At 65.1% G+C, this 115,343-nt stretch carries 98 protein-coding genes (2 of these 98 cut by a window edge); 54 read left to right on the top strand and 44 right to left on the bottom strand.

Annotation, left to right across the window (positions count from 1 at the left end):
• On the bottom strand, positions 1-65 hold the beginning of the coding sequence (gene ettA / locus P6U31_RS09610; protein ID WP_407187954.1) for an energy-dependent translational throttle protein EttA. 1,585 nt of this gene lie to the left of the window's left edge; the window shows 65 of its 1,650 coding nt (coding positions 1-65); the start codon lies at positions 63-65; its stop codon lies off the left edge, out of view.
• Between the two features lie 234 nt (positions 66-299).
• Here ettA and P6U31_RS09605 point away from each other — a divergent pair, with 234 nt between their 5' ends.
• Both P6U31_RS09605 and P6U31_RS09600 read left to right on the top strand, forming a co-directional pair.
• Positions 300-515, top strand: a complete 216-nt coding sequence (locus P6U31_RS09605; RefSeq protein WP_100235454.1) for a hypothetical protein — start codon at positions 300-302, stop codon at positions 513-515.
• A 130-nt stretch (positions 516-645) separates the two neighbouring features.
• Positions 646-1,608 carry a D-2-hydroxyacid dehydrogenase family protein gene (locus tag P6U31_RS09600; RefSeq protein ID WP_407187953.1) on the top strand — a complete coding sequence of 321 codons (963 nt, stop codon included), beginning with the start codon at positions 646-648 and terminating at the stop codon, positions 1,606-1,608.
• Positions 1,609-1,667: 59 nt separating this feature from the next.
• Here the strand turns inward: P6U31_RS09600 and P6U31_RS09595 are convergent, their stop codons facing one another.
• A complete protein-coding gene (locus tag P6U31_RS09595; RefSeq protein WP_407187952.1) occupies positions 1,668-2,864 on the bottom strand; it encodes a L,D-transpeptidase family protein in 1,197 nt (398 codons plus the stop codon).
• A 319-nt stretch (positions 2,865-3,183) separates the two neighbouring features.
• Here P6U31_RS09595 and P6U31_RS09590 point away from each other — a divergent pair, with 319 nt between their 5' ends.
• A complete protein-coding gene (locus P6U31_RS09590; protein WP_407187951.1) occupies positions 3,184-4,017 on the top strand; it encodes a hypothetical protein in 834 nt (277 codons plus the stop codon).
• 61 nt (positions 4,018-4,078) lie between these two features.
• Here P6U31_RS09590 and sseA read toward each other — a convergent pair whose 3' ends face one another.
• The 3 genes from sseA to P6U31_RS09575 all read right to left on the bottom strand — a co-directional run bounded on the left by sseA (position 4,079) and on the right by P6U31_RS09575 (position 6,764).
• On the bottom strand, positions 4,079-4,930 hold the full coding sequence (gene sseA, locus P6U31_RS09585) for a 3-mercaptopyruvate sulfurtransferase (RefSeq protein WP_407187950.1): 852 nt from the start codon (positions 4,928-4,930) through the stop codon (positions 4,079-4,081).
• A gap of 136 nt (positions 4,931-5,066) precedes the next feature.
• Complete coding sequence (locus P6U31_RS09580; RefSeq protein ID WP_028179894.1) at positions 5,067-5,480, bottom strand: rhodanese-like domain-containing protein; 414 nt, start codon at positions 5,478-5,480, stop codon at positions 5,067-5,069.
• 108 nt (positions 5,481-5,588) lie between these two features.
• Positions 5,589-6,764, bottom strand: a complete 1,176-nt coding sequence (locus P6U31_RS09575; protein WP_080134207.1) for a VWA domain-containing protein — start codon at positions 6,762-6,764, stop codon at positions 5,589-5,591.
• A gap of 252 nt (positions 6,765-7,016) precedes the next feature.
• On the opposite strand from P6U31_RS09575, the gene P6U31_RS09570 reads away from it, so the two are divergent.
• The gene (locus P6U31_RS09570) at positions 7,017-7,262 is read left to right on the top strand and encodes a GlsB/YeaQ/YmgE family stress response membrane protein (RefSeq protein ID WP_407187949.1); all 246 of its coding nucleotides are present in this window, start codon (positions 7,017-7,019) and stop codon (positions 7,260-7,262) included.
• A 93-nt stretch (positions 7,263-7,355) separates the two neighbouring features.
• Positions 7,356-8,198: an AAA family ATPase gene (locus tag P6U31_RS09565; RefSeq protein WP_407187948.1), complete on the top strand. Its 843-nt coding sequence runs from the start codon at positions 7,356-7,358 to the stop codon at positions 8,196-8,198.
• A gap of 878 nt (positions 8,199-9,076) precedes the next feature.
• Here the strand turns inward: P6U31_RS09565 and P6U31_RS09560 are convergent.
• The 3 genes from P6U31_RS09560 to P6U31_RS09550 all read right to left on the bottom strand — a co-directional run bounded on the left by P6U31_RS09560 (position 9,077) and on the right by P6U31_RS09550 (position 12,567).
• Positions 9,077-10,723, bottom strand: coding sequence for a GMC family oxidoreductase (locus P6U31_RS09560; protein ID WP_407187947.1), 1,647 nt, complete (start codon positions 10,721-10,723; stop codon positions 9,077-9,079).
• 122 nt (positions 10,724-10,845) lie between these two features.
• Positions 10,846-11,439 carry a GNAT family N-acetyltransferase gene (locus P6U31_RS09555; protein ID WP_407187946.1) on the bottom strand — a complete coding sequence of 198 codons (594 nt, stop codon included), beginning with the start codon at positions 11,437-11,439 and terminating at the stop codon, positions 10,846-10,848.
• A 201-nt stretch (positions 11,440-11,640) separates the two neighbouring features.
• Positions 11,641-12,567 carry an SMP-30/gluconolactonase/LRE family protein gene (locus P6U31_RS09550; protein ID WP_407187945.1) on the bottom strand — a complete coding sequence of 309 codons (927 nt, stop codon included), beginning with the start codon at positions 12,565-12,567 and terminating at the stop codon, positions 11,641-11,643.
• 250 nt (positions 12,568-12,817) lie between these two features.
• Here P6U31_RS09550 and P6U31_RS09545 point away from each other — a divergent pair, with 250 nt between their 5' ends.
• A complete protein-coding gene (locus P6U31_RS09545; protein ID WP_407187944.1) occupies positions 12,818-13,921 on the top strand; it encodes a mandelate racemase/muconate lactonizing enzyme family protein in 1,104 nt (367 codons plus the stop codon).
• Positions 13,922-13,930: 9 nt separating this feature from the next.
• Here P6U31_RS09545 and P6U31_RS09540 read toward each other — a convergent pair whose 3' ends face one another.
• Positions 13,931-14,287: a hypothetical protein gene (locus P6U31_RS09540; protein WP_407187943.1), complete on the bottom strand. Its 357-nt coding sequence runs from the start codon at positions 14,285-14,287 to the stop codon at positions 13,931-13,933.
• A gap of 185 nt (positions 14,288-14,472) precedes the next feature.
• On the opposite strand from P6U31_RS09540, the gene P6U31_RS09535 reads away from it, so the two are divergent.
• A complete protein-coding gene (locus P6U31_RS09535; protein WP_128927397.1) occupies positions 14,473-14,697 on the top strand; it encodes a hypothetical protein in 225 nt (74 codons plus the stop codon).
• 281 nt (positions 14,698-14,978) lie between these two features.
• Here the strand turns inward: P6U31_RS09535 and P6U31_RS09530 are convergent, their stop codons facing one another.
• Positions 14,979-15,635: a glutathione S-transferase family protein gene (locus P6U31_RS09530; protein ID WP_407187942.1), complete on the bottom strand. Its 657-nt coding sequence runs from the start codon at positions 15,633-15,635 to the stop codon at positions 14,979-14,981.
• A 163-nt stretch (positions 15,636-15,798) separates the two neighbouring features.
• Between P6U31_RS09530 and P6U31_RS09525 the strand changes: the two genes are divergently transcribed.
• Positions 15,799-17,022: a polyhydroxyalkanoate depolymerase gene (locus P6U31_RS09525; RefSeq protein ID WP_407187941.1), complete on the top strand. Its 1,224-nt coding sequence runs from the start codon at positions 15,799-15,801 to the stop codon at positions 17,020-17,022.
• A gap of 13 nt (positions 17,023-17,035) precedes the next feature.
• On the opposite strand, the gene P6U31_RS09520 is transcribed toward P6U31_RS09525, so the two are convergent.
• The 6 genes from P6U31_RS09520 to P6U31_RS09495 form a co-directional block, all read right to left on the bottom strand.
• The gene (locus P6U31_RS09520) at positions 17,036-18,904 is read right to left on the bottom strand and encodes an ABC transporter ATP-binding protein (RefSeq protein ID WP_407187940.1); all 1,869 of its coding nucleotides are present in this window, start codon (positions 18,902-18,904) and stop codon (positions 17,036-17,038) included.
• Positions 18,905-19,105: 201 nt separating this feature from the next.
• Positions 19,106-20,032, bottom strand: coding sequence for a 2-hydroxyacid dehydrogenase (locus tag P6U31_RS09515; protein WP_407187939.1), 927 nt, complete (start codon positions 20,030-20,032; stop codon positions 19,106-19,108).
• A gap of 7 nt (positions 20,033-20,039) precedes the next feature.
• On the bottom strand, positions 20,040-21,368 hold the full coding sequence (locus P6U31_RS09510) for an NAD(P)/FAD-dependent oxidoreductase (RefSeq protein ID WP_407187938.1): 1,329 nt from the start codon (positions 21,366-21,368) through the stop codon (positions 20,040-20,042).
• A gap of 40 nt (positions 21,369-21,408) precedes the next feature.
• Complete coding sequence (locus P6U31_RS09505) at positions 21,409-22,287, bottom strand: ABC transporter permease (RefSeq protein ID WP_407187937.1); 879 nt, start codon at positions 22,285-22,287, stop codon at positions 21,409-21,411.
• 3 nt (positions 22,288-22,290) lie between these two features.
• Entirely contained in the window at positions 22,291-23,241 is a 951-nt protein-coding gene (locus tag P6U31_RS09500; RefSeq protein WP_407187936.1) for an ABC transporter permease, read from the bottom strand.
• A gap of 27 nt (positions 23,242-23,268) precedes the next feature.
• Positions 23,269-24,960, bottom strand: a complete 1,692-nt coding sequence (locus P6U31_RS09495; RefSeq protein ID WP_407187935.1) for a peptide ABC transporter substrate-binding protein — start codon at positions 24,958-24,960, stop codon at positions 23,269-23,271.
• Between the two features lie 219 nt (positions 24,961-25,179).
• On the opposite strand from P6U31_RS09495, the gene P6U31_RS09490 reads away from it, so the two are divergent.
• Entirely contained in the window at positions 25,180-25,812 is a 633-nt protein-coding gene (locus tag P6U31_RS09490; protein ID WP_407187934.1) for a cupin domain-containing protein, read from the top strand.
• A 128-nt stretch (positions 25,813-25,940) separates the two neighbouring features.
• Positions 25,941-27,818 (top strand): ATP-binding protein, encoded by a 1,878-nt coding sequence (locus P6U31_RS09485; RefSeq protein ID WP_407187933.1) that lies wholly within the window; start codon positions 25,941-25,943, stop codon positions 27,816-27,818.
• A 203-nt stretch (positions 27,819-28,021) separates the two neighbouring features.
• On the opposite strand, the gene P6U31_RS09480 is transcribed toward P6U31_RS09485, so the two are convergent.
• Positions 28,022-29,047, bottom strand: a complete 1,026-nt coding sequence (locus P6U31_RS09480) for an AraC family transcriptional regulator (RefSeq protein ID WP_407187932.1) — start codon at positions 29,045-29,047, stop codon at positions 28,022-28,024.
• A gap of 187 nt (positions 29,048-29,234) precedes the next feature.
• Between P6U31_RS09480 and P6U31_RS09475 the strand changes: the two genes are divergently transcribed.
• The 5 genes from P6U31_RS09475 (at position 29,235) to P6U31_RS09455 (ending at position 34,793) form a co-directional block, all read left to right on the top strand.
• On the top strand, positions 29,235-29,684 hold the full coding sequence (locus P6U31_RS09475) for a cupin domain-containing protein (RefSeq protein WP_024339447.1): 450 nt from the start codon (positions 29,235-29,237) through the stop codon (positions 29,682-29,684).
• 99 nt (positions 29,685-29,783) lie between these two features.
• Positions 29,784-31,274, top strand: a complete 1,491-nt coding sequence (locus P6U31_RS09470; protein ID WP_407187931.1) for a flavin-containing monooxygenase — start codon at positions 29,784-29,786, stop codon at positions 31,272-31,274.
• A gap of 94 nt (positions 31,275-31,368) precedes the next feature.
• Positions 31,369-32,436, top strand: a complete 1,068-nt coding sequence (locus P6U31_RS09465) for a hypothetical protein (RefSeq protein ID WP_407187930.1) — start codon at positions 31,369-31,371, stop codon at positions 32,434-32,436.
• 65 nt (positions 32,437-32,501) lie between these two features.
• Complete coding sequence (locus tag P6U31_RS09460; protein WP_407187929.1) at positions 32,502-33,485, top strand: NAD-dependent epimerase/dehydratase family protein; 984 nt, start codon at positions 32,502-32,504, stop codon at positions 33,483-33,485.
• A gap of 132 nt (positions 33,486-33,617) precedes the next feature.
• Complete coding sequence (locus P6U31_RS09455; protein ID WP_407187928.1) at positions 33,618-34,793, top strand: YncE family protein; 1,176 nt, start codon at positions 33,618-33,620, stop codon at positions 34,791-34,793.
• A gap of 35 nt (positions 34,794-34,828) precedes the next feature.
• Here P6U31_RS09455 and P6U31_RS09450 read toward each other — a convergent pair whose 3' ends face one another.
• Positions 34,829-35,620 carry a transporter substrate-binding domain-containing protein gene (locus P6U31_RS09450; protein ID WP_407187927.1) on the bottom strand — a complete coding sequence of 264 codons (792 nt, stop codon included), beginning with the start codon at positions 35,618-35,620 and terminating at the stop codon, positions 34,829-34,831.
• A gap of 235 nt (positions 35,621-35,855) precedes the next feature.
• On the opposite strand from P6U31_RS09450, the gene P6U31_RS09445 reads away from it, so the two are divergent.
• Together P6U31_RS09445 and P6U31_RS09440 are read left to right on the top strand one after the other, a co-directional pair.
• A complete protein-coding gene (locus P6U31_RS09445; RefSeq protein WP_407187926.1) occupies positions 35,856-37,049 on the top strand; it encodes an efflux RND transporter periplasmic adaptor subunit in 1,194 nt (397 codons plus the stop codon).
• A 12-nt stretch (positions 37,050-37,061) separates the two neighbouring features.
• Positions 37,062-40,214, top strand: a complete 3,153-nt coding sequence (locus P6U31_RS09440) for an efflux RND transporter permease subunit (RefSeq protein ID WP_407187925.1) — start codon at positions 37,062-37,064, stop codon at positions 40,212-40,214.
• Between the two features lie 124 nt (positions 40,215-40,338).
• On the opposite strand, the gene P6U31_RS09435 is transcribed toward P6U31_RS09440, so the two are convergent.
• Together P6U31_RS09435 and P6U31_RS09430 are read right to left on the bottom strand one after the other, a co-directional pair.
• Complete coding sequence (locus tag P6U31_RS09435; protein WP_407187924.1) at positions 40,339-42,600, bottom strand: cation:proton antiporter; 2,262 nt, start codon at positions 42,598-42,600, stop codon at positions 40,339-40,341.
• 392 nt (positions 42,601-42,992) lie between these two features.
• Positions 42,993-44,165 carry an MFS transporter gene (locus P6U31_RS09430; RefSeq protein WP_407187923.1) on the bottom strand — a complete coding sequence of 391 codons (1,173 nt, stop codon included), beginning with the start codon at positions 44,163-44,165 and terminating at the stop codon, positions 42,993-42,995.
• Positions 44,166-44,226: 61 nt separating this feature from the next.
• Between P6U31_RS09430 and P6U31_RS09425 the strand changes: the two genes are divergently transcribed.
• Together P6U31_RS09425 and P6U31_RS09420 are read left to right on the top strand one after the other, a co-directional pair.
• Entirely contained in the window at positions 44,227-45,057 is an 831-nt protein-coding gene (locus P6U31_RS09425; RefSeq protein ID WP_407187922.1) for an AraC family transcriptional regulator, read from the top strand.
• Between the two features lie 297 nt (positions 45,058-45,354).
• Positions 45,355-46,707 carry a malonyl-CoA decarboxylase gene (locus tag P6U31_RS09420; protein WP_407187921.1) on the top strand — a complete coding sequence of 451 codons (1,353 nt, stop codon included), beginning with the start codon at positions 45,355-45,357 and terminating at the stop codon, positions 46,705-46,707.
• On the opposite strand, the gene P6U31_RS09415 is transcribed toward P6U31_RS09420, so the two are convergent.
• The 6 genes from P6U31_RS09415 to P6U31_RS09390 all read right to left on the bottom strand — a co-directional run bounded on the left by P6U31_RS09415 (position 46,614) and on the right by P6U31_RS09390 (position 51,138).
• Complete coding sequence (locus P6U31_RS09415) at positions 46,614-47,186, bottom strand: hypothetical protein (RefSeq protein ID WP_407187920.1); 573 nt, start codon at positions 47,184-47,186, stop codon at positions 46,614-46,616. The genes P6U31_RS09420 and P6U31_RS09415 overlap by 94 nt on opposite strands.
• 42 nt (positions 47,187-47,228) lie before the next feature.
• The gene (gene tarD, locus P6U31_RS09410) at positions 47,229-48,398 is read right to left on the bottom strand and encodes a D(-)-tartrate dehydratase (RefSeq protein WP_407187919.1); all 1,170 of its coding nucleotides are present in this window, start codon (positions 48,396-48,398) and stop codon (positions 47,229-47,231) included.
• 103 nt (positions 48,399-48,501) lie between these two features.
• On the bottom strand, positions 48,502-48,744 hold the full coding sequence (locus P6U31_RS09405) for a DUF3297 family protein (protein WP_164937929.1): 243 nt from the start codon (positions 48,742-48,744) through the stop codon (positions 48,502-48,504).
• Positions 48,745-48,755: 11 nt separating this feature from the next.
• On the bottom strand, positions 48,756-49,232 hold the full coding sequence (locus P6U31_RS09400) for a glutathione peroxidase (protein ID WP_407187918.1): 477 nt from the start codon (positions 49,230-49,232) through the stop codon (positions 48,756-48,758).
• Between the two features lie 2 nt (positions 49,233-49,234).
• Positions 49,235-50,635: an amidase family protein gene (locus P6U31_RS09395; protein WP_407187917.1), complete on the bottom strand. Its 1,401-nt coding sequence runs from the start codon at positions 50,633-50,635 to the stop codon at positions 49,235-49,237.
• Positions 50,636-50,880: 245 nt separating this feature from the next.
• A complete protein-coding gene (locus P6U31_RS09390; protein WP_128927426.1) occupies positions 50,881-51,138 on the bottom strand; it encodes a DUF6894 family protein in 258 nt (85 codons plus the stop codon).
• Between the two features lie 264 nt (positions 51,139-51,402).
• On the opposite strand from P6U31_RS09390, the gene pqqA reads away from it, so the two are divergent.
• The 10 genes from pqqA to P6U31_RS09340 all read left to right on the top strand — a co-directional run bounded on the left by pqqA (position 51,403) and on the right by P6U31_RS09340 (position 61,722).
• On the top strand, positions 51,403-51,483 hold the full coding sequence (gene pqqA, locus P6U31_RS09385; protein ID WP_407189805.1) for a pyrroloquinoline quinone precursor peptide PqqA: 81 nt from the start codon (positions 51,403-51,405) through the stop codon (positions 51,481-51,483).
• Positions 51,484-51,614: 131 nt separating this feature from the next.
• On the top strand, positions 51,615-52,544 hold the full coding sequence (gene pqqB / locus P6U31_RS09380) for a pyrroloquinoline quinone biosynthesis protein PqqB (protein ID WP_407187916.1): 930 nt from the start codon (positions 51,615-51,617) through the stop codon (positions 52,542-52,544).
• 20 nt (positions 52,545-52,564) lie between these two features.
• The gene (gene pqqC / locus P6U31_RS09375; RefSeq protein ID WP_407189804.1) at positions 52,565-53,320 is read left to right on the top strand and encodes a pyrroloquinoline-quinone synthase PqqC; all 756 of its coding nucleotides are present in this window, start codon (positions 52,565-52,567) and stop codon (positions 53,318-53,320) included.
• Positions 53,321-53,332: 12 nt separating this feature from the next.
• Entirely contained in the window at positions 53,333-53,644 is a 312-nt protein-coding gene (gene pqqD / locus P6U31_RS09370) for a pyrroloquinoline quinone biosynthesis peptide chaperone PqqD (RefSeq protein ID WP_407187915.1), read from the top strand.
• A complete protein-coding gene (gene pqqE / locus P6U31_RS09365) occupies positions 53,641-54,822 on the top strand; it encodes a pyrroloquinoline quinone biosynthesis protein PqqE (protein WP_407187914.1) in 1,182 nt (393 codons plus the stop codon). Before pqqD ends, pqqE begins: the two co-directional genes overlap by 4 nt.
• A complete protein-coding gene (pip, locus tag P6U31_RS09360) occupies positions 54,812-55,807 on the top strand; it encodes a prolyl aminopeptidase (RefSeq protein WP_407187913.1) in 996 nt (331 codons plus the stop codon). The genes pqqE and pip overlap by 11 nt, the downstream gene beginning before the upstream one ends.
• A gap of 13 nt (positions 55,808-55,820) precedes the next feature.
• On the top strand, positions 55,821-56,498 hold the full coding sequence (locus P6U31_RS09355; RefSeq protein ID WP_407187912.1) for a hypothetical protein: 678 nt from the start codon (positions 55,821-55,823) through the stop codon (positions 56,496-56,498).
• A gap of 385 nt (positions 56,499-56,883) precedes the next feature.
• Complete coding sequence (locus P6U31_RS09350; protein WP_407187911.1) at positions 56,884-58,683, top strand: FAD-dependent oxidoreductase; 1,800 nt, start codon at positions 56,884-56,886, stop codon at positions 58,681-58,683.
• Positions 58,653-60,500: a 2-oxoacid:acceptor oxidoreductase subunit alpha gene (locus P6U31_RS09345; protein WP_407187910.1), complete on the top strand. Its 1,848-nt coding sequence runs from the start codon at positions 58,653-58,655 to the stop codon at positions 60,498-60,500. The genes P6U31_RS09350 and P6U31_RS09345 overlap by 31 nt, the downstream gene beginning before the upstream one ends.
• A gap of 166 nt (positions 60,501-60,666) precedes the next feature.
• The gene (locus P6U31_RS09340; RefSeq protein ID WP_407187909.1) at positions 60,667-61,722 is read left to right on the top strand and encodes a 2-oxoacid:ferredoxin oxidoreductase subunit beta; all 1,056 of its coding nucleotides are present in this window, start codon (positions 60,667-60,669) and stop codon (positions 61,720-61,722) included.
• A 48-nt stretch (positions 61,723-61,770) separates the two neighbouring features.
• Here the strand turns inward: P6U31_RS09340 and P6U31_RS09335 are convergent, their stop codons facing one another.
• Positions 61,771-62,343, bottom strand: coding sequence for an STM3941 family protein (locus P6U31_RS09335; protein ID WP_407187908.1), 573 nt, complete (start codon positions 62,341-62,343; stop codon positions 61,771-61,773).
• A gap of 201 nt (positions 62,344-62,544) precedes the next feature.
• Between P6U31_RS09335 and P6U31_RS09330 the strand changes: the two genes are divergently transcribed.
• From P6U31_RS09330 to P6U31_RS09305, 6 genes are all read left to right on the top strand, one after another.
• Positions 62,545-63,168: a hypothetical protein gene (locus tag P6U31_RS09330; RefSeq protein ID WP_407187907.1), complete on the top strand. Its 624-nt coding sequence runs from the start codon at positions 62,545-62,547 to the stop codon at positions 63,166-63,168.
• 39 nt (positions 63,169-63,207) lie between these two features.
• Positions 63,208-63,657 carry a DsrE family protein gene (locus P6U31_RS09325; RefSeq protein ID WP_407187906.1) on the top strand — a complete coding sequence of 150 codons (450 nt, stop codon included), beginning with the start codon at positions 63,208-63,210 and terminating at the stop codon, positions 63,655-63,657.
• 252 nt (positions 63,658-63,909) lie between these two features.
• The gene (locus P6U31_RS09320) at positions 63,910-64,233 is read left to right on the top strand and encodes an ArsR/SmtB family transcription factor (protein WP_407187905.1); all 324 of its coding nucleotides are present in this window, start codon (positions 63,910-63,912) and stop codon (positions 64,231-64,233) included.
• Positions 64,230-64,649 (top strand): SRPBCC domain-containing protein, encoded by a 420-nt coding sequence (locus tag P6U31_RS09315; RefSeq protein WP_407187904.1) that lies wholly within the window; start codon positions 64,230-64,232, stop codon positions 64,647-64,649. Before P6U31_RS09320 ends, P6U31_RS09315 begins: the two co-directional genes overlap by 4 nt.
• Before the next feature lie 40 nt (positions 64,650-64,689).
• Positions 64,690-64,893 (top strand): hypothetical protein, encoded by a 204-nt coding sequence (locus P6U31_RS09310; protein ID WP_407187903.1) that lies wholly within the window; start codon positions 64,690-64,692, stop codon positions 64,891-64,893.
• A gap of 13 nt (positions 64,894-64,906) precedes the next feature.
• On the top strand, positions 64,907-65,341 hold the full coding sequence (locus P6U31_RS09305; protein ID WP_407187902.1) for a DUF1801 domain-containing protein: 435 nt from the start codon (positions 64,907-64,909) through the stop codon (positions 65,339-65,341).
• Between the two features lie 225 nt (positions 65,342-65,566).
• On the opposite strand, the gene P6U31_RS09300 is transcribed toward P6U31_RS09305, so the two are convergent.
• The 4 genes from P6U31_RS09300 to P6U31_RS09285 all read right to left on the bottom strand — a co-directional run bounded on the left by P6U31_RS09300 (position 65,567) and on the right by P6U31_RS09285 (position 70,703).
• Positions 65,567-67,105, bottom strand: coding sequence for a SpoVR family protein (locus P6U31_RS09300; RefSeq protein ID WP_407187901.1), 1,539 nt, complete (start codon positions 67,103-67,105; stop codon positions 65,567-65,569).
• Positions 67,102-68,379, bottom strand: a complete 1,278-nt coding sequence (locus P6U31_RS09295) for a YeaH/YhbH family protein (RefSeq protein WP_407189803.1) — start codon at positions 68,377-68,379, stop codon at positions 67,102-67,104. The genes P6U31_RS09300 and P6U31_RS09295 overlap by 4 nt, the downstream gene beginning before the upstream one ends.
• A gap of 30 nt (positions 68,380-68,409) precedes the next feature.
• A complete protein-coding gene (locus P6U31_RS09290) occupies positions 68,410-70,353 on the bottom strand; it encodes a PrkA family serine protein kinase (RefSeq protein WP_128927442.1) in 1,944 nt (647 codons plus the stop codon).
• Positions 70,354-70,571: 218 nt separating this feature from the next.
• The gene (locus P6U31_RS09285) at positions 70,572-70,703 is read right to left on the bottom strand and encodes a hypothetical protein (protein WP_407187900.1); all 132 of its coding nucleotides are present in this window, start codon (positions 70,701-70,703) and stop codon (positions 70,572-70,574) included.
• A 458-nt stretch (positions 70,704-71,161) separates the two neighbouring features.
• Between P6U31_RS09285 and P6U31_RS09280 the strand changes: the two genes are divergently transcribed.
• Genes P6U31_RS09280 through P6U31_RS09255 form a run of 6 tightly spaced genes read left to right on the top strand, consistent with a single transcriptional unit; the run spans position 71,162 to position 78,664 of the window.
• Positions 71,162-74,011: a bifunctional transaldolase/phosoglucose isomerase gene (locus P6U31_RS09280; RefSeq protein WP_407187899.1), complete on the top strand. Its 2,850-nt coding sequence runs from the start codon at positions 71,162-71,164 to the stop codon at positions 74,009-74,011.
• 13 nt (positions 74,012-74,024) lie between these two features.
• Entirely contained in the window at positions 74,025-75,023 is a 999-nt protein-coding gene (gnd, locus tag P6U31_RS09275) for a phosphogluconate dehydrogenase (NAD(+)-dependent, decarboxylating) (protein ID WP_407187898.1), read from the top strand.
• A gap of 28 nt (positions 75,024-75,051) precedes the next feature.
• On the top strand, positions 75,052-76,563 hold the full coding sequence (gene zwf, locus P6U31_RS09270; protein WP_407187897.1) for a glucose-6-phosphate dehydrogenase: 1,512 nt from the start codon (positions 75,052-75,054) through the stop codon (positions 76,561-76,563).
• Complete coding sequence (pgl, locus tag P6U31_RS09265; RefSeq protein WP_407189802.1) at positions 76,563-77,312, top strand: 6-phosphogluconolactonase; 750 nt, start codon at positions 76,563-76,565, stop codon at positions 77,310-77,312. Before zwf ends, pgl begins: the two co-directional genes overlap by 1 nt.
• Entirely contained in the window at positions 77,299-77,829 is a 531-nt protein-coding gene (locus P6U31_RS09260; RefSeq protein WP_407187896.1) for a gluconokinase, read from the top strand. Before pgl ends, P6U31_RS09260 begins: the two co-directional genes overlap by 14 nt.
• Positions 77,830-77,851: 22 nt before the next feature.
• Positions 77,852-78,664: an HAD family hydrolase gene (locus P6U31_RS09255; RefSeq protein ID WP_407187895.1), complete on the top strand. Its 813-nt coding sequence runs from the start codon at positions 77,852-77,854 to the stop codon at positions 78,662-78,664.
• Between the two features lie 325 nt (positions 78,665-78,989).
• Here P6U31_RS09255 and P6U31_RS09250 read toward each other — a convergent pair whose 3' ends face one another.
• Positions 78,990-80,789 carry a glycoside hydrolase family 15 protein gene (locus tag P6U31_RS09250; protein ID WP_407187894.1) on the bottom strand — a complete coding sequence of 600 codons (1,800 nt, stop codon included), beginning with the start codon at positions 80,787-80,789 and terminating at the stop codon, positions 78,990-78,992.
• Between the two features lie 29 nt (positions 80,790-80,818).
• The gene (gene malQ, locus P6U31_RS09245; RefSeq protein WP_407187893.1) at positions 80,819-82,780 is read right to left on the bottom strand and encodes a 4-alpha-glucanotransferase; all 1,962 of its coding nucleotides are present in this window, start codon (positions 82,778-82,780) and stop codon (positions 80,819-80,821) included.
• Positions 82,781-82,984: 204 nt separating this feature from the next.
• Here malQ and P6U31_RS09240 point away from each other — a divergent pair, with 204 nt between their 5' ends.
• The 6 genes from P6U31_RS09240 to treY are packed head-to-tail and all read left to right on the top strand — an operon-like array spanning position 82,985 to position 96,994.
• Complete coding sequence (locus P6U31_RS09240) at positions 82,985-84,931, top strand: maltotransferase domain-containing protein (RefSeq protein WP_407187892.1); 1,947 nt, start codon at positions 82,985-82,987, stop codon at positions 84,929-84,931.
• Positions 84,932-84,942: 11 nt separating this feature from the next.
• Complete coding sequence (gene treS, locus P6U31_RS09235) at positions 84,943-88,236, top strand: maltose alpha-D-glucosyltransferase (RefSeq protein ID WP_407187891.1); 3,294 nt, start codon at positions 84,943-84,945, stop codon at positions 88,234-88,236.
• On the top strand, positions 88,229-90,376 hold the full coding sequence (gene glgB, locus P6U31_RS09230) for a 1,4-alpha-glucan branching protein GlgB (RefSeq protein ID WP_407187890.1): 2,148 nt from the start codon (positions 88,229-88,231) through the stop codon (positions 90,374-90,376). The genes treS and glgB overlap by 8 nt, the downstream gene beginning before the upstream one ends.
• Positions 90,377-90,379: 3 nt before the next feature.
• Positions 90,380-92,458 carry a glycogen debranching protein GlgX gene (gene glgX / locus P6U31_RS09225; RefSeq protein WP_407187889.1) on the top strand — a complete coding sequence of 693 codons (2,079 nt, stop codon included), beginning with the start codon at positions 90,380-90,382 and terminating at the stop codon, positions 92,456-92,458.
• A complete protein-coding gene (treZ, locus tag P6U31_RS09220) occupies positions 92,455-94,206 on the top strand; it encodes a malto-oligosyltrehalose trehalohydrolase (protein WP_407187888.1) in 1,752 nt (583 codons plus the stop codon). The genes glgX and treZ overlap by 4 nt, the downstream gene beginning before the upstream one ends.
• 1 nt (position 94,207) lies before the next feature.
• A complete protein-coding gene (treY, locus tag P6U31_RS09215) occupies positions 94,208-96,994 on the top strand; it encodes a malto-oligosyltrehalose synthase (RefSeq protein ID WP_407187887.1) in 2,787 nt (928 codons plus the stop codon).
• Between the two features lie 6 nt (positions 96,995-97,000).
• On the opposite strand, the gene P6U31_RS09210 is transcribed toward treY, so the two are convergent.
• Positions 97,001-97,318, bottom strand: coding sequence for a polyhydroxyalkanoic acid system family protein (locus P6U31_RS09210; protein ID WP_407187886.1), 318 nt, complete (start codon positions 97,316-97,318; stop codon positions 97,001-97,003).
• Between the two features lie 181 nt (positions 97,319-97,499).
• Between P6U31_RS09210 and P6U31_RS09205 the strand changes: the two genes are divergently transcribed.
• Positions 97,500-97,664 carry a DUF3309 family protein gene (locus tag P6U31_RS09205; protein ID WP_018318514.1) on the top strand — a complete coding sequence of 55 codons (165 nt, stop codon included), beginning with the start codon at positions 97,500-97,502 and terminating at the stop codon, positions 97,662-97,664.
• 112 nt (positions 97,665-97,776) lie between these two features.
• On the opposite strand, the gene ligD is transcribed toward P6U31_RS09205, so the two are convergent.
• On the bottom strand, positions 97,777-100,446 hold the full coding sequence (gene ligD, locus P6U31_RS09200; RefSeq protein WP_407187885.1) for a DNA ligase D: 2,670 nt from the start codon (positions 100,444-100,446) through the stop codon (positions 97,777-97,779).
• A gap of 116 nt (positions 100,447-100,562) precedes the next feature.
• On the opposite strand from ligD, the gene P6U31_RS09195 reads away from it, so the two are divergent.
• Positions 100,563-101,447, top strand: a complete 885-nt coding sequence (locus tag P6U31_RS09195) for a Ku protein (RefSeq protein WP_407187884.1) — start codon at positions 100,563-100,565, stop codon at positions 101,445-101,447.
• A 171-nt stretch (positions 101,448-101,618) separates the two neighbouring features.
• On the opposite strand, the gene P6U31_RS09190 is transcribed toward P6U31_RS09195, so the two are convergent.
• The 7 genes from P6U31_RS09190 to P6U31_RS09160 form a co-directional block, all read right to left on the bottom strand.
• Positions 101,619-102,308, bottom strand: a complete 690-nt coding sequence (locus P6U31_RS09190; protein ID WP_407187883.1) for a response regulator — start codon at positions 102,306-102,308, stop codon at positions 101,619-101,621.
• A complete protein-coding gene (locus P6U31_RS09185; protein WP_407187882.1) occupies positions 102,305-105,028 on the bottom strand; it encodes a DUF4118 domain-containing protein in 2,724 nt (907 codons plus the stop codon). The genes P6U31_RS09190 and P6U31_RS09185 overlap by 4 nt, the downstream gene beginning before the upstream one ends.
• Before the next feature lie 40 nt (positions 105,029-105,068).
• Positions 105,069-105,674 carry a K(+)-transporting ATPase subunit C gene (locus P6U31_RS09180; RefSeq protein WP_407187881.1) on the bottom strand — a complete coding sequence of 202 codons (606 nt, stop codon included), beginning with the start codon at positions 105,672-105,674 and terminating at the stop codon, positions 105,069-105,071.
• 198 nt (positions 105,675-105,872) lie between these two features.
• Positions 105,873-107,987, bottom strand: a complete 2,115-nt coding sequence (gene kdpB, locus P6U31_RS09175; RefSeq protein ID WP_407187880.1) for a potassium-transporting ATPase subunit KdpB — start codon at positions 107,985-107,987, stop codon at positions 105,873-105,875.
• A 25-nt stretch (positions 107,988-108,012) separates the two neighbouring features.
• Positions 108,013-109,716, bottom strand: coding sequence for a potassium-transporting ATPase subunit KdpA (kdpA, locus tag P6U31_RS09170; protein WP_407187879.1), 1,704 nt, complete (start codon positions 109,714-109,716; stop codon positions 108,013-108,015).
• 112 nt (positions 109,717-109,828) lie between these two features.
• Complete coding sequence (locus P6U31_RS09165; protein WP_038965694.1) at positions 109,829-109,918, bottom strand: K(+)-transporting ATPase subunit F; 90 nt, start codon at positions 109,916-109,918, stop codon at positions 109,829-109,831.
• A gap of 11 nt (positions 109,919-109,929) precedes the next feature.
• The gene (locus tag P6U31_RS09160; protein WP_407187878.1) at positions 109,930-110,094 is read right to left on the bottom strand and encodes a hypothetical protein; all 165 of its coding nucleotides are present in this window, start codon (positions 110,092-110,094) and stop codon (positions 109,930-109,932) included.
• 447 nt (positions 110,095-110,541) lie between these two features.
• Here P6U31_RS09160 and P6U31_RS09155 point away from each other — a divergent pair, with 447 nt between their 5' ends.
• The 5 genes from P6U31_RS09155 to P6U31_RS09135 all read left to right on the top strand — a co-directional run bounded on the left by P6U31_RS09155 (position 110,542) and on the right by P6U31_RS09135 (position 113,886).
• On the top strand, positions 110,542-111,009 hold the full coding sequence (locus tag P6U31_RS09155; protein ID WP_407187877.1) for a hypothetical protein: 468 nt from the start codon (positions 110,542-110,544) through the stop codon (positions 111,007-111,009).
• 145 nt (positions 111,010-111,154) lie between these two features.
• On the top strand, positions 111,155-111,370 hold the full coding sequence (locus tag P6U31_RS09150) for a hypothetical protein (RefSeq protein ID WP_407187876.1): 216 nt from the start codon (positions 111,155-111,157) through the stop codon (positions 111,368-111,370).
• Position 111,371: 1 nt separating this feature from the next.
• Entirely contained in the window at positions 111,372-111,497 is a 126-nt protein-coding gene (locus tag P6U31_RS09145; protein ID WP_407187875.1) for a hypothetical protein, read from the top strand.
• Positions 111,498-111,621: 124 nt separating this feature from the next.
• Positions 111,622-112,257, top strand: a complete 636-nt coding sequence (gene upp, locus P6U31_RS09140) for a uracil phosphoribosyltransferase (protein WP_407187874.1) — start codon at positions 111,622-111,624, stop codon at positions 112,255-112,257.
• Positions 112,258-112,290: 33 nt separating this feature from the next.
• Positions 112,291-113,886: an AMP-binding protein gene (locus tag P6U31_RS09135; RefSeq protein WP_407187873.1), complete on the top strand. Its 1,596-nt coding sequence runs from the start codon at positions 112,291-112,293 to the stop codon at positions 113,884-113,886.
• A gap of 2 nt (positions 113,887-113,888) precedes the next feature.
• On the opposite strand, the gene P6U31_RS09130 is transcribed toward P6U31_RS09135, so the two are convergent.
• Positions 113,889-115,130: an acetyl-CoA hydrolase/transferase family protein gene (locus tag P6U31_RS09130; RefSeq protein WP_407187872.1), complete on the bottom strand. Its 1,242-nt coding sequence runs from the start codon at positions 115,128-115,130 to the stop codon at positions 113,889-113,891.
• A 7-nt stretch (positions 115,131-115,137) separates the two neighbouring features.
• Positions 115,138-115,343 carry the 3' end of a class I adenylate-forming enzyme family protein gene (locus P6U31_RS09125; RefSeq protein ID WP_407187871.1) on the bottom strand. Its footprint extends 1,348 nt past the window's final position, so only the last 206 of its 1,554 coding nucleotides appear in the window; the start codon falls outside the window, past its right edge — the gene reads right to left on this strand; it ends in the stop codon at positions 115,138-115,140.

The raw sequence follows: 115,343 nt of genomic DNA, 5'->3' as shown, positions 1-115,343 counted from the left end.
AGCACCTTCCGGGTCGGGTAGCTCTTGGTCAGGCCCTGCATGAAATAGATGAACTGGCGCGCCATCGGTCCCGAAAACCTTCGATTTGAGGAAATTTGCTTCGCCGCCGATGTAGCGATCCCGCCCCCAAAGGGCAACGTTTTCCGTCCGTTCACCACGGATGAATACGGGATGGACACCATCCGGCCACCGATCCGGACAATTGAAACCATCTTTTAATAAATCAGGCCGAAAGCTCGGTTTCGCGCGGAAACAGCGCCACCCGCTCAGAACGAACGGGAGCACAGCGAGGCCGCATCATGGCTCTGATCGAGACCCATTCTCTTCCTGTTCCGGCAGAAGCCGGCCACGTCTCCGGGTTCGTCTCGGAGGTCAAGGGCTTCTGGAAGCGCTTCTTCGCCACCGCCTTTAACCCCTACCGGCCCGAACTGCACTACATGCGCGGTCCCGGCCCGGCCTGGCGCGCCAAGCACGGCATGGATGCGCCGTTCCGTCTGAAGCCCCGCGACCTCTAAAGCGCCTCTCGCCTGTCGGATTTTTGAAGACGCAAGCGGCTTGCGCGCTGACAAGATTGCGCGCAACCATGGCTAGGTTCCGACGACGGCGCTTCGCCCCGCGCCCACCTCTCGCCATGGATGAACGCCGATGAGCCGGCTGCGCTGTGCAATTCTCGACGACTATTTCAACCTCGCACTCGACGTCGCCGACTGGCAGAAACTGTCCGACCGCGTCGATGTCACCGTGTTCAGTCATCCCTTCGCTTCCGAACAGGCCGCGGCCAGCGCGCTGGCCGATTTCGAGATCATCTGCGCGATGCGCGAGCGCACCGCATTCCCCAGGAGCCTGTTTGCGAGCTTGCCGAAGCTGAAGCTGCTCTTGACGTCGGGCATGCGCAATGCCGCGATCGACATGGAGGCCGCCAAGGCGCGCGGCATCTTCGTCGGCGGCACGCAATATTCCCGCGATCCCACCGCACCGCTGACCATGGGCCTGATCCTGGAGCTGACCCGCGGCATCGGCCGCGAGAACGCGCGCATGCATGCCGGCGAGCCCTGGCAGACCTTTGCCGGCGTCGAGATCGAGGGCATGACGCTCGGCATCGTCGGGCTCGGCAAGCTCGGCAGCAAGATGGCCGGGATCGCCAAGGCGTTCGGCATGAACGTGATCGCCTGGAGCCCCAACCTCACGCCGGAGAAGTGCGCCGCTGCAGGCGTCGGCTACGCCACCAAGGAGGAGCTGTTCGCCAAGTCCGACATCGTCACCATCCATGTGGTGTTGAGCGATCGCTCGCGCGGCCTCGTCGGCGCTGCCGATCTGGCGCGGATGAAGCCGACGGCCTTCCTCGTCAACACCGCGCGGGGGCCGATCGTGGACGAGCAGGCGCTGCTTGAGGCGTTGCAGCAGAAGAAGATCGCAGGCGCCGGCTTGGATGTGTTCTCGGTCGAGCCGCTGCCGCTCGACCATCCCTTCCGCAAGCTCGACAACCTCGTGCTGACGCCGCATCTCGGCTACGCCACAAAGGACGGCCTGCGCATCCATTACGGCCAGATGGTCGAGGCGATCGACGCCTTCACTGAAGGCGGCGAGCTGCCGCGCAAGCTGGCCTGAAACGACGAAGGGCGCGCCGATGGCACGCCCTTCACTGGATCGGATTTCGTGGAGAGCGCTTAGCGCACGGTGACCGGTGCAGGCAGCGGCGGCACCACCGTCGGCTGCGTGCCCGGGACCGGGCCGGCCTGTGCGGCCATCGGAGCCGGACCGGCAGCGCCAGCCGCCGGCGCGGCGGAGGCGGTCGCCGTTCCCGGGGGCGGGCCGCCCGGCAGCACCACGACGCGGGTGCCGACCTTGACGCGATCGAACAGGTCAGAGACGTCCTCGTTCAGCATGCCGATGCAGCCCGACGACACGAACTTGCCGATGGTCGAAGGCTGGTTGGTGCCGTGGATGCGGTAGACGGTCGAGCCGAGATACATCGCGCGGGCCCCGAGCGGATTGCCGGGACCACCGGCCATGAAGCGCGGCAGATAGGGCTGGCGCTCGATCATTTCCGTCGGCGGATGCCAATCCGGCCACTCGGCCTTGCGGGTGATTTTCTGCACGCCGGTCCAGGTGAAGCCGTCGCGGCCGACGCGGACGCCGTAGCGGATCGCGCGGCCGTTGCCGAGCACGTAATAGAGATAGGTGTTGGGCGTATCGACCACGAGGGTGCCGGCTGGCTCCTTGGTCTGGAACGCGACCTCCTGGCGGCGCAGGTTCGGCGGCAGCTGCGCCGGCGCGGCGTCCGGCTGCTCCTCCGGCGGCAGCGAGGCGATCGTCATCGGCCGGCCATCGGCGCCGACGGGCGGCTGCCCGGCCTGAACCGTTCCGGTCGCGGCGGGACCACCAACGGCCTCTGGCGGACGCAGGCCGTCATCGGCCTGTCCCTGCTGGCCCGGACGGTTGGCATAGATCACCGGCGGCGGACCGGCGGGGCGGCCGTAGCGAGGATCATCGGGCGACATCACCGGCCCTTGCGGCGGCGCGGCCGAATAGACCGGCGGAGCACCGGCCGGACGACCATAGCGCGGATCATCCGGCGACATCACCGGGCCCTGCGGAGCGGCCGAGTAGACCGGGGGAGCGCCGGCGGGATGGCCAGTGCGCGGATCGTCGGCCGGGCCGGGCGGCGGCAGCGACGCATGCGGCATCGCGTCGTCGTCATCGTCCAGGGCGTCGAAGTTCGGCATGCGGTCGCCGGGCCGATATTCGGCCGGGGCGCCATAGCTGGGGGCCTGCTGGACCGGGTAGCTCTGAGCCTGCGCGAGCGAGGTTCCCGCCGCAGCGACTGTTGCGGCAGCGCATATCGTCAGAAAATGTTTGATCATCATCGCTCTTGTATAGCCCCGGGGCCCCATAAGGACCGTTAACGGCCAGATGGCCGAAGATAGCGGCACATTCAAGACATATCAGGCCTATTTGCGCCGGATTTGTCGATTTGTGATCCGCAAGACTACCGTTGCCCCGTTGCATCACGGGGCCGAAATCGCATGGCGCCGTGGATTGCCGGACGCATCGCCCCCGAATTTAACGGAACGAGGCGGAATCGTTGCGGTATGTTGGAATCAGCCTGATTCGCCTCCGCTTTGAGCTCCGCCCCGCGCGGCGAACGCGGCAAACAGTACCGTCACCGCGTTCAGATGGCTCATGGGCCCCGGTACCGCCGGGGCGGAAATTCGTAATCCGTCGATGCTTCCCGGCTTTCGCTTCCTGTTTGCCGCGATCCTGCTGTCAACCTCAATCCTGGTGTTCGGCCTGGGTGCCGCCGCGCTGCTGCGGACGAGCCATGAGCAGTATGTCAGCAACCCTCCCTCCTGGCGGAACGGCCCGCAGGAGCAGATGTTCGCACAAGCCCCCGAGCCGGCCCAGCCGGTGCTCGCGGTGCTCCGCGCCGAACCCGAGGTGACCGCCGAGCCCGAGCCGTCGGTGCGCGACCAGATACCGACCATCGGCTTGCCGGCAAGCGGGCCCGAGCAGCTCGCCGCCCTGATGACCGAGGCCGAGGTCCAGCCGCAGGTCGTCGCACCTCCTCCGGCTGAAGCGGCGGCCGTCGAGCCCGTCACGACCGAGACCAAGGCGGAAGCGACTGCCGTGGTGCCCGCCGACACGCTAACGCCCGCCGACACCACCGCGTCGCTTCCCGACGCCAAGCCTGACATCAACCCTGCCGCTGTCGCGAGCGCCGACGAACCGGCTTCCACTGCGGCCCTCGCCTCCCCGGCGCCCGATGTCGCCGCAACCAAGCTGGCTGTGCTGAACGATCCGGCGACCACGGCCGTGAAGGATGCGCCGGCGAAGGCCAAGGCCGATCGCAAGCCGGACAGCAGCAAGGCCGACGACAAGGCGACCAAGCGCAAGGCGAAGGCCAAGAAACGGCACCGCGTGGTGCGGCGTCCGCCGCCTCAGCAGTTGCAGCAGCAGCTCGATCCGTTCGGGCAGCCGCAGCAGACTTTTGCTACGACGACCACGCGCACACGGTGATCGTTCTTCGCCTCTCCCCGCTTACGGGGCGAGGGAGTGGGCCGTCATCGAGGCGGTGATCTCACGCCGGGCCGGTCGCGACGGCCGGGCCGCCCTCCTGGCCCCATTCCGACCACGAGCCGTCATAGAGCGCGGTATCTGTGATGCCCAGGCGATAGAGCGCGAGCGTCAGCACGCCGGCGGAGACGCCCGAGCCGCAGCTGGTCACGATCGGCGCATCGAGCTTGACGCCGGCATTGGTGAAGGCGGCGCGCAGATCCTCGAGCGGCTTCATCTCGCCGGTCGCGGCATCGAACAGCAGATTGTAGGGCACGTTGCGGGCGCCGGGGATGTGGCCGGAGCGGATGCCCGGACGCGGCTCGGGCGCGCGGCCCTCGAAGCGATCGGCGGCGCGTGCGTCGATCACCTGCTCCTTGCGGCTTTCGACGTTGGCGATGAGCTGCTGCATGCTGCGCACGCGCTTTGCATCGTAGCTCGCCTTGAACGTCGCCGGCTTCGGCGTCACCTCGCCGCTCTCGACCGGGCGCCCTTCCGCACGCCACTTCTTCAGGCCGCCATTGAGAATGCGCACATTGGTATGACCGAAGGCCAGGAACATCCACCACGCGCGCGGCGCGGCAACCCAGCCGCCGGCATCGTAGAGCACGACGGTGTCGCTGTTACCGATGCCGAGATTGCCGACATCGCGACCGAACTGCTCGGCGCTCGGATACATGTGCGGCAGCGGGTTGGAATGGTCCGACACCGCGTCGACGTCGAAGAACACAGCGCCCGGCAGATGCGCGGCGAGATAATCGTCCTTCGGCAGCGGCAGCACGCCCGGCAGCTTGAAGCTGGCATCGAGGATCTTGACGTTGGCATCGCCCATATGGGCGGCGAGCCATTCGGTGGAGACGAGGGGGTCGGTGGCCATTGCTGTTTCCTTTGTCATTCCGGGGCGCCCGGAGGGCGAGCCCGGAATCCATCGGGCGGCAGAGTCGGTTGTTGAATGGATTCCGGGTTCGCGACTTCCTCGCGCCCCGGAATGACGAGTGGAGAGAGCGAGGCGCTCACCCCTTCTTCTTCGGCTCCCACTTCTCCGTCGGGCCACCGGCGTCGCGCCAGGCGGCGTAGCCGCCGGCGATGTGGGCAACGGGCTTGAGGCCCATGTCCTGCGCGGTCTTGGCGGCGAGCGCGGAGCGCAGGCCGCCGGCGCAGTGGAACACGAACTTCTTGTCTTCCTGGAAGATCGGCTTGGCGTAAGGGCTTTGCGGATCGATCCAGAACTCCAGCATGCCGCGGGTGCAGGCGAACGCACCGGGGATGCGGCCGTCGCGCTCGATCTCACGGGGATCGCGGATGTCGACGATGACGACGTCGCCGTTCTTGGAGATCTCGATGGCGTCCTTGGCGGTGAGCGTCTCGATCTCGGCATTGGCCTCGTCGATCAGCGCCTTGATGCCGCGGGTGATGGTCTGGGGCATGGGTCTTCCCTTCTTTTCCGCCGTCGTTCCGGGGCGATGCGCAGCATCGAACCCGGAACCTCGAGATTCCGGGTTCGCGCTACGCGCGCCCCGGAATGACGACGCGTGTCAGTGCGTCAATTCCTTCATCGCGCCTTCCAGCCCTTCGATCGTGATCGGATACATCCGATTGGCGAAGATGCGTTTGATGATGGTGGTCGATTCCGAATAGTCCCAATGCTTCTGCTGCACCGGGTTCAGCCACACCGCGTGCGGATAGGTGCGGATGATGCGGTCGAGCCAGACGGAGCCGGGCTCCTCGTTGACGTGCTCGACCGAGCCGCCCGGCACCATGATCTCGTAAGGCGACATCGAGGCGTCGCCGACGAACACGACCTTGTAGTCGTGCGGATATTTATGCAGCACGTCCCAGGTCGGGGTGCGGTCGGTGAAGCGGCGCTTGTTCTGCTTCCACACGCCTTCATAGAGGCAGTTGTGGAAGTAGAAATACTCCATGTGCTTGAATTCGCTCTTCGCCGCCGAAAACAGCTCCTCGACCTGCTCGATATGCGCGTCCATCGAGCCGCCGATGTCGAAGAACACCAACAGCTTCACCGCATTGCGCCGCTCGGGGCGCATGTGCACGTCGAGATAGCCGTGATTGGCGGTCTCGCGGATGGTGGTGTCGAGATCGAGCTCGTCGGGTGCGCCGGTGCGCGCGAACTTGCGCAGGCGCCGCAGCGCGACCTTGATGTTGCGGATGCCGAGCTCGACATTGCCGTCGAGATCTTTGAACTCGCGCTTGTCCCACACCTTCACGGCGCGGTTGTTGCGGTTCTTCTCCTGACCGATGCGCACGCCCTCGGGATTGTAGCCGTGGGCGCCGAATGGCGAGGTGCCGGCGGTGCCGATCCACTTCGAGCCGCCCTGGTGCCGGCCCTTTTGCTCCTCGAGGCGCTTCTTCAGCGTCTCCATGAGCTTGTCCCAGCCCATGGCCTCGATCTGCTTCTTCTCTTCCTCGGTGAGGTACTTTTCCGCGAGCTTCTTCAGCCACTCCTCGGGGATCTCCGCCTTCTCCATGGCGTCGAGCAGGCTTTCCAGCCCCTTGAAGACGGTGCCGAAGACGCGATCGAACTTGTCGAGATTGCGCTCGTCCTTCACCAGCGAGGCGCGTGAAAGGTAGTAGAAATTCTCGACGGTGTAGTCCGCAAGGTCGGCGTCGAGCGCCTCCATCAGCGTGAGGTATTCGCGCAGCGTCACGGGGACCTGCGCATCGCGCAGAGAGGTGAAGAATTGCAGGAACATGGGTGACAGATTGCCCGTCGGATGGCTGACGTCAAGGGGCGGCACTTCAGCTCTCCCGTAAGGAGGGGTCGGCACGCAGTGCCGGGTGAGGGTTTCGCTTCCTCGTGGCGCCCCCCTCACCCGATTTGCTGCGCAAATCGACCTCTCCCCGCTGGGGAGAGGTGAAGCGCTGGCGTGCCGATTCAACGTGGACCCAAGGGCTTTTTGCTCTAGAATTGAGACCGTCACGGGGTTGTTTTGGGGACGTTTGCAATGGGAATTCTCGCAGCACTCATCATCGGTGCCATTGCCGGCTGGCTGGCCGGCAAGATTGTCCACGGGGCGGGATTTGGGCTGATCGGCAATATGGTCGTCGGCATCATCGGCGCGCTGGTCGCGAGCTGGGTGCTGCCGCAGCTGCATATCGCGCTGGCCACCGGCACGGTCGGCGCCATCGTGGACGCCACCATCGGCGCGGTGATTGTGCTCGTCATCCTTTCGCTGATAAGACGGGTCTGAAAGCCTGACCGAACCAGGAACGGCCGCCCTGCGCGGCCGTTCCCATGTCGCGACCGGGGCGCTGTCCCGGCCGACGACCAACAAGGACGCGCAATGAAATTCACGGGCACCAAGGACTATGTTGCGACCGACGATCTCAAGGTCGCCGTCAATGCCTCGATCGTGCTGGAGCGCCCGCTCCTGGTGAAGGGCGAGCCCGGCACCGGCAAGACGGTGCTGGCGGAGGAAGTGGCGAAGGCGCTGAACGCGCCGCTTCTGACCTGGCACATCAAGTCCACCACCAAGGCGCAGCAGGGCCTCTACGAATACGACGCGGTGTCGCGCCTGCGCGACAGCCAGCTCGGCGACAGCAGAGTCTCCGACATCAAGAACTACATCAAGCGCGGCAAGCTGTGGGAGGCCTTCACCGCCGAGCAGCGCCCCGTGCTCCTGATCGACGAGATCGACAAGGCCGACATCGAATTCCCTAACGACCTCTTGCTCGAGCTCGACCGCATGGAATTCCATGTCTACGAGACCGGCGAGACGATCAAGGCCAAGCAGCGCCCGATCATGATGATCACCTCCAACAACGAGAAGGAGCTGCCGGACGCTTTTCTCCGCCGCTGCTTCTTCCACTACATCAAATTCCCCGACGCCGACACCATGGCCCGCATCGTCGACGTCCACTTCCCCGGCATCAAGAAGCGCCTCGTCGAGGAGGCGCTGCGCATCTTCTTCGAGGTGCGCGAGGTGCCCGGCCTGAAGAAGAAGCCGTCGACGTCGGAGTTGCTCGACTGGCTCAAGCTGCTGCTCAACGAGGACATGAGCGCCGAGCAATTGAGGGAACGGGATCCGCGAAAACTGATCCCGCCGCTGCATGGCGCGCTGCTGAAGAACGAGCAGGACGTGCATCTGTTCGAGCGGCTCGCGTTCCTGAGCCGACGGGAAGTGTGAGGCCCCACGAGAGTGCAGTAGACACACGACTGCCTCCACACCGTCATTGCGAGCGCAGCGAAGCAATCCAGAATCTTTCCCTTGAGGCAGTCTGGATTGCTTCGCCGTGCTCGCAATGACGGAGCAAGGGGCAACGGCATCGTTCTCCAATTCACATCTTCATTGCAGGCGCACGCTCGCGTTCTCGCGGCGCATCCCGTCCGAGCTTTGCTTGCAGTTCCTCGCTCTCCGAAGAAGAAGGGCGCAGGGAAGGCCGGGTGCCGGCTGGCACCCGCGGTCTGCTGCGCAAAAGGCACGCGCAGAAAACCGCACAGCAGCATACAGGTGAAGCCCAACACACGGCCTTCCCTGCGCGATGGTCGGACGGCTTATGCCGTGCTCTCCCGGGAGCCGAGTTCGTTCTGGCCTCCCTCGCCGTTCGAATTGACGATGCCGTCTGCCCGGTTGGGCTCGCGCACATCTTCGATCCGGCTTGACCGTAGCAACGACGGCCAGGACCACACGGTTTTGCCGTACGCAGCTCATCCGGCTTCGCCCAAGGGCTTCGCCGGACTTCGGCGCCGTTCGTCTGCACGCGGGTTTCAGGCTCACGGGGACTACCCGCCCTGCCCGCCCATCTCGTGCCGACGCTGCTGCGTCCACCGCAACCCAGCCCGCGTTTCGAACGACTCGCGAACCGCCCCTCTTCGGCGGGCCGGGCTGTGTCGATCTATGCCGTAATTCCGAATTTCGGTAAAGTGGAATATTTTTCCGGGAACGGGTTGACGCGCGAGCGACACAGCCGGGCCTCCCAGGGAGGAACGAGCCTGCGTGTCCCGGACGCGCTGCAGCGTGCAACGCTGCTGCGCCGAGCCGGGGCCCGCATTTCTACGAAGATGTCACGCCACCGCCGTGTCCGGAATCCTTGCGGCTTCCATCGGCGCCTTGCCGCGGATGAGGTCCGAGGCGCGGTCGGCGATCATCATCGTTGACGCATTCAAATTCGCCGAGATCATGCGCGGCATCACGGAGGCGTCGATGACGCGGAGGCCTTCGAGGCCGTGGACGCGAAGCTGGTCGTCGACCACCGCCCACGTGCTGTCCGCCGGACCCATGCGGCAGGTGCAGCCGGGATGGAAGGTGGTCGTGCCGCGCTCGGTGGCGGCGTGCAGGAATTCATCGTCGGTGTTGACGTTGGGCCCGGGGAAATCCTCGTAGGCGTAATAGGGCGACAGCGGCGCCGACTTCAAAAGCCGCCGTGCGAGTTTCATGCCGCCGACGATGACGCGGCGGTCGAGCTCGGCGTCGAGATAATTGGTCTGGATGATAGGCGGCGCGAACGGATCGTTGGAGCGGATGCGGACATAACCGCGGCTCTCCGGTCGCTGCTGCCAGGAGGCCACCGTCATGCCGGGCTCGTCCTCGAGCTGGCCCTGCACGCCTTCCTTGTAGGAGGCCGGCGTGAAGGTAAGCTGCAGGTCGGAGCTCTCGGCGCTCTCGCCGGAATGCCAGAAACAATAGACCATGGTCGGCGACAGCGAGAGCAGGCCACGGCGCGCAGTCGCCCATTTCAGCGCCTCGATCCACAGCGAGAAGCCGCGGCGAAGCTCGTTGATGGTCTTGATGTCCTTGACGCGTGCAACCGTGCGCGGCGCGTAATGGTCCTGCAGGCCCTCGCCGACCGGAAGCGCGTGACGCACCGCGATGCCGTGCTGCTGCAACAGATCGGGCGAGCCGATACCGGAGAGCTGCAGCAGCTGCGGCGAATTATAGGTGCCGCCGGCGAGGATCACCTCCTTGTTGGCGCGTACTTCGACAGGCTGGCCGCCGCGGCCGCCTTTGCTGTAGCGCACGCCGACGGCGCGCTTACCCTCGAAGATGATCTCGGTGGCGTGCGCGTGCGTGCGCACATGCACGTTGGGCCGCTTCATCGCCGGCTTGAGGAACGCGGTCGAACCGGAGACGCGCAGACCGTTGTTGATGGTGCGCTGGCAGTAGGAGACGCCTTCCTGGGTCTTGCCGTTGTAATCGGGATTGCGGGGAATGCCGAGCGACACAGCGCCTTCCATGAAGGCTTCGCAGAGCGGATCGCGCCAGTCCATCGTCGTCACCGTGAGGCTGCCCTCGCGGCCGCGATAGGTGTCCTCGCCCTCGCCGATCCGCTTCTCCAGCCGGCGGAAATAGGGCAGCACGTCGGCATAGCCCCAGCCGCGATTGCCCATTTGCGCCCAGGTGTCGAAATCCATGCGCTGGCCGCGATTGTAGATGTGGCCGTTGATCGAGGACGAGCCGCCCAGCGTCTTGCCCCGCGGCGCGTAGATGCTGCGGCCATTGGTGTACGGCCCGGGCTCCTGCTGGTAGGCCCAGTTGATGCTCTTCATGTGGAAGGTCTTGATGAACCCCGCCGGCAGATGAATGTAGGGGTGCCAGTCGGAAGGGCCCGCTTCGAGCACGCAGACGCTGGTGTTCGGATCCTCGCTGAGCCGGCTGGTGAGCACGCAACCGGCGGAGCCCGCGCCGACGATCACATAATCAAATCTGTCCATGGTCCCTCGGCCGCCTTATCGATCGATCGGTTTAGCTGAACTGTTGCCGCACCCGCGATCCCCTCTCCCATAGGGAGAGGTGAGAACCATCGCGGCTAGCTTGTGATCAGATGACATCTTTTCTAGCGCGGCTTGTCGTTGAGTTGAAATTCCAGATGCGCCTGCACCGTCGGCCATTCGGCCGCGGTGATACTGTAGACAACCGTGTCGCGCAGCGTGCCGTTCGGCGCGATCTGGTGGCTGCGCAAAATGCCGTCCTGCTTGGCGCCGAGACGTTCGATGGCGCGGCGGCTCTGGTGGTTGAAGAAGTGTGTGCGGAATTCGACCGCGATGCAGTTCAGCGCCTCGAAGGCGTGCCGCAGCAACAGCAGCTTGCACTGGGTGTTGAGGGGGCCGCGCTGCACGCTCTTGCCATACCAGGTCGAGCCGATCTCGACGCGGCGGTTGGCGGCGTCGATGTTCATGTAGGTGGTCATGCCGACGATCCTACCGCCGGCATCGAACACGGTGAACGGCAGCATCGAGCCCGCGGCCTGCAGGCCGAGGCGGCGATCGATCTCCTTGCCCATGTTCTCCGGCAGCGGAATCGCGGTGTACCAGAGTTTTGACAGCTCGCCGTCCTTGACGGCCTCGACCAACCCCTCGCGATGATCATGCGACAGCGGCTCGAGACGGGCGTGCTGTCCACGCAGGGTGATGGGATCGGGCCAGGGCATTTGAAGTCTCTCCTTACGTCATTGCGAGGCGAGGCAGCCGGACTGCCGGGTCCTCATCCTGAGGAGCGCGGAACGCGCCTCTCGAAGGCTGAAGGCCCGGCTGGTGGCCTCGCCCTTCGAGACGCGCGCGAAGGGCCGCTCCTCAGGGTGAGGGTCTGATCGTTGCTTCGCTTCGCTCGCAATGACGGTCACTAGCACCGTTTACTTGTTTAGGAAATTGAGCGGCAAACCGCCGCGCGGCCAGTCCATCGCGACCAGCTCGCCCTTGCCCGACAGCGTGATATAGGCCGTCTTCAGCTCGGGGCCGCCGAAGGCGATGTTGGTGGTGACGCGATCGCCGGTCGGGACCTGCTCGACCAGCGTGCCGTCGGGCGCGATCACCGAGATGCAGCCGGAGACGAGGGTGGCGACGCAGACATTGCCGCCGGCTTCCACCGCGAGCGAGTCGAACATCTGGTAGCCGCCGAGGCCGCAGATCGGCTTGCCGCGCTCGCCGCGATAGATCGCGTCGCGCGGCTTGAGCGTGCCGGGCGCGGAGAGCTCGTAGGCCCAGAGCCGGCCCGTCGGCGTCTCCGCGATGTAGACGGTATTCTCATCCGGCGACAGGCCGATGCCGTTTGCCGGCAAGATGCCGTGCACGACCTCGACCAGCTCGGTCATGCCGGGCTTGAGATAATACATGCCGCCGACGTCCATCTCGCGGGCGCGGCGCTTGCCGAGATCGGAGAACCAGAGACCGCCCTGCTTGTCGAACACCAGATCGTTCGGCCCGCGCAAATCGTGCGCGCCGCATTTGGTCACGACCGTCTCGACCTTGCCGGATTGCAGATCGACGCGCTGGATCGAGCCGCCGAGATAATCGTCGGGCTGCGGGCCCGGCATGATCATGTTGCGGGTCGGGATCCAGGAGAAGCCGCCATTGTTGCAGATGTAGATCTTGCCGTCGGGCCCGAGCGCGGCGCCGTTCGGCCCGCCTGGAATTTTCGCCACGATCTCCTTGCGGCCATCCGGATAGACGCGCGTCAAGCGCTGGCCGCGGATCTCCACCAGCACCACCGAGCCGTCCGGCATCACGACCGGCCCTTCAGGAAATTCGAGGTCGGTGGCGAGAACGCGGACGTTGGACATGCGGAGACCCTCCCGGCTGCTTGTTATGGCTTGCACGGGATGTCCGGCACGGGCCCCACACGCAAGATTTGCCCGCGGTTATGACAAAGTCGCCGAGGCTTGCCAAGCAAGCGGGATGGTATGCCAGCGTTGCGCTGCATTCCTTCGTCAGCCGCGATGAGACAGTGCTCGAAACCCCACTGGCGACGCCCCGGCATTCGCAGCTACACTGCGCAGAACCGCTCACGAGAAAGCACGGAGGAACCGCGTCATGGAAATTACAGATGTGCGGGCGCACCATCTCCGCATTCCCTATGATGCCGGTGTCGCGAGCTTCCGGCAGGGCGCGTCCGCGATCACGGCCCTCGACATGGTGCTGGTCGAGGTCACGACCGATGCCGGGCTGACCGGCTGGGGCGACGCCTTCGCCTATGTCTGTCCCCGCACCACGCGCAGCGCCGTCGAGGAGATGATCGCACCGCAGGCCCGTGGGCTGAAGGTGCCCGATGCGGCCGGCATTCCCGCCGTCATGGAGCAGATCCAGCGCAATCTGCATCTGTTCGGCCGCTACGGAATCACCATGTTCGCGATCTCAGGCCTCGACATCGCGCTGTGGGATCTGGCCGCCAAGATCGAGGGCGTGCCGCTGCATCGCCTGATCGGCGAGAGCAAGCGCGCCAACATTCCGGCCTATGCGAGCCTGTTGCGGATCGGCGCGCCCGACAGCATCGCGGCCGAATGCAGCAAGGCGCTCGCGCTCGGCTACGGCGCGATCAAGCTGCATGAAACCACGGCCCCTGCGGTATTCGCCGCGCGGGAAGCGATCGGGCCAACCATTCCGCTGATGGTCGACATGAACTGCCCGCTCACGGCCGAGCAGGCGATCGCATTCGCGACGACGTGCCGGGACGCGCGGCCGATGTTCCTGGAGGAGCCGGTCTGGCCGCCGGAAGACTTTGCCGCGCTCGCCGACGTCCGCAGCAAGGGCGGGCTCGGCGTCGCCGCCGGCGAGAATGCCTGCACGGAGTATCAATTCCGGCAGATGATGGCGGCGGGCGCGGTGAGCCACGCCCAACCGTCGGTGACCAAGGTCGGCGGCATCACGGAATTCCTGAAGATCGCCGCGCTCGCCGATCGGCTCGGCGTCAAGATCGTTCCGCACTCGCCCTATTTCGGTCCCGGCCTGCTCGCGACGCTGCATCTCCTTGCGACGCGCGACGATGGCTTGGTCGAGATGTTCTATCTCAAGCGCGAGGCGTGCCTCTGGGGCGGCCGCGCCGATAGCGATGCCACCGGCCACGTCGCGGTGCCCTCGGGACCCGGGCTCGGCTATGAGCCTGACCGTGGCGTGATGGAGCGATATCGCGTGACGTGACCGGCGCGGTTATTTCGCGGCGTCCTTCGGCGGCGGAGCGTCCTGCTTCTTCTTCAGGTCCTCGGCGAGCTTGGTCTGCGCGGCCTGGAGATCGCCGATCGTCTTCTGCAGTCCGGCGACGGCTGTCTTCAACGCGTCGATCTGACGACCCGCCGCATCCATTTTCTGCTGGTGGTCGAGGCTGAGCTTGGTGATGGTCTTCTGCAGGAAGTCGACATTGCTCTGCAGGCAGGAGGTGCGCCGCTCCATGGTCTTCTCGACCGTGCAGATCTCGATGCCGGGCACGTCCTGCGCGTGCACCGGCGCATGCGCCAGCGTTACGAGCAGCAACATCGCGAAACAGATGCCGGCATTTCGAAGCAGCATGAAGGGTTCCTCGTCCGGTCGATCACGGCAATGTGCGCTGTTTGCGCGCAGCCGCGTGACGCTACCACACTCGCACCGCATTCTCGCGTTGAGCTTGCCGCCGTTCCCTCGGACGGGGAATGATGATCCGCGCGCGGAGGAAGTGGGCGCTCCTTCCGCGGCTTTGTTTAGGGGAGATTTTTGGAATGGCAACGCGCGATAGACGTTTGGCGGAATTCGACGGCGCCGGAGAACCACCGCCCGGCCTGCCGGTCGAGGTGCTGTGCGAGGACCACAGCGGAACGTATCAGCTGCCGTTCGCCTGCCGCTATGTCGAGGGACGCTGGCGAAACCATGAGGCAGGGATCGCGGTCGAAGCCACCGTCATCGGCTGGCGCCTGCCGCGCGTGAAGCACTCTGGCGCGGCCTGACGAGCAGCCTCCGTCTCAAAATGCAACGGGACCGCGCTCCGTCTTAACCTTCGGAACGCGGCCCGAACGAATCACGTCCGAATCAGAGGAATGGCCGTGTACGCACCTGTTCACGGCTAGATGTCGACGCGACTGTTCGCGGGCGTACAATATCTGTGCGGCGCGACGGACGGCATCGGTCGGTCCCGCGCGCCAAAGGTTAATCAGGACAAGGGCATAGCTCTCGGGCAGGCCGAAAGCCATTACCGCCACCGAAACAGGCAGGGCCGCACGAAGGCTGCCTAATATTCGACCTCGAGCTCCTCGATCTCGGCCGGCTCCTCCCGTGCCGCGGCGATCCATTCCTGCATCTCGGACATCGCCATGATGGTGTCGGCATAGGCTTTCAGCACCGGCTCCAGCTTGACGTCGTAGGTCACAAAGCGCGTCACCACGGGCGCGTACATCGCATCCGCCATGGTGCGCCGCGCGCCGAACAGGAACGGGCCGCCGGATCTCTCCAGACAGTCGCGCCAGATGAACCAGACACGGTCGATGTCGGCCTGCGCGCGCGACCAGATCTTGAAGCCGGGGAAGTGGCCCTTGAGATTGACCGGCAGCGAGGCGCGCAGCGTGGTGAAGCCGGAATGGATTTCGCCGCAAATGGAGCGGCAATGGGCGCGCTGGACGCGGTCATCAGGCAGCAGGCCGGCGGCCGGCATCACCTCGTTGAGATATTCGGCGATCGCCAGCGTATCCCAGACCACGGCGCCCTCGTGCCGCAGGCACGGCACCAGGATCGACGACGACAGCAGGAGGATCTCCGCGCGCGCCGACGGATCGTCCGGCGCGGTGACGATCTCCTCGAAATCGAGCCCGGCGAATTTCGCCAGCAGCCAGCCGCGCAGCGACCAGGACGAATAGTTCTTGCTGCTGATGGTCAGTGTCGCCTTCGCCATATGGCCCTTCCCTGATCCCGCCTCTCCGCCGGCTGGCGGATGCGGCCGTGCCCCGTGCTTGCGGTGACGTGAGCAGCAAGCGACGTGCCAATTTTGCACGGCCGTCCGGCCGCTGTTTGGCGTCGTAATTGCATAGCACCGCGGAACGGGTGGGCATTTCAGTATGATGTCGATGTATTATCAGGCCTTTCAGAACCACATGGACATGACTGCGCCGTGGCGCGCGGGGGCCTCGTCCGCGCTCAAATTCCTCAATCTGGTGCCGCAGGGCATGTCGGACCAGCTCGTTGGCCGGCTATCGGCCGCGCTGGAGCTGATCTCGCGCTCCACCCTCACCTATCACCGGCCGGCGTACGGCATCGACAGCGTGACGGTCGGAAACCGCGAAGTGCCTGTCACCGAGGAGATCGCCTACGCGACGCCGTTCGGCTCGCTGCTGCACTTCAGGAAAGACGGCGTGGGCGAGCAGCCGCGCATGCTGCTGGTGGCACCGATGTCCGGCCATTTCGCAACGCTGTTGCGCGGCACCGTGAAGACGCTGCTGCAGGACCACGACGTCTACATCACCGACTGGCACAATCCGCGCGACATTCCGCGCAGCGAGGGCCGCTTCGGCCTCGACGACTATACCGAGCATCTCATCGACTTCCTCGGCCAGCTCGGCCCGCGCCCCCACATGGTCGCGATCTGCCAGCCCTCGGTGTCGGCGCTCGCGGCCGCCGCGATCATGTGCGAGGACAACCATCCCTCGCGCCCGGCGACGCTGACGCTGATGGCGGGCCCGATCGACACGCGCATCCAGCCGACCAAGGTCAACGACTTCGCCAAGAGCAAGCCGATCGAGTGGTTCGAGCGCAATTTGATCAACTACGTGCCGGTGCAGTGCCGCGGCGCGCTGCGCAAGGTCTATCCCGGCTTCGTGCAGCTCACCGCCTTCGTCTCGATGAATCTCGAGCGCCACATCAAGCAGCACATGGACCTCGCCAACCACATCGCCAAGGGCGAGAAGGACAAGGCCGCCACCATCAAGACCTTCTACGACGAATATTTCGCCGTGATGGACCTGCCCGCCGAGTTCTACATCGAGACCGTGCGCGACGTGTTCCAGGAGCACCTCTTGCCGCAAGGCAAGCTGATGCATCGCGGCCGTCTCGTGAACACGCGCGCCGTCAGCCGCATGGGGCTGATGACGGTCGAGGGCGAGAAGGACGACATCTGCTCGATCGGCCAGACGCTCGCCGCGCAGGATCTCTGCACCGGCGTGCGCGCCTATCGCCGCGTCCACCACATGCAGGCCGGCGTCGGCCATTACGGCGTGTTCTCAGGCCGGCGCTGGAACAACGAGATCTATCCGCTGCTGCGGGACTTCGTGCACGTCAATTCGTAACGCGGGCGACGTCTCAGCCCGACCACTCCTCGCCCCACAGCTGCACGACATGGCCCGGCGACACCTCGCGATAGTGCCGCACCGGCGGCTGATAATCCGGCGCGCGCACCGGGCTTCTGATCTCGTCGTTGGCGGCTTCGCGCCTGGTGCCGCGGCGTGACGGATCCGGCACCGGCACGGCGGCCATCAGCTTCTTCGTATAGGGATGCTGGGGATTGCCGAACACGGATGCGCGCGGGCCGATCTCGACGATCTCGCCGAGATACATCACCGCGACCCGGTGGCTCATGCGCTCGACCACCGCGATGTCATGGGAGATGAAGAGATAGGCCAGGCCCATGCTGGCTTGCAGATCGAGCATCAGGTTCACGACCTGCGCCTTGACCGAGACGTCGAGCGCTGACACCGCCTCGTCCGCAACAATCAGCTTCGGCCCGAGCGCGAGCGCGCGGGCGATGCAGATGCGCTGGCGCTGGCCGCCGGAGAACTCGTGCGGGAAGCGCGCGGCCATGTCGGCGACAAGACCGACGCGCACGAGGAGGTCCGCGACCTTGTCGCGCGCCTGAGACGCCGACGCGATTCCGTTGGCAAGCAGGGGCGCCGCGATCGCCGCGCCCACCGACATGCGCGGATTGAGACTCGCAAACGGATCCTGAAAGATGATCTGCATGTGCTTGCGGAAATCGCGCAACGCTCGGCCGTTCATGGCCAGCACGTCCTGACCGTCGATCAGCACCGTGCCGCTGTCCGGCTCGGTCAGCTTGAGAATGGAGCGCCCCGTGGTCGACTTGCCGCAACCGGATTCGCCGACCAGCGCCAGCGTCTCGCCGGCCCGCAAGGTGAAGGAGACGTTCTCGACGGCGTGGACGCGGCCCGAGACCTTGCCGAGCAAGCCCGAGCGGATCGGAAAGCGCGTGGTGAGGCCGGAGACTTCGAGCAACGGGCGCTCAGCCGTCGAGACCGTGTCGGGCGTCTCCGCCGGCTCGTCCGAGGTGCCCGTCACTTTATCGACGATCGGAAAGCGCATCGGCCGCGCGCGTCCATCCATCGAGCCGAGGCGCGGCACCGCCGCGAGCAGCGCGCGCGTATAGGGATGCGACGGTGCCGCGAAGATGCGCGAGGTCTCCTCGAGCTCCACCGCCTGCCCGCCATACATCACAACGGTGCGGTCCGCGATCTCGGCGACCACGCCCATGTCGTGGGTGATGAAGAGGATCGACATCCCCTCCTCCTGCTGCAGCTCCTTCAAGAGCTCGAGGATCTGGGCCTGGATGGTGACGTCGAGCGCGGTGGTCGGCTCGTCCGCGATCAACAGCTTCGGCTTGCAGGCCAGCGCCATCGCGATCATCACGCGCTGGCGCATGCCGCCGGAGAAGCGGTGCGGATGCTCGTGGAAGCGCGATGTCGCCGCCGGGATGCGGACGCGGTCGAGCAGACGGATGGTCTTGGCCTCCGCCGCCGCGCGCGACAGGCCGCGATGCTGGACCAGCGCCTCCGCGATCTGGAAACCGATGGTGAGCACCGGATTGAGGCTCGTCATCGGCTCCTGGAAGATCATGGCGACGTCGTTGCCGCGAATGTCCTTCATGCCTGCTTCCGGCATTGCCAGCAGATCGCGACCGGCCAGCGTGACGCGCCCCTCGATGCGGCCGATCTCCTTCGGGATGAGCCGCATGATCGACAGCGCGGTCACGCTCTTGCCCGAACCGGACTCGCCGACGATCGCCACGGTCTCGCGGGCTGCGACGTCGAAGGATACGTTGCGCACGACGGGAATCCATCGCCGCTCGAGCATGAAGGAGGTGGTGAGGCCGGAGACGGACAGCACGGGCGAGTGTGATTCAATATCGACTTGATCTGATCTGGTTGCACCGATGCTCATGCGAGGGCCTCTGCATGTGCCCCGGCGAAGGTGCGCTCCCTCCCCCGCTTGCGGGGGAGGGTTGGGGAGAGGGTGTCTCGACAACGAAGGCTCCCCCAGAGGAGAGAACCCTCACCCGGCGCGACGCGCCGACCTCTCCCGCAAGCGGGAGAGGTAAGAGGGGCCCGTGGCTGCACCGATGTTTCCATCAACATGTCGTCCTCAGTAACCACGGCTGCGGTCGACGAGCCCCGGCAACGCCTCGCCGCGACGGTGGCGGGCGATGACGTCGAGCACGAAGTCGACAGCCGTGTCCGGCGTGGTCATGCTGGCATTGTGCGGCGTCAGCAGGATGCGCGGGTGGCTCCAGAACGGATGGCCTGAAGGCAGCGGCTCGGGATCGGTGACATCGAGCACCGCACCGGACAGCGCACCACTGGCGAGGGCTGCGAGGAAATCGGCCTCGACCAGATGCGGGCCACGTCCGACATTGACGAGCCCCGCACCGCGCGGCAGGCGCGCGAACAGCTCGGCGTTGAGGATGCCGCGGGTCTCATCGGTCAGCGGCAACAGGCAGACGAGGATGTCGGCTTGCGCGAGAAACTCCGGCAAGGCGTCGGCGCCGGCGTAACAGGTCACGCCGTCGATCTCGCGCGGCGAACGATTCCAGCCGAGCAGCGGAAAGCCGAATGCCTTGAGGCGATCGAGCACGGCCTGGCCGAGCTGGCCCAGCCCCATGACGCCGACCCGCCGCCGCTTGGCCGGCGTGATCCTGATCTCGCGCCAGACCTGCTCCTTCTGCTGATTGATGAAGTGCAGGAGGTCGCGATGCAGGGCCAGCACGGCCATGGTGACATATTCCACCATGGTCTCGGCGATGCCGGGCTCCAGCATCCGCACCAGCGGGATGTGCGCCGGCACTTTCGTGGTGTCGAACTGGTCGACGCCTGCGCCCACCGAGAAGACCAGCTCGAGATTGGGGAACGCCGTTGCAACGTCGTCCGGCGGCACCCAGGCCACGAGATAGCGGATATCGGCGGGTTCGCCGATATCGGGCCAGAGCCGGAACGGCACATCGGGCGCGCGCTCGGCGAAGAATGTTGCCCACTCGGCGCCGCGCACCATGTTGGCCTTGTAGAGAACCGTCATGCGGCCCTCAGAACGGGCTGACCGGCGCGAGGCGCCGGCCGTCGATCATGCGCTTGTGGCTGTAGGCAGCCGGGTCGACCAGCGGCGTCGCGCCGGTCACGATGTCGGCGGCAAGCTTGCCGGCGGCGGGGCCGATGCCAAAGCCGTGGCCGGAGAAGCCGGTCGCGAGGAAGAAACCCGGCAGCGCATCGACCGGCGAGATCACGGGGATCGTATCCGGCGTGCAATCGATGGTGCCGCCCCAGGCTTCCGCGATCTCGATGTCCTTCAACTCCGGATTTGCCTTGATCAGTGAGGCGAGCGCGGCATTGACCAGCGACATGTCGGGCGCGGGATCACGCACGCGCTCGGCCTCGAACGGAGACGGCTTGTCGAAGCTCCAGCTGGTGCCGCGCGCGATCTGCTCGAAGAACGACTTGCCGAACGAGAGCTTCAGCCCGTTCTTGCGATGCTGATAGGTCGGCCAGAAAGTGCGCGCGTAGCGGAACAGGTCGGGCGACAGCTCGACCGTGCCGCGATTGCGCAGCGCCAGCGTGAAGCCGCCGTCGAGGCGGCGACGGATGCAATAGAAATCGGTGCCGAGCGCGCCCGAGGTGATCTCCGGTCCCGGCGTGGTCCGGCACGCGGTGGCGTTGACGAGGCCGATCGGCAGCTCGATGCCATGACGGCGGCAGAACAGCGACGACCACGCGCCGCCCGACAGCAGCACGGCTTGCGTGCGGATGGTGCCCTTCTCGGTGACGGCGGCGCTGACGCGGCCGCCGGTCGTCTCCAGCCCCCGCGCCGCACAGCCCTGATGGATGGTGACGCCATGTTTGCGCGCGGCAGTCGCCAGCGCCGGCACGGCCATCGACGGCTCGGCGCGGCCGTCGCTCGGCGTGTGCAGACCGCCGACCCATGTGTCGGTATTGCCGGGCATACGCTCGGCGACCTCGGCCGGCGTCAGGACGGTGGAGTGAACCTGCATCTCGCGTGCGACCGCGGCCCAGCGCTCCCAGCTGGCGAGCTCGTCCTTGCTCTTGGTCAGGAACAGCACACCGGTGCGACGGAAGCCGGCATCGACGCCGTCGTCATTCTGCATGTCTTCCCACAGCCGCAGCGCCTCGCGGGCGAGCGGGATCTCCTCGCGCGCGCGGCCCTGCTGGCGGCACCAGCCCCAATTGCGGCTCGACTGCTCGCCGCCGACATGGCCCTTCTCGACGAGCGCGACAGAGAGGCCCTTCTTCGCGAGATGATAGGCCGCGGACACGCCGATCACGCCGCCGCCGATGACCACGACGTCCGCCTGCGCCGGCAGGCGTTCATCGCTATTGATTCGGTTCAGCGGCGGGGACATGGGGCACTCCTGGCATTCAGTTCTGTCGAGTTCTTGCTGATCATGGGATATTCATGCGCGGATCGAGCGCATCGCGCAGGCCGTCGCCGAGGAAGTTGAAGCTGGTCACCGCGAGCGTGATGGCGAGGCCGGGCGCGATCGCAAGCCACGGCGCACTGGTGAGATAGATCTGCGCGTTGTTGAGCATGTTGCCCCAGCTCGCAGCAGGCGGCTGGATGCCGTAGCCGAGATAGCTGACATAGGATTCGAGCAGGATCGCTTTCGCGACGTTCAGCGTCGCCGCGACCACGATCGGCGCGACCGCGTTGGGCACGAGCTCGCGGAACATGATGCGCAGGTTCGACGAGCCGAAGGCGAGCGCCGCGACGGCGAATTCCCGCTCGCGGAGCGAACGCACCTGGGCCTCGACCACGCGCGCCACCGCCATCCAGGCGGTCGCGGCGATCAGCACGGTGGTGGTGACGAGGCCCGGCTCGGTGAGCGCGGCCAGCGCCAGCAGCAGGAAGATGGTGGGAAAGCACAGCATGGCATCGACGAGCCGCATCAGCACCGCGCCGACCACGCCGCCATAGAAGCCGGCAAAGGCGCCGACGACGATGCCGACCGCCATCGCGATCACCATCGCAACGAAGCCGATCGTGAGCGAGACGCGTCCGCCCATCATCAGACGGGCCAGAACGTCGCGGCCAAGTTCGTCGGTCCCGAGGATATGCGCGCCCGAGAGCGGCGGCGCGAACCGCTTCATGATGTCGATATAGGTGTCGTCGAACGGCAGCAGATAGGGGCCGAACGCCGAACCGAGGACGAGCACCACGATGATCACCGCGCCCGCGAGCGCAAGGCGGTGCCGACGGAAGCGCCGCCAGGCGGCCTGGCCGGGCGCGAGCTGGACGGTGGTGGAGAGGGCTGCGGTCGCCATTGCCTAGCCCACCCTGATGCGCGGATCGGCGACGGCATAGAGGATGTCGGCGAGCAGCGAGCCGATCAGCACCATCGCCGCCGAGAACATCAGGATGCCCATCACCACGGGATAGTCGCGATAGCCGATCGAATCGAGGAACAGCCGGCCCATGCCGGGCCAGGTGAACACGGTCTCGGCGACCAGCGCACCGCCGAGCAGCGTCGGCAACTGCAGTCCGGCCACCGTGATCATCGGCAGCAGCGCGTTGCGAAGCGCGTGCACCGTGAGAATGCGCCATTCCGGCATGCCTTTGGCGCGCGCCGTGCGGATGTAGTCCTGGTTGATGACCTCGAGCATGGATGAGCGCATGAAGCGGCCCCACATCGCGGTCTCCACCAGCGCCAGCACCACCGCCGGCGCGATCAGGTGATGCATGAGGTCGAGAAAGGAGCCGTCGCCAATGGTGTGCCGGTTGCCGGCCGGCAGCCAGCCGAGCTTCACCGAGAACACGTAGATGGTGACGAGGCCGAACCAGAAGGTCGGGATCGACAACGCGATCATGGCGCCGACGGTCGCAAGCGTATCGAACAGCGAATAGCGGCGCAGTGCGCCGAGGATACCGATCCAGCAGCCGAGCAACACCGCGATGATGGTCGCGGTCACCATCAGCTCCAGCGTGGCGCCGAGATGCGAGGAGATCACCGACAGCACCGCCTCGCCGTCGCGATAGGACTTGCCCCAATCACCGCGCACCATGCGGCCGAACCAGTCGAGATACTGGATCGGCAGCGGACGATCGAGGCCGAGCTGACGGGTGACGCGGTCGAGATCCTCCTGCGTCATCTGTGCGGACACCGCGAACTGAGAGAGCGGCCCGCCGGGCGCCAGATGCAGGATGGCAAAGCCGATTGCGGAGACGATCACGAGCAGCATGATCGCCTGTGCCAGGCGGTTGACGACGTAACGGGCCATCTCAGGCGATCCAGCCGGCCAGAGACATCAGGCCCAATACCATTCGCGCATGTTCCAGGTGTTGATCGACATGTTGATGTTGGGACGGAAGCCTTGCAGCCCCTCCTTCACGCCCTCGGCGATGAAGCCCTGGAACAGCGGCAGGATCGCGAGGTCGTTGCGGATCAGCCTCTGCAATTCACCATAGGTCGCCTTGCGCTGCGCGAGGTCGAATTGCTTGGCGCCTTGCGCGAGCAGCCGATCGGCCTCCGGGCTGCTGTATTGATAGGTGTTGTAACCGCGACCGCCCTTGGCCGGAATCGCGCCTGAGCCGAACCGCGGCGTCACGTCGGGATCGCTGCCCAGCATGAAGTTCACGGCCACGATCACCGAATTGAACTTCGACTGCTGCCAGAAATCGCCCCAGATTACGGCCGCCGGCATGTTGTTGACACGCATCGTTGCGCCAATGGCCCGCCAGTCCTGGATTAGGAGCTGCTGGCACTGCTCGCGCACGGCACTGCCCGCCGTCGTTGAGTTGGTGAATTCGAGCTTGACGCCGCCCTTCTCGCGGATGCCGCTGGAGCCGCGGATCCAGCCCGCGGCGTCGAGCAGCGCATTGGCCTTGGCGGGATCGTATTTGTGCTGCGGCAGCCCTTGCTGGAACGACCAGGCCTGCTGCGGTACGAAGCTCTCGGTCTGCGTCGGCAGGCCGTAATAGAGCGCATCGATGATCGCCTGCTTGTTGATGGCGAGATACAGCGCCTCGCGCACCGCGCGATCGGCAAAGGGACCAAATTCCAGATTGGGCGCGATGTGCTCCACCGAAGAGGTCGAGGACACGAAGATCTTGCGGCCCTTCAGCGTCTTCGCCTCCTGCACGAAGTTCGGCAGGATGCCCTGCAGGCCGGTGTAGTCGACCTGGCCGGTGCGGAACTGGGTGTAAAGAACGGTGAGATCCGGAATGTACTTGAAGACGACGCGTTCGACGTAAGGCCCCTTGCCATGATAGCCGGTGTGGGCATTCAACTGGATATGATCGCCGGGCACGCGCTCGCCCCAGCGGAACGGGCCGGTGCCGACCGGCGCATTGTGGAACGGCGAAGCGTTCGGATCGGGCACCTTCTCCAGGATGTGCTTGGGCACGATGAAGGTGAACGATGCCAGGATCGACATGTAGGGCGAGTACGGCGCTTCCATCCGCCAATGGATCTCGTCGGGCGCCACGACGGTGATGTCCTTGACGAGGCTATGGCCGACACGGCTGCGCGCGCGGAAACCGGGATTGTTGATCAGTTCGATCGAGAATTTGACGTCCTCCGCCGTGAACAGCGTGCCATCGTGCCACTTCACGTCGCTGCGGAGCTTGATCTTCCAGGTCAGGCCGTCCGCCGACAGGCCGCCATTCTCGAGGGTCGGGACTTCGCGGGCGAGGTCGGGGACGAAATTCCCGTCGGGATCGATGTACCAGAGCGGCGAGAACACCTGCCACCAGATGCCCTGATCGACCTCGATTCCCGGCATCAGCGGATGGAAGACGGTCGGCTCCTGCGACAGCGCCGCGATCACCTGTCCGCGCGGCTTGTCCGGCGGATTGGTCGGGCGTTCAGTCTGGGCAAAGGCGTTACCTGACAGCGTCCATCCCGCCGCGGCGCCGGCGCCGAGCTGAAAGAACTGACGGCGATTCGGAATGCCGAGATGCAGTGCCGGGGCGCCGAGCTTGCCGGTGTCGTCTGCCATGTCCCACTCTCCGTTTCCGCACGCGGCACCGTCTCCCGCGCCCCCGAGACCCCGGCAAGGGACAGGAGTGGGCTTTAGTGCTTCTAAATTTTTCTGCCAAAATTTCATCACGACTAAATACAGCTGTCAATCGCATTGCTAATATGCGCGACCTTTTCACTCCGACTGAAGCCGTGGCCCGGTGCGGCCGCGGCTCAAGATGATGCATGGGAGAGCGACATGGATGGTCGCGGCGACACGAACAGTCTGAAGGACGCTCCGACGACCGAGGCCGAAGATGCCATCGACCAGCGCCTCGGCGAGACCGTGCGGCTGCTACGTCAGCGCGCCGGCTTTTCGATCCAGGACGTCGCCAACAAGACCGGCCTGTCCACCGGCATGATCAGCCAGCTCGAACGCGCGCGCGCCATGCCGTCGATCCGCACGCTGCGCCTGCTCAGCATCGCGCTCGACGTTCCCATCTCCTATTTCTTCGAGACCAGCGATCCCGCTGATGCGCCGCGCTACATCGTGCGCAAGAACGCCAGGCGCCTGCTGCGGCTCACCGCCAGCGGCGTGGTCAAGGAGGCCCTCACCCCCGAAGACAAGGGCCAGCTCGAGCTCTACGAGCTCACGCTCAATCCCGGCGCCTCCTCCGGCACTGACTTCCTGCAGCACACCGGCGAGAAGGCGGGCTACATCCTCTCCGGCAGCCTGCGGCTATGGCTCGACAACCAGGCCCATGTGCTGGAAGCCGGCGACAGTTTCCGCTTTCCCAGCATCGTGCCGCACATGTTCGACAATCCGACCCAGCAGGCCGCGCGCGTGATCTGGGTGACGACGTTGCGCCAGACCGACTCGCCCGCAGGTTGAGATGCGGCCGCCTGGCTCACGCCGCAAATTGCCCCTCGACGCCGCCACGCGGAGTCTGTAGCTCACATCAGGCGGCCCCTCGACCCGGGCGGCCGATGCGGTGCGCGGCTGGGGTTTGGTGCGAGACCATGAAACTCAGGGGCCTTCTGACACTCGCGATGGCCGCACAGGTCGTTGTGACGGCCGCAGCCCTATTCGCTTCCTATGCTCTTGCCGGTAGTGGCGTTCTTGAATTTGGAGTTCCCCAGCTAGTCGCCCTGCTGGCGAGCGCTGCCGTAGCAATCCTGATTGCTCGCCTCTGCATCCGCGCGATCGAGAGATCAGAAGCGAAACGCGCCGTCGCGCACTCCGCCGAGCTGGCGCGGGCCCGCAGCGACAGTGCGCAGATGACGCAAGCCATCATCAAGACCGCGCTCGATGCCTTCATTCAGATCGACGGCAGCGGCACCGTGCTGGAATGGAGTTTTCAGGCCGAGGCCCTGACCGGCTGGACGCGCCAGGAGGCGCTCGGCGCCGACGTCGTCGATCTCATCGTCGCCAAGCCGCTGCGCGCCGCCTTCAGGCAGCGCATGGCGCGGCTGGTGCCGGAACTGTCGGACACCCCGTCCGGCCTGCGCTTCGAGCTCACCCTGGTCCACAGGAACGGCGACCTGATCCTCGCCGAGGCATCCAGCACGGTGCTGCGGCTGGGCGAGCGCGCCATCGTCAACACTTTCGTCCGGGACATCACCCAGAAGCGCGCTGCCGAGGAGCAATTGGTGCAGTCCCAGAAGATGGAGGCGGTCGGCCAGCTCACCGGTGGCATCGCGCACGAATTCAACAACATGCTTACGGTGATCACGGGCACGATCGAGATCCTCGCCGACGCCGTCAAGGACAACCCGCCGCTTGCGACCATCACCAAGCTGATCAGCGAGGCCGCCGATCGCGGCGCCGCGCTGACGTCCAGCCTGTTGTCCTTTGCCCGCAAGCAGGCGCTGCAGCCGGCCGATATCGACGTCAACGAACTGCTGGAAGAGCTCGCGAAGCTGCTGCTGGCAACCTTCGACAAGAAGATCGAGATCGTCACTAGGCTCGACGGCAACGTCTGGCTCGCCTTCGCCGACCGTGGCCAGCTGAGCTCGGCGCTGCTCAACCTGGCGATCAACGCACGCGACGCCATGCTGGATGGCGGCAGGCTGACGCTGACGACGCGCAACGTGGTGTTCGGCGTGCGCGAGGCCGTCGCGGTCGGCGCCGGCTATGCCGGCGACTACGTCGAGATCGAGATTGCCGATACCGGCACGGGCATTCCGCCGGCCACCCTGGAGCGCATCTTCGATCCGTTCTTCTCCACCAAGGAGGTCGGCAAGGGCACGGGGCTCGGGCTCAGCATGGTGTTCGGCTTCGTGAAGCAATCCGGCGGCGGCATCAAGGTCACCTCCGAAGAAGGTCGCGGCACAGTCTTCACGATCTATTTGCCGAAGGCGGAGGCGAGCGCGCTGCGCCCGACCGGCTATGACGATCGCAAGATCGTCGGCGGCAAGGAGACCGTCCTTTGCGTCGAGGACGACCACGACGTGCGCCAATACGTCACCGTCCAGCTCGAGAGCCTCGGCTACAAGGTCATCCCGGCCGCCAATGCGACCGAGGCCCTCGCGATCGCGGCCGACGGCAGACCGTTCGACCTGCTCTTCACCGACATCGTGATGGCCGGCGGCATGAACGGACGGGATCTCGCCGAGCAGATGGTGGCGGCGCGCCCCTCCCTGCGGGTCCTGTTCACCTCGGGTTACGCCTACGATTCGCTGCATGTGCAGGGACGCGCCACGATGGGCGCGCCGCTGCTGCGAAAGCCCTACCGCAAAGCCGAGCTCGCGAGCATGCTGCGCCGCTGCCTCGATACCGCGGTCGATTCCGCCGGCGATGCGATCCCGACGCCCTATTCGGTACAGGCCGACGTCGAGGGTTTTCTGCGCAGGCAGGCGGCAAAGGACAACGGCACGACGCGGTCGCGGAAGCAATAGCCGCCTCGCGAACCGGTGGGAGCCGACGGCTCACCTCTCCCGCAGGGAGAGGTCGGATCGCATCGTGAGAGGCGATCCGGGTGAGGGGTTCAGGTCTCAACTGGGTGCCGCGGCCCCTCACCCGGATTGCTGCGCAATCCGACCTCTCCCCGCTGGGAAGAGGTGAAAACGGACAGCCGCCCGGGCTTAACCTCATCACACATTCAGCTCATCCTTCGCCGCAGCGTCGCCGACGGCGTCTCGCCGAACTTTTCGCGATAGGCGCCGGCCATGCGGCCGAGATGGGTGAAGCCGAGATCGAAGGCGATGTCAGTGATGGAGGCATCGGGTGACGCCTGTGCGAGCCGGGCGTGCAGTCCGGCGAGGCGCATGTCGAGCAGCATCTGCGAGATCGACAGGCCGAAGTGACGGCGGAAGCCGAGCTGAAGCGCGCGGATGCCGATGCCGGACGCGCAGGCGAGCTGCGCGAGGTCGAGCGGCTCGCCGGCATTGTCCGCAAGGTGATCCCGCGCTGCGCGGAGCGCGCGCGGCAGCCGCTCGGCTCGTCCCGAGAAAGTTTGAATCGCATCCGAGAGGCCATGCCGCTGACCATTGAGCAGATGATCGAGCAGCAGCTCGCGCCAATCGGCCATCGCGACCGCCGACAGCCTGCCGGAGGGACCGAGACGCTCGGCGAGCGTCATCAGCTCGGCAAGACTGGCTCGCAGGGCCCGCCCCGCCGGCGCCTCCAGGTCGATCCCGGGATCGAACTCGACCGCGCCCGCCGCCCGGCCCGAGAGCGCCGCGGCGCGCTGCTCGACCATGCGGCGGTCGAGCAGCAGGATCGCCTGGGCGCAGTCGCGCCACACCATTCGGGTCGGGATCGTCGGCGACAGCAGCGACGCCGTCCGCTCCGGCGCGGCCTCGAGCTCGGTGAGGCCGGCGCGGATGTGTGCGGTGCCCGCAAGCGGCACCTGCACCAGGAAGAACCGCTCGAGGCAGCCGGGATCGATACAGACCGACCCGCCATAGGCGACATAATTGATGGAGAAGCCGTCAAAGGCCGCGCAATTGTGCCGGGCCGAGAAGCCCGCCGCGCGCGCCTGCGCCGGCTTCAGGTCGTGCGGGCAGAAGATGCGCCCGATCGCTTCGGCCGCTTCGTCGACGTCATCCGTGGTGACGCGGGCGAAATCCGCGAGCCGTTCGGCTGCAGACGCCCTCGCACTCATTTCCAGCACGGCTGCGGACATCGTCGACCACACTTCGCGTCACGGAATTGTTTTAAGCCTATAATAATTCCCGGGACGCGAAAAGGGCGACCGCGGTGAAATCGTCATGCTGCAGGGCAACAGCCGCCTGCGGATTCGTTTAGCGGATAGACAGGCGCCCCTTGCTGGCTGAAGCTCCGTCCCCGCCGGAATCCATTGGGAGCGCGCCATGACTGCACTCGAAAAAGGCATTACCGCTAACGGCACAGGCTACGGCGGCAAGAGCTGGAACATTCTGGGCCAGGTTTATTTCCCCAAGGCCGTCACCGACTCCACTTTCGCATTCGAGACCAACAGCGATCCCGGCCAGTTCGTGCCGGTGCACATCCATCCGACCCAGGACGAGTTCATCCTGGTGCAGGAGGGCACGCTCGACCTCAAGCTCGACGGCCAATGGGTCAAGGCCCATGCCGGGGATCTCGTGCGCATGCCGCGCGGCATCCCGCACGGCTATTTCAACAAGTCCGACAAGCCGTGCCGCGCACTGTTCTGGGTCTCGCCGATGCAGAAGCTGGAGGCGCTGTTCAATCAGCTGCACAATCTGACCGACCCGGCTGAGGTCGTGCGCATTTCGGCGCTACATGAGGTCGACTTCCTGCCGCCCGAGGCCAACGACTAGCCGTCGCCGCGTCCTCCGCTTCCATCTGCTTGCAGCCCGGCCGGCCGCGCCATGCGGCCGAACGCGGCCGCTTGCGCGCAAAACACATCGAGTAAACTCATGATCAGCCCCAAACATGTCTGCGTGATCGGCGCCGGCGTCTCCGGCCTTGCCGCCGGCAAGGCGTTCTCCAGCCGCGGCCACCGCGTCACCATCGTCGAGCGCAGCTCGGATCTCGGCGGCGTCTGGGAGCCGGCGCGCTCCTACCCCGAGGTGCAGACGCAGAGCCCGAAGGAGCTCTATCGCTACACCGACCGCGCCATGCCGCAAGGCTATCCGGAATGGCCGACCGGGCCGCAGGTCCACGCCTATCTCGCCGACTACGCCAGGAGCTTCGGCCTCGACCGCATGCTGCGCCTCGACACCGAAGTCGCCGGCATGGCGCGGCGTGGCGACGGCCGGCCGGGCTGGACCCTCGCGCTGAAGAGCAAGGACGGCACGACGACGAACGAGGATTTCGACTTCGTTGCCGTCTGCACGGGACAGTTCAACGAGCCACGCGAGCTGCATTGCCCGGGCGAGGACGGCTTTCTTGCGCAGGGCGGCCAGATCCTGCACTCGTCGAAATACGGCGATCCCATGCTCGCCAAGGGACGCCGCGTCGTCGTGCTCGGCGGCTCGAAGTCCGCGACCGACATCGCCGTGAACGCGGTGAAGTCAGGCGCGCGCGAGGTCACCATCGTGATGCGCGAGCCGGTCTGGCGCATTCCCTATTTCATCGGCGGGCTCGTGAACTTCAAGCGCATCCTCTACATCCGCGCGCAGGAGGAGATGTTTCCGGGCTGGGGCATCGGCGCGATGGGGCGGCTCGCGCACCGCATCGCCGCGCCGCTGGTGTGGGCGAACTGGCGCGGACTGGAGAGCCTCTTGAAAGCGCAGCTCAAGCTCGGCCGCTGCAACATGGTGCCGAAGGAGCGGATCGAGGACGGCGTCAACTGCTCGGTGCCGATCGCAACGCCGGGCTTCTATCCGATGGTCGCCGACGGCCGCATCAAGGCGGTGTTCGGCACGTTCGATCATTACGAGAACGACAGCATCGTGATGAGCGGCGGCGAGCGCGTGGGCGCCGACGTCGCGGTGCTCGCGATCGGCTACAAGCTCGGCGTGCCGTTCCTGCCCGAGGCCTATCGCGCGAAGCTGGTCGATTCCGACGGGCAGTACCGGCTCTACCGCCTGATCGCCAACCCCGATCTGCCCGAGCTCGGCTTCGTCGGCTTCAATTCGTCGTTCTGCACGGTGCTCTGCGCCGACCTCGCCGCGAACTGGCTGGTACGCTACGCCGACGGCCAGCTCGCCAACCAGCCGACGGCGCAGGCGATGCGCGACAACATCGAGATGATGCTGCACTTCAAGCGCGTCGAGCGGCCGGCTGCCGGCGTCTATGGTGGCCTCTGCGTCGCGCCCTACCACTACCGTCATTTCGACGAGCTGATGGCCGATATCGGCGCGAAGCAGCAGAAGCGCGGCGGACTCGCGGGGCGCTTCCAGCCACCGGATGCAGATGCCTATGCGAAATTCCTGGCGACGGCGCCGGACTACCGGGCGGCCTAGCCGATGAGAATTGCGGCTGAGCGGGATTTGCATCTCGCCAGCCCTCGTCTCCGACGCTTACGATCCCTGGTCACCGAATCGATGGGAACCGGCCATGGGATCCAGACGCCTTGCCATCTTTGCGGCGATTGCCTTTTTCGTCGCAGCGCCCGCGGCCGGCGAGCAGCGCGCGCTCACGCCCCGGCAGGCGGAAGCGGTCGCCGCCTATGACCGCGCGCTCGCCGACTTCAAGTCGATCCTCGCCGAGCGACGCCGCCAGATCGAGACGAAACAGCCACTGCCGAACCTGCCGGGACAGGCGCTGTATCTGGCGCGCGTCGCGGTCATCAGCAGCTACAAGGATCTGACGGACGTTATGCCGTCGCGGATCGGCCGGCCCAACAAGTTCGAAATCCCGCCCGCCTATTTCGATGCCGATATCGAACCGTTGATCGACGAATATTCTGCGCTCTTCGACGTCATGGAAGCGCCGCCCGCCGATGCGCAGAACTCGACGACACCGTTCAAGGACGTCGTCGATCTCGCCACGGTGATCGCGCGTGCCAAGGGGCTTGCGCCTGAGCACGCCGAGGCTGCGGGGCGCATCAGCCTCGGGCTGTTCTATGCGGAGACGAACGGCAAGCAGAATGTCCGCAACGGCCGCTCCAACACCTATATGGGCAGCTTCCAGACCGGCCCGTCTGAGGACCGCAACGGCCGCAGAAAATGGGAGGCCATCAAGGGCGAGATCGCAACGATCGATCCGGCCCTGAACGCGCGCGACGACAAGGAGGAAGCGCGGGCCCGCGGCACCGATCGCCGCTTCAATCACTGGACCAATGTGCGCGACGGCCTGATGAACGCGCATGCCGATCTGTTTCGCGAGATCCCCGCCATCGTGAAGACGCTGCCGGACCCCATCGACCAGATGAAGCTGTTCGAGCTGATCCAGATCGTGCCGACCCCGACGCGCGCCGCGCTCAAGTCCGGCGATCTCCTGAATTACAGGGTGTCGAGCCCGACGATCATGAAGCACCTGCGCAACAACAGCATCTTCGCGTTCGGACAGGCCGACCGGGCGCGCACTTCCGCGACCTTCCGCGAGATCCTCGCGGCAATGTGGCTGTTCAACCGGAAGTTCGAGAAGGCGATGGCGAAATACGCGGAGCTCAAAGCACGCTGATAGAGTTGCGCCAACAACCAAAAATTGTACAATTGAGAAATCTCTCTTCTCGCACGGACCGTCACATGCGCATCCTCGTTCTCGGCGGCAGCCAATTTCTTGGGCGAGCCGTCGCAGCCCATGCCTGCGCTGTCGGACATGACGTGACATGCGCCGCCCGCGGCTTGGCGGGACCGATCGCGGCGGGCGCCCAGTTTATCCGGATCGACCGCGACGTGGCCGAGGGGCTTGCACCGCTGACGGGCGAGACGTTCGATGCGGTGGTCGACGTCTCGCGTCATCCCGGCCAGGTCCGCCGCGCGGTCGCGGCGCTGAAGCGGCCGGGCGTACATTGGACCTTCATCTCCACGATCAGCGTGTATGCCGACAACCGGACACCCGGACAATGCGCCGACACGGCGCCGCTGCGCGAACCCGTTGCCGCTGAGATCGAACAGAGCACCGATGCCATCTACGGCGCCGCCAAGGTCGCCTGCGAACAGGCGGTCGGCAACAACGCCTTCATCTGCCGCCCCGGCCTGATCGCCGGCCCGGAAGACCCGACGGGGCGCTTCGCCTATTGGCCGTCACGCCTTGCGCGCGGCGGTGAGGTGCTGGCCCCCGGATCGCCTGACGATGCCGTCCAGTTCATCGACGTTCGCGATCTCGCGCAATGGATCGTGCACACGGCTGAGGTTCGCCTCACCGGCATCTACGACGGGATCGGACCGATCTGCAGCCGCGGCGAATTTCTGGCCGAATGCGCAGCCGCGCTCAACGCGTCCTGCACGTTTACCTGGATCGATCGCTCGTTTCTCGAGGCCCATGACGTGCGGCGCTGGGCAGGTCCGCGGTCATTGCCGATGTGGCTGCCCCTGCCCGACTTCGCCGGTTTCCTGACGCGCGACACCTCACCGGCCTGCGAGGCCGGGCTGACTTCACGACCCCCGGGAGAGACTGCGCGCGATACGCTGCACTGGCTGCGCGACAGCGGCGCGCCTGTCGTCGGACTTACGGAGGATGAGGAGCAGGCCGTGCTCGCCGCGTGGCATGCAGGCAGGGCGAGCTAGCACCGCACGCTTAGTGGCGTACCAAGGCCCCCGGATTTTATTCCTTGGGATGACATGATCGCCTCCAGATTATTGCGCGATGCACTCGGTGCATTTAGCTTGGCCGCACAACAACAAATACTCGGAGGAAACATGAAAGCCATTCCTCGCCTACGCGCCCGCCATGCCGCGTCAGCCCTGGTCGCAGCGTCCCTGGCCGGCCTTGCCAGTTTCGCTGCTCGTGCCGAGATCGTCGTCAGCGCCAATGACGGCAAGATGGTGCTGGAGAACGGCAGTGCCGTGGTACGCAAGCAGCCGGTGCCGGATACGGTCAGCGTCATCGAATTTACCGACGGCGCATTGAAACTGCTGGGCGAAGTGCCGGCGCCTGCCAGCGTCGTCGGCCCGCCGCCGAGCGTCGCAATCGCACCGGACGGCACCTTTGCGCTGGTGACGGGTGCCATGAAGATCAATCCGGCCGATCCGACCAAGACGGTGCCCGACGACAAGCTTTCGGTCATCGATCTGAAATCCTCACCGCCAAAAGTGCTCGCCACCCATCAGGCTGGCGCGGGCGCGGCCGGCGTCTCGATCAATCGCGCGGGCACGCTGGCACTGGTTGCGAACCGGAGCGACGGGACGGTCTCGGTCTTTGCGATCAGCGGCAACGCGCTGACGCCAGCCGGCAAGATCCAGCTCGGCGACGCCAAGTCGGGGCCGAGCCACGCCGTGTTCGCGCGCGACGGCGCAACTGCGCTGGTCACCCGCGACGGCGACAGCAAGATTTCGCTTCTCACCGTAGACGGGACCAAGGTCGAGTACGCCAAGCGCGACCTCTCCGCGGGCGTCCGCCCCTACGACATCGACCTCACCGGCAATGCCGCGGCCATCGTCGGCAATGTCGGCGCCGGCACGGGCGACAACGACACGATCAGCCTGATCGACATGACCGCCAAGCCGATCCGCGTCGTCACGACGGTGACCGTCGGGCAGACGCCTGAAGCGGTGAAGATGTCGCCCGACGGCAACCATGTCGCCGTCACCGTGATGAACGGCTCGAACAAGCCGTCCGCCTCGCCGTTCTTCAACGATTTCGGCCTGCTCAAGGTCTACAGGATCTCGGGGACCGAGCTCGCGCCGGTGGCGGAAGCCAGGATCGGCCATTGGTGCCAGGGCGTGGTGTGGTCAAAGGACTCCAAATATCTCTTGACCCAGTGCATGGTCGAAAGCGAGCTGATCGCATTCGCGTTTGACGGCAAGGCGCTGAGCAAGACGTCCACGCTCAAGATGCAGGTAAGTCCCGCGGGCATCAGAACCGCGGAGCCGTGAACCGGTGCGCGGCGCAGCCCTCCTGCGCCGCGTGCCTATTCGGTCCGGATCGGCGAATCCTTCAGCCCATTGTCGTCGTAGGCCTTGCGCAGCATGCCATTCGTCACGGCCTCGTTCATGAACTTCGTCACAAATGCCAGCGCCTGGCTGTGGCCGAGCGGCACGGCGACGGCGGTCACCGTCTTCTTGAAGGTCTCATCCAGCACCCTTGTGCCCGGAATCTTCTGCGCCATCTTGTTGAGCTGGTCGCGCGACAGCGCGAAGGCATCGATCTCGCCGCTCCTCAGCAGACCGAAGATCTCGTCATAGGTCTGATAGCCCGTGACCTTCGCATGCTTCAGATGCGCGATCGCGCCGCGCATTGTCGTGGTGGCATTGACCGCCGCGACCTTGATTCCGGGTTGATCGAGCGTCGCGAAATTGGTGACCGTCGAGCCGGGCTTGACGATGTAGGTGGCGTCCGCGACCTCGTAGATCGGACCGAACAGCATCTTGGTCTCGCGCTCGGGATCCTTGGGCAGCCAGGTGACGTCCCACATGTTCTTGCCGGCCGCATCCGTGATCTGTCCGGAATTCTGGTGCACGACATATTCGACGGGGACACCGAGCTGGGCGGCCATCGCCTTGCCGAGATCGACGGGAACGCCAGCATAGCCGGCTTCGGTCTTGGTCGACCAGAACGCGCCGCCTGCGGGGCTGATTGCGATTGCGACCCGCAGTTTGCCGGTCGGGGCGATCTCGTCCTTGAGGCCATCTGCTAGCACGGGCATGGCAACCATCGCTGCGAAAGCGAGGCCGGCGAGCGCCGACCGAATTGTCGCGGGCATGTCATGGTCTCCTCACCTTTTCTTCTTCCCGGCCGCTCAGTCCAGCTCACGCGGCCTTTGATACAATTCTGGTCGATCATGCTCTCAGAGAAAAGCGCCTTGTCGTGATAAACTTGTCAAAGGCCACATCGCTCGTTGCGGTGCAAGGCCTGTGACTGCCATGGCTATGGTGTTCCACGGCCAGTCATTTGTTGCTAGCCTGCCGCACCGACAGACAGCAATCGAGGGCTACCGAATGACCTCAACGAATCCCGCCTCTCCCGCACGGCGCAATGGAGCGTGGAGGCGTATCGGGCAGGTCCTTTCCGCCGCAGCCTCCCTGGCCGTGCTCACCGGTTGCGAGGACAAGAACACGTTCGTGGCACCGCCGCCGCCCAAGGTGGACGTGGCCACACCCGTGCAGCGTTCCGTGACACGCTACATCGAGGCCACCGGCAACACCGCGCCGATCAAGAGCGTCGATCTGGTCGCGCGGGTGCAGGGCTTTCTGCAAACGATCGATTATCAGGACGGCAGCTTCGTCAAGCAGGGCTCCCAGCTCTTCACGATCGAGCCGGAAACCTACAAGCTCAAGCTCGAACAGGCGCAGGCGGCCGAGTCCGGCGCCCAGGCCTCGCTGCGGCAGGCCGAAGCCGATTACAAGCGGCAGGCCGAGCTGGTGCAGCGCCAGGTGATCTCACAGTCGACCCTCGATACTTCGACCTCGAACCGCGATAACGCCCAGGCCAATCTGCTGCAGGCGCAGGCCAATACCAAGCTCGCCGAGGTCAATTACGGCTACACCAAGGTGACGGCACCGTTCGACGGCATCGTCAGCGCCCACATGGTCTCGGTTGGCGAGCTCGTCGGCGTCTCCTCGCCGACCCAGCTCGCCACCATCGTCGCGATGGACCCGATCTATGTGAACTTCACCGTCAACGAGCAGGACGTGCTTCGGATCCGCGCCGAGGCGGCCCGGCGCGGACTGACGCCTGCCGACATGAAGCAATTCCCGATCGAGGTGGGATTGCAGACCGAGACCGGCTATCCGCACGAGGGCAAGCTCGACTACGTCTCGCCGACCCTCAATCAATCGACCGGCACGCTGGCAGTGCGCGGCCTCGTCCCCAATGACAAGCGAGTGCTGCTGCCCGGCTACTTCGTCCGCGTCCGCGTGCCCTTCGACCAGGAAAAGAGCGCCCTGCTCGTTCCCGATACCGCGCTCGGCAGCGACCAGGGCGGCCGCTATCTGCTGGTGGTCAACGGCGACAATGTCGTCGAGCAGCGCAAGGTGCAGATCGGCCCGGTCGACAACGGGCTGCGCGTCATCGAAAGCGGCCTGAAGCCTGAGGACCGCGTCGTCGTCGCGGGGCTGCTGCGGGTGATCCCCGGCCAGAAGATCGATCCGCAGGTAACGAAGATCGAGCAGACGCAGGCCTCGAGCAAGTAGGGGCCACCAGCCATGATCTCAAAATTCTTCATTGAGCGGCCGGTCCTCTCCAACGTCATCGCGCTGTTGATGATCCTGATCGGCGGCGTCGCGCTGTTCAATCTCGCCATTGCCCAATATCCCGACGTGGTGCCGCCGACCGTGCAGGTCACAACGCGCTATCCCGGCGCCAGCGCCAAGACCGTGATCGATACCGTGGCGCTGCCGATCGAGCAGCAGGTCAACGGCGTCGAGGACATGCTCTACATGCAGTCCTACAGCGGCTCCGACGGCACCTATACGCTGACCGTGACCTTCAAGATCGGCACCGACCTCAACTTCGCGCAGGTGCTGGTGCAGAACCGCGTCTCCAGCGCGCTGTCGCAATTGCCGCAGGCGGTGCAGAACCAGGGCGTCACCGTGCAGAAGCGGTCGACCTCGATCCTCTTGTTCGTGACGCTGACCTCGCCGGATGCGAGGTACGACAGCCTCTATCTCAGCAACTACGCCACCATCAACATCCGCGACGAGCTCTCCCGCCTGCCCGGGGTCGGCAACGTCACCGTGTTCGGCGCCGGCCAATATTCGATGCGGATCTGGCTCGATCCCAACAAGCTGCAGGTGCGCGGCCTCGTACCGCAGGACGTCATCAACGCAATCCAGCAGCAGAGCCAGCAGGTCTCCGCAGGCCAGGTCGGCGCGCCGCCGACGCCGCCGGGCCAGGCGTTCCAGTACACGCTCAACGTCAATGGACGGCTCGACGATGCCGGCCAGTTCGAGAGCATCATCGTCAAATCGGGCGCCAGCGGCGACGTCACCCGCGTGCGCGACGTCGGCTGGGTCGAGCTCGGCGCGCAGACCTACAGCCAGATCTTCTCGCTGAACAAGCAGCCGGCGGTCGGCATCGGCGTGTTCCAGTCGCCCGGCGCCAACGCGCTCCAGGTCGAGAAGGCGGTCGAGGCGAAGATGGCCGAGCTTGCCAAGCGCTTCCCGGAGGGCATCAAGTACGACACGCCGTTCGACACCACCAAGTTCGTCGAGGCCTCGGTGCACGAGGTCTACATGACCCTGATCGAGGCGGGCCTCCTGGTGCTGGTCGTGATCCTCGTCTTCCTGCAGGACTGGCGCGCAATGCTGGTGCCGGCCACGACCGTGCCGGTGACCATCATCGGCGCCTTCGCGGCGATGGCGGCACTCGGCTTCACCATCAACATGTCGACGCTGTTCGCGATCGTGCTCGCGATCGGCATCGTGGTCGACGACGCGATCGTCGTGGTCGAGGGCGCCGCGCACAATATCGAGCGGGGCATGAACGGCCATGACGCCGCGATCAGGGCGATGGACCAGCTGTTCGCGCCGATCGTCGGCATCACGCTGGTGCTGATCTCGGTGTTCCTGCCGGCCTCGTTCCTCGCGGGGCTCACGGGGCGCATCTATTCCCAATTCGCGCTGGTGATCGCGGCAACCGCCCTATTGTCGGCCATCAACGCGGCCACCTTGAAGCCGACACAGTGCGCGCTCTGGCTGCGGCCGGCGGTGCCGCCGGAGCAGCGCAATTTCTTCTACCGGGGCTTCAACGCGGTCTATGACCGCGTCGAGCGTGGCTACACGAGGCTGATCACGTTCCTGGTGAAGCACGCCACCATTTCGGTCGCGTTCGCGCTGTTGGTCATCGGTGCGAGCGGTTACGGCCTGTCGCGGGTGCCGACCGGCTTTCTGCCGATCGAGGACCAGGGCTATCTGATCGCCGCTGTGCAGCTGCCCGACGGCGCCGCGCTGGAGCGGACGCAGGCCGTGCTCGACAGAGCGAGCGGTCTGATCAAGGACACGCCCGGCGTGGCGCAGGTCATCACCATCGCCGGCATCTCCGCGCTCGACAACAGCGCCAGCCTTGCCAATGCGGGCGTCGCCTACATCATCCTGAAGGACTGGGACGCGCGCAAAGGACCCGGCGAGGATCTGCGCTCGCTGGTCTTTGGCCTCAACGACAAGCTCTCGACCATCATGGAAGCCCGCACCATCGTTCTGCCGCCGCCGCCGATCCAGGGCATCGGCAACGCGGCCGGCTTCTCGATGCAGGTCGAGCTGCGCGACGGCAACAGCGATTTTGCCAAGCTGCAGGCGATCACCGGCGCGATGGTCTCGAACGGCCAGAGCCAGAGCGCGCTGCAGCGCGTGCAGTCCTCGTTCCGCTCCTCGGTGCCGCAATTCAATGTCGAGATCGACCGGATCAAGACCCAGACCCTCCACGTGACGACGGATCAGGTGTTCTCGGCGCTGTCGACCTATCTCGGCTCGTCCTACGTCAACCAGTTCAACAAGTTCGGCCGCGTGTTCCAGGTCTACACCCAGGCCGATCCCGCCTTCCGCGTCACCGAGCGCGACATCGCCAATATGCAGGTGCGTAACTCGAACGGCGACATGATCCCGATCGGCACAGTCGCCAAGATCACGCCGGCCACCGGCCCGTCGCTGATCAGCCTCTACAACCTCTATCCCTCCTCGACCGTGATCGGCCTGCCGGCGCAGGGCTACTCGTCCGGCCAGTCGCTGAAGCTGATGGAGGAGATCGCGGACAAGACGCTGCCGCCCGGCACCGGCTATGAATGGACCGCGATGTCCTACCAGGAGAAGGCGGTCAGCAACCAGATCTACTGGGTGTTCGGGCTCGCCATGCTGCTGGTTTACCTCGTGCTCGCCGGCCAGTATGAGAGCTGGTACGCGCCGATCTCGGTGATCCTCGCCGTGCCGCTGTCGCTGCTCGGGCCGATGCTGATCCTCTCGGGACTTAAGATCGACAACAACCTCTATTGCCAGATCGGCCTGATCCTGCTGATCGCCCTGTCGGCCAAGAACGCGATCCTGATCGTCGAGGTCGGGCTCGAGCTGCACGGCCGCGACGGCAAGCCGATCCTGGAGTCCGCGATCGAGGCGGCGCGCGCCCGCTTCCGCCCGATCCTGATGACCTCGTTCGCCTTCATCCTCGGTGTCGTGCCGCTGGTGCTCGCCACCGGTGCCGGCGCCAGCGCGCGCAAGTCGATCGGCATCACGGTATTCTCCGGCATGCTGGCCTCGACCTGCCTCGCGGTGCTGTTCGTGCCGGCCTTCTTCGTGGTGGTACAACGCTTCGAGAACTGGCGGGCGAGTAAGAAGGCGGTGAAGGCGGAGACGGTGGCGGTGAAGTAGACAAGGCCGCCAACCAAAAACCGTCATTGCGAGGAGCCGTTGCGACGAAGCAATCCAGACTGCCGCCGCGGAGACACTCTGGATTGCTTCGCTGCGCTCGCAATGACAGCGGAGAGACCGTCGCTCAAGCCTTCTCCGCAGGGGCCTGCCGCGCTTCGCCGCTCGACACCAGCAGCACTGACACCTTCGACTGCCTCAGCACGGCGTCGGCGACGCCACCGAAGGACAGATGGTCGGCCTGGATGCGGTCGACGCCCATGACCACGAGATCGACGTCGGTGGTGTCGATCTCGCGCAGGATCGCGGCCTCCGGCGCGCGGTTCACCCGCAGCGTCGTGGTGATGTCGACGTCGTAGCGGGCGGCGAGATCGCTGGCGTCCTTCAGGATGCCCGCCTCCTGGTTCAGGCCGCGGGAGGCGCCGCGCTGCGCGCCCTTGTCGCGTGTGGTCGCGACATAGATCACCCGGAGCGAGCCGGATCCTCCCTGCGCCAGTGCGACCGCGACCTCGGCGCCGCGCTTGGAAACCGCGCTGCCGGAGACGGGAACGAGGATGTTGAGCGCATCGGGGATCGGCTGCTTCAGGTGCTTGCCCTCAGCCGCGACGATCGCGAGCGGCCCCTCGAACCGTGCTGCGATGTCCTCGATCCTGCGGTCGAAGCGATCCCTGGTCGCGGCAACCTTGTCGACACCGACGATGAGGAGGTCGAAACCCTTGCTTGCCTCGTCGGCGATGGTCTCGCCGAGCGGCGTGCGCCTCGCGCGGGTCACGACGTCGATGCTGCCCGCCTCGCCAGCGGTATTGGCCGCCTCGGCAGCCTTCTTCACCACGGCTTCGTGGCTCTCCTCCTCGTCGCGGCTCTTCTCTTGCTCCTCGGGCCGCTTGCCGATATGCAGCACGGTGATCGGCAGGTTGCGCATGCCGGCGATCAGGCCCGCGACGTGGGCGGCAAAGGTGGCGTTGACGCTTTCGTCCACCGCCAGCAGCGGGCGCTCGAGATTGGCGACGAAGCCGCGCCTCTCGAACTCCTCCCGCTCCAGCCGCTGCTTCTCCTCCTTGCTCATCGGCAGCCTTGCCAGCGCCGCGCGCAGCATCGGCGGCATCGCCATCGTCGTCACGATCGCCATGGTCACGATCATCGTGAACAGGTTCTGGCTGAGCACGCCGACGGACAGGCCAATGGTGGCGATGATGACCTCGGTCGAGCCGCGCGCGTTCATGCCGCTCGCGAGCGCCAGCGACTCTCGATTGTTCAGCCCGCCGATGGTGCCGCCGACGAAGGCGCCGCCGAACTTGCCGGCGCTGGCGATCACGACCAGGAGGCCCGTGAGCATCAGGAGATTGGGATCGCGCAGCACCGAGAGATCGGCGGCAAGGCCGGCGAGGCCGAAGAAGACCGGCATGAAGAAGCTCGAGATCAGCCCGCGCAAGCGCTCGTCGATCTGCCGCGTCAGGATCGGAGATTCCCCGACCAGGATGCCGGCGACGAAGGCACCCAGCACGGTGTGGACGCCGATGGCATGCGTGATCATCGCCATCACGCTCATCAGCAGCAGGATCACCGTGATGACCGCCGCAGCGCTGACGAGGTTGTCGTTGGCCCAGCGGATCAACTGAAACGCCAGGCGGCGGCCGATGGTGAAGCTGATCGCGAGGAACGCGAGCGTGCCCAGCACCGCCTTCGCCACCGAGGCGATATCCAGCGTTCCCTGCGAGGCCAGGCTGAAGATCACGGCGATGATGATCCAGCCGATGGTGTCGTCGATCACGGCGGTCGCGACGATGGTCTGGCCGACATTGCGGCGCATGAAATTCATCTCGCGCACGATCACGGCCACGATTTTCACCGAGGAGATCGACAGCGCCGTGCCCATGAACAGCGAGGCCACCAGCCGCTGTTGCGGATTGGGCAGCAGCGCATCGGGGAGGAATTCGCCGAGCGCGAAGCCGCAGGCGAAGGGGACGAGGATGCCGGCGATCGAGATCGCGATCGCGGCCTTGCCGACCTTCCGGACCAGCTTGAGGTCGGTCTCCATGCCGGTCAGCAGGAGCAGCAGCAGGATGCCCACTTGCGCGATGCCGTCGATCATCGCCTTCTGCTCGGGCGTCTTGGGAAAGATCGCGACTTGCGCCTCCGGCCAGATCCAGCCGAACAGCGACGGCCCGAGGATGATGCCGGCGAGCAGTTCGCCGATCACCGAGGGTTGGCCGATCCGCTGCATGATTTCGCCGAGGCCGCGGCCGACCGCGACCAACAGCACGATCTGCGCCACCAGCAGGAATTCGGAAGGACCTGCGGATTTGCCGCCCTCGGCACCGGCGGCGATGGTGGTGAGGACGAGCGCCGCGGGGACAAGGCCGACCGGTCGGAGCAGGCGCCACAGCATGCAGATGTCTTTTCCCCTTCACCCGCCCGCGAGGAGCGACAGGGGGAGAACCCGCGGGGTTGGAGCGGGTTCCCTCGTTTGCGGTGGGAGGGTCACAGCAAGAAATGCGAAAACAACCCCATGCACAGTAGGATTGGCATTGAAAAGGCTCGAGAAAATTTCGGCCTTACCGAAGCGATTTGCATCGTCGGGCAAAACACTGGCAGAATGGCATGATTGGGAGCTTCCGGGATGGGCCGCCCCCTTCGTCATTGCGAGCGCAGCGACTTGTCCGCCGAAGCCTTGGCGAAGGCGGAAGCAATCCAGAGTCCCTCCGCGGAAGGATTCTGGATTGCTTCGTCGCAAGGGCTCCTCGCAATGACGACGTGGAGGCAGCTGCCCGCCTCCGGGTCTCACACCGCCTGCGGTGTCCGGATCTCGCGCGGCAGGATGATGGCGGCTGCGATCGCGAGCAGGCAGAGGCCCGCGAAGGCGTGCAGCATGGTGACGAAGCCGCCCTGCTCGTAGAGCCAGGCGACCAGGCCGACCGAGGCACCTGCCGCGGTGAAGCCGATGAAGTAGCGCACGGCGTAGGCGCGCGAGCGCCATTCCTCGCTGGTGTACTTGCCGACCATGGCATCATTGACCGTGACCTGCCCGAACGCGCCCATGACGATGCCGATCGAGACCACGATCAGCGGCAGATTGTTCAGGCTGGCGGCCAGATACAGGAACGGCGCCAACATGAAGGACAGCGGCAGCGCCACCGTCTTCAGCGCGTAACGATCGAGCAGCCGGCCGATCGTGTACTGGGTCATCGCGCCGAACACGTAGACGCAGGCGGCGATGACCCCGAGCAGCGCCGGGCTTTTGGTAAGATCGGCCAGCCGCTCCGCAAACAGCTTTGGCAGCGCCACGGTGACGGCATTGAACGTCGTGGAGATCGCGATCACCACGATCAGCAGCGACAGCACCACGCGCCACATGTCCTGCTTGGCCACCCGCGCCTGCGCCGCCGCCTGCTTCGCGCCCTTGCGGTCCTCGTGCACGACCAGCATCGCAAAAGCGATGCCGATCAGGATGGTGACGACGCCTGGAATGATGAAGGCAAAACGCCAGCCGAGATACTGGCCGATCACGCCTGTCACCAGCGCCGAGGAGGCGACGCCGAGATTGCCCCAGACGCCGTTGATGCCCATCTCGCGGCCGAGCCGGTCGGCATAGGACACGATCATCGCGGTGCCGACGGGATGATAGATCGAGGCGAAGACGCCGATCGCGAGCAGAGCGGCGCCGAGCTGCGCCGGGGTCTGCACGAGGCCGACCGAGATCATGGAGAGGCCGATGCCGACAAAGAAGATCACCATCATGTGGCGGCGGCTCCAGCGGTCCCCGAGCCAGCCGGTCAGCAGCGAGCCTGCGCCGAAGGCGACGAAGCCCGGCGTTGCATAGGGCAGCAGTTCCGAATAGGCCATGCCGAGCGCCGGACCCATGATGATCACAGCGGCGGCGAAGATCAGCATGGAATAATGGTCGATGAAATGGCCTGCGTTGACAAAACCGATGACCCGGCTGGGGCTGTTCATTCCCGAATCCTCTCCTGTTCCGAAATGAGTTATATGTCCTCCCCATGACGGGGTGCCGCCAATGACTGTCTTGAAAAGGCCAATCTTGGAAACGCCATTCTTGGAAACGCCAATCCTGCGGGAGGTCCGGAGCAACCATCGCTCGCCCTCGGGCGTGCACCTGGTCGCGCGCGACTATCCCAAGGGCATGCGGATCGACCCGCATTTGCACCGCGAAGCGCAGCTGATCTACGCGGCACGCGGCACCATGCAGGTAACGACGCCCGAGGGACGCTGGCTGGTGCCGCCGGACCGGGCGGTCTGGGTGCCGGCCGGGCTCGAGCATGCCCTCGACCTGCTCGCCGACATCGAGATGCGCACGCTGTATTTCGACCTCGACTGGCTGAAGCGCGAGAAGCGCTATGAAGGGTTGACCAGGGAGTTCGTGGTGCGGGTGTCGCCGCTGCTCAATCAGGCGATCCTCGCGTTGTTCGATGCGCGCAACACTGAGGAGCGAACCGAGCTGTTGGTGCGCCTCGTGATGCTGGAATTGCATCAGGCCGAGGATTCCGCGACGTTCGTGCCGCTGCCGCACGAGCCGCGCTGCCGCCGCGCCGCGCTGATCGTGCTCGACGACCCAACCGGCCTGCATGACATCGACACGCTGGCGCGCGGGGTCGGAACCTCGGCGCGGACCTTATCGCGGCTGTTCTCGACCGAGACGCAGCTGAGCTTCAAGAGCTGGTGCCAGCGCGCGCGGATCGCCGCTGCGATCCAGCGCCTGTCGACCGATGCCAGCGTGTCGGTGAAGCAACTCGCAACCCAGCTCGGCTATGCCAGCGTGCCGGCGTTCTCGGCCGCGTTCCGCCAGGTGACGGGGCGGACGCCGACGGAGTTTGCAGGGAAAGGGTAGCCCCAACCTTGTCTTTGCGAGGAGCCCTCGCGACGAAGCAATCCAGAATCCCTCCTCGGAGGCGGTCTGGATTGCTTCCGCCTTCGCCAAGGCTTCGGCGGACAAGTCGCTGCGCTCGCAATGACGGCGGGGGAGGTCGCCGTCTGGTTCTCCAATGACCACTGCCCCCGACATGACACCATTCTCCAAACGCACGGCCCGACTAAAGTTGCCGCATTCCTCCGCTTGATTGTGATCGGCTTCCACCCAAATCCCGTGTAAGCTTCCGCAACGCACAAACCTGATACGAAAGCCCCGATGGCCAACGCCTTCTTCTCCGACCTGCTCGCCACCATCTCCGAGCGCGGCCGCACACTGCTTCGTCGTGGCGATTCCGCCGACACGAGGCGGGATGCCGACGGGCTGCTCGAGCTCTGCGATGCACTGCTGTCGGGCCGCGGCGAAGCATCGGGCACCGCCATGGCGCGCGAGGTGCTCGACATCTATCGGGAGCTGGATGCGGCGGGACGCCGCGCCTTCTTCGACGGCCTGGTGCGCGATTTCGGCCCGGACCGGGAGCGGCTGTCCAAGGCGATCGAAGCATGGCGGGCCGCGCCCAGTGACGAGGACGCAAGCTCGCTGCATTTCGCCTCCGAGCCGCGGCGGCAGGAGCTGATCAGGCGGCTCAACCGGGCGCCCGGCGGCACCGGCGATCTCGTCAGCATGCGCGCCGACCTGCTCGGCATGATGAACGGACACACCGATCTCGCCGCGCTCGATCGCGACGTCTCGCATCTTCTCTCTTCGTGGTTCAACAGGGGGTTTCTCGTGCTGCGCAGGATCGACTGGTCGACCCCGGCCAACATCCTCGAAAAGATCATCCGTTACGAGGCCGTGCACGAGATCTCGGACTGGGATGATTTGCGCCGCCGCATCGATCCGGTCGACCGCCGCTGCTACGCCTTCTTCCACCCCGCAATGGTGGACGAGCCCCTGATCTTCGTCGAGGTGGCGCTGACCGAGACCATCCCCGGCGCAATCGCGCCGCTGCTCGCCGTGGACCGCCAGCATCTGCCGATCGAGCGCGCCCGCACCGCCGTGTTCTATTCGATCTCCAACACCCAGCGCGGACTGGGCGGCATCTCCTTCGGCAGCTTCCTGATCAAGCAGGTGGTGGAAGAGCTGCGCCGCGAATTGCCCAAGCTCGACACTTTCGTGACGCTGTCGCCGGTGCCGGGCTTCATGGCATGGGTGAAGCAGGACAGGGATTTGCCGCTGTCGGACGAGGACCGCGAGACGCTGAAGCGCCTCGACGATCCCAAATGGTTCGAGAGCCCCGAGACCACGGCGCTGCTGCGCGGCGTGATCGAGCCGCTCGCGGCGCACTATTTCCTCAAGGCGCGCACGCCGAAAGGCAAGCTGATCGATTCCGTCGCCCGCTTCCATCTCGGCAACGGCGCCCGGCTGGAGCGCATCAACTGGCTGGGCGACCTCTCGCCGAAGGGGTTACGCGAATCCGCCGGCATCATGGTCAACTACCTCTACCGCCTCGACGACATCGAGAAGAACCACGAAGCCTACGCCAACGACGGCGAGGTCGTGGCGTCGAGTACGGTGAAGAAGCTGCTGAAGGGTGAAGGGCGACGGCTGCTGGACATGCGGCTGTCGTAAGAGGCGCCCTGCTCGTGCTCCACCGTCATTGCGAGGAGCCCTTGCGACGAAGCAATCCAGATTACCTCCGCGGAAAGATTCGGGATTGCTTCCGCCTTCGCCAAGGCTTCGGCGGACAAGTCGCTGCGCTCGCAATGACGGAGTGCGTGGAAACACTTGAGGCAATCGTCGATACCGTCCACGGATGAAGTACCGGCATGAGACGCCGCCCTCTCCACCGTCATTGCGAGGAGCCCTTGCGACGAAGCAATCCAGACTGCCTGCGCGGAAAGATTCTGGATTGCGTCGCTGCGCTCGCAATGACGGAGTGCGTGGAAACAGTTGAGGCGATCGTCGATACCGTCCACGGATGAAGTACCGGCATGAGACGCCGCTCTCTCCACCGTCATTGCGAGGAGCCCTTGCGACGAAGCAATCCAGACTGCCTGCGCGGAAAGATTCTGGATTGCTTCCGCCTTCGCCAAGGCTTCGGCGGACAAGTCGCTGCGCTCGCAATGACGGAGTGGGCTGCACCAGCGGGCCTACTCCGCCAGCGCCTTCATTTCCTTGTAGAGGTCCGACTTGCCTTCGAAGCCGATGCCGGGAAGGTCGGGCATGGTGATGTGGCCGTTCTCGACGCGCACGCCGTCGGGGAAGCCGCCATAGGGTTGGAACAGGTCGGGGTAGCTCTCGTTGCCGCCGAGACCGAGGCCGGCGGCGATGTTGAGTGACATCTGGTGACCGCCATGCGGGATGCAGCGGCTGGGCGACCAGCCGTGGGTCTTCAGCACGTCCAGCGTGCGCTGGTATTCGCACAGGCCATAGGACAGCGCGCAATCGAATTGCAGCCAGTCACGGTCAGGGCGCATGCCGCCGTAGCGGATCAGGTTGCGGGCGTCCTGATGGCTGAAGAGATTCTCGCCTGTCGCCATCGGGCCGGGGTAGAACTCGGCGAGCGCCGCCTGCAGCGCGTAGTCGAGGGGATCGCCGACCTCCTCGTACCAGAACAAGGGATAGTCCCGCAGCATCTTGGCATAAGCGATGCCGGTCTCCAGGTCGAAGCGGCCGTTGGCGTCGACGGCGAGCTGCGCGTCCTTGCCGATCTCTTCCAGCACGGCCTCGATGCGCTTGCGGTCCTCGGCGATATCGGCGCCGCCGATCTTCATCTTGACGACGTTGTAGCCGCGATCGAGATAGCCGCGCATCTCGCCGCGCAGCATCGACAGGCCCTTGCCGGGATAATAGTAGCCGCCGGCGGCGTAGACGAAGACGCGCGGATTGGCGGCGACGCCGTGGCGTTCGGCGAGCAGGCGGAACAGCGGCTTGCCGGCGATCTTGGCCACCGCGTCCCACACCGCCATGTCGATGGTGCCGACCGCGACCGAGCGTTCGCCATGGCCGCCCGGCTTCTCGTTGGTCATCATCGCGGCCCAGACCTTGTCGGGGTCGAGATTGTCGCCGGCTTCATCGAGCAACGATTTCGGATCGGCCTCCAGGATGCGCGAGGCAAAGCGCTCGCGGATCAGACCGCCCTGCCCGTAGCGGCCGTTGGAGTTGAAGCCGTAGCCGACGACGCGCTTGCCGTCGCGCATCACGTCGGTGACGACGGCTACGAGGCTGGTCGTCATCTTGGTGAAGTCGATATAGGCGTTGCGGATCGGGGACGAGATCGGTTTGGTGATCTCGCGGACGTCGATGATGCGGACGGACATGGGGTCGCTCTCTTGCGCTGTCATTCCGGGGCGGCTCGAAGAGCCGAACCCGGAATCTCGAGATTCCGGGTTCTCGCTTCGCGAGCCCCGGAATGACTGTGAGCTATTTCTTATCCCGAAAATACGGCTCGACCGGGCCGTGCACCTTGATGGTCAGCGGGTTGCCGTAGCGGTCCTTGGCGTTGCCGGCGGTGACGCGGACCCAGCCTTCGCTGATGCAGTACTCCTCGACATTGGTCTTCTCGATGCCCTTGAAGCGGATGCCGACGTCGCGCGACAGGATGTCCGCGTTGTAATAGGGGCTGTTCGGATCGACCGACAGACGGTCCGGAAATTCGTCGCTCATGATTGTCTCGCTCACAACAGTGTTTCGATTTGATTCCGCAATCCTTCGGGCTTCGCGGTCGGCGCGTAGCGGGCGACCACCTTGCCGGCACGGTCCACCAGGAATTTGGTGAAATTCCACTTGATGGAGGCGCCTAGCAGGCCCGATTGCTGGCGTTTCAGGTACTCGTACAAAGGGTGCGCCTTCGGCCCGTTGACGTCGATCTTCTCGAACAGCGGGAAGGTGACGTTGTAATTGGTCGAGCAGAACGCCTGGATCTCGCTCGCCTGCCCCGGCTCCTGCGCGCCGAACTGGTTGCAGGGAAAGCCGAGCACGGAGAAGCCGCGCGGCGAGAGATCGCGATGCAGCTCCTCCAGGCCGCGATATTGCGGCGTGAAGCCGCATTTGCTCGCGGTGTTGACGATCAGCAGCACCTGCCCTTGGAAGCGGCGCATCGGCACCTCCTCGCCGGCCAGCGAGTTGGCCTTGAAGTCGTAGATGGCCGACATCGTCAGCCCACGGGGTCGATCGGCGACGGCGGCACGCCGCCCGCCTCGATCGCCTCGCCCGCGAGCAGGCAGAGATCCTCGCGATAGCGGCCGGAGACGACGTGCACCCCGACCGGCGCCTTGCCGACAAGACCGGTGGAGACCACGAGGCCCGGCAATCCCATGAAGGGAATCGCGATCTGCGGCAGCTGCGCTTCCCAGACCCGCTTGAAGGACTCCTCGTCCTTGCGGTCGAGATGATCCGGGAACGGCAATTCGCCGGACACCGGGGTCAGCAGCACCGCGTATTTCTCGAAGAACAGCATCCATTCGCGGGTCAGCGTGGCACGCCGGGTCAGCGCCTTGGCGTAATTGGCCTGGTCCATCGGCGTGACCCTGGCGCGGTTGCCGCGCAGGCAGGCCAGCGCGCCGGGATCGCCCTCGCGCTCGGCCATCTCCAGCTGCGCCTCATAGCCGTCGCCGAGCCAGAGCTTGATCTGCCACTCGACCGCCTCGCGCATCGGCGGGGTGTCCTCGATCACATCGACGGTCCAGCCGGCGCGCTCCAGGCGCTTGCCGGCATCGCTCACCGCCGCCTTCACCTCCGGTGTGGTGGCAAGGCCGCCCGGATTGAGGCAGAGCGCGGCGCGCTTGTCCCGTGCGGGGCCTTGCAGCGGCACCGGCACGAACCAGGGGTCGCGGATGTCGCGCGCCGACATCGCTTCGAGCGAAATCCGCAAGTCGTTGACGGTGCGCGCGAGCGGACCCGACACCGCCATGATCTGCGGCCCGATCGGGCGCTCCGGCAGCGCCGGGTTGAAAGCGGGGATGCGGCCAAGGGTGGGACGCAGGCCGTGGACGCCGCAGGCATAGGCGGGATAGCGGATCGAGCCGGCGATGTCGGTGCCGTGGGCGATATGGCCGATGCCGGCCGCGACCGCCGCGCCGGCGCCGCCGGACGAGCCGCCCGGGGTCAGCGAGGGGTCGCGCGGGTTCTTGGTGTCGCCGTGAATGAGATTGGTGGTGAACCAGCGATAGGAGAAGGCCGGGCAATTGGTACGGCCGAGCAGAATGGCGCCCGATTTACGGAAATTGGCGACCACCGGATTGTCCTCGCGCGCGATCACGTCGCGCTGGAGCTTCAGGCCGTTGGTGGTGGCAAAGCCTTCCTGGTCGACATTGGCCTTGATGGTGACGGGCACGCCGGCGAGCACGCCGGGATCCTCGCCGCGCGCGATGGCGGCATCGACCGCGTCGGCCTGCTTGAGCACGTCCTCCGGCCGGTGGTCGATCACCGCGTTGAGCTTGGGGTTGACGGCATCGAGGCGCGCGAGCCCGGCCTTGGCAGCCTCCTTGGCGGAGACTTTCCTGGATTTAACGAGAGTGGCGAGGTCGGCGGCCGACAGGCGCCAGAGATCTTGCATGGCTTGCTCCGTGTGACCGGCGTCTTTTAGCGCCGGGAACGCGGCAAAGCCATGCGGATTTCGCAGGGGCGGAGGACGGGCTTGGTGCCGGGTGGCGCCTCATTCTCCGTCATTGCGAGGAGCCCTTGCGACGAAGCAATCCAGACTTCCGCCGAGGAGGGATTCTGGACTGCTTCGCGGAGCCTGTCATCGGGCCGCGCTTCGCGCGGACCCGTTGGCTCGCAAATGGCGGGGAGAGAGCGGGACTAATGCCTTGTCGCGGAGGGATCCGGCATGTCCAGCAGCGCCTCGGTGAAGGGAAACTCCAGCACGATCTCGCCTTCGGCGTCGGTCACCTCGATCACCGCATCGAGCAAGGCGCGCTGGGTGCCCTCCGACTTCACCACCTCCAGGATCATCTGGCGGGCGACCTCCCAGGCGCGATCGGGATTGCGCAGGTCCTCGCCGTCAGGATCCACGATCAGTTCGTCGCCGATACGGGTGTTGAAGAAATATCTGGGCATGCCTGATCCAATGGGGCCGGCTGTCGCCGATGGGAAGCCGTCCTATACTCACAACTCGTTTATCCCGACAGGGATCACGACCTATCAGCGGTTTTTGCGTCAGTGGTTCGCTCACTTTGCGGCAGCAACACGCCTTCTTTGCACTGCAACAATTCCACCGACCTACTACCTAGGTCCGGGAAAATTTCACTAGCTAACTTCTCCGCCCGCATTAACTTAACGGGCGGGCGGATACGTCCGAATTCGCAAAAATGGAGAGCCAAAATGGCTTGGAAAGCCCCGAAGATCGTCGAATTGCCCTGTGGCATGGAAATCAACATGTATGTGAGCGCCACCCGCAAGTAAGCCGGTGGGCGATCTCGCGTTCTGCGGCGGTGGATCTTTCGGTCACGATGCGTTTCCGAAAGAAGGAATTCTTGTCGGCAGATGCGCCGGCCTGAGATCCACCGCGCGTGCTCCCTTCCAGGAGACGGATCATGCTTCGCGTCGTCGTCCTGGGCGCCGCAGCCGGCGGCGGAGTTCCCCAGTGGAATTGCGGCTGCGAGGGCTGCCGGGCAGCCCGCAATGGCGGGCCTGAGCTGCACCGGACGCAGGCCTCGGTCGCCTTCAGCGGCGACGGCGAGAACTGGTTCCTGATCAACGCCTCCCCCGACCTGCGCCAGCAATTGAATGCCACCCCGCAACTGCACCCCAAGGCGGGAGCGCTGCGCCATACGCCCATTGCGGGCGTGATTTTGACCAACAGCGAAGTGGATGCGGTGGCGGGTCTGCTCTCGATGCGCGAGAGCTCGCCGTTCACGATCTATGCGCATGAGAAAGTGCTGGCGATCCTTGCCAGCAACAGCATCTTCAACGTGCTGAACGAGAAGCACGTACGGCGCCAGCCGATTTCACTCCGCGAGCCGTTCGAGCCGCGCCTCACCGACGGCGCCCGCTCCGGGCTGGAGGTGCTGCCCTTCGCGGTCGCGGGCAAGTCGGCCTGGTATCTGGAAGGCAAGGCGCATCCCGGCGGCGACAGCGGCGACGGCGATACGCTGGGCCTGAAGATCACCGACAAGTCGACCGGCAAATATTTCTACTTCATCGCCGCCTGCGCCGACGTGACCGACACGCTCAAGGCCGAGATCGACGGCGCTTCCCTCGTGTTCTTCGACGGAACGGTCTGGCGGGACGACGAGATGATCCGGGCTGGGCTCGGCCACAAGACCGGCAAGAGCATGGGCCATGTCGCGATGTCCGGCGAGGACGGCGCCGTCGCGCGGCTGGCCGACCTCAATATCGACAGGAAGCTGTTTCTGCATATCAATAACTCGAATCCGGCGCTGCTGCCCGGCTCGCCCGAGCGCAAGATCACTGAGGAGGCGGGCTGGCAGATACCCGCGGATGGAACGGAGATCGTGCTGTGAATGCCGCATCACTGACTGGAATGACCGCGCTCTCGATCGGCAAGGATCTGAAGCTCAATTCGGCCGAGGAGCTCGAGGCCACGCTGCGCCATATCGGGGCGACCCGCTATCACAGCCTGCATCCGTTCCATAAGCTGCTGCATGGCGGCAAGCTGAACAAGGGCCAGGTGCAGGCCTGGGCGCTGAACCGCTACTATTACCAGAGCACGATTCCGATCAAGGACGCAGTGGTGATCTCGCGCTTCCGCGACCGCGCCACGCGCCTGGAATGGCGCCACCGCATCGAGGACCATGACGGCGACATCGGCAGCGAAGGCGGCATCGAGCGCTGGATCAAGCTGACCGAGGGGCTCGGGCTCGACACGGCTTACGTGGAATCCACCGAAGGCATCTTGCCGGCGACACGCTTTGCGGTGGAAGCCTATGTGCATTATTGCCGCGAGAAGAGCCCGCTGGAGGCGATCGCCTCCTCGCTCACCGAACTGTTCGCGCCGAGCATCCATGAGGAGCGCATTGCCGGCATGCTGCAGCACTATGATTTCGTCAATCCTGACACCATGAGCTACTTCAAGCGCCGCCTGACGCAGGCGCCGCGCGATGCCAATTTCGCGCTTGAATACGTCAAGACGCACGCCACGACGCCGGAGCAGCGCGCGCTTGTGTGCAACGCGCTGATCTTCAAGACCAACGTGCTGTGGGTGCAGCTCGATGCGCTCCAGCACGCCTATGTCGAGGGCCACATTCCGCCGGGCGCGTTCGTGCCCAAGGCGAGCTGAAGGACGACGGCAATGGCCGGGCCGCGGAACATCAGCGTCAGCGAGGCGAGCCGCCCCGTGCTGCCGCGGCATGCCAAGCTGAAATATGACGAGACGCGGAAGGTCTGGGTGATCCTGGCGCCGGAACGGGTGCTGGCGCCGGACGAGATCGCGGTCGAGGTGCTGCAGCTCTGCGACGGCAAGCGCAGCGTCGGCGACGTCGCCGATCAGCTCGCGGCGAAATACGCAGCGCCCCGCGAGGCGATCCTGGCCGACGTCATCGTCATGCTGCAGGACCTCGCCGACAAGGGCTTTCTCACCGAGATCAGGGAGAAGACGTCATGAGCGACGTGACCATCCCACCCAGCGACAGCCTCGCGGTGCTGGAGAAGCAGCGCTCGACGGCAGAGACCTTCGGCATTCCGCTCGCGGTGCTGCTCGAGATCACGCATCGCTGTCCGCTGCAATGCCCCTATTGCTCCAACCCGGTCGAGCTCGACCGTTCGGGCAAGGAGCTGACCACCGAGGAATGGAAGAAGGTCTTGAGCGAGCTTGCCGAGATCGGCGTCTTACAGGTGCATTTCTCCGGCGGCGAGCCGACGGCGCGCAAGGACCTCGTCGACCTCGTCAAGCATGCCAGCGACGTCGGCCTCTACACCAACCTGATCACCTCGGCCGTGCTGCTGACGCGCGAGAAGCTCAGCGAGCTCGCCGATGCCGGGCTCTGCCATGTGCAGATCTCCTTCCAGGGCATCGAGGAAGGCCTCGCCGACCGCGTCGCCGGCTACAAAGGCGGCCACCGCAAGAAGCTCGAGGTGGCGAAATGGACGCGCGAGCTCGACCTGCCGCTCACCGTGAACGCGGTGATGCATCGGCAGAACCTGCACCAGCTCCCCGAGATCATCCAGATGGCCCTCGATCTCGACGCCGACCGGCTCGAGGTCGCCAATGTGCAATATTACGGCTGGGCGCTGAAGAACCGCGCGGCGCTGATGCCGACCGTAGCGCAGCTCGACGAATGCACGGCCATTGTCGAGGAAGCGCGCGAGCGGCTGAAGGGCCGGCTGACCATCGACTACGTCGTCCCTGACTATTACGCGTTGCGGCCGAAGAAATGCATGGGCGGCTGGGGCCGGCAGTTCTTCAACATCTCGCCCGCCGGCAAGGTGCTGCCCTGCCACGCCGCCGAGAGCATCACCGGGCTCGCCTTCGAATCCGTGCGCTCCAACCATTCGATCGCCTGGATCTGGCAGAACTCGGAGGCCTTCAACCGCTATCGCGGCACCGGCTGGATGAAGGAGCCGTGCAAGTCTTGCGAATTCCGCGAGATCGATTTCGGCGGCTGCCGCTGCCAGGCCTTTGCGCTGACCGGGGACGCCGCCAACACCGATCCGGCCTGCGCGCTGTCGCCGCTGCATGAGACCATCTTCAAGCAGGCGGAAGCCGAGGCCGAGGGCGAGACCAACCGCTTCCTCTATCGCAACTTCGCCGGCGGCACCCTGGAATCCGAGAATGGGACCTGACGCCGAGGCCGGCACAGCGGCCCGACGCGCCGATCCCTTTGCGCCGCTGACCTCCGACATGCTCGACGTCGGCGACGGTCATGAGCTCTATGTCGAAACCGTCGGCCGCAGCGGCGGCATCCCCGCGATCTATCTGCACGGCGGACCCGGCAGCGGTTGCCAGCCCGATCATCGCCGGCTGTTCGATCCCGAGCGGATGCATGCGGTGTTGTTCGACCAGCGCGGCTGCGGCCGGAGCCGGCCCAAGGGATCGCGCGAGCACAACACCACGGCGCATCTGATCGCGGACATGGAGAAGATCCGCGAGAAATTCGGCTTCGAACGCTGGATCGTGGTTGGCGGCTCCTGGGGCGCCACGCTGGCGCTGGCTTACGCGCAGGCGCATCCCGCGCGCGTCTCCGGCATTGCGCTGCGCGCGACCTTCCTCGGCACGCGGGCGGAGGTCGAGACCGCATTCACGGTCCGCCTGCCGCAATTCTACCCGGCACTCTACGAGGATTTTCTCAGCGTGCTTCCGCCGCAGGAGCGCGAACGGCCGGTCGACGCCTATTGGCGCCGCATCCTGGATGCCGACCCGGCCGTGCACGGCCCGGCGGCGAAGGCCTGGCACGACACCGAGCGCGTTCTGTCGGAGCACAAGGCGGCCAAGACGCGGCTCGACCTCGCCGCGCTGAATGTGTGGCGCACGCTGCCGGCGACGCCGTTCATGGAGGCGCATTATTTCATCAACGACAGCTTCATGACCACCGACCAGCTGCTGAAGAACGCGGAGCGGCTCGCCGGCATTCCCGGCATTCCCGGCATTATCGTGCAGGGTCGCTACGATCTGTTGTGCCCGCCGCAGACATCCGACGCTCTCGCGAAAGTTTGGCCGGGTTCCGAGCTTCGCATCGTGGAAGAAGCCGGACATTCGCTGTATGATGCCGGCGTGCGGGACGCGGTGATGAAGTCGATCGCCGACCTCGCATCGAAGATCGGGCGATGAGAGGACAAGAAGAATGCCGCTCGCCGGGAAGGGCATGCTGCTGACGTCGATGAACATCGACGCGGCCGTCGAGGCCGATTTCAACCGCTGGTACGATCGCGAGCATCTGGAAGAGCGCGTCGCGATCGAGGGCTTCCTGGAAGCGCGGCGCTATGTCGCGCATGCCGCCAATCCCAAATATCTCTCGCTGTACTCGACCGAAACGCTCGACGTCCTCGACAGCCCCGCTTACCGCGCGCGTCTGGCCAACCAGACCGAATGGTCACGGCGGAGCATGGCGCATTTCAGGGACATGCTGCGCGTGGTCGCGCGCATCACCATCAGCAAGGGCACCGGCCGCGGCGCAGCGCTCGGGCTGGTGCGGCTGCGCCCAACGCCGGAGAACGCAAGCGCATGGCGTGATGCACTGCAAGAGAAGCTGGCACCGCAGGACCGCGACGGCATCATCTCGATGCATCTGCTGGAAAGCGAGCCGGAATTGTCCGGCGCGACAGCGGGAATTCCGGCGATGCGCAGCGAGGGTGCGCGAGACTGGTTCGTGCTGATCGACGGCACGCATGTCAATGCGGTCTCCGCCGTCATCGCCGAGCGCTTCACGGGACCTGCCGCCGCGCCCTTCCCGCTCCCGGTCTCCGTCGGCACCTACTGCCTGATGTGGGACCTAGCGAAGAGCGACATCACGCGGAACTGACGTGGGAAATTGCTGCGCTGCCGCCAACGCCGTCATTGCGAGCCAACGGGTCCGCGCGAAGCGCGGCCCGATGACAGGCTCCGCGAAGCAATCCAATCTTCCCGCAGAGGCAGTCTGGACTGCTTCGTCGCAAGTGCTCCTCGCAATGACGGGGATGGAGCACAGTGCGATGTTGCACCGCACGCACATCGCGTGCAGGCATTAATGCTGTCTGTGCGTGGCTCCCATGAAAGCGGTGACGCGGGCAAATTTGCCGTTGTACTTGGTAACGGTTCTAATAAGCTAACCCAATGACGTCATTCAGAAACCAGATCGACGCGCGTTAAGCGTTCGCCAAGCTCAAAAGAGGCCGCCGGGTCTTTGAGCCTGCGCGGACAGGGTAGGAATGAAACCGACTGACATCACGGCCCCCGACTACTTTCACAAAGTGGTCGATTGCCAATGGGCCTGTCCTGCGCACACCCCGGTTCCCGAATACATCCGACTGATCGCACAAGGCCGCTACAGCGACGCCTACATGATCAATTGGAAATCGAACGTGTTTCCCGGCATTCTGGGACGCACCTGCGATCGTCCCTGCGAGCCGGCGTGCCGGCGCGGACGCGTCGAGGAAAATCCCGTCGCGATCTGCCGCCTCAAGCGCGTCGCCGCCGACTTCAAGGACGACATCAAGCAGCGCCTGCCGAAGCCCAGTCCGAAGAACGGCAAGCGCGTCGCGCTGGTCGGCGGCGGGCCCGCTTCGCTGACGGTGGCGCGCGATCTCGCGCCGCTCGGCTACCACTGCACCGTGTTCGATGCCGACCCGGAAGCCGGCGGCATGATGCGCACGCAGATCCCGAAATTCCGCCTGCCCAACTCCGTGATCGACGAGGAGACCGGCTACATCCTGAATCTCGGCGTCGAGTTCAAGGGCGGCCACCGCATCGACAGCATGAAAGGTCTGCTCGCGGAGAAATACGACGCGATCTTCGTCGGCTCCGGCGCGCCGCGTGGCCGCGAGCTCGACATTCCCGGCCGGAAGGAAGCAGCCGGCAACATCCATATCGGCATCGAGTGGCTGGCCTCGGTCTCGTTCGGTCATACCGACAAGATCGGCAAGCGCGTCATCGTGCTCGGCGGCGGCAACACGGCGATGGATTGCTGCCGCACCGCGCGACGGCTCGGCGGCGAGGACGTCAAGGTCGTCGTGCGCTCCGGCTTCGAAGAGATGAAGGCCTCGCCGTGGGAGAAGGAGGACGCGATCCACGAAGACATCCCGATCCTCAACTTCCTCGTCCCCGTCGCCTTCCTTCACGACAATGGCAAGCTTACCGGCATCACCTTCCAGAAAGTGAAGGCCGAATACGATGCCAAGGGCCGCCGCAGCCTCGTTCCCTCAGGCGAGCCGGACCAGACCTTCGAATGCGACGACGTGCTGGTCGCGGTCGGCCAGGAGAACGCCTTCCCCTGGATCGAGCAGGATTGCGGCATCGAGTTCGACAAATGGCATATGCCCAAGGTCGATCCGAAGACCTTCGTCTCGACCAATCCAAAGGTGTTTTTCGGCGGCGACGCCGCGTTCGGGCCCAAGAACATCATCTGGGCGGTCGCGCACGGTCACGACGCCGCGCTCTCGATCCACAAGATGCTCTCGGGCGAGGACATTACCGAGCGCCCGCTGCCCGACGTGCAGGTCTCGTCGCAGAAGATGGGCATCCACGAATGGAGCTATGACAACGACATCTCCAACGACAAGCGCTACAAGGTGCCGCATCGCGACAAGGTGATCGCGCTGAAGGACATCCGCGCCGAGGTCGAGCTCGGCTACGACGTCAAGCTCGCGCTCGGCGAGGCGCATCGCTGCCTGAACTGTGACGTTCAGACCGTGTTCTCGACCTCGCTCTGCATCGAGTGCGATGCCTGCGCCGACATCTGCCCGATGGACTGCATCACCTTCACCGCCAATGGCGAGGAAGGCGATCTGCGCCAGCGGCTGAAAGCGCCCTCCGCGCATCCGGATCAGGACCTCTACGTCTCCTCGGATCTGAAGACCGGGCGGGTGATGGTCAAGGACGAGGACGTCTGCCTGCATTGCGGGCTATGCGCCGAGCGCTGTCCCACCGGCGCCTGGGACATGCAGAAATATTTCATCGAGATGACTCACGCAGGTTCGACATGCCCGACAAGAAGCCGATCAGCAGCGTAAACGACTTCGTCGTCCGCTTCGCCAACGTCAACGGCTCCGGCTCAGCCAGCGCCAACGAGATGTTCGCGCGCGCGATCCTGCGCCACGGCGTGCCGGTGTCCCCGCGCAACATCTTCCCCTCCAACATCCAGGGCCTGCCGACCTGGTATGAGGTGCGCGTCACGGAGGCCGGTCATCTCGGCGCCCGCGGCGGCGTCGACATGATGGTGGCGATGAACCCGCAGACCTGGGACAAGGACGTCGCCGGCATCGAGCCCGGCGGCTATCTGTTCTACGATTCCACCAAGCCGATGCCGTCGACCAAATTCCGCGACGACATCACCGTGATCGGCGTCCCCTTAACCGCCATCACCAACTCGACCTACACCGATCCGCGCCAGCGCCAGCTGTTCAAGAACATCATCTATCTGGGGGCGCTTTCGGCCCTGCTCGAGATGGACCCCAAGCTGATCGAGCAGCTGATCGGCGAGCAGTACAAGGGCAAGGAGAAGCTCCTGTCCTCCAACGTCCACGCCCTGCATCTCGGCCGCGACTGGGCGCTGCAGAATTTGAAATGCCCGATCGGGCTTCGCGTGAAGAAGTCCGACAAGGTCGGCGACCGCATCTTCATCGAGGGCAACAGTGCCGCCGCGCTCGGCGCCGTCTATGGCGGCGCCACCGTCTGCGCCTGGTATCCGATCACGCCGTCATCCTCGGTGGCCGAGGCTTTCACTGCCCACTGCAAGAAGTATCGGCATGATCCCGAGACGGGCAAGGCAAAGTACGCCATCGTGCAGGGCGAGGACGAGCTGGCCTCGATCGGCATCGTGATCGGCGCCTCCTGGAACGGCGCCCGCGCCTTCACCGCCACCTCCGGCCCCGGCATCTCGCTGATGACGGAGTTCATCGGCCTGTCCTACTTCGCCGAGATTCCGGCCGTGATCATGAACATCCAGCGCGCCGGCCCCTCCACGGGCATGCCGACCCGCACCCAGCAATGCGACATCATCGCCTGCGCCTATGCTTCGCACGGCGATACCAAGCATGTGCTGCTGTTCCCCGAGGACCCCGCTGAGGCCTTCGAGTTCGCGGCGGCCGCATTCGACCTCGCCGAGCGGCTGCAGACCACGATCTTCCTGATGCTCGACCTCGACATCGGTATGAACCACCGGCTCTGCCGCCCGCTGAAATGGGACGATGCCAAGCAGTACGACCGCGGCAAGGTGATGACCGCGGAGATGCTGGAGGAGGGCCGCGACTTCGGCCGCTATCTCGACGTCGACGGCGACGGCATCCCCTATCGCACCTATCCCGGCACGCATCCGACCAAGGGCTCCTACTTCACCCGCGGCACGTCGCGCGACCGCTATGCGCGCTATTCCGAGGAAGGCTCGGTCTATGCGGACAACATGCAGCGTCTCGTCCGCAAGTTCGAGACCGCGCAGGACCTGGTGCCGCGACCGCTGCAGGCCAATGCGGAACGGCCGACCAAATACGGCGTGATCTATTTCGGCTCGACCTCGCCCGCCATGGACGAGGCGATTGGCCTTCTGGAAGCACGCGGGCACCAGCTCGACCGCCTGCGCATCCGCGCCTTCCCGTTCCACTCGAGCGTTGCGAGCTTCCTCGCCGAGCACGACTTCGTCTACGTGGTCGAGCAGAACCGCGACAGCCAGCTCCGCCAGCTCATCGTCAACGAGAACGGCATCGATCCCGTTCGCCTCGTGCCGATCGTGCATTACGACGGCACTCCGATCACCGCCCGCTTCATCGCAAAAGCCATCGGCGACCACCAGGATCACCTCAAGGTAACCCCGCTCCGCAAGGCCGTATCATGATGTGCGCGTCACTCTCTCCTTCGTCATGCCCGGGGGTAGCCGTTCGAAGAACGGCGTCGCTTCCGCTCGCCTATGCCCGGGCATCCACGCCTTTCTTCCTTGCCGCCCAGACGTGGATGGCCGGGTCAAGCCCGGCCATGACGCCGCGGAAGCTTCAGGTGCTTTCATGACCTACATCGCAAAGCCGAAATTCCATCATCCGGGCCTGAAGAAGAACGCGCTCGGCTATACGCATCGCGACTACGAGGGCAAGATCTCGACCCTGTGCGCCGGCTGCGGCCACGACTCGATCACGGCTTCGATCATCGAGGCCTGCTACGAGCTGTCGATCGAGCCGCACCGGGTGGCGAAGATCTCCGGCATCGGCTGCTCCTCGAAGACGCCGGATTACTTCCTCGGCAATTCGCATGGCTTCAACTCCGTGCACGGCCGCATGCCCTCGGTGCTGACGGGCGCCAACCTCGCCAACCGCGATCTGATCTATCTCGGCGTCTCCGGCGACGGCGATTCCGCCTCGATCGGGTTTGGCCAGTTCGCGCATTCGATCCGGCGCGGCGTCAATATGACCTATATCGTCGAGAACAACGGGGTCTACGGCCTGACCAAGGGCCAGTTCTCGGCGACGGCCGACCGCGGCTCGAAGAGCAAAAAGGGCGTCACCAACACCGACAACGCCATCGACCTCGTGGCCATCGCCCTGCAGCTCGGCGCCACCTTCGTGGCGCGCTCGTTCTCCGGCGACAAGGCCCAGCTGGTGCCCCTGATCGCAGCCGCGATCCGCCACAAGGGCGCGTCCTTCATCGACGTCATCAGCCCCTGCATCGCCTTCAACAACCACGCCGGCTCGACCAAGAGTTTCGACTATGTCCGCGAGCACAACGACGCCGTGAACCGGCTCGACGTGCTGGTCGGCCGCGACCCGATCGCGGTCGATTACGCACCGGGCACGGTGCAGGTGGTCGAGCAGCACGACGGCAGCAGAATCGCGCTGCGCAAGATCGACGCGGATTACGATCCGCACGACCGGCTGGGTGCCCAGACTTTCCTCGCGCGGCACGCCGCCAAAGGCCAGATCGTGACCGGTCTTCTCTACGTCGATCCCGATGCCGAAGATCTGCACGAGCATCTCAATACGGTCGAGACGCCGATCAACTCGCTGGAGGCGGATACCTTGTGCCCGGGGTCTGCGGTGCTGGAGAAGATCAACGCCAGCCTGCGGTGACATGCGCGATATCAGAAGGGTATCGGCATCGGCCGATACCGGGACACCTTAATTGACCGGCTCGGGCTGCGTCGCGGGACTGGCCGTATAGGCCAAGCGGCCGGCCTTCCAATATTGCCTGCAGGTCTGAAGCAGCGTTTCGCCGTCCATGGTCAGGCCGCCGGGATTGATGAGCACGCCCTCCGCGCCGACCGCCTTGTTCATCACCGATACGACGCGCTTGAGAAGGCCAACATCGAAGCGGTCCGCGACAAGCGGGTCGAGCTTGAGCACCACGATCGCCTGACTGCGATACCGCCAAACCGATACGTCCCGCACCGATCTCCAGGAGATGGTGTCATAGGCGACGCGGGTGTCGCGAATACCGACGCGGGTAATGAAGAGGACCGGCTGCCTGCTCGAGACCAGGCGCCAAAGCGTCCTGCAGGTCATGAATCCAAACAGTGCGACACCCACGTAGCAGGCCGTCATCTGGAACTCGGAGGGAGCCTTGACGTGAAACCAGTTGAACGCCACTGCGGCGGACAGCAGCGTCAGCAGCAGGCTAGCGCCCAGCAGCTTCAGCAGCCGCAGCACGGAATAGCCGATCGCAAGGTTGGGCAAGTTCTGACTTACGGACATTTTGACCGCCACCAGTCATCTGCAGCAACCAGGGGTTCGCCGCCCCTGCTGCCAAGCCTTAAGGCTGGAACCTTGCGCGAGGCTGCCCGCAAGGTGCGCGGCCGGGAGGGCTTGAACGCGCCGCTCGCCGCCTGCGACTAACCTTCGGTCGGCTACCCTGCTCGCGGCGGGGCGACGATGGTTCAAATGCTTGGTGCGATCATGAAGCTTGCTGTTGTCCTTCCGCTCGCCTTTGCCGCCCTCGTGGGCGTCGCCCGCGCTGATGAAGCCGACAAGGTCCGCGAGACGACCCAAGCCGAAGCCGAGGCCTTCGCGGCGCGGATCTATGCAGGGGCGCCCGGCGACAAGGCCTATGCCTGCTTCGTCCGGCGCTACGACGCAGAACATCTGGCGCGTCATCCCAAGCAGAAGGTCGCCTCGATGAAGCTGCTCATCTCGGCGGAGACCGACAAGGAGGACAAGCAGCTGCACAACTCGTTCCGCATGGGCTTTCGCTATCGCCATCGCAGCGGCGATTTCGACTCCAGCGGGTCGTGCGGCAGCCACGCGGTGCTGCTCAGCCAGGGCGACGAGATCCGCATGGGCTGCGGCGTCGATTGCGAAGGCGGCGGGATCGAAGTGGCGCTGTCCAAGGACAACAAGTCTGCCATCGTTCGGCTTCAACAAATCAGAGTCTGGCAGAACAACAAGCCGGACGACGAGGCCGAGCATGCGCTGGTGGCCGGCGCCGACGACAAGATTTTCCGGCTCGACCGTACCGACAACAGCGAGTGCGCTTCGCTCGTGACCGACCGCAAGGAACTCGCCGCGCTGCGTCACAAGTGATATCTCTGCGGCCACGTCGGGCAATCCAGGGAGAACGCCATGAACCGCCGCAACATCTTGTGGAGCGCCGTCTCGGCCTTGGGCGCAGCGCTCGGCGCCTCCGGTGCGAAAGCCGCGACGGACGCGAGCGCGAGCAACAAGCTGAAGGTCGTGTACCACCTCAGCGACGCCGAGAAGGTCAATTTCGTGCTCGGCAATATCCAGAACCACATCGACGGTGTCGGTGGCCCCGAGCATGTCACGATCGCGCTGGTGATCCACGGACCGGCGTTGAAGGCGTTTCATGCGATGCAGGCCAACCCTGATATCAGCAAGCGGATCGGCGAATTCTCCAAGGACGGCATCGAGCTCGTCGCCTGCGGCAACACCATGAAGGCGCAGAACGTCACGCTCGGGGATCTGCTGCCCGGTTTCGTCAATGCGGAGAAAGGCGGCGTGGTGCGCCTCGCCGAGTTGCAGTCGCAGGGGTATCTTTATTTGCGGCCGTAAGGCCCACTCCGCCCGCCATATTCTCCGTCATTGCGAGCCAACGGGTCCGCGCAAGGCGCGGCCCGATGACAGGCTCCGCGAAGCAATCCAGAGTCCCACCGCGGAAAGAATCTGGATTGCTTCGTCGCAAGGGCTCCTCGCAATGACGTGGAGAGAGTTGAGGCAGTCAGCAACATACTCTCCGTCGCACTTGACTTAATCATAACTCTAGCGTTATGAATAAACCCATAACTCTCTGATTATGGATTGTGTATGTCCTCCGCGCCCGATCTCCTGTTCAGGACGCTGGCCGACCCGACCCGGCGGGCGATCTTCGAGCGGCTGTGCCGGGAAGGCGAGCAGACGGTCGGGGCGCTGACGGCGCGATCCGGGGTGTCGCAGCCGGCGGTGTCGAAACATCTCGGCGCGCTGAAGCAGGCTGGCCTCGTGCGCGACCGCCATGAGGGACGACAGACCCATTACAGCGCGCAGCCCGGCGCGCTCAATCCGCTGATCGACTGGACCAGCCAGATGGCCTCGTTCTGGCAGCGCCGGCTCGACGCACTCGACGATCTCCTGAAGAGGATGGACCAATGACCGAAACACGCTCCGTCGTAGTCGAGCGCGAGTTTGCTTTCCCGGCCGAGCGGCTCTGGCGCGCGCTGACGCAGCCGCATCTGATCGAGGAATGGCTGATGAAGAACGACTTCAAGCCGACCGTCGGCCATCGCTTCAATCTGCGCGGCGAGTGGGGCGGCGTGCTCGATTGCAAGGTGCTCACAATCGAGCCGCAGAAGACGCTCGCCTACACCTGGAATTTTTCGCATGAGGACGCCGCCTTCGACCTCAAGAGCGTCGTGACCTTCACGCTCACCCCGACCGGTTCGGGCACGCATCTGCGCGTCGAGCAGGCGGGCTTCAGCCCCACGCAGAAACAGGCCTATGGCGGCGCGCATGCCGGCTGGAAGCAGTTCCTTGCAAAGCTGGACGAGGTGCTGGCGCGGGCCGGCTAGCATCATCGTCAATCCGATCATTTTCGAGAAGGAGATTCCAATGAGCACGCAGATGTGGATTCGGCAGATTCATCGCTGGCTGTCGATGGCTTTCACGCTCGCCGTCGTCGCGAACATCGTCGCGATGATCATGCAGCTTGATGCCGCCTGGATCGGCTTCCTGGCGCTCGTGCCGCTGCTCCCGCTGCTCGCGACCGGGCTGTATCTGTTCGCGCTGCCCCATCTCGGCCGCAGCAACGCGTGAACGAGGCGAGAGAATGAAGAGGACCGTGACCGCGAAGAAGACTGGCACGACGAGCGCGGGCGGGCTGTCGCCCGCCAGGCTGATCGACGGCAGGATCAGGGAGCTTGGCGACTGGCGTGGAGAAACCCTGGGGCGGGTTCGCGCACTGATCAAGGAAGCCGATCCTGATGTCGTCGAGGAATGGAAATGGCGCGGCGTTCCCGTGTGGGAGCACGACGGCATCATCTGCACCGGCGAGACCTATAAGGAGGTTGTGAAGCTGACCTTCGCCAAGGGCGCGGCGCTGGCGGATCCCTCGGGCCTGTTCAATTCCAGCCTCGACGGCAATGTACGGCGCGCGATCGATATCCGCGAGGGCGAGAAGATCAACGAGAAGGCGTTGAAGGCCCTGATCCGCGCGGCGGTGGAGCTGAATGTGTCGAAGAAGAAGCCGGGGAAGAAGCGCTAAGCGGTACCCTTTCTCCGTTCCCTCCCCCCTTGTGGGGGAGGGTCAGGGAGGGGGGTGCCACACGGGGACTCTCTCTGCCCGCACGCCGCAATCAATGCATCATCAATAATCGACACCTATTGCTGGGCTACCCCTCTCCCTAGCCCTCCCCCACAAGGGGGGAGGGAACGCACCTTCGTCGGCGCGCCAGCAGAGGCTCACAAGCGTTAGACGCAGCCAGCCGCCCTACGCCACCGCCGCCGGGATCGGGCGCGGGCTGACGACGTATTCGCGCAGGACCTTGTCGTTGGCATCGACCTCGATCAGCGAGACGTCGTAGGTCCAGAGATCGGCCAGATGCTGCAGCACCCGCTTGGCATCGGTCTCGTTGAGCTGCGAGCCCTTGATGACATGGTGGTGCAGGATCAGGCGGCGGTCGCCGGACAGATCGACGTCGACCACCTCGATATTGGCATCGATGAAGCCGACATCGTGCTGCCGCGCCAGCTCGCGCCGGACGCGGCGGAAGCCGCGCTCGTCGTGGATGGCATCGACGCGGATGCCGGCGCGCTCCTCCGGATCGTCATGCAGGTGGAACATGCGGAAGTGCCGCATCAATTTCGGGCTCAGAAACTGGCCGATGAAGCTTTCATCGCGGTAATTGGCCCAGACATCGCGCAGCACGCCCATCACGTCGCCCTTGCCGGCGATATCAGGAAACCACTCGCGATCCTCGTCTTCCGGATTGGTGACGATACGCTCGATGTCCTGCATCACGGCAAAACCGAGCGCGTAAGGGTTGAAGCCGGAGAAGCGCGGGTCGTCGAATTCGGGCTGGAACACCACGTTGGTGTGCGAGCCCAGGAATTCCAGGAAATTGCCGTCGGTGATGCGGCCCTGCTGATGCAGCTTGGTCATGATGCGATAGTGGACGTAGGTCGCCGTCCCCTCGTTCATCACCTTGGTCTGGCTCTGCGGATAGAAATATTGCGCGATGTGGCGGACGATGCGGAGCAGCTCGCGCTGCCACGGCGCCAACCGCGGCGCGCTCTTCTCCAGGAAGTAGAGCAGGTTCTCCTGCGGCAAGCCGAGCAGCTTGCGGCGGCGCTCGATGCTCAAGGTGGAGCGGCTCTTGGCCGCGCCCTTCGGCACGGTGCGCCAGAGGTCGTTGAAGACCTCCTCCTCATGCTGGCGGCGGCGCCCTGCCCGCTTCTCCTCGACGCGCAGATCCAGCTTCTTCTTGCCGGGATAGCGGTCGATGCCGTGCGACATCAGCGCGTGCGCTGCGTCCAGCGTGCGCTCGACCTCGACGCGGCCGTAGCGCTCCTCGCAGCTCGCGACATAGTTCTTGGCGAAGTCGAGATAATCCAGAATGCCCTCGGCGTCGGTCCATTGCTTGAACAGATAATTGTTCTTGAAGAAGTGGTTGTGGCCGAAGGCGGCGTGGGCGATCACTAGGGTCTGCATCGTCGCCGTGTTCTCCTCCATCAGATAGGAGATGCAGGGCGAGGAGTTGATCACGATCTCATAGGCAAGGCCCATCAGGCCCTTACGGTAGGAGGCCTCGTGGAAGGCAAAATGCTTGCCGAACGACCAGTGCTTGTAGAACAAGGGCATGCCGACCGACGAATAGGCGTCGAGCATCTGCTCGGCCGTGATCACCTCGATCTGGTTCGGATAGACCTCGAGCCCGAGATCCTTCAACGCCACCTCCTCGCAGGCATCGGTGATGCGCTGCAAGGTGTGGAAATCCCAATCCGCGCCTTCGAACAATCGTTCCGTCATGGAGCGGCCTTCTCCTGGGCAGTTTCTCGGCGCTGGAAGAGATCGTGGAACACCGGAAAGATCTCGCTGCGCTCCGAGACCTTGCGCATCGAGAGCGGTGCGCCGCTGTTGCGCAGGCGCTCATAGAGGCTCCAGAGCGAGGAGTCGGAGAGATCGAAGGCGCTGCCGCCGGACTCGCCGACCTCGAGATAGGCAAAGAACTGGCAGACCGGCAGAATCTTGTCGGTCAGCAGCATGCCGGTGAGCTCGCCGTCGGAATAGGAATTGTCGCCGTCGGACGCCTGCGCGGCATAGATGTTCCAGTCCGACGGATTGAAGCGCTCGCGCACGATCTCGTGCATGGCCTGCAGTGCGCTGGAGACCAGCGTGCCGCCCGAGGCCGGGCCGTAGAAGAAGGTCTGCTCGTCGACCTCCTCGGCGCGGTCGGTGTGGCGTATGAAGACGATCTCGACGTGCTTGTAGCGGCGCTTCAGGAAGACGTAGAGCAGCATGTAGAAGCGCTTGGCGAGATCCTTCATGTGCTCGGACATCGAACCGGAGACGTCCATCAGGCAGAACATCACCGCCTGCGCCACCGGCCGCGGCACCGTCTCGAAGCGGCGATAGCGGATGTCGAGCGGGTCGATAAAGGGAATGCGCTTGGATTTCGCCTTCAGCTTTTCGAGCTGGGCCAGCAGCTCCTCACGTTCGTCCTCGTCGGTGCACGCGGCGATCGCAGCCTCGAGCTCCTCGATTTCCTCCTTGCGGGGTCGCTTGAGCGCGATGCGGCGGGCCAGCGCGAGCTTTACCGTCCGGCTCACCGAGATGTTGGCGGGCGAGCCCGAGGTGGTGTAGCCGGCGCGCTGGATGCCCTCGCTCTCGGTCTGCGCGATCTTGCGCTTGGCGAGATCCGGCAGCTCGAGATCGTCCAGGAAGAGATCGACGAACTCGTCGCGGGAGAGCACGAAGCGGAACGCGTCCTCGCTGTCGCCCTCGCCCGGGCCGGAATCCTTGGCACTGCCCTGGCCGGAGCGCTGAAGATAGTCGCCCTCGACGAACTTCTTGTTGCCGGGCAGCACCATGTCGCGCGTGCCGCCTTCGCGGCGGAAGCGCGGCTCGTGCATGCCGTCGAGGGGAATCGTGACTTCGCCCCCCTCCAGGACGTCCTTGATGTCGCGTTCCTGCGAGGTCTTCTTGACGGCGCCCTGCACCAGGGACTTGGCCCGACGCAAGAACCGCTGGCGGTTCTCAAGACTCTTGCCGCCTGGATTCAGGCGCCTGTCAATAATGTGAATGGGCACTTTACCATTCGCCTCCCATCCGCCTCAACCGGCCTGCTTCACGCGCATGTACCACTCGACGAGCCGGCGAACCTGACGCTCGGTGTAGCCACGCTCCACCATGCGTGCGACGAACTCGCCGTGCTTCTTCTCCGTCTCGCCGTCCTTCTTCGACCCGAAGGAGATGACCGGAAGCAGGTCCTCGACCTGGGAGAATATCCTCTTTTCGATCACATCGCGAATCTTCTCGTAGGAGGTCCAGGTCGGATTCTTCCCGCCGTTCTGGGCCCGCGAGCGTAACGAGAATTTGACGACCTCGTTGCGGAAGTCCTTGGGGTTGGCGATGCCCGCCGGCTTCTCGATTTTCGTCAGCTCCTGGTTCAAAAGCTCGCGATCGAGCAGCTGGCCGGTGTCGGGATCCTTGAAGTCCTGATCCTCGATCCAGGCGTCGGCGTAGTCGACGTAGCGGTCGAACAGGTTCTGGCCGTAATCCGAGTAGGATTCCAGATAGGCCTTCTGGATCTCGTTGCCGATGAACTCGGCATAGCGCGGCGCCAGCTCCGCCTTGATGAACTCGAGATAACGTTTCTCGGTCTCCTCCGGCAGCTGCTCGCGGCGGATCGCCTGCTCCAGCGCGTACATCAGATGCACGGCGTCGGCCGCCACTTCCTGCGGATCGTGGTTGAAGGTTGCAGCGAGGATCTTGAAGGCGAAGCGGGTGGAGACGCCGTCCATGCCCTCGTCGACGCCGGCGGCGTCGCGATATTCCTGGACGCTGCGCGCCTTCGGATCGGATTCCTTCAGGCTCTCGCCGTCGTAAACCCGCATCTTGCCGAACAGGGTGGAGTTCTCGTGCTTGCGCAGGCGCGACATCACCGAGAACCGCGCCAGCGTCTCCAGCGTCGACGGCGCACAAGGCGCAGATGCGAGCTCGGAGCCCTGGATCAGCTTCTCGTAGATCTTCTGCTCTTCGGTGACGCGCAGGCAGTAAGGCACCTTGATGACGCAGATGCGGTCGATGAAGGCCTCGTTGTTCTTGTTGGCCTTGAAGCTCGCCCACTCGGCCTCGTTCGAGTGCGCGAGGATCACGCCGGTGAACGGGATCGCGCCGATGTTCTCGGTGCCGATGTAGTTGCCTTCCTGCGTCGCGGTGAGCAGCGGGTGCAGCATCTTGATCGGCGCCTTGAACATCTCGACGAACTCGAGCACGCCCTGGTTGGCGCGGTTGAGGCCGCCGGAATAGCTGTAGGCGTCGGGATCGTTCTGCGCGTAGGTCTCGAGCTTGCGGATGTCGACCTTGCCGACCAGCGAGGAGATGTCCTGGTTGTTCTCGTCACCGGGCTCGGTCTTGGCGATTGCGATCTGGCGCAGCCGCGACGGCTGGATCTTGGCGACCCGGAATTGGGAGATGTCGCCGCCGAAGGCTTCCAGCCGCTTGTAGCACCACGGGCTCATCAACCCGGTCAGACGCCGGCGCGGAATGCCGTACTTCTCTTCCAGCATCGGCCCGAGCTGATCGGGATCGAACAGGCTGAGCGGGCTCTCGAACACCGGCGAGAGCTCGTCGCCGGCCTTGAGCACGTAGATCGGATGCACTTCCATCAGCGACTTCAGCCGCTCGGCGAGGGAAGACTTGCCGCCGCCGACCGGCCCGAGCAGATAGAGGATCTGCTTGCGTTCCTCCAGGCCCTGCGCGGCGTGGCGGAAGAAACCAACGATGCGCTCGATGGTTTCTTCCATGCCGTAGAAGCCGGCGAAGGCCGGATAGGTCCGGATGGTGCGGTTCAAAAAAATACGGCCAAGGCGTGGGTCCTTGGCCGTGTCAATCGTCTGAGGTTCGCCGATCGCCGCTAGCAGTCGTTCGGCCGCGTTCGCGTATTTCATGGGATCGCTTCGACACGATTCCAGATATTCCGCCATCGACATGTCGTGCTGGCTTCTCGCCTCGAACGACCGAGCGAAAGCGTTGAATAGAGAATCGTTGTACATGATCCCTCTCCGCGTGAGTTCCGCTACAAGCTGAAACGAAAGCAGTTACCGGACCGTTCCTCAGGCCGTTTCGAATCAGCGTGAGCACATGACGATCATTGGACACCCGGGTGCCGACACGACGCAACGCACAACGTAGGCACTCCATGAGTTACGAACAGGCACATGCCTGTAATTTGTGCGAATCTCTGTCTATATTGGCTCATTTCCAGAAAATGTCACTTGGTCGCAACATCCGGGTCTTCCCGGAGATGCGTCCATCCGGCGTTGCAGCATAGCGAACCGGGCGCGGCGATCTTATGACGCTTGTACGGCGAAGCCTTGAGCGCCGCGTTCATCTTCTCGTTCATCTTCCTGCTGCAATGCGGCGCGAGGCGCGCTCGCAGCACTGTCTCAAAATCGGCCGCTTCGACCGAAATCTCCCCAATCGAATCCCTTGGAAGAAATTCTTTGCCAAGTCGGATCGCGAATGGCCGCAAACGCTGACGACAACCACCGCTCCCCGCGGGGTGGCCAGCATCCAGATCAGCCGGATCGTCAACAGGGAAGCGCGCACGCGACGCAGCCACAGGCCACGAGCGAAGCAGCCGACGTTGCATAACCAGACTTGGCCGAACTTTCGGCCAACGACTTTTACGCAGCAACGGCTACTGCCGCCCGGATCGCCATGATCGCGACGGAGTTACCCTGGAGAGTATGACGCCCACACCCTTGATTGGTTCCCTCACGGCAGCATGTAGGCTAGAGGATAGCGCGTCAGGACCGGGGCGGAAACCCCTCGCCCGCAGGCTTGGAGATAATAAGCATCATGAATCCCGTCAAAGAACTGGAAAAGCACGGACAAGCCGTCTGGCTGGACTTCCTGGCCCGTGGCTTCATCGCCAAGGGCGACCTGAAGCGGCTGATCGACACCGACGGCGTCAAGGGCGTCACCTCCAATCCCTCGATCTTCGAGAAGGCGATCGGCAGCTCGGACGAATACGATGCCCCGATCGGCAAGGCGCTGAAGCGCGGCGACCGGACCGTGGCCGATTTGTTCGAGGCCGTCGCGGTCGAGGACATCCAGAACGCCGCCGACGTGCTCCGCCCGGTCTATGACCGCCTCAAAGGCGGCGACGGCTATGTCAGCCTCGAGGTCTCCCCCTATCTCGCCATGGACACATCAGGCACGGTCACGGAAGCGCGGCGGCTGTGGAAGGACGTCGCCCGCAAGAACCTGATGGTAAAGGTGCCGGCCACGCCCGAGGGCCTGCCGGCGATCGAACAGCTGATCGGCGAAGGCATCAGCATCAACATCACGCTGCTGTTCTCCAGGGCGGTCTATCTCCAGGTGGCCGAAGCCTATATCGCCGGCCTGGAAAAATACGTCGCCGGCGGCGGCGACCCCTCCCATGTCGCGAGCGTGGCGAGCTTCTTCGTCAGCCGCATCGACTCCGTGGTCGACAAGCAGCTGGACGAGAAGATCGCGCGCGCCAACGACCCGTCCGAGAAGGAACGGCTGGCCGCGCTCAAGGGCAAGGTCGCGATCGCCAACGCCAAGGTTGCCTACCAGGATTACAAGCGCCTGTTCTCAGGCAGCCGCTGGGACAAGCTCGCCGCCAAGGGCGCCAAGCCGCAGCGCATGCTGTGGGCTTCGACCGGCACCAAGAACAAGGACTACAGCGACGTGCTCTATGTCGAGGAGCTGATCGGCCCCGACACCATCAACACGGTGCCGCCGGCGACGCTGGACGCGTTCCGAGACCACGGCAAGCTGCGCGATAGCCTGGAAGAGAACGTCGACGAAGCGAGGCGCGTGCTCGAGGAGCTGGAGCGCTCCGGCATCTCGCTGGACGCCATCACCGAGGAGCTGGTCAAGGACGGCGTCAAGCTGTTCGCGGACGCCGCCGACAAGCTCTACGGCGCGGTCGCCCACAAGCGCGCCACCGTGCTCGGGCCAGCGCTCGACCGGCAGCAGCTCTCGCTCGGCGACGGGCTCGGCAAGGCCGTGGCTGAGAGCACCGAGGAATGGCGCGCGGCCGCAAAGATCCGCAGGCTGTGGCAGCGCGACAAGTCGGTCTGGACCGGCGCGGACGAGGACAAATGGCTCGGCTGGCTCGACAGCGCGGCCAAGGCCGACGTCGCCGATTACGAAGACTATGCGGGCCGCGTGAAGGGGCAGAAATTCTCCGACGCCGTCGTGCTCGGCATGGGCGGATCGAGCCTCGGCCCCGAGGTGCTGGCCGAGACCTTTGGCAAGAAGCCCGGCTTCCCGAAGCTCCATGTGCTGGACTCCACCGATCCGGCACAGGTCCGCGCGATGGAATCGAAGATCGACATCGCCAACACGGTGTTCATCGTGTCGAGCAAGTCCGGCGGCACCACCGAGCCGAATGCGATGAAGGACTATTTCCATGAGCAGGTCGCCAAGGCGGTGGGTGCGAAGGTGAAGACCGGCCACCGCTTCATCGCGGTGACTGATCCCGGCTCGTCGCTGGAGAAGGCGGCGAAGAAGCTGAACTATGCCCGCATCTTCCATGGCGAGCCCTCGATCGGCGGCCGCTATTCGGTGCTGTCGCCGTTCGGCCTGGTGCCGGCAGCAACCGCGGGCATCGACGTCAAGACCTTCGTCAAGCATGCGCTGGCGATGGCCCGCTCCTGCGGACCGGACGTGCCGCCGAGCGAGAACCCGGGTGTGCAGCTCGGTCTCGCCATCGGCCTCGCTGGCCTCGAGGGCCGCGACAAGGTGACGATCCTGGCCTCGAAGAAGATCGCCGATTTCGGCGCCTGGGCCGAGCAGCTCATCGCGGAATCGACCGGCAAGGAAGGCAAGGGCCTGATCCCGATCGAGGGCGAGCCGCTGGGCGATCCCTCTGTCTACGGCAACGACCGCTTCTTCATCGACATCCGCATCGAAGGCGAGGCTGACGCCGCCCATGATTCCAAGCTCGCCGCGATCGAGGCGGCCGGCCATCCCGTAGTGCGCATCGTCATGAAGTCGATCGACCATCTCGGCCAGGAGTTCTTCCGCTTCGAGATGGCAACGGCGGTGGCGGGCAGCATTCTCGGCATCAACCCGTTCGACCAGCCGGACGTGGAAGCGGCCAAGATCAAGACCCGCGAGCTCACCGCCGCGTTCGAGAAGACCGGCGCGCTGCCACAAGAAAAGCCGGTGGTCAGCACCGATGAGGCCGATCTCTACACCGACGAGGCCAACGCCACGGCGCTGCGCGCCGCCGGCGCCAATGGCGATCTCACCTCCTGGCTCAAGGCGCATCTGTCGCGCTCGGGCGACGGCGACTATGTCGCCCTGCTCGGCTATATCGCGCGCGACAAGGCCACGATCGATGCGCTCCAGGCCATGCGGCTCGAGGTGCGCGAGAAGCGGCATGTCGCGACCTGCGCCGAGTTCGGACCACGCTTCCTGCACTCGACCGGCCAGGCCTACAAGGGCGGTCCCGACAGCGGCGTGTTCCTCCAGATCACCGCCGACGATGCCAAGGACCTCGCAGTGCCCGGCCAGAAGGCCAGCTTCGGCGTGATCAAGGCGGCGCAGGCGCGCGGCGATTTCGACGTGCTCACCGAACGCGGCCGGCGCGCGCTCCGGGTCCACCTCAAGGGCGGGCTCAAGAAGGGCCTCGCGGCCCTCAACGCGGCACTCAACGACGCGCTGAATTAAGGGAATCTCTCACATGCAACTCGGCATGATCGGCCTCGGCCGGATGGGCGGCAACATCGTTCGCCGCCTGATGCGCCAGGGACATTCGACCGTGGTCTACGACAAGGACGCCAAGGCCGTCGCCGGCCTTGCCGCCGACGGTGCAGTCGGCTCCGCGACACTCGAAGAGTTCATCTCGAAGCTCGAGCGGCCGCGCACGGCCTGGGTGATGCTGCCGGCCGGCCACATCACCGAGACGACGATCGACACGATTGCGGGCGTGATGCAGGAAGGCGACGTCATCATCGACGGCGGCAACACCTTCTGGCAGGACGACGTCCGCCGCGGCAAGGCGCTCAAGGCGCGCGGCATTCACTATGTCGACGTCGGCACCTCGGGCGGCGTCTGGGGGCTCGACCGCGGCTATTGCATGATGATCGGCGGCGAGAAGCAGGTGGTCGACCGTCTCGATCCGATCTTCGCCGCGCTCGCGCCCGGCGCCGGCGACATTCCGCGCACCGAGGGACGCGAGGGCCGCGATCCCCGCATCGAGCAGGGCTACATCCATGCCGGCCCGGTCGGCGCCGGCCACTTCGTCAAGATGATCCACAACGGCATCGAATACGGCCTGATGCAGGCCTATGCCGAAGGCTTCGACATTCTCAAGAACGCCAACATCGACGCATTGCCGGCAGACCATCGTTACGATTTCGATCTCGCCGACATCGCCGAAGTCTGGCGGCGCGGCAGCGTGATCCCGTCCTGGCTGCTCGACCTCACCTCGACCGCGCTCGCCGACAGCCCGCAGCTGTCGGAATATTCCGGCTTCGTCGAGGATTCCGGCGAAGGCCGCTGGACAGTCAACGCCGCAATCGACGAGGCGGTGCCGGCCGAAGTGCTGACCGCAGCGCTCTACACACGTTTCCGTTCCCGCAAGGAACACACCTTCGCCGAGAAAATTCTCTCCGCGATGCGTGCGGGGTTCGGCGGGCACAAGGAGCCGAAGCAACCGGGCGCTTCGAAGCCGAAATAAGACGTAACAAAGCGAAGGCCAATCGTTCGTGACAAAAGACCCGCAAGCCAAGCGCAAGCCGGAAAACTGCGCCTTCGTCATCTTTGGCGTCACCGGCGACCTCACCCATCGCCTGGTGATGCCGTCGCTCTACAATCTGGCGGCCGAGAACCTGCTGCCGGAAAAGTTCTGCGTCGTCGGCGTGGCCCGCAAGAGCCAGACGGATGAGCAGCTGCGCGAGAGCCTGATGAAGGGCCTGCGCGAGTTCGCAACCCGGCCCGTGGACGATGTCGTCGCCAAGCAGCTGCTGGAATGCGTCACCTTCGTCGAGGCCGATCCGAAGGACCCGCCGTCGTTCGATCGCTTGCGCGCGCATCTGGACTCGCTGGAGTGCTCGCAAGGCACCGGCGGCAACCGCCTGTTCTATCTCGCAACCCCGCCGGCCGCGTTCGCGCCGACCGCGCGCGAGCTCGGCCGCACCGGATTGATGAAGGAGAACGGCGCCTGGCGGCGGCTGGTGATCGAAAAGCCGTTCGGCACCGACCTCGCCTCGGCGCGCGCGCTCAACGCCGAGCTCTTGAAGATCATGGAGGAGCACCAGATCTACCGGATCGATCACTATCTCGGCAAGGAAACGGTGCAGAACATCCTGGTGCTGCGCTTTGCCAACGGCATGTTCGAGCCGATCTGGAATCGCAACCATATCGACCACATCCAGATCACCGTGGAGGAGAAGCTCGGCGTCGGCCATCGCGGCGGCTTCTACGATGCCACTGGCGCGCTGCGCGACATGGTGCCGAACCATCTGTTCCAGCTGATGTCGCTGGTCGCGATGGAGCCGCCGGCGCGTTTTGATGCGCATTCCGTACGCTCGGAGAAGGCCGAAGTGCTCACCTCCGTCCAGCGGCCGAGCCAGGAAGAGGCGCTGAAGAGCTCGGTCCGCGCGCAATATCTCGCCGGCCGGATCGGCGACGACGAGATCCCGGATTATCGCAAGACCCCGGACGTCAAGCCCGACAGCACCACCGAGACCTATGTCGCGCTGAAACTGATGATCGACAATTGGCGCTGGGCCGGCGTGCCGTTCTATTTGCGGACCGGCAAGGCGCTCGGCCACAAGCGCACCGAGGTCGCCATCAAGTTCAAGCAGGCGCCGCTGTCGATGTTCTCCGGTACCACGGTCGACCGCCTGTCGCAGAACTTCCTGACCATCGGCATCGCGCCGACCGAGACCATCGAGCTCCAGTTCAACGCCAAGATTCCCGGGCCGAGCATCACCATCGACGGCGTCGAGATGAAGTTCCGCTATGGCGACTATTTCCGCGCTGATCCCTCGACCGGCTATGAGACGTTGATCTACGACTGCATGATCGGCGACAACATCCTGTTCCAGCGCGCCGACGGCATCGAGGCCGGATGGCAGGCTGTGCAGCCGTTCCTGGATGCCTGGAAGAGCGCGGGCACCAACGGCATCGAGACCTATGAAGCCGGCAGCGACGGTCCGGCCTGCGCCGACGAGCTGCTGCGGCGCGACGGGCGAAGCTGGCGGAAGTTTTCGTGATGGCCCTGGCGGGCGAGCCGAAGCTGATCGTCGCGGCCGACGCGGAGGCGCTTGCCCGCGCCGCGGCCGAACGGGTGATGGCACGGATCGCAGCCAATCCCGGCCGCATCGCCATCTGCCTGACCGGCGGCTCCAGCCCGAAGAAGCTCTATCAATTGCTCGGCAGCGATGCCTGGCGCGGCAGGATCCCGTGGGAGCGGGTGCACTGGTTCATCGGTGACGAGCGCTTCGTGCCCGAGAGCGATCCCCTCAACAACATGGCGGTTGCGCGCGCGACCTTTCTCGATGGCAATGCACCCGCCGGCCACATCCATCCGATTCCGACCACGGTTGAAAATCCCGATGCTGGTGCCGAAGCCTATGCGCGCGTGCTGCAGGCCTATTACGGCGCAGACCAGCTCGATCCGTCGCGGCCACTGTTCGACCTGGTCCTGATGGGTGTTGGACCGGACGGCCACACCGCCTCGCTGTTTCCCGGCTTCCCCGAAATCGAGGAGACCGCGCGCTGGGTCGTTGGCGTGCCCAGGGCCAATGTCGCGCCTTTTGTGCCGCGGGTCTCGCTCACCCTACCTGTCCTCGCGTCGTGCTGCGAAATGCTGTTCGAGATTGCCGGGCACGACAAGCAGGCGATCTTGACGCGCCTCCTCAATGGCGAGACTCTGCCGGCCTTACGCGCGCGCTCGAAGGGTGAGACCGTCTGGCTGGTCGACAGGGCCGCGCTTCCGGAGGGCATTCGTGGGGCGCGTTGAAGCACCTTGTGCATTGATCGTGATGGGCGTGTCGGGTTCGGGCAAGAGCACGATCGCGGCAGCGCTGGGCCAGCGGCTCGGCTGGCGCTTCGAGGACGGCGACAGCTTCCATCCCGCCAGCAATGTCGAGAAGATGCGGGCCGGCCACCCGCTCACCGACGAGGACCGCTGGCCCTGGCTCAATGCCATCGCCGACGAGATCGCGCGGGTCTGCGGACGCGGCGAGCACATCATCATCGCCTGCTCGGCGCTCAAGCACAGCTACCGCGACGTGCTGCTGCGCGGGCGCGACGATGTCCGCTTCGTCTTCCTGAAGGGCACCAAGGAGCTGATCGCCGAGCGGCTCGCGCAGCGCAGGGGCCATTTCATGCCGCCCGGGCTGCTGACCAGCCAGTTCGACACGCTGGAGCCGCCGGAAGCGGGCGAGAACGTCATCACCGTCTCGATCGACGAGACGGTCGAGGCGATCGTGGACGGTATCGTAAGACAATTGAAGCTGGCCGGGGCGAAACGCTGAGAATCGAACCTAAGGTCCTGTCATGACGCAAATCTCACTCGTGGTGTCCGACGTCGACGGCACGCTGCTGACCAAGGACAAGACCCTGACCGACCGCGCAAGACATGCGGTGCAGCGGCTGCACAAGGCCGGCATCGGCTTCACCATCACGTCCAGCCGTCCCGCCATCGGCATGCGCTTCCTGATCGAGCCGCTGGCGCTGTGGTTGCCGGTCGGCCCGTTCAACGGCTCCTCGATCGTCGATACCGAGATGCGGCCGGTCGAGCAGCACCTGATCCCCGCCAGCGCGGCTGAGCGGTCCTTGCAGATCCTCCGCGAGTTCGGCGCCGACGTCTGGCTCTTCACCGCCGACAAATGGCTGATCGACAATCCCGGCGGCAGCTACGTCGCCCATGAGCAGCACACGATCCGCGCCGACCCCACCATCGTGTCCGGCTTCTCGCCGTACCTTGCGAGCGCCTGCAAGATCGTCGGCGCCAGCGCCGATGCCGCACGGCTCGCTGCCTGCGAGAAGGCGATGCAGGAGGCGCTCGGCGTTGAGGCCACCGCGGTCCGCTCGCAGACCTATTATCTCGACATCACCCCGCCGGGCTTCAACAAGGGCACGTTCGTCGAGGCGATGGCCAAGCGCTTGGGCATCTCGACCGATGCGGTCGCCACCATCGGCGACATGCAGAACGACCTTGCGATGTTCGCCGTCAGCGGCACCTCGATCGCCATGGGCAACGCCGCCGACAACGTCAAGGACGAGGCGACGCATGTCACGGCGACCAACGAGCAGGACGGCTTTGCCGAGGCAATGGAGATGATTTTGACGCGGAATGGGGTTGCCTGAGCGATCGGCCGCCGCGCCTGCGGTGTGTTCCCTCCCACCTGGTGGGGGAGCAATCGCATATGGTGTGCACGATGCGGCGGCGGTGGCAGTCGGCTCCCTCTCCCGCTTGCGGGGGAGGGCTGGGGTGGGGGCTGTCTCCGCATTGGGATTGCTAGAAATTGCGGAAGATGCCCCCGAGTGGCGAAAACCCTCACCCGCCGCGCTCTGCGAGCGCGGCGGCCTCTCCCGCAAGCGGGAGAGGCGGAGCAAGCCCGCGGTCCTCGCGAAATCCATATGCGATTGCCCTGCCCACAAGGAGGGAGGGAACGGAGAGAACGCTGCATCCTTACTTCGACCGCTGCTGCGCCGGCTTCTCGCTCTCCAGCCTCGCCGCCGACAGATTGTGCGCGGTGTTGATCAGCGCGATGTGGGTCAGCGCCTGCGGGAAATTTCCGGTCTGGCGCCGGGCGACTGAATCATATTCCTCGGCCAATAGACCGACGTCGTTCGCGATGCCGGCCACGCGGTCGAGCAAGGCTTGCGCCTTGTCGAGATCGCCCGACAGCACATGGGCATCGGCCAGCCACAATGTGCAGGCGAGGAACGCGCCTTCCAGCGGCGGCTGGCCTGCGGGCAACTCGCGCGGATCGTGCCGCAGCACGAAACCGTCGCGCACCAGGTGCCGCTCGACCGCCGCGATGGTGCCGCGGATGCGCGGGTCCGACGCCGGCAGGAAGCCGACGGCCGGCAGCAGCAACACGGATGCATCGAGCAGCTTCGAGCCGTAGGACTCGACGAAGGCATTTTCCTCCGCGTCAAATCCCCTGTTGCAGACGTCGCGGTGAATGGCCTCGCGCAACGTGCGCCAATGCAATAGCGGCGCCTTGAAGCCGAAGGTTTCGGCGCTCTTGATGCCGCGGTCGAAGGCGACCCAGGTCATGACTTTGGAGAAGACATAGTGCTTCGGCTCTCCGCGCCGTTCCCAGATGCCGTGATCGGGCCGGTCCCAGACTTCGGCCAGATGATTGAGCACGGCGCATTCGAGCGCCCAGGTTTCCTCGTCGAGCTTGAGCTTGGCCATGCGCGACTGGTGGAAGGCGTCGATCAGCTCGCCGTAGACGTCGAGCTGGAGCTGCGCATGGGCGGCGTTACCGACGCGCACCGGCCGCGCGCCCTCATAGCCGTCGAGCCAGGCCGCCTCCCATTCCAGGAGCCGCCGCTGGCCCCAGATGCCGTACATGATCTGCATGTTGGAGGGCGAGCCGGCGGCGGCGCGCAGCAGCCAATTGTGCCAGGCCGATGCCTCCTCGGTGTAGCCCGAGTTCATCAGCGCCAGCAGCGTGAAGGTGGCATCGCGCAGCCAACAGAAGCGGTAATCCCAGTTCCTGCTGCCGCCGAGCTTTTCCGGCAATGACGTGGTCGGCGCCGCGACGATGCCGCCGGTCGGGCCGAAGGTCAGCGCCTTCAGCGTGATCAGCGAGCGCATCACGAGATCGCGATAATCCCCATCGCGAGTGCAATGACCGCACCAATCCCGCCAGAACGTCTCGGTCTCCTGGAGCGCAACTTCCGGGTCGATCGGCTTGGGCGGCTCGAGATGCGAGGGGCCGTATGTCAAGACGAACGGCACGGTCTCGCCTGCGCTCACGTCGAAGTCGGCAACCGTGGTCAGATCCTCGCCGCGGGTCTCCACCGGCGTGCGCAGCACCGTCATATCCTGGCCGGCGATTGCCATCAGCGAATGGTCGATCCGCCGCACCCAGGGGATGTCGGTGCCGAAGCCGAAACGGATCACGAGCTCCATTTGCATCTTCACCGTGCCCTTAAGGCCACGCACCAGCCGCACGATATCTGACGCCTTGCCGCGCGGCGGCATGAAGTCGACCAGCGCCACGGTACCGCTCTTCGTCTCAAAGCGCGTTTCGAGGATGAGGGTATTGCCGAGATAACGTCGCGATGTCCTCGTAACCTCCTCGCTGGGCGCGATCAGCCAGCGGCCGTTCTTGCGGTTACCGAGGATGGCGGCAAAGCAGGCGTCGGAATCGAAGGCCGGCCAGCACAGCCAGTCGATCGAGCCGTTGCGCCCGACCAGCGCAGCGGTCTCGCAATCGCCGATCAGCGCATAGTCTTCGATCTTCTGCGACAATGTCGTACGAGCCCGAGAAGCCCGGCTTTTCAACTCCCGTTGGTCAACGACCGTTCCCGAGTCGCCGCTCGCAAGGCCGTGAGGTCGATCTTCGCGGCGATCTTGTCGAGCGCGACCGGAAGGCGTTGGCGCCAGTTCGGGTGCTCGTCGATCGTGCCGGGAATGTTGGGCTGGTCGATCACGCCGAGCAGATCCTCCATCGACACCGCGAGCAGTCGCGACGGCGTGCGCGACAGGAAGGCCAAGACCGAATAGAGGTCGTTGGCGTCGATGCCGTTCTGACGCAGGATCTCGTCGAGCCTGCCGAGCGCATCCCAGCGCGCCTGGTCGTTCTCGCCGGGATCGAGCCCGAGCGAACGTTTCATCTTGAGATCGCCAAAGGAGCGCCAGCCGGCATAGGTCGACAGGTCATGCGTGTTCAGCGTGACCAGTGCATTCGGGCGGTAATGGTCGACGTTGCGGAAATGGCCGGCATCGTCGCGCTCGAACATCATGACGAGATAAGACCAGATGCCGAAATCCTGCATCGTCTCGCGGAAGCCTTCCGGCACGGTGCCGAGATCCTCGCCGATCACGATGCATTTGTGGGCCGCGCTCTCGCGCGCCACGACGCCAAGCAGCGCCTCGAACGGCATCTGCACATAGGCGCCGTTATCCGGCTTGAAGCCGCGCGGCACCAGATAGAGCCGCTTCAGGCCGAGCACGTGATCGAGCCGGATGGCGCCGGCATGGCGCATCGAAGCCGCGAGCATGTCGGCGAACGGCACGAAGGATTGCGCCTCCAGGCCGCCAGCGTTGAAGCCCGCAAGCCCCCAGTCCTGGCCGATGGTGTTGAGCACGTCGGGCGGTGCGCCGACGGCGAGATGACGGGAGATCGCCGTCTGCTCGTTCCAGGCATCGAAGCCGTTGGATTGCACGCCCACTGCGACGTCGAGATAGAGCCCGACACGCATGCCGAGCTGGCTGGCAAGCTCCTTGGCGGCGTGCAGCTGGCTATCCGCCGTCCATTGCACAAATTCGACGAACTCGACCTCGCGCTTGTCGGGGCCATTGCGCAGCTCGGCGCATTTGGTCTCGTCCGGCTGCTGCCATTCGGACGGCCATTCCCACCACGGCCGGTTGAAGCGATGGCGCAGCGCCTCGAAGCAGGCAAACCGCGACAACAGCGGCGCGCGGGCGGCGCGGAAGGCATCGAACGCCTTGCGGCGCGACGCGCTCGCGCTCGTCACGAAGCTGTTATAGGCGGCGCGCAGGCCCAGCCATTTCAACGCCGCCATGTCGGCATAAGGCACGTGGTCGCCTTGGCGCAGACGGGCGGCGGTCGCGGCCGCGTCGGGCACGAGGTCGGCCGAGAATTCGGGAATGGCCTCGACGTCGATATAGAGCGGATTGAGGAACAGCCGGCTGTTCGGCGAATAGGGGCTGCAATCGGCCGGATGGTCGTCGAACAGGACGTGCAGCGGATTGAGCCCGACGCCGTCGGCCCCGAGCTGCTTGGCGAGCCGGACCAGGTCCGCAAGATCAGTGAAATCGCCGATGCCCCAATTGCGGTTCGACCGGACGCTGTAGAGCTGCACGGCGAGCAGCCAGCCGCGGTCGAAATCGCCGCCGAAGGCCCGCTCGGGCGCCACAATCATCGGCACCTCTTCCGTCACACCTGCGGCATCGGTCAGTGTCAACCGGTGATAGCCGAGCGGCAGGCCGGCGGGCCAGGCGATCACGGTCTCGCGCGTCTCGCCTTCCGCAATCGATTTGCCGCCCGCGGTCAAATTCCATTTGAGCGGCGGCGCGCCGATTGCCGCCAATTCCGTGCGCGGATGTCCGAGCGCTCGAACCACGACCGGCCCGTTGACGAAGCGGTAAACCCGCTTCTCCGGCAGGGCGTCAAGGATGGACTTGAGGGCCACGGGATCGGTGACCCGCAGCTTGCCGAGGGCATCGATGAATTCGGACTGAACGCCCTTGATCCGGGCTTGAGCTAAAAGATCCATACGGCACGCAGCTTGCAGGCCATGATTTGGCCGGGGGCATCAATTTTAAGGAGGTCGCGGAAGAGGTTAGTCAGGGGTAACTCGCAAACTGCGCTTGCCGTTCCCCAGGGAACCAATGACGCACAAGCGGCTTTCTATAGTGGTACCAAGCGCGGGTTCCCGGCAAGGGAAACGGGCTCCTGCTTTCTTGTCAATGGCATCACCGTGAACAAGACAATTCAAACTGTCGAAAGTGCCGCAGCCGGCGGCGCTTTCCTCATCGAAGACGTCTTTCCCGCGATCGACGGCGGCCGCTTCGCCGTGAAGCGGATCGCGGGCGACCGCGTCGAGGTGTGGGCCGATGTCTACCGCGACGGCGACGCCGTGGTCGGGGCCGCGCTGCTCTGGCGGCCCGAGCAGGAGCGGGACTGGCGGCGCGAGCCGATGGTCCATCACGGCAATGACCGCTGGTCCGGCGCGTTCACACCGGTTGAGCCCGGTCAATATGTCTATGCGATCGAAGCCTGGACCGACGAGTTCGCCACCTGGTCCCACGCCGTCATGCGCAAGCAGCGCGCCGGCGCCGATGTCAGCCTCGATGCGCTCGAAGGTGCTGGACTTCTGACCAAGGCGTATGCGGCGCGGCAGGACGCCGCTGCGGTCATCGTCAGGCAATGCGAGGATTACCTGCAAACCGGCGATGTCACCTCGCTGCTTGCGGCCGAGCTCGGCGATGCCATGGCCGAGAGCCAGTCCCGGCCCGACCTGACCCGCTCGCAGCCTTTCCCGCTGACCATCGACCGCGACAGAGCGCGGTTCGGCGCCTGGTATCAGATGATGCCGCGCAGCCAGAGCCGGATCCCTGGCCACCACGGCACGCTGCGCGACTGCATCGCGCGCGTGCCGGACATCGCCGCGATGGGTTTTGACGTGCTCTATTTCACGCCGATCCACCCCATCGGCCGCAGCCGCCGCAAGGGTCGCAACAATGCGCCGGTGGCGACCGAAGGCGAGCCCGGCTCACCCTACGCGATCGGCGCCGCCGAGGGTGGCCACGATGCGCTGCATCCCGAGCTCGGCACCATCGAGGATTTCCGCGCGCTGGTTGCGACATGTCTCGAATACGGGCTCGAGCTTGCGCTCGACTTCGCCGTGCAATGCTCACCGGACCATCCCTGGCTGACGCAGCATCCGGAATGGTTCAAATGGCGGCCGGACCGCTCGGTGCGGGCGGCGGACGGCCCCTATTCGGACATCGTGATCCCCGACTTCGCCTCGGTCGACCGCATCGGCCTGTGGAACGCCTTTCGCGATGCCATGCTGTTCTGGATCGACCAAGGCGTCACCATCTTCGCCATCGACAATCACGACACCGCGCCGTTTGCCTTCTGGGACTGGCTGATCCGCGACATCCGCCGCCGTCATCCCGAGGTGATCCTGTTCTCCAAGACCTTTGCGCGGCCGAAGCTGATGAAGGGCCTCGCCAAGCTCGGCTTTGCGCAGTCCTTCACCTATTTCCCCTGGCGCACGTCGCGATGGGAATTGGAGCAATATCTCGGCGAGCTGACGCGCTATCCCGAGCGCGACTTCTATCGTCCGAACCTGTTCGTCAACACGCTCGACCTGCTGCCCTATCATCTCCAGAGCGGAGACGCCTGGATGTTCAAGTCGCGCATTGCGCTGGCCGCGACGTTATCAGGCAGCTACGGCATGTACAGCGGCTTCGAGCTGCTGGAACATGCGGCGATCCCCGGCCGGGAGGAATATCTCGATTCCGAGAAATATCAGATCCGGCAGCGGGACTGGGAGAAGCCCGGCAACATCAAATCCTACATCGCCGACCTCAACCGCATCCGCAACGACAACGCCGCGCTTCAGCAGACCGCGAACTTGCGTTTTCTCAATATCGAAGACGGCGAGACGATCGCCTTCGTCAAGGAGGCGGCCGAGCCCGCCAACACCGTCGTCATCGTGATCGCGCTGTCCGGTCGCGTGCGCGAATCCTGGCTGCCGCTCGGCGACGTCACCGTTGACGCCGCCGGGCAGCGGCACCATGTGACGACACTCGAAAATCTTCTCACCGGCGAACAGTCCCGCATCGAATGGGGCGGGATCAGGTTGCGTATCGATCCCGACCGAGATCCGGCGCTTCTGTTCCGCTGCCTGGCGTAAGGGGCCACGCCATGAACGTTTTGTCTTCCGTCGACACCAAGAAGGCCGAGGCTGCCGAGATCGTGGATGAGCTCTGGTACAAGGACGCCATCATCTACCAGCTCCACGTCAAGGCCTTCGCCGACAGCAACAATGACGGCATCGGCGACTTCGCCGGACTGACCGAGAAGCTGCCCTATCTGCAGGAGCTCGGCGTCACCGCGCTGTGGCTGCTGCCGTTCTATCCCTCGCCCGGCCGCGACGACGGCTACGACATCGCCGACTACGGCTCGGTCAATCCCGATTTCGGCACGATGAAGGACTTCAAGCGCTTCATCCAGGAAGCGCAGCGCCGCGGCTTGCGCGTCATCACCGAGCTCGTCGTCAACCACACCTCGGACCAGCACAAATGGTTCAAGCGCGCGCGCCGCAGCCACCCCGGCTCGAGCGCGCGCAACTGGTATGTCTGGAGCGACACCGACCAGAAATACCAGGGCACGCGCATCATCTTCACCGACACGGAGAAATCGAACTGGACCTGGGACCCGGAAGCCGGTGCGTTCTACTGGCACCGCTTCTTCTCGCATCAGCCCGATCTCAATTTCGACAATCCGCGCGTGGTGAGCGCCATCATCCAGGTGATGAAGCGCTGGCTCGACGCCGGTGTCGACGGCTTCCGGCTGGATGCCATTCCCTATCTATGCGAACGCGAGGGCACGTCGAACGAGAACCTTCCCGAGACGCATGCGATCATCAAGCGCCTGCGCCAGGAGCTCGACGCCTACTCCAAGGGCAAGCTGTTGCTCGCCGAGGCCAATCAATGGCCGGAGGACGTGCAGGAATATTTCGGCCGTGGCGACGAGTGCCACATGGCCTATCACTTCCCGCTGATGCCGCGCATCTACATGGCGATCGCGCAGGAAGACCGTTTCCCGATCACCGACATCTTGCGCCAGACGCCTGATATTCCCGCTAGCTGCCAGTGGGCGCTGTTCCTGCGCAACCACGACGAGCTGACGCTGGAGATGGTCACCGACGTCGAGCGCGACTATCTCTGGACCACCTACGCCAACGACCCGCGCGCACGCATCAATGTCGGCATCCGCAGGCGCCTTGCGCCGCTGATGGACAACGACCGGCGCAAGATCGAATTGATGAACTCGCTGCTGCTGTCCTTCCCCGGCACGCCGATCATCTATTACGGCGACGAGATCGGGATGGGCGACAACATCTATCTCGGCGACCGCAACGGCGTGCGCACGCCGATGCAGTGGAGCCCGGACCGCAACGGCGGCTTCTCGCGCTGCGACCCGGCTCGCCTCTACGCGCCGCTGATCATGGATCCGGTCTATGGCTACGAATCGGTCAACGTCGAGGCGCAGTCGCGCAGCCTGTCGTCGCTGCTCAGCGCCACCAAGCGGCTGATCTCGGTACGCAAGTCGACGCTCGCCTTCGGCCGGGGCACCATGACTTTCATCCGCCCGGCCAATCGCGCCGTGCTCGCCTATGTCCGGCAATATCGCGACGAGGTCATCCTGTGCGTCGCCAATCTGTCGCGTGCCGCGCAAGCCACCGAGCTCGACCTGTCGCCGTGGAAGGACCGCATCCCGCAGGAGATGCTCGGCCGCACCCGCTTCCCGGCGATCGGCGAGCTGCCCTACATGATCACGCTGGGGCCTTACGGCTTCTACTGGTTCCAGCTTCAGGAGCGCGACAAGTCCGAGCCGGTGACGCCGCGCGCGGTGCCGGAGTTCGAAACCCTGGTCGTGCCGGTGAATTCGAACTGGGTGTCGCTCGCCCGCGAGCGCGGCGTGTTCGAGCGCGACGTGCTGCCGGGATTCCTGTCACGGACGCGGTGGTACCCGGAGCACAATCCCAAGCACATCAAGACCGTGCTGACCTCGGCGGTGCCGTTCTGCGACATCGGCGACAACCGGCCCTGGATCGCGTTCTTCGAGAACAAGCAAGAGGAATCGACGACACGTTACGTGCTGCCGCTGCAGATCGAGTGGGTGCGCTTCGACCGCGAGCGATTCAACCCGAAGGCGCTCGCCGCCGTGCGCCAGGGCGCCCGCGAAGGCACGCTGCTCGACGTCGCGACCGAGCAGATCTTCATCGGCCTGTTCCTGCGCAACCTGTCGCAGGATCTGGTCGTGGAAGAGAACAATCTGCGGCTCGAATTCAAGGCGACCAGCCGGTTCGCCGACTACATCATCAAGGAGCCCGAGCGCATCCGCGCAATCGAGCAATCGAACAGCACCGCGCTGGTCGACAACCAGTACGTCGCCAAGATCTACCGCCAGCTCGAAAGCGGAGTCAGCCCCGAGATCGAGATCGGCCACTATCTCACCGAGGTCGCGCGCTTCGCCAACACTCCCGCCCTGCTCGGCAGCGTCGAATTGGTCGAAGGCGAGCAGCGCAGCACGCTCGGCGTGCTGCATGCCTTCGTCGAGAACCAGGGCGACGGCTGGACGGTGACCACGGGATACCTCGATCGCTACATCGACGAGCAGCGCGTCTTGCCGGCCGAGGAAATGCCGCGCGAGACCCAGGAGCAGGCGCCCTATCTGCATTTTATCGCGCAGATCGGCCGCAGGCTCGCCGAGCTGCACGTCGCGCTCGCCGCGGCCAAGTCCGACGATCTCGCCCCGGCGCCGATCGACCCTGCCCAGATCAAGGCCGCGGTGTCCGACCTCAAAGCGCGTGCCGAGCGGGTTCTCGACCAGCTGGCCGACAACCGCGACGGGCTGCGGGAGGCGGACCGGCCCCTGATTGACCGGCTCATTGCGGTGCGTGCGAGCCTGCCGGACCACCTGAATGCGCTATTGCCTTCCGGGATCGGGGGGTTGAACATCCGTCATCATGGCGACTTCCGCCTTGGGCAAACTCTGATCGTGAAGGACGACATCTTCATCATCGATTTCGACGGCAACCCGCGCCGGCCCCTGGCCGACAGGCGGCGCAAGGCGCCCGCCGCGCGCGACGTCGCCGGACTGATCCGCTCGATCGATGCTTCGGTCACCGCGGCGCTGAGCCGCGCGCTCACGGGCGCTTCCGACGAGCAGGGCCGGATCGCGGCCGCACTCGACGAATGGCGCGAGCGAGCCACCACCGTCTTCCTGTCCACCTATCGCGAAGCCATGACCGATCGGCGGCTATGGCCGGAGGACCGGCAATCCGCGGAAGGCTTATTAAGGTTCTTCATGCTTGACCAGGCCTTCGATGAGTTGGAGTACGAGCTGTCCCACCGGCCCGAGGGGCTCCATGCGCCGCTGACCGGACTGCTTCGCATTCTGTCCAGTACCGAGAGCGAAGCCCATGCCTAAACTGCCTGCCGAGGCCTATGCGATCATCGAGGGCCGCCATTCCGACCCCTTCCACTATCTCGGGCTCCATCCCGAGGGCGGCCGCAGCGTGGTGCGCGCGTTCCTGCCCGAGGCCTCCAATGTCGAGGCGATCGGAGAACATGGCGAGGTCGCACCGCTCGACCGGGTGCACGATGCCGGGCTGTTCATCGGCGCCCTGCCCAACGGCTCCAAGCACTATCAGTTGCGCGCAAAATTCGGCAACAATGTCGTCGAATTCGAGGATGCCTACCGCTTTCCACCGATCCTGACGGATTTCGACCTGTACCTGCTCGGCGAGGGCACCCACCAGCGGCTCTACGACAAGCTCGGCGCGCATCCGATGCGGCTCGAGGGCATCGATGGCATCGGCTTCGTGGTGCTGGCGCCGAACGCACGCCGCGTATCGGTGGTCGGTGATTTCAATTTCTGGGACGGACGGCGCCATCCGATGCGGGTACGCGGCGCCGGATATTGGGAATTGTTCATTCCGCATGCAAAGTCCGGCGATCACTACAAGTTCGAGATCATCGGCCCCCACGGCCATCTGCTGCCGCTGAAATCCGATCCGCTGGCGTTTGCGAGCGAGGTCCGGCCGAAGACAGCCTCCATCGTCTTCGACGAGGCGCATCTGCCGCGCCCGCGCCCGGCGCCCGACGGCATCAACGCCCTGTCGGCGCCGATGTCGATCTACGAGGTCCATCTGGGCTCGTGGCGGCGCAAGGACAACAATGAATGGCTGACCTATCGCGAGCTCGCCGAGCAGCTGCCGGCCTACGCCCGCGACATGGGCTTCACCCATCTCGAATTCCTGCCCGTCAGCGAGCACCCGTTCGACGGCTCCTGGGGCTATCAGCCGACCGGCCTCTATGCGCCGACGAGCCGCTTCGGGAGCCCGGAGGATTTCGCCGCGCTGATCGATGCCTGCCACCGCGAAGGCATCGGCGTGCTGCTCGACTGGGTGCCCGGTCACTTCCCCGACGATCCGCACGGGCTCGGCAGCTTCGACGGCACCGCGCTCTACGAACACGCCAACCCGCTCCAGGGCCGCCACCTCGACTGGGGCACGCTGATCTACAATTACGGCCGCACCGAAGTCACGAACTTCCTGGTGTCGAACGCGCTGTTCTGGATGGAGCGCTATGCGGTCGACGGGCTGCGCGTCGATGCCGTCGCGTCCATGCTCTATCTCGACTACAGCCGGCCGCCCGGCGCGTGGATCCCGAACCAGTATGGCGGCCGCGAAAACATCGAGGCGATCAACTTCCTGCGCCGCTTCAACACCGAGGTCTTCGCGCGCTTCCCGCAGGCGACCACGGCGGCCGAGGAGTCCACCGCCTGGCCGCAGGTCTCGCGGCCGGTCGAATTCGGCGGGCTCGGCTTCGGCTACAAGTGGAACATGGGATGGATGCACGACACGCTGAACTACATCAGCAAGGATCCGATCCACCGCAAGTACCACCATGGCGAGATCCTGTTCGGCCTCCACTACGCGTTCTCGGAAAATTTCATCCTGCCGCTGTCTCACGACGAGGTCGTGCACGGCAAGCGCTCGATCCTCGGCCGCATGCCCGGTGACGAGTGGCAGCGCTTTGCGAACCTGCGCGCCTATTACAGCTTCATGTTCGGCCACCCCGGCAAGAAGCTCTTGTTCATGGGGGCCGAGATCGCGCAGAGCAGCGAGTGGAATCACGACCGGTCGCTCGACTGGCACCTGCTCGAATACAAGTACCATTCCGGCATCCAGGCGCTGATCCGGGACCTCAACCGGCTCTATCGCGCGGTGCCGGCGCTGCACCAGATGGACTGCGACCAGGCCGGTTTCGAATGGCTGATCACGGACGACGCCAACCGCAACGTGTTCGGCTGGCTCCGCAAGGGCTTCGACGAGCACGCGCGCTGTCTCGTCATCGTCAACTTCTCTCCCAACGTCTATCGCAATTACGGCGTTCGCGTCCCCTTTGCCGGCAAATGGAAGGAAGTGTTCAACTCGGACTCCGACCATTATGGCGGTAGCAATGTCGGGAACATCGGCGAGGTCCAGGCCGTTGAAGGCAAGACGCCCGAGCTCCGCCTCACCATTCCGCCGCTCGCCGCGATCTTCCTCGTTCCGGAAAGCTGACACATGCGCCTGACTGCTGGATCGCCCGCACGCCTCGGCGCAAGCTGGGACGGACGCGGCACCAATTTCGCGCTGTTCTCCGCCAACGCACAGAAGGTCGAGCTCTGCCTGTTCGACGCACAAGGCCGCCGCGAGCTCGAACGGATCGAGCTGCCGGAGCGGACCGAGGACGTCTGGCACGGCTATCTCAACGACGTCTCGCCCGGCCAGCTCTACGGCTATCGCGTCCACGGCCCCTACGAGCCCGAGCACGGTCACCGCTTCAACGCCAACAAGCTGCTGCTCGATCCCTATGCCAAGCGGCTCGCCGGGCGTCTGGTCTGGAGCGATGCGCATTTTGCCTACCGCACCGGCTCGCCGCGCGAGGATCTGTCCTTCGACCGCCGCGACAACGCGCGCGGCATGCCCAAGGCCGTCGTGGTCGACGAGACCTTCAACTGGGGCCGCCGCGAGATCCGTCCCAACATTCCCTGGGAAGACACGATCATCTACGAAGCCCACGTCAAGGGCCTGACGCAGAAGCGCGACGACGTCCCGCCGAACTTGCGCGGCACCTATGGCGGCCTGTCCTCCCCGGCGATGATCGAGCATCTCAAGAAGCTCGGCGTCACCACGATCGAGCTGTTGCCGGTGCACAGCTTCGTCGACGACCGTATCCTGGTGGAAAAGAAGCTCGCCAATTACTGGGGCTACAATACGCTGTCCTTCTTCGCCCCCGAGCCGCGCTACGCTCAGGACAATGCGCTCGATTCCTTCCGCACCACGGTGGCGCGCCTGCACGATGCCGGGATCGAGGTGATGCTCGACGTCGTCTACAATCACACCGCCGAGGGCAACCACCTCGGTCCGACCCTGTGCTACCGCGGCATCGACAACGCCTCCTATTACTGGCTGAACCGCGAGAATCCGCGCTATTACGACGACTTCACCGGCTGCGGCTCGTCGGTCAATCTCACCCATCCGCGCGTGCTGCAGATGGTGATGGACTCCTTGCGCTACTGGGTCGAGGTCTGCCACGTCGACGGCTTCCGTTTCGACCTCGCCACCACGCTGGCGCGTGGGCCCAACGGCTTTGATCGCGGCATCTCGTTCCTGACCGCGATCCGGCAGGATCCGGTGCTGGCGACCGTCAAGCTCGTCGCCGAACCCTGGGACCTCGGCCTCGGCGGCTATCAGGTCGGCGCATTCCCCTCGCAATGGTCGGAATGGAACGATCGCTATCGCAGCGCGATGCGCCGCTACTGGAGCGGCGAAGGCAGCCTGATCGGCGACATCTCCAGCCGTATGACCGCGTCCTCCGACCTGTTCAACCACGACGGAAGGCGGCCGCGCGCCAGCATCAACCACATCACCGTCCATGACGGCTTCACGCTCGCCGACCTCTTCAGCTACAACGAGAAGCACAACGAGGCCAATGGCGAGGACAACCGCGACGGCTCCAACGACAACCACAGCAATAATTGCGGTGTCGAGGGCCCGACCGACGATCCCCAGATCCTCGGGCTGCGCCGCCAGCTTCGCAAGAACGTGCTGGCCTGCCTGATGCTGGCGCAGGGCGTTCCGCTGATCCTCGCCGGCGACGAGGTCGGCAACTCGCAGTCCGGCAACAATAACGCCTATTGCCAGGACAACGAGATCGGCTGGATCGGCTGGGACAATCTGGGCAAGGACGGCGACGATATGGTCGATTTCGTCGGCCATCTCGCCGACATCCGCCGCCGGTTCTCGCAGCTTCGCAGCCACCGCTGGCTCGACGGACGGCCAGCGGACGGCCTTTCTTATGGCGCGCTGTGGCTGACGCCTGAAGGCAACGAGATGACGGAGAGCGACTGGACATTCCCGGATGGGCGGTTCCTCTCCTATGTGATGGGCCCGATGGAACCGGGCAGCGCCGCGATCTTTATCGTATTGAACGCCGCCCCCGAAGAGATCGCATTCAAATTGCCCAAGATGACCGAGTATAAGAGCTGGCAGCAGATCCTGAACACGACCGATGCCAAGCTGAATACGATCGACTTCCCGCCCGGAAGCGACAGCAAGGCGCCGCCGCGCTCCGTACTCGCCTTCGCGGGGGCGCTATGAGGCCATCCTTCGGGGCCAAGCCGACGAAGGACGGCGTGTCGTTTCGCCTGTGGGCACCGGCCGCGCGCCGCGTCGACCTCCTGCTCGATCGAAGACACGCGATGCAGCGCCGGCAAGATGGCTGGTATGTCGCCGAGATCGCCGGCCTTACCGCCGGCAGCCCCTACAAGTTCAGAATCGACGACGAGATCGACGTGCCCGATCCGGCCTCGGCTTTCCAGCCCGAGGACGTGTTCGGCCCGAGCGAGGTGATCGATCACGACGCCTTCGTGTGGCGCGCGCGCGATTGGCGCGGCCGCCCGTGGGAAGAGACGGTGCTGATCGAGACCCATGTCGGCACCTTCACCTCGAACGGCACTTACCGCGCCATGATCGACAAGCTCGATCATCTCGCCGCAACCGGCATCACCGCGCTGGAGCTGATGCCGCTCGCCGATTTTGCAGGACGCCGCGGCTGGGGCTATGACGGCGTGCTGTGGTATGCGCCGGACAGCGTTTACGGCCGCCCCGAAGACCTCAAGGCGCTGATCGACGAGGCCCATTTGCGCGGGCTGATGGTGTTCCTCGACGTCGTCTATAATCATTTCGGGCCCGAGGGAAATTACCTCGGCCGCTATGCGCCGAGCTTCTTCACCGACGCGCATACGCCTTGGGGCAGCACGATCGATTATCGCGTGCCGCAGGTGCGGGCGTTCGCGGTCGAGAATGCGCTGTCATGGCTCAGCGACTACCGTTTCGACGGCCTGCGGCTGGATGCCGCCAATCACATCATGGCGATCCCCGGCGAGCAGTCGATGCTGCAGGACCTCAGCGTCGCCGCCGGAGAGCTCGCCAAGGCCACGGGGCGGCACATCCACCTCGTGCTGGAGAATGGCGACAATCGCGCCAGCCTGCTCGACGCCGCGCAGGAGCCGCCGAACGGCAAATATCGCGCACAGTGGAACGACGACTATCATCACGTCTGGCACGTGATGCTGACCGGCGAGCTCGCCGGCTACTACGCCGATTATCAAACGCCGCGCCTCGATCTGGCGCGGGCGCTGGCCTCCGGCTTCGTCTATCAGGGCGAGATTTCGGAGTTCTGGGGCAAGAAGCCCCGCGGCGAGCCGAGCGGCGAGCTGCCGCCTTCGACCTTCGTCAATTTCCTGCAGAACCACGACCAGATCGGCAACCGTCCGCTCGGCGACCGGCTCGAAAGCCTGGCATCGCCGCAGCAGATCGAGGCGGCGCTCGCGGTGACCCTGCTGGCGCCGATGGTGCCAATGCTGTTTCAGGGCGAGGAGTGGGGCTCGACAGTGCCCTTCCCGTTCTTCTGCGACTTCCAGGGCGGACTTGCCGACGCCGTCCGCAAGGGGCGACGGCAGGAGTATGCCTGGGCCTATGAGAAATACGGCGACGAGGTGCCCGATCCGCTCGATCCGGCCACGCTGCAATCGGCCATGCTCGACTGGACCGGCCGCACGCCGCAGCAGGACGCACGGCTCGCGCTGGTCCGGAAGCTGCTCGCGCTTCGCCGCAAGGAGATCATGCCGCGGCTGAAGGGTGCGCGCTTCGGCGAGGCCGAGGCGGCCGACGATGGCCTGCTCACCGCGCATTGGCTGATGGGCGACGGCACGGCGCTGCGCCTCGTCGCCAATCTGTCGGACCACGAGATCACATCCAAGATCAGCGCGGGCACGCCAATCTGGGGTGGCGAGACCGGCGACCGGCTTCCGCCCTGGTCGGTGGTCTGGCGCCTCGGAGGTTAGGATGCCTCCCGCCGTTCCGCTCGCGACCTACCGGCTCCAGCTCACCGCGGATTTCGACTTCGACAAGGCCGCCGCGGTCGTGCCTTACCTCAAGGCGCTGGGGATCACGCATCTCTACGCCTCGCCGGTGATGAAGGCGCGCAAGGGCTCGACCCACGGCTACGACACCGTCGATCACGGCCAGTTCAATCCCGAGCTCGGCGGCGAAGCCGGCTTCGCACGCCTGAGCGAGGCTCTCAGGCAGCACGACCTCGGCCTGATCATCGATTTCGTGCCCAACCATGTCGGCGTGCATTTTGCCGACAATCCCTGGTGGCTGGACGTGCTGGAATGGGGCCAGGCCTCGCCGCACGCGGTCTCCTTCGACATCGACTGGGACCTGCTGCCCTATCGCGCCCGCGGCGGCGTGCTGCTGCCGATCCTCGGGGCATCCTATGGCGAGGCGCTCGAGCGCGGCGAGATCGAGCTGCGCTACGACCCGGATCAGGGAAGCTTTTCCGCCTGGTATTTCGAGCATCGTCTTCCGATCGCGCCGGAGCGCTATGGCGAGATGCTGCGGATGATCGTCAAGGAGGCGGACGCGGCGGAAACCGAGCCCGGCCAACGCCTGCTCGCGCTTGCGGCGCGCTACACGGGATTGCGCCGCCCCAACCGCAAGGAAGCTCCCGCCTTCAAATCCGAGCTCAGCGAGATCGCCGGCGCGGCCGACCTCATCGCGCGAGGTCTTGCCGCCTATCGCGCCGGCAAGGATCGCCCTGCGCAGACGCTCGCCCTGCATCATCTGCTCGAGCGGCAGCATTACAAGCTCGGCCATTGGCGGCTCGCCTCCAGCGACATCAATTACCGCCGCTTCTTCGACGTCAACGGCCTCGCCGGCCTGCGCGTCGAGGACGCGAGCACCTTCGCCGCCACCCACCGGCTGGTGAAGCAGCTCATTACCGCCGGCAAGCTGCAAGGCATTCGCCTCGATCACATCGACGGCCTGCGCGACCCCGCACAATATTGCCAGCGCCTGCGCCGCCTGGTGCGCGACGCGCAAGGCAATACGAAGCCGCTCTACACGGTGATCGAGAAGATCCTGTGCGAGCACGAGCGCCTGCCGCACTTCGCCGGCGTTCAGGGCACCACCGGCTATGAATGGATGAACGTGATTACGCAGGTGCTGGTCGACGCCAAGGGGCTGGAGGCGCTCGACGAGACCTGGCGGCAGATCAGCAACCGGCCGCCGCGGCTTGCACCTTACGTCAAGGATGCCAAGAGGCGCGTGCTGGAGACGCTGCTCACCAGCGAATTCACCGTGCTGACGCAACTGCTCGCGCGCATCGCCAACGGGCACTACTCGACCCGGGATTTCTCCACCGACAGCCTGCGGCAGGCGCTGGAACTCTATGTGCTGCATTTCCCGGTGTACCGCACTTATCTCACCAACAGCGGACCGACGGCCGCCGACCGCAAGCTGATCGACGACACCATTGCGCGCGCCCGCGCGGAATGGTTCGCCGCCGACGAAGGCATCTTCGATTTCCTGCGCGACGCCCTGACCATGGACCTGCTCAAGCCCGGCCGCCCTCCGCACAGCGCCCCGCGCGTGCGCCGCTTCGCGCTGAAGGTGCAGCAATTCACCGGGCCGATGATGGCGAAGTCGCTCGAGGACACTGCGTTCTATCAATTCCACCGGCTGCTCGCGCTGAACGAGGTCGGCGGCGATCCCGCCAGCACTGGCCTTTCGATCCCCGCCTTCCACGAGACCATGCAGGCCCGCGCCAAGGAATGGCCGCTGGGAATGACGGCAACCGCCACCCACGACACCAAACGCGGCGAGGATGCCCGCGCGCGCATCGCGGCGCTCAGCGAAATTCCCGGCGAATGGACCAGCGCGGTCTCGCGCTGGAAGGTGTTGAACGCGCCGCACCTCGCGCTGCAGGGCAATTTCCGCGCGCCGTCGGCGACGTTCGAATACATGCTCTACCAGACGCTGCTCGGTGCCTGGCCGCTGGGGAGCACGATTGATGCCGGCTTCGTCGAGCGCATCCAGGCCTATGCGCTGAAGGCCGCACGCGAAGGCAAGGAAGAGACCAGCTGGCTCAATCCGCACGAGGCCTATGAGGACGGCGTCAAGAGCTTCGTCGACAAGATTCTCGACCCCGCACTGTCAGGCGAATTCCTGGAGGCGCTGCAAACGCTGGCGCGCCGCGTCGCCCTGCTCGGCATGTTGAACTCGCTGAGCCAGCTCACCCTCAAGGCGACGCTGCCCGGCGTGCCGGACTTCTACCAAGGCACCGAGTTCTGGGACCTGTCGCTGGTCGACCCCGACAACCGCCGCCCGGTCGACTTTGCCGCACGGCAAACGGCGCTCAGCGCGCTGGACGATCCGGATTGGGCCGGCCTGATCAAGAGCTGGCCGGATGGACGGATCAAGCTGGCCTGGACCCGGCATCTTCTCAAGCTGCGCAACCAGCTCGCCGACGTCTTCGCGCAAGGCGACTACCAGCCACTTCCGGTGCACGGCCCACATGCCGACCATGTCATCGGCTTCGCCCGCCGCCATGGCCGCAACGCGGCCATCGTCGTGGTCGGCCGTCACTTCGCGCCGTTCACGCAAGCGGGTCGGGAATGGCCCGCGCCGGAGGGCTTTGACGCCGCCGTCGACCTGACCGGTTACACCGCGCCCGGCCTTGCCGGTGGTGAATTGCCGCTCGCGCAGGCGTTCCGGAATTTTCCCGCTGTCGTCATCGAGGCCCGCACGGCAAGCGCGATCAGGCCCGCGCGGCCGCGCGTACGCGCCTGAAATGGGTTATTTCCCCACGTCCTTGGTCAGCAGCAACTGCCCGCGCTTCCTGATCGTTGCCTGCGCCATCTCGGCAAAGCGCTGCAACAGCCAGGGCAGCACCACCTCGACCCGGACTTGATCATCGCCGACGTCGACCTGACCGCTCGCGATCTGCCCGAGCGCACGAATGCGAAAGGCCATGCTGTCGCCGGTCCAGCGCTCCTCCTCGACCTGGATCACGGGAATGCTGGCCGCCGCGCGGCCAAGTCCGGTTTTGAGCCGGCGCACCGCCTCCTCGCGGCCGAGGCGATGCGGAATTGAAACGACAAGCGGTGCTGCCATGGCCCTGCCCCGTGGTGATTGATCCTCACATAATCATGCCAGCCGAAACGGCAAATGTTCCATGCAGCCCGTCCTGCAACCGCTGTTTCCTTCGCCGGAACTTTAAAACCTGCGGCAAGTTGCCCCCACACCACGGGACAGGTGCAAACGACCCTTCGACGAAGGGCTGGAGGAGATTCGCATGTCAATCGGTACGATCATTCTGATCATTCTGGTCATCGCCCTGCTTGGCGGCTTCAGCGGCATCGGCGGCGGCCCGTTCTATGGCACCGGCTATTACGGCGGCGGCGGCCTCGGGCTCGTCATCGTCATCCTGCTGATCCTGCTGTTGATGGGCAGGATCTAGCGAAAGCAGCCATTCCGGGCGCGCGCAAGCGCGAACCGGCAATCGCGCGCCACAAGCCTCTGGATTCCGGGCCTGCGCTTCGCGCTGCCCGGAACGAGGTCTTGAAAAACACCTACTTCATCTTCCCCCTCAGCTTCTTGATCGCCGCCTTGATCGAAACTGCGGCATCGTCATAACCCTCCCACGCCTTCGAGCGCGGCAACAAGCTTGGCACGGTTCGCAGCGTATAGCGCTTCGGATCGAGATCGCTCTTCACCTGCGCCCAGGTCAGCGGCATCGACACCGTGGCACCGGCGCGTGCCCGCGGCGACAATGGCGCCACCGCCGTCGACATGCGGTCGTTGCGGAGATAGTCGAGGAAGATCTTTCCCTTGCGAAGCTTCTTCGACATGTTGAGCAGGTAGCGTTCCGGATCGTCATCGGCCATCCACTGGCAAACGCCTTGTGCAAAGGCCTTGGCCTCCTTCCAGCTCACCTTGTCCCGGGCGCCGTAGCGCAGCGGCACCACGACGTGCAGGCCCTTGCCGCCCGTGGTCTTGCAGAAGCTCTCCATGCCGATGTCGGCCAGCCGCTGCCGCATCTCCTTGGCGGCTTCGACCACGTCCGCGAATTCGACGTCGGGGGCAGGGTCGAGATCGAACACCAGCCGGCCCGGCGTGTCGTAGGCATAGGGCGCGCAATTCCAGGGATGCAGCTCGACGCCGCCGATCTGCGCAACAGCCGCGAGCCCCTCGATCCGGTCGATCTGCAAGTACGGCTTACGATCGCCGGAGACCCTCGCCAGCTCCAGAAGGTTCGACGTCCCCTGCATGGCATGACGCTGGAAGAAGCATTCGCCCTTGATGCCGTCGGGCGCGCGGATCAGCGAGCATGGCCGGCCCTTGAGGTGCACGATCATCCATTCGCCGACGGCTTCGAGATAGCGGGCAAGATCCAGCTTGGTGACGGGTTCGCCATGTCCATCGTCCGGCCACAGCTCCTTGTCCGGCTTGGAGATGACCACGCCCATCACTTCAGCGGTGCCGGCGTCCTTCGATCGCCTGGCCGTCTTCGCGGCGCGCCTGCTGGCCGTGGGCTCGGCGAGCTCGGTGTCGACGGGCGTCTCCGCCTCGACCTCCTCGGCGGGCTTGTCCTGCCGCAGGCCCTTGAACGCGGCCTGGCGGATGTTGCCGTCGGCGGTGAAGCCGGCGAACTCGATCTCGGCGACGAGCTCCGGCTTTAGCCAGTGCACCTCGCGGGTTTTCTTTGGCGCGTTCTTGCCGCCGAAGGGACTTTCCTTGGCCGCCATCGCCTTCAGGGCCGGCATGATGCGCTTGACGTTGTCGGCGCCGAAGCCCGTGCCGACCATGCCGACGAAGGCGAGATGATCGCCGCGCTGGACGCCGGCCATCAGGGAGCGGAATTTTCCATTGGTGGTCTTGTAGCCGCCGATCACCACTTCGTGGCCGGCGCGACATTTCGATTTCACCCAGCTCTCGGTGCGCCCCGAGCGATACGGCGCATCCAGCTTCTTCGATACGACGCCTTCGAGCTCGAGCTTGCAGGCTGACTGCAGCACCGCATCGCCGCCGCTCTCGAAATGCTCGACATAGCGGATCTGGCTCGATTTCCGCTTGCGGGCCTCCAGCAGCTTCTTCAGACGCGCCTTGCGTTCGCCAAGCGGCAGCCGGCGATAGTCCTGCCCCTCGGCGAACAGCAGGTCGAAGGCGAAGAAGATCAGTTCGTCGGTCTTGCCGTCCGAAAGCGCCGCCTGGAGCGAGGAGAAGTTCGGCGCACCATTGTGATCGAGCGCCACGATCTCACCGTCGATCATCACGTCCGGCAGCGAGCCCGCTTCCTTCGCGATCGCGGCGAACTTCTCGGTCCAGTCGAGGCCCTTGCGCGTCTTCAGCGTTGCCTCGCCGTTCTCGACCCGGAGCTGCACCCGGTAGCCGTCGAACTTGATCTCGTGGCACCAGCCCTCGCCCGCCGGCGGCCGCTCGACCAGCGTACAGAGCTGCGGCGGGACGAAGTCCGGCATCTCCGACACCTTCCTGGCATTGGTCGCGGTCGTGGCCTTCTTCTTCGCCGATTTGCCTGATTTCAGCGCCGTGCGCGGCGCAGGCGTGACCGTGCGCCCTTTCGCTTCCTCCGCGCGGTTCGATTGCCAGACGGCATCGGCCTTGCCTTTGGCCCCCTTTGCCAGCATGAACGGCTTGGGCGCCCGGCCCTTGCCTTCGGCGATCTGCTCCATCGCGCGGCCGGAGGCGACCGACCTGTCCTGGTCGAGGATGTCGTTGTCCTTGCCCTCGCGGACATATTCGTCGCGATGCTTGATCAGCAGCCAGTTGGTTCGCTTTTCGCCGCCGCGGTTGCGCATGCGCACCAGCACCCAGCTCCCCTGCAGCTTGTCGCCATGTAGGGTGAACTTCAGATCGCCCTTCTTGAAGCCGGCTTCCGGATCGTCCGACTCCCAGGTGCCGCGGTCCCACAGCATCACCGTGCCGCCGCCATACTGGCCTTCCGGAATCGTACCTTCGAAATCGCCGTAGTCGAGCGGATGGTCCTCCACCTCGACCGCCAGCCGCTTGTCTTGCGGATCGAGCGAAGGCCCTTTCGTTACGGCCCAGGACTTGAACACGCCGTCGAACTCGAGCCGGAGGTCGTAGTGCAACCGGCTCGCATCGTGCTTCTGGATCACGAAGCGCCGCTGCTTCGATGGCGCGACTGCTGTCTTGCCCGATGGCTCCGGCGTCTTCTCGAAGTCGCGTTTCTGTCGATAAGTGGAGAGTTTCTGCAGCACGATCGGTCCCGCTTCTCTTTCGACATTGAGCCTATCACGGCCAAAGTCCCGTCCGGAACCAAAACCCTGTGGGATGGTTGGGGTTCCAAAACGGCTTGAAGACGCTGGAGAATGGAATGGCCCCGCGCGCCTATTGGAAGGGAACGTTGAAGCTGTCGCTGGTCAGCTGTCCGGTCGTGCTGTATCCGGCGACCACGGCGGCCGAGAAGACGCGGTTTCACCTGATCAACCGGGAGACCGGCAACCGGCTCAAGCAGCAGATGATCGATTCGGAAACCGGCGACGTCGTCGAGAGCGACCAGAAGGGCCGCGGCTACGAGTTGCGCAAGGGCAAATATGTCGAGATCGAGCCGGAGGAGCTCGAGGCGGTCCAGATCGAGAGCAACCACACCATCGACATCGAAAGCTTCGTGCCGAGCGAGGAGATCGACCAGCGTTACCTCAACCATCCCTATTACATCGCGCCCGACGGCAAGGCCGCGGTCGACGCCTTCGCGGTGATCCGCGACGCCATGAAGGACCAGGAGCGCGTGGCGCTCGCCAAGATCGTGCTCACCAACCGCGAGCATGTCATGGCAATCGAGCCGCTCGGCAAAGGCCTGCTCGGCACCACGCTGCGCTTCCCCTACGAGCTGCGCGAGGAGGACCAGTTTTTCGGCGACATCAAGAGCCCGAAGATCACCAAGGACATGGTCGAGCTCGCCGGCCATATCCTCCACAGCAAGGCCTCGCATTTCGATCCCGGCAAGTTCAAGGACGAATACGAGGACGCGTTGAAGGCGCTGGTGAAGCGCAAGGCCAGCGGCAAGAAGATCGAGCTGCCCGAGCCCGAGGAACGGCCGAGCAACGTCGTCAGCCTGATGGATGCGCTGAAGCAGAGCCTGAAGGGCCGCGGCGGGAAGAAGACGGCGGCGAAGTCGCACGCGCGGCGGGCGACCGGACGGCAGCGCAGTGCGCGGAAGACGCACCGGGCCGCCGCGCGGCACAGGAAGGCGGGTTGATTTACTCCGTCATTGCGGACACAGGCGCGCACCACAATTCTCCGTCGTCATGCCCGGGCTTGACCCGGGCATCCACGCGTGTCTTCGCATGCCGATAGACGTGGATGGCCGGGTCAAGCCCGGCCCTGACGAGTTTGCCTCAAGCTCGCACCCGATACCGCCGAGCTGCGCTCAATCCCCCGCCTTCAGCCGGTACCCGATCCCGGTCTCCGTCAGCACATATTGTGGCCGCTCTGGATCGGCTTCAATCTTCTGGCGCAGCTGACGGACATAGACACGCAAATATTGCGCATCGGTCAGCTCGTCCCAGAGCTCCTTGAGCAGGAAGCGGTGGGTCAGCACCTTGCCGGCGTGCTGCACCAGCACTCGCAAGAGATCATATTCCTTCGGCGACAATTTCACGTCTCGCTCGCCGACCTTGACGATGCGGCGGACGAGATCGACGGAGAGATCGCCGGTGCGGAACACCGGACGCTCGCCCTTGACCTGGAGCTGATGGCGCAGCGCGGCGCGCAGGCGGGCCAGCAGCTCGTCCATGCCGAACGGCTTCGTCAGATAATCATCGGCGCCGAGATCCAGTGCCTGCACCTTGCCGGCTTCGTCGCCGCGGCTCGAGAGCACCACGATCGGCACGGCTTCGTTGCGGGCACGGATGGTGCGCAGCAGCTCATGGCCCTGGATGTCGGGCAGACCGAGATCGAGGATGATCAACGCCGGCTGCTCCTCGAGCTTTTCCAGCGCGGTCTTGCCGTTCGACGCTTCCAGGATCTCGTAGCCTTGCGTCGTCAGCCCCATCCGCAGCAATTTGCGGATCGGCGGCTCGTCGTCGATGACCAGGACCTTGATCGGGGCAGCGCTCATGCGGCGGTATCCAATGCGTGGGTCTCTGCCGGAACGGGAAGACGGATGGTGAGGACGGCGCCGCTGCGGTCGCTGCGATTGGCGGCCGAGATCGTGCCGCGCATCGCCTCGACGAAGCCGCGCGAGATGGCCAGCCCGAGCCCGGTGCCGGGGCGGACGTGATCGCCCTTCTGCACGCGATAGAACTTGTCGAACACGCTCTCGAGCTCGTCGGGCGGAATGCCGCCGCCTTCGTCGGCGACCTCCAGCACGGCCTGATCGCGCTCGCGCCTGCTCTTGATCGAGATCGTGGTCTCCGGCGGCGAGTATTTCGCCGCATTGTCCAGCAAGTTGAACAGCACCTGCTCGAACAGGACGGCATCGAGCTGGAGCATCGGCAGATCGGCCGCCAGCACCAGCTCCACCTTGTGGGCGGTCAGGATCTTGCTCGCACGGCGGAGCGCGCTGCCGACGATCTCGCCGAGATCGTGCAACGCCGTATTGGGCACGATCGCACCGGATTCGAGCTTGGTCATATCGAGCAGGTTGGCGATGAAGCGGTTGAGCCGCTCGGATTCGTCGATCACGGTGGCGAGCAGGTCGCGCTTCTCGGTGTCGGAGAGGGCTCCGGCGAGATCGCGCATGGTCGAGGCCGCGCCCAGCACCGAGGCGAGCGGCGTCTTGAGATCATGCGAGATCGAGGTCAGGAGCGCCGAGCGCAAGCGCTCGGATTCGACGGTGCGCTTGACGCGGTCCATGTCCTCGACCAGCAGCACGCGCTCGATCGCAAGCGCCCCCTGGTCGACCAGCGCGTCGAGCAGGCGACGCTGGTCCGGCGTCAGCAGCGGCCCGGTGCGATCATTGTCGATGCCGATGACGCCGATCGGGCCGCGGCCTGTGCGCATCGGCAGGAACAGCCGCTTCGCGCCCGGCAGCGTGTCGGAGCCGCGGCCTGCGGGGCGGTCGTTGCTCCAGGCCCAGTTGGCCGCGGCGAGGTCAGCCTGGTCGAGCTCGTCCTCCGGCGGATAGCCGGATTTGACCGTGAGCAGGCCTTCCTCGGGCAGAAGCAGCACCACGCGAACCTTGAGCATCAGCGCGATCTGATAGGCGGTCGCCCACAGCACGTCGTCGAGCGTGGCCGTTCCGGCGAGCTTGCGGCTGAAGGCGTAGAGCTGCTCCGTCATCCGGATCCGGCCGATCGCCGCATCCGCCTGTGTGCGCACGCGCGCCGCGACGTTGGACACGATCATCGCCACCACCATGAACAGGACGAAAGCGGCCACGTTGGTCGGATCGGTGATCGTGAAGGTATAGATCGGCGGCAGGAAGAAGAAATTGTAGCAAAGCGAGGCCGTGACGGTGGCAAGCAAGGAAGGCCACAATCCGTACCGCACCGCGACTGCGACCACGGCCGTGAGCAGCACGAGGTCGACGTTCTCGATGCCGAATCTCGGCTGAATCAGCTCCGCCGCGCCGAGACCGACCAGCACGATGCCAATCGCCTTGAGATAGGGCAGCGGATTGAACGGCTCGGATCGCGCCGCGGTCTGCACCGCCGATTTGGGCGCCGCGCCTCCGGACAGCTCGTCGCCAGGGATGACGTGGACGCTGATGTTGCCCGCGCGACGCACCAGATCATGCACCACCGAGCCGTGCGTCATCTCGAACCAGCGCGAGCGGGTCGACTTGCCAATCACGATCTGGGTGACATTGTTGCCATGTGCGAAGTTGACGACGTCGTCCGCGATGCGGCGGCCGACCGCGGGAATCGTCAGGGCCTCGCCGCCCAGCGACTCCGCGAGCCGCAGCGTATCGGCCAGCCGATCGCGCTCCTCGTCGGACAATTGCAGCGATCGCCGGGTCTCGATCGAGATCGCGGTGAAGGGCGCATGCAGCCGGTCGGCCAGCCGCTTGGTATAGCGCACCAGGCCAGCAGCCCGCGGATCCTCGCTGACACAGACCAGGATGCGCTCGCCCGCGGCCCAGGGGCCCGCGATCGCATTCGCCTGCATGTGGGAGAGAAGCTGCTCGTCAACGCGTTCGGCCGTCCGCCGCAGCGCGAGCTCGCGCAGCGCGGTCAGATTGCCCGGCGAGAAATAGTGCTCCAGCGCACGCTCGGCCTGCCTGGGGACATAGACCTTGCCTTCCTTTAAACGCTGGATCAGATCGTCGGGCGTGAGGTCGATCAGCTCGATCGCGTCGGCGCGGTCGAAGATCGAATCCGGCACAGTCTCGCGCACCCGCACATGGGTGATCTGCGCGACGACGTCGTTCAGGCTCTCGATGTGCTGGATGTTGACGGCGGTGTAAACGTCGATGCCGTGCGACAGCAGTTCCTCGACGTCGAGATAACGCTTCGGATGGCGACTGCCGGCCGCATTGGTATGGGCGAGCTCGTCGACCAGCGCGATCTGCGGCCGGCGTGCGATCACGGCGTCGAGGTCCATCTCCTCGACGATTTGGCCGCGGTACTCGAGCCGCTTGCGGGGGACCACTTCCAGCCCCCGCACCAGGGCCTCGGTCTCGGCCCGGCCATGGGTCTCGACGAAGCCGACCACGACGTCGACGCCAGCCTTGCGCTTCGCCTGGGCGCTTTGCAGCATCTCGTAGGTCTTGCCGACGCCGGGAGCGGCGCCGACGAAGATCTTCAGCTTGCCGCTTGCGCTCTCCTCCCGGCGCGCTGCTTCCAGCAGTGCCTCGGGAGACGGACGTTGCTCGGAATCGCGGCGCTCTCGTACCATGTCTCCAATATAATCATCCGCGTGCCGCGAGCCTAGACGGCTACTTGGCGGCTGCGCGGTCGAGCGCGAGGTTCAGCGCCAGAACGTTAACCCGGGGTTCGCCGAGCACACCGAGAAAACGGCCTTCGGTGTTGGCGATCACGAGCTGCTTGACCTGCTCTTCCTGCATATTCCGCGCCTTCGCGACGCGCGGCACCTGGAATTGCGCGGCTTCCGGCGAGATATCCGGATCGAGCCCGCTGGCCGAGGTGGTCACCAGATCGACCGGCACCGCCGCGTTCGGATTTTCCGCCTTCAGCTTGTCCACATCTTCCTTCAACCGGTCGGCCAGCGCCTTGCTGGTCGGCCCCAGATTGGAGCCGCCCGAATTGGCGGCATTGTAGGGCGCCGACACCGTCTTGGAGGAGTCATTGGGATCCGGCGCAACCGTCACCGAGGGACGGCCGTGGAAATATTTGTCGTCCTTGAATTCCTGTCCGATCAGGGCGGAGCCGATCACCTTGCCGTCCTTCTCGATCAGGCTGCCTTGCGCCTTGGCAGGAAACAGCGCGCCGGCGATGGCGGTCATGGCGAGCGGATAGGCCAGGCCCGTGATGGCGGTGAGCATCAGCAAGAGGACGATGGCGGGGCGGATTTCTCTGAGCATGTGTTTAGGTCTCCGATGTCTTTTTCGTCATTGCGAGCGAAGCGATCGTCTCTCCCGTCGTTCCGGGGCGATGCGAAGCATCGAACTCTGGTGCGCACTTGCGCACCTGAGAACCTCGAGATTCCGGGTTCGCCTCTTCGAAGCGCCCCGGAATGACGGAAACTGACTTGCTTCATCGCTTCGCTCGCAATGACGGAGTTAGGCCAAGTGCAAGGCGGTGACGGCGAGGTCGATCGCCTTGATGCCGATGAAGGGAATGGCGATGCCGCCGAGGCCGTAGATCAGCAGATTGCGGCGCAGCAGGGCGCCGGCGCCGACGGCGCGATAGGCGACGCCCTTCAGCGCCAGCGGAATCAACCCGATGATGATCAGCGCGTTGAAGATGATCGCCGACAGGATGGCGCTCTGCGGGCTCGACAGGTTCATGACGTTGAGCACGTTGAGCTGCGGGTAGAACGCCAGGAACATCGCCGGGATGATCGCAAAATACTTGGCGACGTCGTTGGCGATCGAGAACGTCGTCAGCGCGCCACGCGTCATCAACAGCTGCTTGCCGATCTCGACCACCTCGATCAGCTTGGTCGGGTTGGAATCGAGGTCGACCATGTTGCCGGCCTCGCGGGCCGCCTGCGTGCCGGTGTTCATGGCGACGCCGACATCGGCCTGCGCGAGCGCCGGAGCATCGTTGGTGCCGTCGCCGCACATGGCCACCAGCTTGCCCTTGGCCTGCTCGCCGCGGATCAGCTTGAGCTTGTCCTCCGGCGTTGCCTGAGCCAGGAAGTCGTCGACGCCCGCTTCGGCCGCGATTGCGGCGGCCGTCATCGGGTTGTCGCCGGTGATCATGATGGTGCGGATGCCCATGCGGCGCAGCTCGGCAAAGCGCTCGCGGATGCCGCCCTTGACGATGTCCTTGAGCTGGACGACGCCGAGCAGCTTGCCGTCGCGGGCGACCGCCAGCGGCGTACCGCCGGATTTCGACACGTCATCGGCAATGGCCTGAATCTCGCGGCCGAGCTCGGACAATGCGGTGGGCTGCATCGCGCGCGCCGTGTTGCCGGACGCGACGGCGGTGGGAGCGCCTCCGCCGATATAGTTCAGCATGGCATCGACTGCCCCCTTGCGCACCGATGAGCCGCCGGCGTCGACGCCGCTCATGCGGGTCTGCGCCGTGAACGGGATGAAGGTGGCGCCGAGCTCGGCCATGTCGCGGCCGCGGATGCCGTATTTCTCCTTGGCCAGCACCACGATGGAACGGCCTTCCGGGGTCTCGTCGGCGAGCGAAGCAAGCTGGGCCGCGTCCGCCAGCTCCAGCTCGGTGACACCGCGGACGGGACGGAACGCGGTCGCCTGCCGGTTGCCGAGCGTGATGGTGCCGGTCTTGTCCAGCAACAGCGTGTCGACGTCGCCGGCCGCCTCGACCGCGCGGCCGGACATCGCCAGCACGTTGAAGCGCACGAGGCGGTCCATGCCGGCGATGCCGATGGCCGACAGCAGCGCACCGATGGTGGTCGGGATCAGCGTCACGAACAGCGCCACCAGCACGATCACCGAGATCGAGCCGCCGGCATAGGCCGCATAGCTCGGAATGGTGACGGTCGCGAACACGAAGATGATGGTGAGCCCGGCGAGCAGGATGTTGAGCGCAATCTCGTTCGGGGTCTTCTGCCGCTCGGCGCCCTCGACCAGCTTGATCATGCGGTCGATGAAGGTCGAGCCCTGCGCCGCGGTGATGCGGACGCGGATCCAGTCCGACAGCACGTGTGTGCCGCCGGTCACCGCGGAGCGATCGCCGCCGGATTCGCGGATCACGGGCGCGGATTCGCCGGTGATGGCGGCCTCGTTGACCGAGGCGACGCCCTCGATCACTTCGCCGTCGGACGGGATGGTGTCGCCGGCTTCGACAAGCACGACGTCGCCGACCTTCAGACTCGTGCCCGGCACCAGCTTGAACGTGTGGTCCGACCCGGTCAGGAGCTTGGCCTGGCTCTCCGTGCGGGTCTTGCGCAGCGAGTCGGCCTGCGCCTTGCCGCGGCCTTCGGCCGCGGCCTCGGCGAAATTGGCGAACAGCACCGTGAACCAGAGCCACAGGATGATCTGGAAGGTGAAGCCGAGATTGGCGCCGCCGGTGGCGAGGTCACGCAGGAAGATTACGGTGGTGAGGGCCGCCACGACCTCGACCACGAACATCACGGGGTTCTTCACCATCAGCCGCGGATCGAGCTTGGTGAAGGAGGCGCGGATCGCGGGGACCACGATCTTGGCGTCGAGCATCGCCGACATCGGAGCACGTTTTTGCAGTTTCATCGCATCCATGGAGGTCACTCCAGACAATCAGAAGTCAGAACACTTGGCCGGCGTTCATCGCGAGCTGCTCGACGATGGGGCCGAGCGCAAGCGCCGGGAAGAAGGTCAGGCCGCCCATGATCAGGATCACGCCGACGACGAGGCCGACGAACAGGCCCCCGGTTGTCGGGAACGTGCCCATCGACGGCGGGATAGATTTTTTGGCGGCGAGCGAGCCCGCGATCGCCATGGCCGGGACGATCATCAGGAAACGCCCGACGAACATCGCGGATGCGCCCGTCAGGTTATAGAACAGGGTGTTCCCAGTCAGACCCGCGAAGGCCGAGCCGTTGTTTCCCGTCTGCGAGGAGTAGGCATAGAGCACCTCCGAGAAGCCATGCGGACCGGCATTCGCCATCGAGGCAACGCCCGTGGGCAGCACGACCGCCACGGCCGCCCAGCCCAGGATCATCAGCGGCAAGATCAGGATTGCGAGCATGGCCATCTTGACTTCCCGTGCCTCGATCTTCTTGCCGACATATTCCGGGGTACGGCCGACCATCAGACCCGCGACGAAGATCGCGAGGATGACGAACAGCAGCATGCCGTACATGCCGGCGCCGACGCCGCCGACGATGATCTCGCCGAGCTCCATGTTGATCAGCGGGATCATGCCGCCAAGCGCGGTGAAGCTGTCATGCATGGCGTTCACGGCGCCACACGAGGCGGCGGTGGTGATCACGGCGAACAGCGAGGACGCAACAATGCCGAAGCGGACTTCCTTGCCCTCCATGTTGCCGCCGGTCAGCCCCAGCGCCTGCAGCGTCGAGGTGCCCTGGGCTTCCGCCCAGTAGGCGACGGCCACGCCGGCGACGAACAGCACGCCCATCACGGCGAGGATCGCCCAGCCCTGGCGCTGGTTGCCGACCATGCGCCCGAACATGTTGGTCAGCGCCGCGCCGAGCACGAAGATCGACAGCATCTGCACGAAGTTCGACAGCGCGGTCGGGTTCTCGAACGGATGCGCCGCATTGGCGTTGAAGAAGCCGCCGCCATTGGTGCCCAGCATCTTGATCGCGACCTGCGAGGCCACCGGGCCGACCGCGATGGTCTGCTTGGCGCCCTCGAGCGTGGTCGCCTCGACATACGGCCCAAGCGTCTGCGGCATGCCCTGCCAGACCAGGAACAGCGTGAACACGACGCAGATCGGCAGCAGGATATAGAGCGTGCAACGGGTCACATCGACCCAGAAGTTACCGACCGTGCGCATGGACGCGCGGGCAAAGCCGCGGATCAGGGCAACCGCGAGCACGATGCCGGTTGCTGCCGACAGGAAGTTCTGGTGTGTGAGGCCGACCATCTGGGTCAGATAGGACAGCGTGCTTTCGCCGCCGTAATTCTGCCAGTTGGTGTTGGTGATGAAGGAGATCGCGGTGTTGAAGGACAGATCCTCCGCGACCGCGGACTGACCGGCCGGGTTGAAAGGCAGCACTGACTGCAGGCGCATCAACCCGTAAATGATGAGAAAGCCGCCGACATGGAACAGCAGCATGGCGACCGTGTAAGTCAGCCAATGCTGCTCGCGCTTCTCCTCGATGCCGGAAATCCAGTAAATGCCGGCTTCGATGGGCCGCAGAACTGGCGACAGGAACGTGCGCTCGCCGTTGAAGACGCGCGTCATGTAGCCGCCGACCGGCTTTGTCAGCGCGACGATGATCGCGCAGTAGAGTATGATTTGGAGCCAACCGATCACAGTCATGGCATTAACCCTTCAGGCAGTGTGTCCGGCGCAAAAGCGGCAGGAGCAGCGCAAGCAGGCCGGCGACGAGCACCGCGTCGGCCAGCAGCAATTCAAGAAGCAGCAGCACGGGTCAGAACCGCTCGGGCCGCAGCAGCGCGTAGGTGAGATAGAACAGCAGGCCGAACGAGACGGCGCCGGCGAGTGCATAATCGAAGATCATGGTCCGCGCCCTCACAGCCGTTCGCAGGCGTAGGTGTAGCCGATGGCAAGGGCAAAGAAGCCGAAGCCCAGCGCCAGCATCAGAATGTCCATCATGACAATGCTCCTCAGTACGAGACGATATCCGGCTGACTCGTCTCTGAGTCCCTGCGAACGGCTTGCGACGAGCCAGCGCATTGCGCACCTCTGCCGAGCGGAACTTCACCGCGCTGAGGTGCCATCGCACACATAGGATTTCGAGATGAGGCCTATGGCGACGTTATAGGAATCTCATAAAGGCCGGCCCGCCTCGACGCAGGACTGGGGCTGCTGAAAGGCTTTCCCCGCGGCCATCCTTCGAGACGCCCGCCTTGGGCGGGCTCCTCAGGATGAGGACCGGGTGCGTGGTTGCAATCTCAAAGAGCGCTGACGCCGATGAGCCTCATCCTGAGGAGGCGCGTCAGCGGCGTCTCGAAAGACGAGGCGTGCGCACGGGCTGCCGCTACGAATCGCGCTGCCCCGGAAGGCCGTCTACTTATGGAGTCCCTATATCTCTCGCCCGATCCCCATCTCGCTTTCAAATGCCCTCCTGGCCATCTTGGCAAAGCCGGCCGACTGACCGACGCCAACTCCAGGAGGCCTGACATGACCGCCGTTCTCCAACGCCTCGCCCCACCTTCCCTCAGTCAGCAGCTTCGCGACGCGGCTGCGATGACGCGGCCGTTGATGCTCGACATCATCGCGCATGCCTGCCGGCGCTATCCCTCGCTCGGCCAGAGCAAGCGCACCGCGCGCATCATGCGCCTGATCGACGCCGAGGCCTGGGCCGACGCGGCGCTGCGCCTGCTGGAACTCGAGCTGCCCATGTGGCAGGTCCGCCGTATCGCCTATGACGAGGGCGAATGGCATTGCGCCGTCTCGCGCGAGCGCGAGCTGCCGGACTGGCTGGATGAAGCGGTCGAGGCCCACCACGCCGACCTCGCACTCGCCCTGCTGTCGGCCCTCGTCGAGGTCAGGGCTGTGGCTACCGAGGCGCCGCGGCCGAGCGTTCCTTCCGTAGGGCCCGCGCGCGATCCGCTCTACGAGCCGCTTGCCTGCGACAATTTCGACTGAAACGGCTCGACGGATCGGCGCCGTGTCGCAAGCTCCTGACATGCGGTCGCCCCGGTGCCCCACCTCGCGATCCTACGCAACGATGGACATCATGAACGGCAGATTGGAGCGGCCGTCTTGCCGCCGAAGAACAAGGACCTCCACAATGTCGATCCTGACACACGGTCTTGACCAGCCCTTCCAGGCCGAACGTCCGGCGCGCATCTCCGAGGCGCGCAAGGCCCAGCTCAAGCGCATCGCGCTCCAGGCGTTTGCCTTGCTCTCGATGGGCAGCGTGCTCACCGCACTGATTGCGCTCAGGACCGCGATCCATTTCTGGCGGCTCCGCATGCGCCTCGGCGCAACACCTGCGGACAAGTAGCATGCAACTCAAGGCAAATCTCGAGCACGCGGTCACCACGACCATCCTCGCTTTGACGCTGAGCATGGTCTGGGGCGCCATCCTGACCATCGTGATCACGCTCGTGGCGCGCGGGGTCGGGGTCTAGCTCCTCGCATCCCTCTCGATCAGCCGGACCTGCAGCGCGGTGGCAATGCCCGTATGGACACCGGCCGCGCGGAAAAGACCCGGCCGATCTGGCGCAATTCCAGGGAACCGTGTAGATCGGTTTCATGAGCACTGGCAATGTCAACGTCGTCGTCCACCCCCTGGTCCAGCACAAGCTCTCGCTGATGCGGGAGAAGGACCGCTCGACCAAGAGCTTCCGCGAGATCCTGAACGAGATCGGGATGCTGCTCGGCTACGAGGTGACGCGCGACCTGCCGTTGGAGCTGGTCGAGATCGAGACGCCGATCGCAGCGATGCAGGCGCCGAAGATCGCCGGCAAGAAGCTCACGCTGGCGCCGATCCTGCGCGCCGGCGTCGGCTTCCTCGACGGCATGCTGGCGCTGATGCCCTCGGCGCGCATCGCCCATATCGGGCTCTACCGCGACCCCGAGACGCTGCAGGCCGTGGAATATTACTTCAAGGCGCCGCAGGACCTGTCCGATCGCACCGTGATCCTGATGGACCCGATGCTGGCGACCGGCAACTCGGCCTGCGCCGGCGCCTCCCTGCTCAAGGCGCGCGGCGCCCGCGACATCCGCTTCGTCTGTCTTCTGGCCGCGCCCGAGGGCATCGCGCAATTCCGGAGCGAGCATCCCGACGTGCCGATCTGGACCGCCGCGATCGACGAGCGGCTCAACGATCACGGCTACATCGTGCCAGGCCTGGGCGATGCCGGCGACCGGATGTTCGGCACCAAGTAGACAGATCTGCACGATCGAGTTACTCCGCTTGCCATGAGTGCCAACGCGTTCTCGCTGCAATCGCTGATCCGGACCGAGGCCGCCGCCGATCCCGCCTTCGTATGCGACGGCACCGCCGTCTCGCGCGCCGAATTCGAAGGAAAGATCGAGCAGACCGCGGCCTGGCTGGCGGCGCAAGGCATCGGCAAGGGCGACGTGATCGCGGTCTGGCTGGTCAACCGGATCGAATGGCTCGCACTGCTGTTCGGCGCCGCCCGGCGTGGTGCGATCGTCGCCGCCGTCAATGCGCGCTACCGCAGCGCGGAAGTGGCACATCTGCTTCGTTTGTCCGGCGCCAGGCTGATGGTAGTCGAGGCCATCTTCCGCTCGATCGATTTTGCCGCGATCCTCGCCGATCTCGCCACGGATGAAGTCCCCGCATTGCAGACGCTCGCGGTGGTCGGAGCCGACACGATCCCGGCGCATTGGCCCTGCGTGCGCTTCGATGCATTCGACAAGCCCTATCCGCCGGCGCCGCCAGCGCAGGATGATATCGACCTTCCGGTCCTCCTTTACACGACATCGGGCACCACCAAGGGACCGAAGCTCGTGGCGCATTCGCAGCGGACGCTCGCGGGCCACGCTGTCGCCATCGCCAAGGCGCTTGGGCTTGATCCGCAACGTCATTCGCTGCTGGCCATGCTGCCGTTCTGCGGCACCTTCGGGATGACGAGCCTGCTCGGTTTCGTCGCGGCGGGCGCGACCGTCCACGTGCTCGACGCCTTCGAGGCGGCGCCGGCGCTGAAGACGCTCGTCCAGCACAGGATCACGCACGCGTTCGGCTCCGACGAGATGTTCCGCCGCATCCTCGCCCTCACCGATGCGCCACGCCCGTTCCCGCATCTTGAGGTCTGCGGCTTCGCCGCGTTCCAGCCCGGCTGGCGCGAGCTTGCCGCGGAGGCCGAGGCGCGCGGCCTGCCGCTGTACGGCCTCTACGGGTCGAGCGAGGTGCAAGCCTTGTTCTCGATCGCACGCACCAGTGACGCCTTTTCTGACCGCATCGAGGGCGGCGGCTGGCCGATGTCGCCCGATGCGCAGGTGCGCGTGCGCGACACCGAAACCGGCGAGCTGGCGTCGTTCGGCATTTCCGGCGAGATCGAGATCAGCGCGCCGTCACGCTTCCTCGGCTATTTCAACAATCAAGAGGCGACGCGCGACGCGATCACTGCGGACGGGTTCTTCCGCACCGGCGACATCGGCCGGCTGCGCGGCGACGGCTCCTTCGTCTACGAGACGCGCGCCGGCGACGCCATGCGGCTCGGCGGCTTCCTGGTCGCGCCCGGCGAGATCGAGGACGAGCTCAAATCCTATCCCGGCGTGGCCGACGCCCAGGTGGTTGCGGTCGATCTGAAGGGCCAGGCACGCTGCGTCGCCTTCGTGATCCCGGCCGGGGAGCCGCCGGCACAGGAGGCGGTGATCGCACGGCTGCGCGACCGGCTGGCTGGCTACAAGGTGCCGGCGCGAATCTATGTGGTGGATTCCTTTCCCGTCACCGACAGCGCCAACGGCGTGAAGATACAGCGCGCCAAGCTCCGCGCGATGGCGATGGAACGGATCGCTTCCGAAGAGGCGGACCTCGTCCAGCGCTGAATTTACATCGCGCGGAGACGGGCCGACAGGGCATCACGATGCTCGGGCGCGGCGATCGCGATCATGCGGCGCGCGCGCTCGGAGAGGCCACAGCCGCGCAACTCCGCGATGCCCCATTCGGTGACGATCGCATCGACATCGGCGCGCGGCGTCGTCACCGCCTCGACATGGGCGACGATCCGGCTGGTCCCGTCGGACGCCGTCGCCGGCAGGGCGATGATCGCTCGCCCTCCGGGACAGGCATTGGCTCCACGCACGAAGTCGAGCTGCCCGCCGATTGCGCCAATCGCAACGCCATTCAACGTCTCGGAATTGACGCTGCCGTCGAGCCCGACCTGAAGCGCCGCGTTGATCGCGACGAGCCGATTGATCCGCGCCAGCACCTTCTGGCCGTGCGTGTAGGAGGTCGGCCGCACCGAAACGGTCCTGTTCTCATGGACAAAACGATAGAGCCGTCGTGTGCCAATCACCTGGTTGGTGACGGTGAGCCCGGCATCGATCCCTTTCTTCGCATTCGTCACCGCGCCGCGCTCGATCAGATCGACGACCGCATCGTTGATCAGGCCGGAATGGACGCCGAGATCGCGCAGATGCGACAGCGACGAGAGAATCGCGTCCGGAATCCGCCCGACACCGAATTGAAGGGTGCTGCCGTCGGCGATCAGGCTCGCCGCATGCGCAGCAATGCGCCGGGAGACGTCATCGGGCGGCGTCGCGGCCAGCTCGACGGGTGGCCGGCGCGCGGTCACGCGCACATGGAGCGGCACCTCGTCCGGCCATTCCGCGCCAAACGTGAACGGCGCATCCGGATTGATCTCGGCGATGACGAGACGCGCGCCGCGCGCCGCGTCGATGACGTAGTCGTTGGAGAGGCTTGCGCTCAAGCGGCCGTCGCCGGCTTGCGCAAGCTGCACCAGAACGACATCAGCCCTGTGGCGGTGCGCCGCGAAATCGGCGCAGAAGGCGCTGTAATTGCTTGGAATTACGTCTAGCCGCCCGGCCCTGGCAAGCCGCCGTGCATTGCCGATCACTCCGTAGCTCTGGAACGTCACGTTGGGGGCGCTGGCGGCGGGGAACGTGTCCGAAAAGATCGGTCCGACCATCATGCGGAACGATGGCAAATGCCCGGCCTGCGCCATCAGCGCTTCCGTCAGCGTGACCGGCTCCGCCGTCGCCTGCCCGCACACCACGAGATCCGCTTCGCGGATCAGGGAGGAGAAATCGATCGGCGCATGCTCGGGCATGGCCGCGTCAATCCATCGGCGAAAGGCGCGTGGAGGATGCGCCGAGCAGCGCGCGCAGTTCGGTCTTCACGATCTTGCCGTAGCTGTTCTTGGGCAGCTCTGTCATGAGGTAATAATGCTTCGGCCGCTTGTAGCGCGCGATCCATGCATGGCAGACCTGATCGAGCTCATTTCGCGTGACTGCCCTGTCGGCAGCGGGAACGACGACGGCCA

The organism is Bradyrhizobium centrosematis (assembly GCF_045571495.1).
Classification (GTDB): domain Bacteria; phylum Pseudomonadota; class Alphaproteobacteria; order Rhizobiales; family Xanthobacteraceae; genus Bradyrhizobium; species Bradyrhizobium centrosematis.
This window is presented reverse-complemented; position numbering and strand designations above follow the sequence as displayed.

Bases quoted from the DNA above. Each gene is read 5' to 3' on its own strand.
- P6U31_RS09460 (WP_407187929.1), top strand. From the start codon at position 32,502: ATGCGCATCCTCGTTCTCGGCGGCAGCCAATTTCTTGGGCGAGCCGTC.
- pgl (WP_407189802.1), top strand. From the start codon at position 76,563: ATGGCCCTGGCGGGCGAGCCGAAGCTGATCGTCGCGGCCGACGCGGAG.
- P6U31_RS09300 (WP_407187901.1), bottom strand. From the start codon at position 67,105: ATGACGGAACGATTGTTCGAAGGCGCGGATTGGGATTTCCACACCTTG.
- P6U31_RS09405 (WP_164937929.1), bottom strand. From the start codon at position 48,744: ATGAGCGACGAATTTCCGGACCGTCTGTCGGTCGATCCGAACAGCCCC.
- P6U31_RS09210 (WP_407187886.1), bottom strand. From the start codon at position 97,318: ATGGCAGCACCGCTTGTCGTTTCAATTCCGCATCGCCTCGGCCGCGAG.
- P6U31_RS09480 (WP_407187932.1), bottom strand. From the start codon at position 29,047: ATGTCCGCAGCCGTGCTGGAAATGAGTGCGAGGGCGTCTGCAGCCGAA.
- P6U31_RS09475 (WP_024339447.1), top strand. From the start codon at position 29,235: ATGACTGCACTCGAAAAAGGCATTACCGCTAACGGCACAGGCTACGGC.
- P6U31_RS09395 (WP_407187917.1), bottom strand. From the start codon at position 50,635: ATGCAAGATCTCTGGCGCCTGTCGGCCGCCGACCTCGCCACTCTCGTT.
- P6U31_RS09515 (WP_407187939.1), bottom strand. From the start codon at position 20,032: ATGACGGTTCTCTACAAGGCCAACATGGTGCGCGGCGCCGAGTGGGCA.
- P6U31_RS09180 (WP_407187881.1), bottom strand. From the start codon at position 105,674: ATGCTCAGAGAAATCCGCCCCGCCATCGTCCTCTTGCTGATGCTCACC.
- P6U31_RS09520 (WP_407187940.1), bottom strand. From the start codon at position 18,904: ATGAGCATCGGTGCAACCAGATCAGATCAAGTCGATATTGAATCACAC.
- pip (WP_407187913.1), top strand. From the start codon at position 54,812: ATGGGACCTGACGCCGAGGCCGGCACAGCGGCCCGACGCGCCGATCCC.
- P6U31_RS09530 (WP_407187942.1), bottom strand. From the start codon at position 15,635: ATGGCGAAGGCGACACTGACCATCAGCAGCAAGAACTATTCGTCCTGG.
- malQ (WP_407187893.1), bottom strand. From the start codon at position 82,780: ATGGATCTTTTAGCTCAAGCCCGGATCAAGGGCGTTCAGTCCGAATTC.
- P6U31_RS09330 (WP_407187907.1), top strand. From the start codon at position 62,545: ATGAAGCTTGCTGTTGTCCTTCCGCTCGCCTTTGCCGCCCTCGTGGGC.
- P6U31_RS09130 (WP_407187872.1), bottom strand. From the start codon at position 115,130: ATGCCCGAGCATGCGCCGATCGATTTCTCCTCCCTGATCCGCGAAGCG.
- tarD (WP_407187919.1), bottom strand. From the start codon at position 48,398: ATGTCCGTCCGCATCATCGACGTCCGCGAGATCACCAAACCGATCTCG.
- P6U31_RS09420 (WP_407187921.1), top strand. From the start codon at position 45,355: ATGGCCAACGCCTTCTTCTCCGACCTGCTCGCCACCATCTCCGAGCGC.
- P6U31_RS09280 (WP_407187899.1), top strand. From the start codon at position 71,162: ATGAATCCCGTCAAAGAACTGGAAAAGCACGGACAAGCCGTCTGGCTG.
- P6U31_RS09565 (WP_407187948.1), top strand. From the start codon at position 7,356: ATGAAATTCACGGGCACCAAGGACTATGTTGCGACCGACGATCTCAAG.
- P6U31_RS09540 (WP_407187943.1), bottom strand. From the start codon at position 14,287: ATGCTGCTTCGAAATGCCGGCATCTGTTTCGCGATGTTGCTGCTCGTA.
- P6U31_RS09595 (WP_407187952.1), bottom strand. From the start codon at position 2,864: ATGATCAAACATTTTCTGACGATATGCGCTGCCGCAACAGTCGCTGCG.
- P6U31_RS09550 (WP_407187945.1), bottom strand. From the start codon at position 12,567: ATGTCCAACGTCCGCGTTCTCGCCACCGACCTCGAATTTCCTGAAGGG.
- P6U31_RS09355 (WP_407187912.1), top strand. From the start codon at position 55,821: ATGCCGCTCGCCGGGAAGGGCATGCTGCTGACGTCGATGAACATCGAC.
- P6U31_RS09570 (WP_407187949.1), top strand. From the start codon at position 7,017: ATGGGAATTCTCGCAGCACTCATCATCGGTGCCATTGCCGGCTGGCTG.
- P6U31_RS09285 (WP_407187900.1), bottom strand. From the start codon at position 70,703: ATGAACGAGAAGATGAACGCGGCGCTCAAGGCTTCGCCGTACAAGCGT.
- P6U31_RS09320 (WP_407187905.1), top strand. From the start codon at position 63,910: ATGTCCTCCGCGCCCGATCTCCTGTTCAGGACGCTGGCCGACCCGACC.
- P6U31_RS09195 (WP_407187884.1), top strand. From the start codon at position 100,563: ATGGCCCCGCGCGCCTATTGGAAGGGAACGTTGAAGCTGTCGCTGGTC.
- P6U31_RS09325 (WP_407187906.1), top strand. From the start codon at position 63,208: ATGAACCGCCGCAACATCTTGTGGAGCGCCGTCTCGGCCTTGGGCGCA.
- P6U31_RS09535 (WP_128927397.1), top strand. From the start codon at position 14,473: ATGGCAACGCGCGATAGACGTTTGGCGGAATTCGACGGCGCCGGAGAA.
- P6U31_RS09340 (WP_407187909.1), top strand. From the start codon at position 60,667: ATGACCTACATCGCAAAGCCGAAATTCCATCATCCGGGCCTGAAGAAG.
- P6U31_RS09465 (WP_407187930.1), top strand. From the start codon at position 31,369: ATGGGATCCAGACGCCTTGCCATCTTTGCGGCGATTGCCTTTTTCGTC.
- P6U31_RS09425 (WP_407187922.1), top strand. From the start codon at position 44,227: ATGACTGTCTTGAAAAGGCCAATCTTGGAAACGCCATTCTTGGAAACG.
- P6U31_RS09190 (WP_407187883.1), bottom strand. From the start codon at position 102,308: ATGAGCGCTGCCCCGATCAAGGTCCTGGTCATCGACGACGAGCCGCCG.
- P6U31_RS09400 (WP_407187918.1), bottom strand. From the start codon at position 49,232: ATGTCGGCCATCTACGACTTCAAGGCCAACTCGCTGGCCGGCGAGGAG.
- glgX (WP_407187889.1), top strand. From the start codon at position 90,380: ATGCGCCTGACTGCTGGATCGCCCGCACGCCTCGGCGCAAGCTGGGAC.
- sseA (WP_407187950.1), bottom strand. From the start codon at position 4,930: ATGGCCACCGACCCCCTCGTCTCCACCGAATGGCTCGCCGCCCATATG.
- P6U31_RS09575 (WP_080134207.1), bottom strand. From the start codon at position 6,764: ATGTTCCTGCAATTCTTCACCTCTCTGCGCGATGCGCAGGTCCCCGTG.
- P6U31_RS09430 (WP_407187923.1), bottom strand. From the start codon at position 44,165: ATGAACAGCCCCAGCCGGGTCATCGGTTTTGTCAACGCAGGCCATTTC.
- kdpA (WP_407187879.1), bottom strand. From the start codon at position 109,716: ATGACTGTGATCGGTTGGCTCCAAATCATACTCTACTGCGCGATCATC.
- upp (WP_407187874.1), top strand. From the start codon at position 111,622: ATGAGCACTGGCAATGTCAACGTCGTCGTCCACCCCCTGGTCCAGCAC.
- P6U31_RS09185 (WP_407187882.1), bottom strand. From the start codon at position 105,028: ATGGTACGAGAGCGCCGCGATTCCGAGCAACGTCCGTCTCCCGAGGCA.
- P6U31_RS09135 (WP_407187873.1), top strand. From the start codon at position 112,291: ATGAGTGCCAACGCGTTCTCGCTGCAATCGCTGATCCGGACCGAGGCC.
- treY (WP_407187887.1), top strand. From the start codon at position 94,208: ATGCCTCCCGCCGTTCCGCTCGCGACCTACCGGCTCCAGCTCACCGCG.
- P6U31_RS09165 (WP_038965694.1), bottom strand. From the start codon at position 109,918: ATGATCTTCGATTATGCACTCGCCGGCGCCGTCTCGTTCGGCCTGCTG.
- gnd (WP_407187898.1), top strand. From the start codon at position 74,025: ATGCAACTCGGCATGATCGGCCTCGGCCGGATGGGCGGCAACATCGTT.
- P6U31_RS09555 (WP_407187946.1), bottom strand. From the start codon at position 11,439: ATGCCCTGGCCCGATCCCATCACCCTGCGTGGACAGCACGCCCGTCTC.
- P6U31_RS09445 (WP_407187926.1), top strand. From the start codon at position 35,856: ATGACCTCAACGAATCCCGCCTCTCCCGCACGGCGCAATGGAGCGTGG.
- pqqE (WP_407187914.1), top strand. From the start codon at position 53,641: ATGAGCGACGTGACCATCCCACCCAGCGACAGCCTCGCGGTGCTGGAG.
- kdpB (WP_407187880.1), bottom strand. From the start codon at position 107,987: ATGGATGCGATGAAACTGCAAAAACGTGCTCCGATGTCGGCGATGCTC.
- P6U31_RS09495 (WP_407187935.1), bottom strand. From the start codon at position 24,960: ATGGCAGACGACACCGGCAAGCTCGGCGCCCCGGCACTGCATCTCGGC.
- P6U31_RS09435 (WP_407187924.1), bottom strand. From the start codon at position 42,600: ATGCTGTGGCGCCTGCTCCGACCGGTCGGCCTTGTCCCCGCGGCGCTC.
- P6U31_RS09335 (WP_407187908.1), bottom strand. From the start codon at position 62,343: ATGTCCGTAAGTCAGAACTTGCCCAACCTTGCGATCGGCTATTCCGTG.
- P6U31_RS09500 (WP_407187936.1), bottom strand. From the start codon at position 23,241: ATGGCCCGTTACGTCGTCAACCGCCTGGCACAGGCGATCATGCTGCTC.
- P6U31_RS09205 (WP_018318514.1), top strand. From the start codon at position 97,500: ATGTCAATCGGTACGATCATTCTGATCATTCTGGTCATCGCCCTGCTT.
- P6U31_RS09150 (WP_407187876.1), top strand. From the start codon at position 111,155: ATGTCGATCCTGACACACGGTCTTGACCAGCCCTTCCAGGCCGAACGT.
- P6U31_RS09390 (WP_128927426.1), bottom strand. From the start codon at position 51,138: ATGCCCAGATATTTCTTCAACACCCGTATCGGCGACGAACTGATCGTG.
- P6U31_RS09440 (WP_407187925.1), top strand. From the start codon at position 37,062: ATGATCTCAAAATTCTTCATTGAGCGGCCGGTCCTCTCCAACGTCATC.
- P6U31_RS09145 (WP_407187875.1), top strand. From the start codon at position 111,372: ATGCAACTCAAGGCAAATCTCGAGCACGCGGTCACCACGACCATCCTC.
- P6U31_RS09315 (WP_407187904.1), top strand. From the start codon at position 64,230: ATGACCGAAACACGCTCCGTCGTAGTCGAGCGCGAGTTTGCTTTCCCG.
- pqqC (WP_407189804.1), top strand. From the start codon at position 52,565: ATGACCGCGCTCTCGATCGGCAAGGATCTGAAGCTCAATTCGGCCGAG.
- P6U31_RS09590 (WP_407187951.1), top strand. From the start codon at position 3,184: ATGGGCCCCGGTACCGCCGGGGCGGAAATTCGTAATCCGTCGATGCTT.
- pqqB (WP_407187916.1), top strand. From the start codon at position 51,615: ATGCTTCGCGTCGTCGTCCTGGGCGCCGCAGCCGGCGGCGGAGTTCCC.
- P6U31_RS09255 (WP_407187895.1), top strand. From the start codon at position 77,852: ATGACGCAAATCTCACTCGTGGTGTCCGACGTCGACGGCACGCTGCTG.
- P6U31_RS09310 (WP_407187903.1), top strand. From the start codon at position 64,690: ATGAGCACGCAGATGTGGATTCGGCAGATTCATCGCTGGCTGTCGATG.
- P6U31_RS09290 (WP_128927442.1), bottom strand. From the start codon at position 70,353: ATGTACAACGATTCTCTATTCAACGCTTTCGCTCGGTCGTTCGAGGCG.
- P6U31_RS09350 (WP_407187911.1), top strand. From the start codon at position 56,884: ATGAAACCGACTGACATCACGGCCCCCGACTACTTTCACAAAGTGGTC.
- P6U31_RS09560 (WP_407187947.1), bottom strand. From the start codon at position 10,723: ATGGACAGATTTGATTATGTGATCGTCGGCGCGGGCTCCGCCGGTTGC.
- treS (WP_407187891.1), top strand. From the start codon at position 84,943: ATGAACGTTTTGTCTTCCGTCGACACCAAGAAGGCCGAGGCTGCCGAG.
- P6U31_RS09525 (WP_407187941.1), top strand. From the start codon at position 15,799: ATGATGTCGATGTATTATCAGGCCTTTCAGAACCACATGGACATGACT.
- P6U31_RS09305 (WP_407187902.1), top strand. From the start codon at position 64,907: ATGAAGAGGACCGTGACCGCGAAGAAGACTGGCACGACGAGCGCGGGC.
- P6U31_RS09600 (WP_407187953.1), top strand. From the start codon at position 646: ATGAGCCGGCTGCGCTGTGCAATTCTCGACGACTATTTCAACCTCGCA.
- P6U31_RS09470 (WP_407187931.1), top strand. From the start codon at position 29,784: ATGATCAGCCCCAAACATGTCTGCGTGATCGGCGCCGGCGTCTCCGGC.
- P6U31_RS09345 (WP_407187910.1), top strand. From the start codon at position 58,653: ATGCCCGACAAGAAGCCGATCAGCAGCGTAAACGACTTCGTCGTCCGC.
- P6U31_RS09455 (WP_407187928.1), top strand. From the start codon at position 33,618: ATGAAAGCCATTCCTCGCCTACGCGCCCGCCATGCCGCGTCAGCCCTG.
- treZ (WP_407187888.1), top strand. From the start codon at position 92,455: ATGAGGCCATCCTTCGGGGCCAAGCCGACGAAGGACGGCGTGTCGTTT.
- P6U31_RS09545 (WP_407187944.1), top strand. From the start codon at position 12,818: ATGGAAATTACAGATGTGCGGGCGCACCATCTCCGCATTCCCTATGAT.
- P6U31_RS09450 (WP_407187927.1), bottom strand. From the start codon at position 35,620: ATGCCCGCGACAATTCGGTCGGCGCTCGCCGGCCTCGCTTTCGCAGCG.
- P6U31_RS09160 (WP_407187878.1), bottom strand. From the start codon at position 110,094: ATGCGCTGGCTCGTCGCAAGCCGTTCGCAGGGACTCAGAGACGAGTCA.
- P6U31_RS09485 (WP_407187933.1), top strand. From the start codon at position 25,941: ATGAAACTCAGGGGCCTTCTGACACTCGCGATGGCCGCACAGGTCGTT.
- P6U31_RS09510 (WP_407187938.1), bottom strand. From the start codon at position 21,368: ATGTCCCCGCCGCTGAACCGAATCAATAGCGATGAACGCCTGCCGGCG.
- glgB (WP_407187890.1), top strand. From the start codon at position 88,229: ATGCCTAAACTGCCTGCCGAGGCCTATGCGATCATCGAGGGCCGCCAT.
- P6U31_RS09490 (WP_407187934.1), top strand. From the start codon at position 25,180: ATGGATGGTCGCGGCGACACGAACAGTCTGAAGGACGCTCCGACGACC.
- P6U31_RS09580 (WP_028179894.1), bottom strand. From the start codon at position 5,480: ATGCCCCAGACCATCACCCGCGGCATCAAGGCGCTGATCGACGAGGCC.
- pqqD (WP_407187915.1), top strand. From the start codon at position 53,333: ATGGCCGGGCCGCGGAACATCAGCGTCAGCGAGGCGAGCCGCCCCGTG.
- pqqA (WP_407189805.1), top strand. From the start codon at position 51,403: ATGGCTTGGAAAGCCCCGAAGATCGTCGAATTGCCCTGTGGCATGGAA.
- P6U31_RS09505 (WP_407187937.1), bottom strand. From the start codon at position 22,287: ATGGCGACCGCAGCCCTCTCCACCACCGTCCAGCTCGCGCCCGGCCAG.
- P6U31_RS09605 (WP_100235454.1), top strand. From the start codon at position 300: ATGGCTCTGATCGAGACCCATTCTCTTCCTGTTCCGGCAGAAGCCGGC.
- P6U31_RS09155 (WP_407187877.1), top strand. From the start codon at position 110,542: ATGACCGCCGTTCTCCAACGCCTCGCCCCACCTTCCCTCAGTCAGCAG.